This window comes from Micromonospora sp. NPDC023956 (assembly GCF_040639195.1).
Classification (GTDB): Bacteria; Actinomycetota; Actinomycetes; order Mycobacteriales; family Micromonosporaceae; genus Micromonospora.
This window is the reverse complement of record NZ_JBEZZN010000011.1, coordinates 113,933-227,432: the sequence shown is the minus strand read 5'-3', so window position 1 is coordinate 227,432 and position 113,500 is coordinate 113,933. Positions and strand designations below refer to the sequence as shown.

Annotated in this window: 106 protein-coding genes, 2 pseudogenes and 1 riboswitch (2 of these 109 cut by a window edge); of the genes and pseudogenes, 38 read left to right on the top strand and 70 right to left on the bottom strand. The window is 73.5% G+C overall.

Annotated elements, in window-relative coordinates; genetic code table 11:
* Together lnt and AB0F58_RS21875 are read right to left on the bottom strand one after the other, a co-directional pair.
* Nucleotides 1-97, bottom strand: partial view of an apolipoprotein N-acyltransferase gene (gene lnt, locus AB0F58_RS21880; protein WP_357145769.1) — the 5' portion only. The gene continues 1,496 nt to the left of window position 1, outside the view; the window shows 97 of its 1,593 coding nt (coding positions 1-97); the start codon lies at nt 95-97; its stop codon lies off the left edge, out of view.
* A gap of 48 nt (nt 98-145) precedes the next feature.
* A complete protein-coding gene (locus AB0F58_RS21875) occupies nt 146-1,723 on the bottom strand; it encodes a bifunctional NAD(P)/FAD-dependent oxidoreductase/class I SAM-dependent methyltransferase (RefSeq protein ID WP_357145765.1) in 1,578 nt (525 codons plus the stop codon).
* Nucleotides 1,724-1,798: 75 nt separating this feature from the next.
* On the opposite strand from AB0F58_RS21875, the gene AB0F58_RS21870 reads away from it, so the two are divergent.
* Nucleotides 1,799-2,386, top strand: coding sequence for an XRE family transcriptional regulator (locus AB0F58_RS21870; RefSeq protein ID WP_357145762.1), 588 nt, complete (start codon nt 1,799-1,801; stop codon nt 2,384-2,386).
* 419 nt (nt 2,387-2,805) lie between these two features.
* Here AB0F58_RS21870 and AB0F58_RS21865 read toward each other — a convergent pair whose 3' ends face one another.
* Genes AB0F58_RS21865 through AB0F58_RS21840 form a run of 6 tightly spaced genes read right to left on the bottom strand, consistent with a single transcriptional unit; the run spans nt 2,806 to nt 9,490 of the window.
* A complete protein-coding gene (locus AB0F58_RS21865) occupies nt 2,806-4,164 on the bottom strand; it encodes a glutamate mutase L (protein WP_357145759.1) in 1,359 nt (452 codons plus the stop codon).
* Nucleotides 4,161-4,550 (bottom strand): hotdog domain-containing protein, encoded by a 390-nt coding sequence (locus AB0F58_RS21860; RefSeq protein WP_357145756.1) that lies wholly within the window; start codon nt 4,548-4,550, stop codon nt 4,161-4,163. The genes AB0F58_RS21865 and AB0F58_RS21860 overlap by 4 nt, the downstream gene beginning before the upstream one ends.
* A complete protein-coding gene (locus AB0F58_RS21855) occupies nt 4,547-5,299 on the bottom strand; it encodes an OAM dimerization domain-containing protein (protein WP_357145752.1) in 753 nt (250 codons plus the stop codon). Before AB0F58_RS21855 ends, AB0F58_RS21860 begins: the two co-directional genes overlap by 4 nt.
* Nucleotides 5,296-6,855: a lysine 5,6-aminomutase subunit alpha gene (locus AB0F58_RS21850; RefSeq protein WP_357145748.1), complete on the bottom strand. Its 1,560-nt coding sequence runs from the start codon at nt 6,853-6,855 to the stop codon at nt 5,296-5,298. Before AB0F58_RS21850 ends, AB0F58_RS21855 begins: the two co-directional genes overlap by 4 nt.
* Nucleotides 6,852-8,423 (bottom strand): amidohydrolase, encoded by a 1,572-nt coding sequence (locus AB0F58_RS21845; protein ID WP_357145745.1) that lies wholly within the window; start codon nt 8,421-8,423, stop codon nt 6,852-6,854. The genes AB0F58_RS21850 and AB0F58_RS21845 overlap by 4 nt, the downstream gene beginning before the upstream one ends.
* 5 nt (nt 8,424-8,428) lie before the next feature.
* Nucleotides 8,429-9,490, bottom strand: a complete 1,062-nt coding sequence (locus AB0F58_RS21840; RefSeq protein WP_357145742.1) for a zinc-binding alcohol dehydrogenase — start codon at nt 9,488-9,490, stop codon at nt 8,429-8,431.
* Nucleotides 9,491-9,634: 144 nt separating this feature from the next.
* Between AB0F58_RS21840 and AB0F58_RS21835 the strand changes: the two genes are divergently transcribed.
* Nucleotides 9,635-11,038 carry a lysine 2,3-aminomutase gene (locus tag AB0F58_RS21835; RefSeq protein WP_357145739.1) on the top strand — a complete coding sequence of 468 codons (1,404 nt, stop codon included), beginning with the start codon at nt 9,635-9,637 and terminating at the stop codon, nt 11,036-11,038.
* A 73-nt stretch (nt 11,039-11,111) separates the two neighbouring features.
* Here AB0F58_RS21835 and AB0F58_RS21830 read toward each other — a convergent pair whose 3' ends face one another.
* Nucleotides 11,112-11,306: a CsbD family protein gene (locus tag AB0F58_RS21830; protein WP_357145736.1), complete on the bottom strand. Its 195-nt coding sequence runs from the start codon at nt 11,304-11,306 to the stop codon at nt 11,112-11,114.
* Between the two features lie 164 nt (nt 11,307-11,470).
* Between AB0F58_RS21830 and AB0F58_RS21825 the strand changes: the two genes are divergently transcribed.
* Nucleotides 11,471-12,037: a histidine phosphatase family protein gene (locus AB0F58_RS21825; protein WP_357145733.1), complete on the top strand. Its 567-nt coding sequence runs from the start codon at nt 11,471-11,473 to the stop codon at nt 12,035-12,037.
* Between the two features lie 24 nt (nt 12,038-12,061).
* Here the strand turns inward: AB0F58_RS21825 and AB0F58_RS21820 are convergent, their stop codons facing one another.
* From AB0F58_RS21820 to AB0F58_RS21795, 6 genes are all read right to left on the bottom strand, one after another.
* A complete protein-coding gene (locus AB0F58_RS21820; RefSeq protein WP_357145730.1) occupies nt 12,062-12,508 on the bottom strand; it encodes an Lrp/AsnC family transcriptional regulator in 447 nt (148 codons plus the stop codon).
* Nucleotides 12,509-12,609: 101 nt separating this feature from the next.
* Nucleotides 12,610-13,752 carry an acyl-CoA dehydrogenase family protein gene (locus AB0F58_RS21815; protein WP_357145727.1) on the bottom strand — a complete coding sequence of 381 codons (1,143 nt, stop codon included), beginning with the start codon at nt 13,750-13,752 and terminating at the stop codon, nt 12,610-12,612.
* Nucleotides 13,749-13,913: a hypothetical protein gene (locus tag AB0F58_RS21810; RefSeq protein WP_357145724.1), complete on the bottom strand. Its 165-nt coding sequence runs from the start codon at nt 13,911-13,913 to the stop codon at nt 13,749-13,751. The genes AB0F58_RS21815 and AB0F58_RS21810 overlap by 4 nt, the downstream gene beginning before the upstream one ends.
* Nucleotides 13,914-13,922: 9 nt before the next feature.
* Nucleotides 13,923-15,266: an MFS transporter gene (locus AB0F58_RS21805; protein ID WP_357145721.1), complete on the bottom strand. Its 1,344-nt coding sequence runs from the start codon at nt 15,264-15,266 to the stop codon at nt 13,923-13,925.
* Nucleotides 15,267-15,663: 397 nt separating this feature from the next.
* Nucleotides 15,664-17,430: an ABC transporter ATP-binding protein gene (locus tag AB0F58_RS21800; protein WP_357145718.1), complete on the bottom strand. Its 1,767-nt coding sequence runs from the start codon at nt 17,428-17,430 to the stop codon at nt 15,664-15,666.
* Nucleotides 17,427-19,121 carry an ABC transporter ATP-binding protein gene (locus tag AB0F58_RS21795; protein WP_357145716.1) on the bottom strand — a complete coding sequence of 565 codons (1,695 nt, stop codon included), beginning with the start codon at nt 19,119-19,121 and terminating at the stop codon, nt 17,427-17,429. The genes AB0F58_RS21800 and AB0F58_RS21795 overlap by 4 nt, the downstream gene beginning before the upstream one ends.
* Before the next feature lie 83 nt (nt 19,122-19,204).
* On the opposite strand from AB0F58_RS21795, the gene AB0F58_RS21790 reads away from it, so the two are divergent.
* Nucleotides 19,205-19,696 carry an ABC transporter permease gene (locus tag AB0F58_RS21790; protein WP_357145713.1) on the top strand — a complete coding sequence of 164 codons (492 nt, stop codon included), beginning with the start codon at nt 19,205-19,207 and terminating at the stop codon, nt 19,694-19,696.
* Nucleotides 19,697-20,178: 482 nt separating this feature from the next.
* Nucleotides 20,179-20,460 (top strand): hypothetical protein, encoded by a 282-nt coding sequence (locus AB0F58_RS21785; RefSeq protein WP_357145710.1) that lies wholly within the window; start codon nt 20,179-20,181, stop codon nt 20,458-20,460.
* Between the two features lie 436 nt (nt 20,461-20,896).
* On the opposite strand, the gene AB0F58_RS21780 is transcribed toward AB0F58_RS21785, so the two are convergent.
* Entirely contained in the window at nt 20,897-22,132 is a 1,236-nt protein-coding gene (locus AB0F58_RS21780) for a pectate lyase (protein WP_357145707.1), read from the bottom strand.
* A 321-nt stretch (nt 22,133-22,453) separates the two neighbouring features.
* Between AB0F58_RS21780 and AB0F58_RS21775 the strand changes: the two are divergent.
* Together AB0F58_RS21775 and AB0F58_RS21770 are read left to right on the top strand one after the other, a co-directional pair.
* Nucleotides 22,454-22,630: pseudogene (locus tag AB0F58_RS21775) on the top strand (deaminase); the annotation flags it as partial.
* Between the two features lie 272 nt (nt 22,631-22,902).
* Nucleotides 22,903-23,256: a nuclear transport factor 2 family protein gene (locus tag AB0F58_RS21770; protein WP_357145705.1), complete on the top strand. Its 354-nt coding sequence runs from the start codon at nt 22,903-22,905 to the stop codon at nt 23,254-23,256.
* 263 nt (nt 23,257-23,519) lie between these two features.
* Here the strand turns inward: AB0F58_RS21770 and AB0F58_RS21765 are convergent, their stop codons facing one another.
* On the bottom strand, nt 23,520-24,038 hold the full coding sequence (locus tag AB0F58_RS21765; protein ID WP_357145702.1) for a hypothetical protein: 519 nt from the start codon (nt 24,036-24,038) through the stop codon (nt 23,520-23,522).
* A 1,243-nt stretch (nt 24,039-25,281) separates the two neighbouring features.
* A complete protein-coding gene (locus tag AB0F58_RS21760) occupies nt 25,282-26,211 on the bottom strand; it encodes an NmrA family NAD(P)-binding protein (protein WP_357145699.1) in 930 nt (309 codons plus the stop codon).
* Nucleotides 26,212-26,308: 97 nt separating this feature from the next.
* Between AB0F58_RS21760 and AB0F58_RS21755 the strand changes: the two genes are divergently transcribed.
* Nucleotides 26,309-26,923 (top strand): TetR/AcrR family transcriptional regulator, encoded by a 615-nt coding sequence (locus AB0F58_RS21755; RefSeq protein ID WP_357145696.1) that lies wholly within the window; start codon nt 26,309-26,311, stop codon nt 26,921-26,923.
* Between the two features lie 251 nt (nt 26,924-27,174).
* On the opposite strand, the gene AB0F58_RS21750 is transcribed toward AB0F58_RS21755, so the two are convergent.
* A complete protein-coding gene (locus tag AB0F58_RS21750; RefSeq protein WP_357145693.1) occupies nt 27,175-28,374 on the bottom strand; it encodes an RtcB family protein in 1,200 nt (399 codons plus the stop codon).
* A gap of 351 nt (nt 28,375-28,725) precedes the next feature.
* Nucleotides 28,726-29,394, bottom strand: coding sequence for a peptidylprolyl isomerase (locus AB0F58_RS21745; protein WP_357145800.1), 669 nt, complete (start codon nt 29,392-29,394; stop codon nt 28,726-28,728).
* A gap of 292 nt (nt 29,395-29,686) precedes the next feature.
* Here AB0F58_RS21745 and AB0F58_RS21740 point away from each other — a divergent pair, with 292 nt between their 5' ends.
* On the top strand, nt 29,687-30,283 hold the full coding sequence (locus AB0F58_RS21740) for a peptide deformylase (RefSeq protein WP_357145690.1): 597 nt from the start codon (nt 29,687-29,689) through the stop codon (nt 30,281-30,283).
* Nucleotides 30,284-30,365: 82 nt separating this feature from the next.
* On the opposite strand, the gene AB0F58_RS21735 is transcribed toward AB0F58_RS21740, so the two are convergent.
* Nucleotides 30,366-31,007 (bottom strand): NAD(P)H-dependent oxidoreductase, encoded by a 642-nt coding sequence (locus AB0F58_RS21735; protein WP_357145687.1) that lies wholly within the window; start codon nt 31,005-31,007, stop codon nt 30,366-30,368.
* 85 nt (nt 31,008-31,092) lie between these two features.
* On the opposite strand from AB0F58_RS21735, the gene AB0F58_RS21730 reads away from it, so the two are divergent.
* Nucleotides 31,093-31,617 carry a MarR family transcriptional regulator gene (locus AB0F58_RS21730; RefSeq protein ID WP_357145684.1) on the top strand — a complete coding sequence of 175 codons (525 nt, stop codon included), beginning with the start codon at nt 31,093-31,095 and terminating at the stop codon, nt 31,615-31,617.
* Nucleotides 31,618-31,735: 118 nt separating this feature from the next.
* Here AB0F58_RS21730 and AB0F58_RS21725 read toward each other — a convergent pair whose 3' ends face one another.
* Nucleotides 31,736-32,479 (bottom strand): MerR family transcriptional regulator, encoded by a 744-nt coding sequence (locus AB0F58_RS21725; protein ID WP_357145682.1) that lies wholly within the window; start codon nt 32,477-32,479, stop codon nt 31,736-31,738.
* Nucleotides 32,480-32,647: 168 nt separating this feature from the next.
* Here AB0F58_RS21725 and AB0F58_RS21720 point away from each other — a divergent pair, with 168 nt between their 5' ends.
* A complete protein-coding gene (locus tag AB0F58_RS21720) occupies nt 32,648-34,918 on the top strand; it encodes an excinuclease ABC subunit UvrA (protein ID WP_357145679.1) in 2,271 nt (756 codons plus the stop codon).
* 67 nt (nt 34,919-34,985) lie between these two features.
* Here AB0F58_RS21720 and AB0F58_RS21715 read toward each other — a convergent pair whose 3' ends face one another.
* The 3 genes from AB0F58_RS21715 to AB0F58_RS21705 all read right to left on the bottom strand — a co-directional run bounded on the left by AB0F58_RS21715 (nt 34,986) and on the right by AB0F58_RS21705 (nt 38,791).
* A complete protein-coding gene (locus tag AB0F58_RS21715) occupies nt 34,986-35,678 on the bottom strand; it encodes a hypothetical protein (protein ID WP_357145676.1) in 693 nt (230 codons plus the stop codon).
* Nucleotides 35,679-35,690: 12 nt separating this feature from the next.
* The gene (locus AB0F58_RS21710) at nt 35,691-37,400 is read right to left on the bottom strand and encodes a DUF4012 domain-containing protein (protein WP_357145673.1); all 1,710 of its coding nucleotides are present in this window, start codon (nt 37,398-37,400) and stop codon (nt 35,691-35,693) included.
* A gap of 182 nt (nt 37,401-37,582) precedes the next feature.
* Nucleotides 37,583-38,791, bottom strand: a complete 1,209-nt coding sequence (locus tag AB0F58_RS21705) for a glycosyltransferase family 4 protein (RefSeq protein WP_357145671.1) — start codon at nt 38,789-38,791, stop codon at nt 37,583-37,585.
* A gap of 144 nt (nt 38,792-38,935) precedes the next feature.
* Between AB0F58_RS21705 and AB0F58_RS21700 the strand changes: the two genes are divergently transcribed.
* Nucleotides 38,936-39,487 carry a low molecular weight phosphatase family protein gene (locus AB0F58_RS21700; RefSeq protein WP_357145668.1) on the top strand — a complete coding sequence of 184 codons (552 nt, stop codon included), beginning with the start codon at nt 38,936-38,938 and terminating at the stop codon, nt 39,485-39,487.
* Here AB0F58_RS21700 and AB0F58_RS21695 read toward each other — a convergent pair.
* Nucleotides 39,468-40,916: a polysaccharide biosynthesis tyrosine autokinase gene (locus AB0F58_RS21695; RefSeq protein ID WP_357145665.1), complete on the bottom strand. Its 1,449-nt coding sequence runs from the start codon at nt 40,914-40,916 to the stop codon at nt 39,468-39,470. The genes AB0F58_RS21700 and AB0F58_RS21695 overlap by 20 nt on opposite strands.
* A gap of 238 nt (nt 40,917-41,154) precedes the next feature.
* On the opposite strand from AB0F58_RS21695, the gene AB0F58_RS21690 reads away from it, so the two are divergent.
* Both AB0F58_RS21690 and nhaA read left to right on the top strand, forming a co-directional pair.
* Entirely contained in the window at nt 41,155-43,005 is a 1,851-nt protein-coding gene (locus AB0F58_RS21690; protein WP_357145662.1) for a polysaccharide biosynthesis protein, read from the top strand.
* Between the two features lie 146 nt (nt 43,006-43,151).
* On the top strand, nt 43,152-44,474 hold the full coding sequence (nhaA, locus tag AB0F58_RS21685) for a Na+/H+ antiporter NhaA (protein WP_357145659.1): 1,323 nt from the start codon (nt 43,152-43,154) through the stop codon (nt 44,472-44,474).
* A 105-nt stretch (nt 44,475-44,579) separates the two neighbouring features.
* On the opposite strand, the gene AB0F58_RS21680 is transcribed toward nhaA, so the two are convergent.
* From AB0F58_RS21680 to AB0F58_RS21670, 3 genes are all read right to left on the bottom strand, one after another.
* A complete protein-coding gene (locus AB0F58_RS21680; RefSeq protein ID WP_357145656.1) occupies nt 44,580-44,867 on the bottom strand; it encodes a hypothetical protein in 288 nt (95 codons plus the stop codon).
* Complete coding sequence (locus AB0F58_RS21675) at nt 44,864-45,229, bottom strand: DUF1622 domain-containing protein (protein ID WP_357145653.1); 366 nt, start codon at nt 45,227-45,229, stop codon at nt 44,864-44,866. The genes AB0F58_RS21680 and AB0F58_RS21675 overlap by 4 nt, the downstream gene beginning before the upstream one ends.
* A 108-nt stretch (nt 45,230-45,337) precedes the next feature.
* Nucleotides 45,338-46,129, bottom strand: coding sequence for a SigB/SigF/SigG family RNA polymerase sigma factor (locus tag AB0F58_RS21670; protein ID WP_357145650.1), 792 nt, complete (start codon nt 46,127-46,129; stop codon nt 45,338-45,340).
* 430 nt (nt 46,130-46,559) lie between these two features.
* On the opposite strand from AB0F58_RS21670, the gene AB0F58_RS21665 reads away from it, so the two are divergent.
* Both AB0F58_RS21665 and AB0F58_RS21660 read left to right on the top strand, forming a co-directional pair.
* A complete protein-coding gene (locus AB0F58_RS21665) occupies nt 46,560-46,979 on the top strand; it encodes a lipopolysaccharide assembly protein LapA domain-containing protein (RefSeq protein WP_357145648.1) in 420 nt (139 codons plus the stop codon).
* A gap of 3 nt (nt 46,980-46,982) precedes the next feature.
* Entirely contained in the window at nt 46,983-47,510 is a 528-nt protein-coding gene (locus AB0F58_RS21660) for a DUF5994 family protein (protein WP_357145645.1), read from the top strand.
* A 130-nt stretch (nt 47,511-47,640) separates the two neighbouring features.
* On the opposite strand, the gene AB0F58_RS21655 is transcribed toward AB0F58_RS21660, so the two are convergent.
* The 12 genes from AB0F58_RS21655 to AB0F58_RS21600 form a co-directional block, all read right to left on the bottom strand.
* Nucleotides 47,641-49,134, bottom strand: coding sequence for a glycoside hydrolase family 130 protein (locus tag AB0F58_RS21655; RefSeq protein WP_357145642.1), 1,494 nt, complete (start codon nt 49,132-49,134; stop codon nt 47,641-47,643).
* Entirely contained in the window at nt 49,131-50,186 is a 1,056-nt protein-coding gene (locus tag AB0F58_RS21650; RefSeq protein WP_357145798.1) for a glycosyltransferase, read from the bottom strand. The genes AB0F58_RS21655 and AB0F58_RS21650 overlap by 4 nt, the downstream gene beginning before the upstream one ends.
* 5 nt (nt 50,187-50,191) lie before the next feature.
* Entirely contained in the window at nt 50,192-51,316 is a 1,125-nt protein-coding gene (locus AB0F58_RS21645) for a glycosyltransferase (protein WP_357145639.1), read from the bottom strand.
* A gap of 173 nt (nt 51,317-51,489) precedes the next feature.
* Nucleotides 51,490-52,503 carry a glycosyltransferase family 4 protein gene (locus tag AB0F58_RS21640; protein WP_357145636.1) on the bottom strand — a complete coding sequence of 338 codons (1,014 nt, stop codon included), beginning with the start codon at nt 52,501-52,503 and terminating at the stop codon, nt 51,490-51,492.
* Nucleotides 52,500-52,673, bottom strand: coding sequence for a hypothetical protein (locus tag AB0F58_RS21635; protein ID WP_357145633.1), 174 nt, complete (start codon nt 52,671-52,673; stop codon nt 52,500-52,502). The genes AB0F58_RS21640 and AB0F58_RS21635 overlap by 4 nt, the downstream gene beginning before the upstream one ends.
* Nucleotides 52,674-53,120: 447 nt before the next feature.
* Nucleotides 53,121-53,708 (bottom strand): TMEM165/GDT1 family protein, encoded by a 588-nt coding sequence (locus AB0F58_RS21630; RefSeq protein ID WP_357145631.1) that lies wholly within the window; start codon nt 53,706-53,708, stop codon nt 53,121-53,123.
* Nucleotides 53,709-53,931: 223 nt separating this feature from the next.
* Nucleotides 53,932-54,897, bottom strand: coding sequence for an L-histidine N(alpha)-methyltransferase (gene egtD, locus AB0F58_RS21625; protein ID WP_357145628.1), 966 nt, complete (start codon nt 54,895-54,897; stop codon nt 53,932-53,934).
* A gap of 41 nt (nt 54,898-54,938) precedes the next feature.
* A complete protein-coding gene (gene egtC, locus AB0F58_RS21620; RefSeq protein ID WP_357145625.1) occupies nt 54,939-55,685 on the bottom strand; it encodes an ergothioneine biosynthesis protein EgtC in 747 nt (248 codons plus the stop codon).
* Between the two features lie 40 nt (nt 55,686-55,725).
* Nucleotides 55,726-57,048: an ergothioneine biosynthesis protein EgtB gene (gene egtB, locus AB0F58_RS21615; RefSeq protein WP_357145621.1), complete on the bottom strand. Its 1,323-nt coding sequence runs from the start codon at nt 57,046-57,048 to the stop codon at nt 55,726-55,728.
* A complete protein-coding gene (egtA, locus tag AB0F58_RS21610) occupies nt 57,045-58,283 on the bottom strand; it encodes an ergothioneine biosynthesis glutamate--cysteine ligase EgtA (protein ID WP_357145618.1) in 1,239 nt (412 codons plus the stop codon). Before egtA ends, egtB begins: the two co-directional genes overlap by 4 nt.
* Before the next feature lie 119 nt (nt 58,284-58,402).
* A complete protein-coding gene (locus tag AB0F58_RS21605) occupies nt 58,403-59,113 on the bottom strand; it encodes a hypothetical protein (protein ID WP_357145615.1) in 711 nt (236 codons plus the stop codon).
* Nucleotides 59,114-59,129: 16 nt separating this feature from the next.
* On the bottom strand, nt 59,130-59,750 hold the full coding sequence (locus AB0F58_RS21600) for an RNA polymerase sigma factor (RefSeq protein WP_357145612.1): 621 nt from the start codon (nt 59,748-59,750) through the stop codon (nt 59,130-59,132).
* A 533-nt stretch (nt 59,751-60,283) separates the two neighbouring features.
* Here AB0F58_RS21600 and AB0F58_RS21595 point away from each other — a divergent pair.
* Complete coding sequence (locus AB0F58_RS21595) at nt 60,284-61,657, top strand: protein kinase (RefSeq protein WP_357145609.1); 1,374 nt, start codon at nt 60,284-60,286, stop codon at nt 61,655-61,657.
* Between the two features lie 14 nt (nt 61,658-61,671).
* On the opposite strand, the gene AB0F58_RS21590 is transcribed toward AB0F58_RS21595, so the two are convergent.
* Nucleotides 61,672-62,370: a DUF305 domain-containing protein gene (locus tag AB0F58_RS21590; RefSeq protein ID WP_357145606.1), complete on the bottom strand. Its 699-nt coding sequence runs from the start codon at nt 62,368-62,370 to the stop codon at nt 61,672-61,674.
* A 126-nt stretch (nt 62,371-62,496) separates the two neighbouring features.
* On the opposite strand from AB0F58_RS21590, the gene AB0F58_RS21585 reads away from it, so the two are divergent.
* Nucleotides 62,497-63,951 (top strand): hypothetical protein, encoded by a 1,455-nt coding sequence (locus tag AB0F58_RS21585; RefSeq protein ID WP_357145604.1) that lies wholly within the window; start codon nt 62,497-62,499, stop codon nt 63,949-63,951.
* A gap of 63 nt (nt 63,952-64,014) precedes the next feature.
* Here AB0F58_RS21585 and AB0F58_RS21580 read toward each other — a convergent pair whose 3' ends face one another.
* The gene (locus AB0F58_RS21580) at nt 64,015-65,019 is read right to left on the bottom strand and encodes a linear amide C-N hydrolase (protein ID WP_357145602.1); all 1,005 of its coding nucleotides are present in this window, start codon (nt 65,017-65,019) and stop codon (nt 64,015-64,017) included.
* 110 nt (nt 65,020-65,129) lie between these two features.
* On the opposite strand from AB0F58_RS21580, the gene AB0F58_RS21575 reads away from it, so the two are divergent.
* On the top strand, nt 65,130-65,351 hold the full coding sequence (locus AB0F58_RS21575) for a DUF2188 domain-containing protein (RefSeq protein WP_357145795.1): 222 nt from the start codon (nt 65,130-65,132) through the stop codon (nt 65,349-65,351).
* A gap of 133 nt (nt 65,352-65,484) precedes the next feature.
* On the opposite strand, the gene AB0F58_RS21570 is transcribed toward AB0F58_RS21575, so the two are convergent.
* The gene (locus AB0F58_RS21570) at nt 65,485-67,086 is read right to left on the bottom strand and encodes an asparagine synthase-related protein (RefSeq protein WP_357145600.1); all 1,602 of its coding nucleotides are present in this window, start codon (nt 67,084-67,086) and stop codon (nt 65,485-65,487) included.
* 1 nt (nt 67,087) lies between these two features.
* Nucleotides 67,088-68,023, bottom strand: coding sequence for a DUF5715 family protein (locus AB0F58_RS21565; RefSeq protein WP_357145597.1), 936 nt, complete (start codon nt 68,021-68,023; stop codon nt 67,088-67,090).
* A 318-nt stretch (nt 68,024-68,341) separates the two neighbouring features.
* On the opposite strand from AB0F58_RS21565, the gene AB0F58_RS21560 reads away from it, so the two are divergent.
* A complete protein-coding gene (locus AB0F58_RS21560) occupies nt 68,342-70,573 on the top strand; it encodes a family 43 glycosylhydrolase (RefSeq protein WP_357145594.1) in 2,232 nt (743 codons plus the stop codon).
* A gap of 131 nt (nt 70,574-70,704) precedes the next feature.
* On the opposite strand, the gene AB0F58_RS21555 is transcribed toward AB0F58_RS21560, so the two are convergent.
* From AB0F58_RS21555 to AB0F58_RS21545, 3 genes are all read right to left on the bottom strand, one after another.
* Nucleotides 70,705-71,226, bottom strand: coding sequence for a 2'-5' RNA ligase family protein (locus AB0F58_RS21555; protein WP_357145591.1), 522 nt, complete (start codon nt 71,224-71,226; stop codon nt 70,705-70,707).
* Between the two features lie 121 nt (nt 71,227-71,347).
* On the bottom strand, nt 71,348-71,953 hold the full coding sequence (locus tag AB0F58_RS21550; protein ID WP_357145588.1) for a response regulator transcription factor: 606 nt from the start codon (nt 71,951-71,953) through the stop codon (nt 71,348-71,350).
* A complete protein-coding gene (locus tag AB0F58_RS21545) occupies nt 71,950-73,101 on the bottom strand; it encodes a histidine kinase (protein ID WP_357145584.1) in 1,152 nt (383 codons plus the stop codon). Before AB0F58_RS21545 ends, AB0F58_RS21550 begins: the two co-directional genes overlap by 4 nt.
* Before the next feature lie 131 nt (nt 73,102-73,232).
* Here AB0F58_RS21545 and AB0F58_RS21540 point away from each other — a divergent pair, with 131 nt between their 5' ends.
* Nucleotides 73,233-74,105, top strand: coding sequence for a hypothetical protein (locus AB0F58_RS21540; RefSeq protein WP_357145581.1), 873 nt, complete (start codon nt 73,233-73,235; stop codon nt 74,103-74,105).
* A gap of 217 nt (nt 74,106-74,322) precedes the next feature.
* A complete protein-coding gene (locus AB0F58_RS21535; RefSeq protein ID WP_357145578.1) occupies nt 74,323-76,041 on the top strand; it encodes a DEAD/DEAH box helicase in 1,719 nt (572 codons plus the stop codon).
* Between the two features lie 105 nt (nt 76,042-76,146).
* Here the strand turns inward: AB0F58_RS21535 and lon are convergent, their stop codons facing one another.
* From lon to AB0F58_RS21510, 5 genes are all read right to left on the bottom strand, one after another.
* Complete coding sequence (lon, locus tag AB0F58_RS21530) at nt 76,147-78,477, bottom strand: endopeptidase La (RefSeq protein WP_357145575.1); 2,331 nt, start codon at nt 78,475-78,477, stop codon at nt 76,147-76,149.
* A 38-nt stretch (nt 78,478-78,515) separates the two neighbouring features.
* The gene (locus tag AB0F58_RS21525) at nt 78,516-78,866 is read right to left on the bottom strand and encodes a hypothetical protein (RefSeq protein ID WP_357145572.1); all 351 of its coding nucleotides are present in this window, start codon (nt 78,864-78,866) and stop codon (nt 78,516-78,518) included.
* 32 nt (nt 78,867-78,898) lie between these two features.
* A complete protein-coding gene (locus AB0F58_RS21520) occupies nt 78,899-80,077 on the bottom strand; it encodes a putative manganese transporter (RefSeq protein WP_357145569.1) in 1,179 nt (392 codons plus the stop codon).
* Between the two features lie 69 nt (nt 80,078-80,146).
* Entirely contained in the window at nt 80,147-81,013 is an 867-nt protein-coding gene (locus AB0F58_RS21515; RefSeq protein WP_357145567.1) for a manganese catalase family protein, read from the bottom strand.
* A gap of 85 nt (nt 81,014-81,098) precedes the next feature.
* Nucleotides 81,099-81,824: a HAMP domain-containing sensor histidine kinase gene (locus AB0F58_RS21510; RefSeq protein WP_357145564.1), complete on the bottom strand. Its 726-nt coding sequence runs from the start codon at nt 81,822-81,824 to the stop codon at nt 81,099-81,101.
* 111 nt (nt 81,825-81,935) lie between these two features.
* Between AB0F58_RS21510 and AB0F58_RS21505 the strand changes: the two genes are divergently transcribed.
* Nucleotides 81,936-82,577, top strand: coding sequence for a response regulator transcription factor (locus AB0F58_RS21505; RefSeq protein WP_357145561.1), 642 nt, complete (start codon nt 81,936-81,938; stop codon nt 82,575-82,577).
* Between the two features lie 105 nt (nt 82,578-82,682).
* Here AB0F58_RS21505 and AB0F58_RS21500 read toward each other — a convergent pair whose 3' ends face one another.
* Nucleotides 82,683-82,790, bottom strand: a complete 108-nt coding sequence (locus tag AB0F58_RS21500) for a hypothetical protein (RefSeq protein ID WP_357145792.1) — start codon at nt 82,788-82,790, stop codon at nt 82,683-82,685.
* 5 nt (nt 82,791-82,795) lie between these two features.
* Between AB0F58_RS21500 and AB0F58_RS21495 the strand changes: the two genes are divergently transcribed.
* A complete protein-coding gene (locus AB0F58_RS21495) occupies nt 82,796-83,143 on the top strand; it encodes an Lsr2 family protein (protein ID WP_357145558.1) in 348 nt (115 codons plus the stop codon).
* Between the two features lie 501 nt (nt 83,144-83,644).
* Here AB0F58_RS21495 and AB0F58_RS21490 read toward each other — a convergent pair.
* Both AB0F58_RS21490 and AB0F58_RS21485 read right to left on the bottom strand, forming a co-directional pair.
* Nucleotides 83,645-84,520: a hypothetical protein gene (locus tag AB0F58_RS21490; RefSeq protein ID WP_357145555.1), complete on the bottom strand. Its 876-nt coding sequence runs from the start codon at nt 84,518-84,520 to the stop codon at nt 83,645-83,647.
* A 172-nt stretch (nt 84,521-84,692) separates the two neighbouring features.
* The gene (locus AB0F58_RS21485; protein ID WP_357145553.1) at nt 84,693-85,562 is read right to left on the bottom strand and encodes a phytanoyl-CoA dioxygenase family protein; all 870 of its coding nucleotides are present in this window, start codon (nt 85,560-85,562) and stop codon (nt 84,693-84,695) included.
* A 116-nt stretch (nt 85,563-85,678) separates the two neighbouring features.
* Between AB0F58_RS21485 and AB0F58_RS21480 the strand changes: the two genes are divergently transcribed.
* From AB0F58_RS21480 to AB0F58_RS21470, 3 genes are all read left to right on the top strand, one after another.
* A complete protein-coding gene (locus AB0F58_RS21480) occupies nt 85,679-86,407 on the top strand; it encodes a helical backbone metal receptor (RefSeq protein ID WP_357145550.1) in 729 nt (242 codons plus the stop codon).
* A 241-nt stretch (nt 86,408-86,648) separates the two neighbouring features.
* Nucleotides 86,649-87,242, top strand: coding sequence for a hypothetical protein (locus AB0F58_RS21475; protein ID WP_357145547.1), 594 nt, complete (start codon nt 86,649-86,651; stop codon nt 87,240-87,242).
* Between the two features lie 167 nt (nt 87,243-87,409).
* Nucleotides 87,410-87,778 (top strand): FKBP-type peptidyl-prolyl cis-trans isomerase, encoded by a 369-nt coding sequence (locus tag AB0F58_RS21470; protein WP_357145544.1) that lies wholly within the window; start codon nt 87,410-87,412, stop codon nt 87,776-87,778.
* Between the two features lie 298 nt (nt 87,779-88,076).
* Here AB0F58_RS21470 and AB0F58_RS21465 read toward each other — a convergent pair.
* The 6 genes and pseudogenes from AB0F58_RS21465 to pdhA form a co-directional block, all read right to left on the bottom strand.
* Nucleotides 88,077-88,391, bottom strand: a pseudogene (locus tag AB0F58_RS21465) (STAS domain-containing protein); the annotation flags it as partial.
* A gap of 140 nt (nt 88,392-88,531) precedes the next feature.
* A complete protein-coding gene (locus AB0F58_RS21460; RefSeq protein WP_357145542.1) occupies nt 88,532-88,930 on the bottom strand; it encodes a DUF3224 domain-containing protein in 399 nt (132 codons plus the stop codon).
* A 180-nt stretch (nt 88,931-89,110) separates the two neighbouring features.
* Nucleotides 89,111-90,376 (bottom strand): Ig-like domain-containing protein, encoded by a 1,266-nt coding sequence (locus AB0F58_RS21455; RefSeq protein WP_357145539.1) that lies wholly within the window; start codon nt 90,374-90,376, stop codon nt 89,111-89,113.
* A 308-nt stretch (nt 90,377-90,684) separates the two neighbouring features.
* Nucleotides 90,685-92,049 (bottom strand): dihydrolipoamide acetyltransferase family protein, encoded by a 1,365-nt coding sequence (locus AB0F58_RS21450; protein WP_357145536.1) that lies wholly within the window; start codon nt 92,047-92,049, stop codon nt 90,685-90,687.
* On the bottom strand, nt 92,046-93,062 hold the full coding sequence (locus AB0F58_RS21445) for an alpha-ketoacid dehydrogenase subunit beta (RefSeq protein WP_357145534.1): 1,017 nt from the start codon (nt 93,060-93,062) through the stop codon (nt 92,046-92,048). Before AB0F58_RS21445 ends, AB0F58_RS21450 begins: the two co-directional genes overlap by 4 nt.
* On the bottom strand, nt 93,062-94,222 hold the full coding sequence (gene pdhA, locus AB0F58_RS21440) for a pyruvate dehydrogenase (acetyl-transferring) E1 component subunit alpha (protein WP_357145531.1): 1,161 nt from the start codon (nt 94,220-94,222) through the stop codon (nt 93,062-93,064). The genes AB0F58_RS21445 and pdhA overlap by 1 nt, the downstream gene beginning before the upstream one ends.
* A 134-nt stretch (nt 94,223-94,356) precedes the next feature.
* Here pdhA and AB0F58_RS21435 point away from each other — a divergent pair, with 134 nt between their 5' ends.
* The 6 genes from AB0F58_RS21435 to AB0F58_RS21410 all read left to right on the top strand — a co-directional run bounded on the left by AB0F58_RS21435 (nt 94,357) and on the right by AB0F58_RS21410 (nt 99,100).
* Complete coding sequence (locus AB0F58_RS21435) at nt 94,357-94,833, top strand: Lrp/AsnC family transcriptional regulator (protein ID WP_357145790.1); 477 nt, start codon at nt 94,357-94,359, stop codon at nt 94,831-94,833.
* A gap of 32 nt (nt 94,834-94,865) precedes the next feature.
* Entirely contained in the window at nt 94,866-95,153 is a 288-nt protein-coding gene (locus AB0F58_RS21430; RefSeq protein WP_357145529.1) for a DUF1905 domain-containing protein, read from the top strand.
* Nucleotides 95,154-95,276: 123 nt separating this feature from the next.
* Entirely contained in the window at nt 95,277-96,008 is a 732-nt protein-coding gene (locus AB0F58_RS21425) for a histidine phosphatase family protein (protein ID WP_357145526.1), read from the top strand.
* On the top strand, nt 95,992-96,861 hold the full coding sequence (locus AB0F58_RS21420) for an NAD(P)H-hydrate dehydratase (protein ID WP_357145524.1): 870 nt from the start codon (nt 95,992-95,994) through the stop codon (nt 96,859-96,861). Before AB0F58_RS21425 ends, AB0F58_RS21420 begins: the two co-directional genes overlap by 17 nt.
* A 138-nt stretch (nt 96,862-96,999) precedes the next feature.
* Entirely contained in the window at nt 97,000-98,466 is a 1,467-nt protein-coding gene (locus AB0F58_RS21415; RefSeq protein WP_357145522.1) for a S8 family serine peptidase, read from the top strand.
* A gap of 133 nt (nt 98,467-98,599) precedes the next feature.
* Nucleotides 98,600-99,100: a hemerythrin domain-containing protein gene (locus AB0F58_RS21410; protein WP_357145519.1), complete on the top strand. Its 501-nt coding sequence runs from the start codon at nt 98,600-98,602 to the stop codon at nt 99,098-99,100.
* A gap of 35 nt (nt 99,101-99,135) precedes the next feature.
* On the opposite strand, the gene AB0F58_RS21405 is transcribed toward AB0F58_RS21410, so the two are convergent.
* Entirely contained in the window at nt 99,136-100,011 is an 876-nt protein-coding gene (locus AB0F58_RS21405; RefSeq protein WP_357145516.1) for a metallophosphoesterase, read from the bottom strand.
* Nucleotides 100,012-100,142: 131 nt separating this feature from the next.
* Nucleotides 100,143-100,232, top strand: a riboswitch (ZMP/ZTP riboswitch).
* Between the two features lie 17 nt (nt 100,233-100,249).
* Between AB0F58_RS21405 and AB0F58_RS21400 the strand changes: the two genes are divergently transcribed.
* Nucleotides 100,250-101,689 (top strand): glycine hydroxymethyltransferase, encoded by a 1,440-nt coding sequence (locus AB0F58_RS21400; protein WP_357145514.1) that lies wholly within the window; start codon nt 100,250-100,252, stop codon nt 101,687-101,689.
* Between the two features lie 49 nt (nt 101,690-101,738).
* Here AB0F58_RS21400 and AB0F58_RS21395 read toward each other — a convergent pair whose 3' ends face one another.
* From AB0F58_RS21395 to AB0F58_RS21370, 6 genes are all read right to left on the bottom strand, one after another.
* Nucleotides 101,739-101,993, bottom strand: a complete 255-nt coding sequence (locus tag AB0F58_RS21395; protein WP_357145511.1) for a hypothetical protein — start codon at nt 101,991-101,993, stop codon at nt 101,739-101,741.
* Nucleotides 101,994-102,059: 66 nt separating this feature from the next.
* On the bottom strand, nt 102,060-103,379 hold the full coding sequence (locus AB0F58_RS21390; RefSeq protein WP_357145509.1) for a PLP-dependent aminotransferase family protein: 1,320 nt from the start codon (nt 103,377-103,379) through the stop codon (nt 102,060-102,062).
* Nucleotides 103,376-104,515, bottom strand: coding sequence for an alpha-hydroxy acid oxidase (locus tag AB0F58_RS21385; protein WP_357145507.1), 1,140 nt, complete (start codon nt 104,513-104,515; stop codon nt 103,376-103,378). The genes AB0F58_RS21390 and AB0F58_RS21385 overlap by 4 nt, the downstream gene beginning before the upstream one ends.
* A complete protein-coding gene (locus AB0F58_RS21380) occupies nt 104,508-105,509 on the bottom strand; it encodes an alpha/beta hydrolase (RefSeq protein WP_357145504.1) in 1,002 nt (333 codons plus the stop codon). The genes AB0F58_RS21385 and AB0F58_RS21380 overlap by 8 nt, the downstream gene beginning before the upstream one ends.
* 9 nt (nt 105,510-105,518) lie before the next feature.
* A complete protein-coding gene (locus AB0F58_RS21375) occupies nt 105,519-106,736 on the bottom strand; it encodes a cytochrome P450 (RefSeq protein WP_357145500.1) in 1,218 nt (405 codons plus the stop codon).
* A 73-nt stretch (nt 106,737-106,809) separates the two neighbouring features.
* Complete coding sequence (locus tag AB0F58_RS21370; protein WP_357145497.1) at nt 106,810-108,090, bottom strand: SGNH/GDSL hydrolase family protein; 1,281 nt, start codon at nt 108,088-108,090, stop codon at nt 106,810-106,812.
* Between the two features lie 345 nt (nt 108,091-108,435).
* Here AB0F58_RS21370 and AB0F58_RS21365 point away from each other — a divergent pair, with 345 nt between their 5' ends.
* From AB0F58_RS21365 to AB0F58_RS21350, 4 genes are all read left to right on the top strand, one after another.
* Nucleotides 108,436-110,001, top strand: coding sequence for an AMP-binding protein (locus AB0F58_RS21365; RefSeq protein ID WP_357145494.1), 1,566 nt, complete (start codon nt 108,436-108,438; stop codon nt 109,999-110,001).
* Nucleotides 110,002-110,078: 77 nt separating this feature from the next.
* The gene (locus tag AB0F58_RS21360) at nt 110,079-110,852 is read left to right on the top strand and encodes a TIGR03089 family protein (protein WP_357145491.1); all 774 of its coding nucleotides are present in this window, start codon (nt 110,079-110,081) and stop codon (nt 110,850-110,852) included.
* A gap of 181 nt (nt 110,853-111,033) precedes the next feature.
* Entirely contained in the window at nt 111,034-111,729 is a 696-nt protein-coding gene (locus tag AB0F58_RS21355; protein ID WP_357145489.1) for an SGNH/GDSL hydrolase family protein, read from the top strand.
* Between the two features lie 193 nt (nt 111,730-111,922).
* On the top strand, nt 111,923-112,480 hold the full coding sequence (locus AB0F58_RS21350; protein WP_357145486.1) for a GNAT family protein: 558 nt from the start codon (nt 111,923-111,925) through the stop codon (nt 112,478-112,480).
* A gap of 212 nt (nt 112,481-112,692) precedes the next feature.
* Here AB0F58_RS21350 and AB0F58_RS21345 read toward each other — a convergent pair whose 3' ends face one another.
* Nucleotides 112,693-113,500 carry the 3' portion of a hypothetical protein gene (locus AB0F58_RS21345; protein ID WP_357145483.1) on the bottom strand. Its footprint extends 551 nt past the window's final position, so only the last 808 of its 1,359 coding nucleotides appear in the window; its start codon lies off the right edge, out of view — the gene reads right to left on this strand; the stop codon is at nt 112,693-112,695.

Here is a 113,500-nt window from a genome sequence, read left to right as displayed (position 1 = left end):
CCGCCAGCGGCACCGCCACCGGCAGGGGCAGCGGCCGCGGCGGCGACGGCGTGCCGGCGGCGGCGGGTCGTGCCTCGTCCAGCGTCGTCACCGGCACCTCACCTCGATCACACCGCCGAAGGCTACCCGCCCGCCCCGGCGTCGGTCAGGGCAGCCGGCCGGCGACCAGGACGGCGTCGTGGACGGTGACGTCCTGCCCGTCGGGGTCCACGGCGGCGCGCGGCCGGGCCTGCGCGACCCGCACCCGCCAGCGGGTCGGGTCGAGCTGGGCGGCGGCCTGCTCGGCGGTGAACATCAGGTCGGGAAAGTGCATCCGTCGGGCCGTGGTGCGCAGGTCGAGCGGATGGTGGCCGACGAGGAGCAGGGTGCCGCCGGGGGCCACCGCGTCGGCCAGCCGGGCGACCAGGTCCCGCCACTGCCCGGCGGGCAGGTGCATGAACTGCGCCGACACCAGGTCGTAGCCGCCCGCCTCGGGTGCCTCGACCCGCAGGTCCGCCTGGTCGACGGTGACCCGGTCGGCGACCCCGGCGTCGGCGGCGTGCCCGGCGGTGCGGGCCACGGCGGTGGGGGCGATGTCCACGGCGGTGACCCGCCAGCCCCGCCGGGCCAGCCACACCGTGTCGGCGCCCTCCCCGCAGCCGACGTCCAGGGCCCGCCCCGGCGGCAGGTCGGCGGCCTCGGCGACCAGCTGCGGATTCGGGTTGCCGCTCCACACCGCCGGCCGGGACCGGTAGCGGTCCTCCCAGGCGTCCTGCTCGAACATGGTCGCCAGGTCGTGCCGGTACGCCCCGACGGCGCGGGCGGTGTCCTCGGCGACCAGGTCGGCGTTGATCGCCGCGGCGGCGGTGACGCCCTGCGCGGCGGACACCACGACCGTCGCGGTGACGGCGGTCGCGTTCCCCGCCACCCACACCCCCGGCACGTCGGTGGCCCCGAACGCGTCGGCGGGAATCCGGGTGCCCATGAGCTGCCCCTCGTGGTCGACGTCGACCGGTCGCAGACCCAGCGGGGCGAGCAGGTCCGCGCGAGCGGCCAGCCGGGTCGCCACCACGAGCGCGTCGACCCGCACCGGACCCCCGTCGGCGACCCGCACCCCGGTGAGCCGGTCGTCCTCGACGACCAGGCCGGTGACCGGCCCGTCGACGACGGTGACCGCCCGCGCGGCCAGCTGCTCGGCCTGCACCGGGTCGGGCGCGTCGCCCCCGTGGCGCACCAGCAGCACCTGCGGGCTCCACTGCCGCCACAGCAGGGCCTGCCGCACCCCCGCCGGCCCGTCGGCGATCACCGCGATCCGCCGGTCACGGACCTCCCAGCCGTGGCAGTACGGGCAGTGCAGCACGTCACGTCCCCACCGCTGCGCCAGACCGGGCACGTCGGGCAGCGCGTCGACCCCGCCGGTGGCCACCAGCAGCCGCCGCGCCCACACCCCACGCCCGTCGGCGAGGTCCACCCGGAACCCGTCGTCGTCGCGGCCGACGCCGGTGGCCGTGGCGTCGACGAGGTGCCCGCCGTAGCCGGCGAGGTCGGCGCGGGCCGACGCGAGCAGCTCCGCCGGTGCGACGCCCTCCCGACCCAGGTGATTGTGCACCCCGGCGGCGGGGGCGTTACGGGGCCGGCCCGCGTCGATGACCAGCACCGACCGGCGGGAACGGGCCAGGGCCACCGCGCCGGCGAGACCCGCCGCGCCGCCCCCGATGACCACCACGTCGTACCTGTCGTCCATCGCACACCCCTGTTCGTCGTCGTCGCCCGCAACGGTGCGCCCACCCCGGCACAGGTGGCAACTATCCTTGCCGGTATGGCAAACGACGACGAGGCGACGGTACTGGCCGGGGTCGGCGCCCGGCTACGGGCCCTGCGCACCCGACGCGGCACCACCCTGACCCAACTGGCCCAGACCACCGGCATCTCCGTCAGCACCCTGTCCCGCCTGGAGTCCGGCCAGCGCCGCCCCACCCTGGAACTGCTGCTGCCGCTGGCCCGCGCCCACCAGGTGCCCCTCGACGACCTCGTCGGCGCCGCCCCCACCGCCGACCCGCGCGTACACCCCCGCCCCATCGTGCGCAACGGCATGACGTTCCTGCCGCTGACCCGCCGCCCCGGCGGCCTCCAGGCGTTCAAACAGATCATCCCGCCGCACACCCCCGCCGACCCGCAACCCAACACCCACGAGGGCTACGAGTGGCTGTACGTGCTCTCCGGCCGGATCCGGTTGCTCCTCGGCGACCACGACCTGATCCTCACCCCCGGGGAGGTCGCCGAGTTCGACACCCGACTGCCGCACGCCGTCGCCAACCCCGACCCGTACCCGGCGGAGATCCTCAACCTGTTCGGGCCGCAGGGCGAACGGCTGCACGTACGCGCCCGCCCCACCCCGCCGCACTGACCCCGGACACCAAAATCGGGGCGCGGCGGATGCCGCGCCCCGATGCTCCCAGGCCCTCCCCGGCCGGTGGGGCGAGGATCAGGCACGCCGACCTTCGGACCGACCGGACGGTGGACTGGCTGCCCCCGCCGGGCCGTTGTCTACTGGCCGTGCACCTCACCCTGCCCGTACACCGGTAACCGCGGCCGGTCCGCGCCGCCCCGCCGACCCCCGCCCGCTGGACCTGGCCGCCGCAACCCATCTGGTCACTCGGCCAGCGGACGAAGGGACGAAGCGAACAACAGCCGCTTCCCCGTAGTAGGACTCAAAGACGGTACGTGCCACCCCCCGGGCACTGTCAACCCACCCCGGCCAGTCGGCCGCCCACCACGGCGTGTCGCCCCCGGCGCGCCGCCGTACGCCGGACGTTCGCCCGACGTTCAGCCGCCACCGGCCGACCCGTCCACGACCAGATGCCGACGCAGTACCGCCCGCGCCGCCCGCGGCTGCTCACCGGCCAGCAACCCCGCCGCGGCCAGCACGTACGCGCCGTCCACCACCGCCCGCGCCGCCCGCGGCACCGCCCACCCGCCCGCGTGGTCGGCCAGCACCGCCGCCAACACCCCGGCCGCCTCCGCCGCCGGCGCATGCCGCACCACCCCACCCGAACCCACCAACAGCCGCACGTCCCGCAGATCCCGCCCCGACCGTTCCCCGGTCGCCGCGCCCCGCGCGTGCCGACGCACCGCCACCGTCGCGGCCAGGGCCGCGATCCGCCCCTCCACCGCCCGCTCCCCGGGCGTCGACGGCAGGAACCCCGGATCAGCCGCCCGGGCCGCCGCCACCGCCGCCAACTCCTGCGCACCGGCCGCGTCGAGCAACCGTTCCTCCACCGCCGCCCGCACCACCCCCGGGGCGCTCCACCGCATCCCCAGGTCCCCCTCCACGGTCCGCGCCCGCCACAGCGTCCCCGCCACCTCCCGACCCGGCCCGTCAGCCCGCTCGTCCGGCGTCAACACCGAGTACACGTCCGTGGTGGCCCCACCGACGTCCACCACCACCAGATCACCGCCGACCGTGTCGGCGAGCACCTCCACCCCCGTCAACACCGCGTCCGGCGTGGCCGCCCGCACCAGCCGCGCGAACCGCGACCCCCGCGACAGCCGCTTCCCGCCGATCACGTGCCGCAGGAACACCTCCCGGATCGCCGCCCGCGCCGACGACGGCGCCAACACCCCGATCCGCGGCAACACGTTCTCCGCCACCGTCACCGGCACCCCCGCCCCGGCCAGCAGCGCATGCAGCTCCTCGCGCACGTCGGCGTTGCCGGCCAACACCACCGGCACCCGCCACCGGGCCCGCGCCAGCCGCGCCGCGTTGTGCGTGAGGGTGTCCGCGTCCCCACCGTCGGTGCCCCCCACCAGCAGCACCACATCCGGGCGGGCCGCCCGCAACGCCGCCACGTCCGCCTTACCGAGCCGACCCGACGCCACGTGCACCACGTGCGCCCCCGCCGACAACCCCACCCGACGGCCCGCCTGCGCCGTGACGAGAGGCTCGTAGCCGACCACCGCCAACCGCAACCCACCACCGGCCGACGAACACACGTACCACGGCAGCTCCCCGTCGGCCCCGAGACCGGCGGTGGCCGCCGCCACCGCCGCGTCCAGGCCGTGCAACACGTCCGTACCCACCGTCGTCGGCGCCGCCGCCGACCCCACCAGCAACCCGCCGTCGAGGTCCACCACCGCGACCTTCGTCCACGTGGACCCGACGTCGGCACAGACCGCCAGACTCACGCCGCCGGCACGACCACCGTGCCCGTCGCCGTCACCGCCACCACCGGCTCCGCGAGAACCTCCGCCGCCGACTCACCCCGATCCGGCCGGCCCCGACACACCACCCGCGCCTCGAAGTCGATCGTCCGGCTGCGCGTCCCCACCCGGGTCACCGTCGCCGACACCTCCAGCACGTCCCCCGCCCGCATGGCGCTACGGAACTGCACATCCGAATACGAGGCGAACAACCCCTCGTCCCCATCGGTACGGATACACACCTCCGTGGCCACGTCCCCGAACAACCCCAACGCGTACGCCCCGTCCACCAGGTTCCCCGCGTAGTGCGCATGCGAGTACGGCACGTACCGGCGGTGCGTGACCGTCAACCCCACCCGCGAATCACTCATGCCCCCGCCCTCCTGTCCGTCACCAACGCGTGCACCAGAAAACTCGCCACCTCACCCGGCGTCGTGCCCCGCCCGAAGATCCGGTCCACGCCCAACTCGGCGGCCATCGACTCGTCGAACCGCGGCCCACCCACCACCAGCAGCGGACGCCGCCCCACCGGCATCGCCTCCCGGAACGCCGCCGACATCTCCCGCGTGTTGTGCAGATGCGCGTCCCGCTGCGTCACCACCTGCGACACCAGCACCGCGTCCGCCCGCTCCACCCGGGCCGCCTCCACCAACTCCGGCACACTCACCTGCGCACCCAGATTGGTGACCCGCAACTCCCGGTAGTACTCCAGACCCTTCTCCCCCGCGATGCCCTTCACGTTCAGGATCGCGTCGATGCCGACCGTGTGCGCGTCCGTACCGATACACGCCCCCACCACCGACAACTTCCGCCGCAAGCGCCGCTTCACCACCGCGTTGACCTCCCGCGCCGACAACAACGGGAAGTCCCGCTCCACCACCTGCACCGCCGAGACGTCCACCAGGTGGTTCACCCGCCCGTACACCACGAAGAAGGTGAACCCGTCACCCATCGGCTTCGCGTGCACCAGCATCGCCGGATCGATGCCCATCTTGTTCGCCAACTGGACCGCCGCACCCTCGGCCCGCTTGTCGTGCGGCACCGGCAACGTGAACGACACCTGCACCATCCCGTCACCGGTGGTGTCCCCGTACGGCCGCACGATCGTCGAGTCACTCATACCGGCTGCTCCAGGATGTCCGTCGCCGGGTTGTAGTAATCCGCCTCGTGCGCCGCCACCCCGTCCAGACCCTTACCCCGGTCCGCCGGACGCTTCATGATGCCGAACGTGCCCTCCGCGATCGCCGTCAACAACGACTGCTCACCGATACGCTCCAACAACCCCACCGCCTCGGCCAACACCCGGTGCGCCCGCTGCTGGATGAACCCACCCGACACCGGCACGAAATCCTCGTGCAGACCGCCCGCCGCACCCAACACGTACCGCACGTTCTGCAACGCGACGTCCCGGTCCGACAACCACGGCGTCACCACCGCCTCGGTCATCATCCCCACCAGCAGGATCCCCTGCCCCGTCAGCGCGCCCACCAGATTGAAGAACCCGTCCAACAGGTTCCCCCGGAACACGTCCCCGGTCATGTGCTTCGTCGGCGGCATCCACTTCAACGGCGCGTCCGGAAACAACTCCCGCGCCAACAACGCGTGCGCCAACTCCAACCGGAACGAATCCGGCAGATCCGGATTGATCTCGAACGCGTGCCCCAGCCCCAACTGCCAGTCCGCCAACCCCGCCTCGTGCGCGAAGAACTCGTTCAACAACTGCGACACCGTCACCGTGTGCGCCTCGTCCACCGCGTCCGCCGTGGTCAGGTAGTTGTCCTCACCGGTGTTGATGATGATCCCCGCCCGCGCGTGCACCTGCCGCGAGAACCGCTGGTCCACGAACGTCCGCACCGGATTGATGTCCCGGAACAGAATCCCGTACATCGAATCGTTGAGCATCATGTCCAGCCGCTCCAGACCGGCGAGCGTCGCCATCTCCGGCATGCACAGACCCGACGCGTAGTTCGTCAACCGGATGTACCGACCCAACTCCCGCGACGACTCGTCCAGCGCCGCCCGCATCAACCGGAAGTTCTCCTGCGTCGCATACGTCCCCGCGAAACCCTCCCGCGTCGCCCCCTCCGGCACGTAGTCCAACAACGACTGCCCCGTCGACCGGATCACCGCGATCACGTCCGCACCCGCCCGCGCCGCCGCCTGCGCCTGCGGAATGTCCTCGTAGATGTCCCCCGTCGCCACGATCAGATAGATCCACGGCCGCCGCACCGGATCCCCGAACCGCCCGACCAGCCGCTCCCGCTCCACCCGCCGCCGGTCGATCCGCCGCACCCCCGCCGCCACCGCCCGACGCGCCGCCCGACGCGCCGCCGTCGCCGCCTTCCCCGACGGCACCACGAACCGCACCGACCCCGCCGCCGCCTTCTGCGCCAGCAACGTCACATCCGCGATCTGCTCCCGCGCCAGGGCATCGAACACCGGCACCGCCACCCCGTGCCCCAACCCCACATCCGCCACCACCGCGTCCACCAGCCGGTTCACCCACGGGATCCCATCCGGATCCGCGCCCACCACCCCCGCCAGCCGCAACACCGCCCGCTCCACCGACACCGTCGTGTGGCTACGCGCCAACTCCACCACCGGCTGCCCGGCACACCGCGCCAACTCCCGCGCCCGCGCCACCAACCGTGGATCGAGATCAAGCTTGCCCGTCACGACGTTCCTTCCTCGAAAATCACCTCACCGCGCAACACCGTGCGCCGACACACCGGCAACGGCGTCGGATCCCCCGGCCCCCGCACCTCCGGATCGGCCGCCTGCACCACCGGCAACCCCCGGTCCACCCCCGCCGGCGTCGACCACACCGCGAACGTCGCCGGCGCACCCAACGCCAACACACCCTCGTTGTCCAGGTGCACCGCCCGCCACCCACCCCGCGTGTGCGCCGCGAACGCCGCCCGCACACTCATCCGCTGCGCCGGACTGTGATGCGCCGCCGCCGCCCGCACCGACCCCCACGGATCCAACGGCGTCACCGGCGAATCCGACCCGAACGCCAACGCCACCCCGACCGAGTGCATCGACCCCATCGGATTCGACGCCAACGACCGGTCCAACCCCAACCGCGACTCGTACATCCGCCCCGCGCCACCCCACAACCGGTCGAACGCCGGCTGCATCGACGCCACGATCCCGAACTCCACGAACCCGGCGATCAACCGCCGACTCATGATCTCCGCATGCTCCACCCGGTGCCGCGCCGCCCGCAACCGGTCCACACCCAACCGCTCCGCCGCGCCCGCGAACCCCGCCAACACCGTGCCGATCGCCGCGTCACCGATCGCGTGGAACCCACCCTGCATCCCGTGCGCCGCACAGTCCACCAGATGATCCCGCACCTGCTCCGCCGTCAGATACCCGTGCCCACACGACCCCGACGCCGAATCCCGGTACGGCTCCGACACGAACGCCGTCCGCGACCCCAACGCCCCGTCCGCGAACAGATCACCCCCGGCGCCCACCGCCCCCAACTCCCGGGCCCGCGCCGCACCACCCAACTCACCCCAGTACCCGTACACCTCCGGCACCCCGGCACCCGACAACGCCAACAGACCCGTGAAATCCTCCTCGTCGGAGATCTCCGGACCACCACACTCGTGCACCGCCGCGATCCCCAACGACGCCGCACGCGCCAACGCCACCCGCTGCGCCGCCACCCGCTGCGCCCGCGTCACCGACCCGAACGCCGCCGCCCGCACCACATGATGCGCGTCCCGACGCAGCCAACCCGACGCGTCGAACCCCGCCGCCGACACCACCTCCGGACACGCCGCCAGCATCGCCTGCGACACCAACGCCGAATGGATCGACGCCTGCGACAGATACACCCGCCGACCCCCGGCCGCCCGGTCCAGGGCCGCCGCGTCCGGCAACACCGCATCCGGCCAGGCCGACTCGTCCCAGCCGTGCCCCAACACCACCGCGTCACCCGGCAGACCCGCGGCGAACCCCGCCACCGCCGCCACCACCTCATCCGCCGACCGCGCCCCGGACAGATCCAACCCCGACAGCGCCAGACCCGTGTCCGTCGCGTGCACGTGCGCGTCCACGAACGCCGGCGTCACCAACGCCCCGTCCAGCTCCACCACCCGGTCCGCCGACGGCGCATCCGCCACCGACCCCAACCAGGCGATCCGACCGTCCCGCACCAGCAGCGCCGTCGCGCCAGGATCCGCCGGACAGTGCAACACACCACCGCGGTACAACGTCGAGGGGTTCGTCATGGGCCCTATCCTGCCGCCAGCCGCGCCGCGAACAGCCCCCGCACCCCCGGCTCCGACCGCACCAGATCCAACGCCAACTCCGCGTGACCCGGCACGTAACCGTTCCCCACCAGCATCGTCACGTCCGCGGCCAGACCCTCCGCCCCCAACGCCGCCGCCGCGAAACTCGTCGCCATCGAGAAGAACACCACCGTGCCGCCGTCCGCCGTCGCCAGGACCGCCCCGTGCTCACACCCCGGCACGTCCACGCAGACCACCGTCACGTCCGCCGGCACCCCCAACGCCGTGGTCACCGCCGACGACAACGCCACCGGATCCCGCGCGTCGGCCAACGCCACCTCCGTGGCCAGCCCCGACGCCACCAACGCGTCCCGCTCCGCCACCACCGGCACCACCCCGACCGTACGACCGGCGCCCGCCCGCCGCGCCGCCGCCAGCGACAACGAACCGCTCTTACCCGCACCCCCGACGACCGCCACCGACACCGGCCGCGGATCCCCGTCCCGCTCCCGCCGCGCCACCTGCTCGGCCACCACCCGCGCCGTCAACGCCGGCGCCCCGCACACGTCCAGCACCGCGAGGGACAACTCCGGATCAAGATCCGCCGGCAGTACCGCCGCGATCGACCGGGCGAACAGGATCGCCCACCCGTCACACGGCACCTGCTCACTGCGCCCGTCCCAGCGGGCCAGACCGTCGGTCACCACCAACGGCGTCAGCGTCAACGACACCAACGTCGCCACCCGGTCCCCCGACCGCAGCCCCAACGGCGACCGCCGCCCCGCCTCCTCGACCGTGCCGATCAACATCCCACCCGACCCGGTCACCGGATTCTGCATCTTCCCCCGCTGGGAAATGATCTCCAGCACCTCGGCGCGCACCTTCTCGCCGTCCCCACCGTGCTTCTCCGACAGCTGTCGGAAACTCGCCGCGTCCAGGTTCAGCCGCTCCACCCGGATCCGCACCTCGTTCGGCGCGATCTCCCGCGCGGCGTCCAACCGCCACGCCGCCTGCGGCAGCACCCCCGCCGGCTCCACGACGCGATGCAGACCAACCGGTGACGTCACGGCACCCCTCCCCCTGTCCAACCGCCCGAACCCCCGGCCAGGGGCTCGCGTCGCGGGAAAACTTACGGCAGACTAATTTCTCGACAGAAGATTTTCCAGTAGCCTTCGGGGTCGCAGGCAGCACGACCGCACCGAGGAGGGTTCGTGACACCGACACAACCGCTGGCGACGGCCACCCGTCCCACCCCGGTCGCGGTACCAACCGCCGGCCAGCCCTACGAATACCGCCGCACCCCACTCGTCGAGCCCGACTGGACCCGCTTCCCCGGCTGGCGCCACATCACCCGCGACCAGTGGGAATCCGCCCAGTGGCAACGCGTCAACTGCATCAAGAACATCAAGCAGCTCCGCACCGTCCTCGGCGACACCGTCGACGAGACCTTCTACGCCGACCTCACCGCCGACCAGAACGCCCTGGCCACCATGTCCATGCTGGTGCCGCCCCAGATGCTCAACACCATGGTCCCGTTCGCCCCGATGAGCACCGAGGCGTTCCTCGCCGACCCCATCCGGCGCTACATGATCCCCGTCGCCTCCGACCGACGCACCGACTGGCCGTCCCACCCCTACGCCAGCCGCGACTCCCTGCACGAACACGACATGTGGGTCGCCGAGGGACTCACCCACCGCTACCCCACCAAGGTCCTCGCCGAGCTGCTCTCCACCTGCCCGCAGTACTGCGGCCACTGCACCCGCATGGACCTCGTCGGCAACTCCACCCCCGCCGTCGACAAGCTCAAGCTCACCCTCAAGCCCGTCGACCGGTACGACGCCCACATCACCTACCTCAAGGCCCACCCCGGCGTCCGCGACGTGGTCGTCTCCGGCGGCGACGTGGCCAACGTCCCCTGGCGCAACCTCGAGTCCTACCTGATGCGCCTGCTGGAGATCGAGACCATCCGCGACATCCGGCTGGCCACCAAGGCCCTCATGGGCCTACCCCAGCACTGGCTCCAGCCCGACGTCGTCGAGGGCCTCGAACGGGTCGCCCGCACCGCCGCCCGACGGGGCGTCAACCTCGCCATCCACACCCACGTCAACCACGCCCAGTCGCTGACCCCGCTGGTCGCCAAGGCCACCCAGACCGCCCTCGACGTCGGCGTCCGCGACGTCCGCAACCAGGGCGTGCTCATGCGCGGCGTCAACGCCACCGCACCCGACCTACTCGACCTCTGCTTCGCCCTCCAGGGCGAAACCGGCATCCTGCCGTACTACTTCTACATGTGCGACATGATCCCCAACGCCGAGCACTGGCGGGTCCCGGTCTGGCACGCCCAGCAGCTCCAGCACGACATCATGGGCTACCTGCCCGGCTACGCCACCCCGCGGATCGTCTGCGACGTCCCCTTCGTCGGTAAGCGCTGGGTGCACATGCTCACCGAGTACGACCGCGAACGCGGCATCTCGTACTGGACGAAGAACTACCGCACCTCCATCGAGCAGGCCGACCTGGAGGCCCTGGACAAGCGGTACGCCTACTACGACCCGATCGACACCCTGCCCGGGTCCGGCCAGGACTGGTGGACCACCCACCGCGTCGACGACTGACCCCACCACCACACGCGAGGGGCCCCGGCAGACTGCCGGGGCCCCTCGCCGTTCGACACGTCGACCGTGTCGGTCACTTCGTGAATGTGTCCCGTACGTCCCGACCCGCGTCCTTGACGTGCTCGCCGGCCTGCCGGGCCCGCGCCTCGGTCTGCTGCGTGGTCCCCTCGGCACGTAGGCGCTCGTTGTTCGTGGCGTCGCCGATGCGTTCCTTCGCGGCACCGGTCAGCTCGTCGGCCTTGTTCTTTGCCTTGTCGGTGAAGCTCATGTCCACCACTCCCTCCGGCTGCTCCGGCCTCTCGTCGGGCCTGTTCGTTTACTTGCCCGGTGCCGGTGTCGGGAAACATCGCGGTGGGCGGTGCCACACCGCGTAAGGCATCCTAGGAAGATAGGTTGAGAGCGGGAGTCCGCCCGGGATGGTTGACTGGCCGGATGGGAGAGATTCTGCTGGTCCGGCACGGCGAGACCGCCTGGAGCGCCAGCCGCCGGCACACCTCGTCCACCGACCTGGAGTTGACGCCCGACGGCGAACGCCAGGCCGCCACCCTGCGGGACCGGCTCGCCGGACGCCGTTTCGGCACCGTACTGGCCAGCCCCCGTCGGCGGGCGCTCCGCACCGCCGAACTCGCCGGCCTCGCCGTCGACCACGTCGACGACGACCTGACCGAGTGGCACTACGGCGCCTACGAGGGCCGCACCACCGCCCAGATCCGCGCCGAACGCCCGGACTGGGTCATCTGGCAGGACGGCTGCCCCGACGGCGAGTCACCCGAACAGGTCGGGGCACGCCTCGACCGGGTACTCGCCCGGGTCACTCCCCTGCTCGACTCCGGCGACGTCGCCCTGGTCGGCCATGCCCACGCCCTGCGGGTGCTCGGCGCCCGGTGGATCGGGCTGCCCCCCGCCGGCGGCAGCCGACTGCGTCTCGACACCGCCAGCGTCAGCATCCTCGGCCACGAGCACGGGCGGCCGGTCATCCTGACCTGGAACGCACGCTGAGAACGACTGCTCCCCGCCCGGTGCCTACCGGCCGATCCGCGGCGACCGCTTCTCGTACGGGGTGGAGAGCACCACCGTCGTCCGGGTGGTGACGTTCGCCGCGGTGCGGATCTCCTGCAACAGGCGCTCCAGGTCGGCCGGACCGGCCACCCGCACCAGGAGCAGGTAGAAGTCCTCCCCCGCCACCGAGTAGCACGAGTCGATCTCCGGCAGGTGGGCCAGCCGTTCCGGGGCGTCGTCCGGCTGGGACGGGTCGAACGGGCGGATCGCCACGAACGCGGTCAACGGCAGGTCCAACGCCTCGAACGACACCTGCGCGGCGTACCCCTTGATCACACCGCGCTGCTCCAGCCGCCGCACCCGCTGGTGCACGGCGGACACCGACAACCCCACCCGTTCGGCCAGTTCGGTGTACGACAACCGACCGTCGACGGTCAGCGCGGCGACGATGGCCCGATCGGTCTCCTCCACGCTGGCAACCTACCGGGAAAACCCTCTCCCGGCGACGACGTCCCACCGGAGCGTCCCGCGCGTCACACCCGGCGCGCGGGACGCCACAGTGGACGGCCCGGTCAGCCCTTGGCCAGGGCGCGGGAGATCACCAGCCGCTGGATCTGGTTGGTGCCCTCCACGATCTGGAGCACCTTGGCCTCCCGCATGAACCGCTCCACCGGGTGGTCGGCGACGTACCCCGAACCACCGAGCACCTGGACCGCGTCGGTGGTCACCCGCATCGCCACGTCCGTGGCGAACAGCTTCGCCTTGGCCGCCTCGATCGAGTACGGCCGGCCGGCGTCGCGCAGCCGGGCCGCCGCCAGGGTCAGCGCCCGCGCCGCCGAGATCTGGGTGGCCAGGTCCGCCAGGAGGAAACCCAGCCCCTGGAAATCGACGATCGCCCGGCCGAACTGCTGACGCTCGCGGGCGTAGGCGACCGCGTAGTCCAGTGCCCCCTGGGCCAGCCCCACCGCGCAGGCCGCGATGCCCAGCCGGCCCGAATCCAGGGCGGACATCGCGATGGTGAACCCGCTGCCCTCCCCGCCGACCAGCCGGTCCGCCGGCACCCGGGCGTCGTCGAAGGCGATCTGCGCCACCGGCGAGGAGCGCAGCCCCATGGTCTTCTCGACGGCCTGCGGCGTGAGCCCCGGGGTGCCCGCGTCGGCCAGCACGCAGGAGATGCCCTTCGCGCCCGGCCCGCCGGTGCGGCAGAAGACGTTGTAGAAGTCGGCGCTGTGCGCGTGGGTGATCCACGCCTTGGTGCCGGAGAGGACGTAGTCGGCGCCGTCGCGGACCGCCCGGGTGGTCAGCGACGCCGCGTCCGACCCGCCCTGCGGCTCGGAGAGGCAGTACGCGCCGAGCAGCTCCCCGCCGAGCATGTCGGGCAGCCGCTTGCGCAGCTCGTCGCTGCCGTACTGGGCGACCGGGAAGCAGGCCAGGGTGTGCACGCTGACCGCCTCGGCCACCGCGAGCCAGCGGCTGGCCAGGATCTCCAGCACCTGGAGGTAGACCTCGTACGGCTGGGCGGCCCCGCCGTGCTCCTCGGGGTAGGGCAGCCCGAGCAGACCCGCTCGGCCGAGGGTGCGCAGCACCTCCCGGGGGAACTCGGCGCGCGCCTCGAAGTCGGCGGCCCGGGGCGCGAGTTCCCGGTCGGCGAGTTCGGTGGCGAGCGCCAGCAGGTCGTGGGCCTCGTCGCTGGGCAGGATCCGGTCGACAGTCATCGTGCGGTGCGCTCCGTGGGGGTGGTGGTGAGCGGGGACGCGCCACCCGGCGGGCGGGCGCGCGGGTCGCGGACCAGCGTGAGCAGGCCCGACCCGTGCGGAGCCGGGACGCGGCGCGCGGTGGACCGCCGGTTCGGCGGCTGTCCCTCGCGCGTGCCCACGCCGCCAGCTTAACGGTCGTTCGGGCCGCTCGGCTCGGTCGGTCGGTCGGCCGACCCCGGCACGGTGGCCGCCGGATCCGGCCCCTCCCCCGACCCGCCGGCCGCCGGCTCCCCGCCCGTCGGTGGCGGCTCGGCGTACGCGCGGGCGAGGGTGGCCCGGTCGAAGATCCGCCAGGTCGACGCGGTGACCAGCACCGCCACCACGAACCCGACCCAGTACGGCGCGGTCAGCCCGAACCGCGCGGCGAGCACCCCGCCGAGCAGCGCGCCGACACAGTTGCCCCCGGCCGCGACGAACAGGTTCGCGCTGCCCACCCGACCCAGCAGGTCCGGCGGGGTCAGCCGCTGGCGCAGCGAGTTGGCGACGATGTTCCACAGCGCGCCGTGCACCCCGAACACCGCGAACGCCGCACCGACGAGGTGCGCGTCGGAGGAGACGGCGAGCACCAGGTGTAGCGCCACCTCGGTGAGCAGGCCGATCCGGATGGTCCAGGTCGCGCCGACCGCCGCGATGAGCCGGTCGCCGACCAGCGCGCCGGCCAGGCTGCCCACGGCCATGCAGGTGAGCAGGACGCCGTAGCCGACCGAGCCGAGGCCGAGCCGGTCCCGTGCGACGAGGACCAGCAGCGCGAACGCGGCGGTGAGGGTGACGTTGAGCAGCCCGATCAGCACCGCCATGGTGCGCAGCAGCCGGTGCGCGGCCAGCCAGCGCAGCCCCTCGACCAGGTCGGCCCGGACCGACCGGGTGCCGACGCTGGCGGGCGTCGGGCGGAAGGTACCGGCGATCCCGGCCAGCAGCACCGCGCCCGCCGCGTACGTGGCCGCGTTGACCAGGAACGGCGCGCTCGCCGACAGCACGAACAGCAGCCCGCCGAGCGGACTGGCGATCATCCCCTGGGCCACCGTCGTACCACCGGAGAGCCAGCCGTTCGCCCGTTCGAGGCGGTCCCGGGGCACCACCGCCGGGACCATCGCCTGACTCGCCGAACGGACGACGATCTCGCCGGTGTTCAGCAGGAACAGCACGGTGTAGAGCAGGGTCACCGTCACCAGGCCGGCGACGACGCAGAGGCCGAGCAGCACCAGGGCGCCCACCCGCAGCCAGTCGACGACGATCATCAACCGCCGCCGGTCGACCCGGTCGACGAGGACCCCGCCCGGCAGCGCGAACAGCAGCCAGGGCAGCCACGCGACCGCGAACGCCCCGGACACCACCACCGGGTCGTCGGTGAGCGAGGCCACCAGCAGTGGAGCGGCGACCGTGCTCAGTCCACTGCCGAGCGCCGAAGTGGTCGCCGCCGCCCACAACCGGCCGAACCGTCCATCGAGTCGTTCCCCCACCCCGTACGTCACTGCGGGACGCTAGCAACGGGGACCGAGGGCCAGCCACAGCTTTTCCGGAGTCGCCACGGCGACGGCACGGAGGACGGTGCGGACCGCAGGTTGCCACCGGGCAACCTGCGGTCCGGCAGAGCGGACGCTGGAACCGGCCGCCTCGGCAAGCTCCTCCTGGGTCGGCTTCCGCTCCAGGCGGAGGGTCCTGAGCAGACCTCCGAAACTGGTCACGCTGCACCTGACTCGTGGGCATGCTCCCCCAACCACCCAGCGCGCCACCTACGTGACGCACGTCGATGCGCACACCTACGTGACAGGCAGCGGGCAGCTACACACAGACTGCGAGCATTGCCATGGGAGTCGTGACGCGTCATCGGAGTCCGGCACTCGGTGACGAGGAGCTTGTGGTGGCGTCTTACCTCCGCTGACCGGCTGGCTCCTTGTCGTCTGTGGCTCGGGTCGCCCATGCCGCCCACAGGCGGGCATAGCTCCCGCCCGCCTCGACCAGTTCGGCGTGCGGACCGCTCTCCACGATCTCGCCGTGTTCCATCACGATGATGTGGTCGGCGGGCACGGCCTGGGTGAGGCGGTGGGCGACGACCAGCGCAGTTCGTCCCTCCAGTGCCGCGGCAGCCGCCTGTTCGAGGTCGCGCGCGCCCGCGCTGCCGGCTTCGGCGGTCGCCTCGTCCAGCACCACGACCGCCGGGTCGAGCAGCACCACCCGGGCGAGCGCCAACTGCTGCGCCTGCGCCGGGGTCAGGGGGTGGCCGCCATCGCCGACCACGGTGTCCAGGCCGTCGGGGAGGTTGATCGCCCACTCCAGGGCGCCGACGCGGGCCAGGGCAGCGGTGAGGTCGTCCGGCGAGGCTTGTGGCCTGGCCATCCGCAGGTCCTCGCGGAGCGGACCGGCGAACACGTGGGTTTCCTGGCTGACCATGGCGATCGTGCGGGCGGGCAGCTCGGTGACGGGAACACCGCCGAGAGTGGCGTGGCCGTGTCCGGGCCGTAGGACGCCGGCGGCGAGCGATGCGACGGTGGTCTTCCCGGCGCCGGTGGAGCCGACCAGCGCGACATGGTGCCCCGGCTCGATTCGCAGGGAGACGTCACGCAGGACGGGTGTGACCCCGTCGTAGCTGAAGCTGACGCCGGTCAGGACGAGGTCGTGCGCTGACGCCGTGGTGACGCCTGCGCGGCGTTCGGTGTCCATGCGGAGGACACCGACGAGGCGGGCGAGGCTGGCTCCGGCGTCCTGGGCCTTGTCGAAGGTGACCATCAGCTGGAGGATCGGGCCGAACAGGCGGTGCAGCAGCAGCGCGGCTGCGGAGACCTCGCCGAGGGTGACAGCTTCCTGGCGTACGAGGAGGAATCCCACCGCCAGCACCGAGCCGAGCGCGGCCAGCTCTGCCCCGTTGATGCGTCCCACGAACCGGGTGTAGAGGGCGAACACGCTCATCGAGATGTCTCGGGCGCGTGCGGAGGCGCCGGCGATGCCGGCGAGGTGTCGATCCTCCAACCGGTAGGCGTGCACGGTGCGGATGCCCTGCACGCTCTCGACGAACTGCTGGGAGCGATGAGCGATGGCGACCCGTTCAGCCGCGTAGGCGGGAGCGGCCCGGGGGAGGTACCAGCGTGCTCCCAGCACGTAGAGCGGAACGGCGCCCGCGCCGGCCAGCCCGAGCCGCCAGTCGATGCCGAGGATCGCGGTGAGGCTGATCGCCGCCAGGAGCAGCGCGGAGATCATGGTGGGTAGTACGTCGGAGACGGCCCTGTCGATGGCGCTGATGTCCGCGCCGACCCGCGAGATCAGGTCGCCCCGGCCCGCCCGGTCGAGCACCGCCACGGGCAGGCGCAGCGCGGTGTCCACGGCGCGTTCGCGCAGGTTGGCGAGGATCCGTGCGCCCAGCCGGCGGACGAAGTGGGCACCGGCGCCGGTGGCCAGGCCGCCGACGACCGCGGCGATCACGATGGTCACGGCGATCGGCACGAGGGCTGTGGTGCCGCCGCCGGCCTGGATGCGGTCGACCAGCAGGCCGAGGGCGTAGGCGGGAACGATCGAGGTGCCGGCGGCGAGCAGTCCGACGAGCAGCGTGATGCCGGTGGCCCGTTTGCGGGCTCGCAGTTCGGCGCCGAGCCAGGCTCTGCTCTCGCGTGGGCTGGCCACGGGCAGGATCGGGTTGGTCATCGCAGCACCGCCCGGCGGTATCTGTCGTCGTGCGTGACGAGTTCGGCGTGTGAACCCTCGGCGGTGACACTGCCATCTCCGATGAACACGACCCGGTCGGCGGCGGCGAGCAACGCTGGGCTGCTGGTGATGATGACGGTGCCGTAGCACGCGTCCGGTCCGTGCCGCAGCGCGCGGATGCCGTCGGCCATGGCCTGCTCGGTGACCGCGTCGACGGCGGTGGTCGGATCGTGCAGGACCAGCAGCGGTGGTCTGGCGAGCAACGCGCGGGCGAGTGCGATGCGCTGGCGCTGGCCGCCGGACAGGTTCGCGCCGCGTTCGGTGACCGGCATGTGCAGACCGTCCGGGTGCAGGTGGGCCACCTCGTCGGCGGCAGCGGCGCGCAGGGCTTCGGCGAGTCGTCCGGTGTGGTCGTCGTGGATGGCGATGTTCGAGATGAGGGTGCCGGTGAACAGGTCGGTGCGGTGCGGTTCGGTGTGCAGCAGGCGGCGCGCCCGGCCACGGTCCACGGTGTCCAGCCGTCCTCCGCCGAGCAGGATGTCGCCCTCGTAGGAGTCGGGGACCGCCAGGACGCACGCCAGTGCTTCGGCGTCCGCCGGGCGGTCGGCCACGACGCCGACGAACTCACCGGGGCGGACGTGCAGGTCGAGGCCGGTCAGTGAACCGTAGGTGACGTCGGTCAGGCGTAGGTCGTGCTCGGTGCCGCCGGGTGTGGCGGTGGGCGGCGGCAGTGTCACCCCGGCCTGGGTGACGGCGGCCACCCGGTCGGCTGCGGCGCGCGCCGCGGCGGTCCAGCTGGGTACGACCGAGAGGACGCCGAACGGCTCGATCAGGAACTGTGCGGAGCCGATGACCGTGATGAACTGGCCGACAGTGATGCGGCCGGTCAGCGCGAACCAGCCCGCCGTGATCGCGATGCCGCCGGTGAGCAGGGCGCTGAGGGTGGTGGCCGCGCTCAGGTAGCCGTTCTGGGTTCGGGAGGCGCGCAGTGTGGCCGTCAGGGAGTGGCGGCTCACCTGGCGGTAGCGTTCGGCGCCGGTGTCCTGGGCGCCGATGCCGCGCAGGGGGCGCAGGCCGGTCACCAGGTCCGTGGCGAGGGCGGTGGCCCTGCCGGCCTGGTCCTGCTGTTCCTTGACGCGCCTGGCGATGAGCGGTGCGGTGAGGTTGAGGACTGTCAGCACGATCGGGATGGCGACCAGCACGGTCAGTCCGAGCGGTGCCGAGATCAGCAGCAGTGTGACCGCGCTGACCGTGACCGCCACCAGCGCACTGGTGATCCGGGGGATGTGGTCGAGCAGGTAGGAGGTGTAGTCGGCGTCCGTGGTCGAGATGGCGAGCAGGTCGCCGGTGGGTCGGTCGGTCCGGAGCACGCGTGGGTCCAGGACCTTCGCCGCCACCTCCACCCGCAGCTGGTGGCCTTCCTCGGCGATGGCCCGTTGCAGGTGTCGAGCGCCGTAACGGTACGTGACGATCAGGACGAGGTAGACCAGCGCCAGGACCGTGATCCAGATGAGTAGCGCGCTCGGTTCGCCGGTGGCGACGGCCCGGTCCACGACGAGCCCGATGAGGACCGGCACCAGGGCTGCGCAGAGCTGGTAGACGCTGGCCAATGCCGTTCCGGTCCAGAGGCGTCGCCCGTTGCGGGCGACCGCCCGGCGGAGGAGAGCGGTTCCGGGACTGGACTTGCTCACTTCCTCGTACCCCCTTGTGACCTGCACCGGAACGTGAAGCACCTTACGGGCCCGGTTAGGAAAGGCTTACCTTACGACGCGAGTTGGAGTACTTCACCATGCGCCTCTCCCGGACCACCCCGGTCTCGCCGGCGGCGTTGCTCGTCGCGCAGGTGGCCGTGAACGTCGGCGCGTTGCTGCTCGCCTGCGGCCTGGCCTGGCTCGTGGCGGCGACCGTGTTCGACGTCCCGCCGCCCGGTAACGCGGTCGGCTTGGTGCTGGCGTTCACGCTCGGGGCGGGCGCGATGTGCGCCGTCGCGCTGCTCGTGGCGGCGGTCACGCCGAGCGCCCGGGCCTCGTCAGGGGTCGGCCAGCTGATCTACTTTCCGATGTTCTTCGCCGGGGTGTGGACGCCCGGACCGCAGATGCCGGACATGGTGAGGAAGATCGCCGACTTCACGCCGTGGGGGGCCGCGTCCCTGGCCGTGCAGGACGCCTGGGCGGGCTCGTGGCCCACGCTGCTGCACCTGGCCGTGATGGTGGCGTTCACCGTGGTGCTGGGTGGGTTCGCGGCCCGTCACTTCCGCTGGGAGTGATCCGCCGTCGGAGGTCAGGCGGGCGCAGCGACGTCCCCGACCCCACCGATGGTCGGGGAAGGCGGGTCGAGCACCACCGCGGCGGGAACTCACGGCCTCCAGTGGGAGGAGACATGGCCGCCAGCAGGGACGTCTACGTTTCCGATGCCTGGTCTCGCCTGTTGCCTGCCGGAACGGCACCGCGGGATGTTCGGTGCCGGACGTGATCGACCAGGTCTGGTACTCGGGGTCGTTGGTAGGGGTGTCAGGCTTCTGAGTCGTCGTGGTTCTGTCAGCCGTCGCACCCGTTGGATCCGCTGATGATCGAACCGCCGCTGGTCACTCGCTCGTCGTCACGGTCCGGCTTCCCGGCACGACACCGTAAGACCATCGCAGAACGGGCCACCGAGCGGGTCCGCGAGCCGGCCAGCACGGCGCGATCAACGAATTCTGGGTACGGGTACGGATGGCAGACCCGGCCGCCCACCACCAGACTGTTGGTCATGCGTGTGCGGATGACGATCGTCCTCGCCGTGGTCGGGCTGAGCGGGCTGCTGACCACTGGCTGCTCCTACCGGGAGAACATCTGCGGTGATGGTGAGTACCCGGTGATCGCGGTCGGCGGCCAGGGCGGCAGCGCCTGCATCCCGGACGACGAGGAGCCGACCGCCCCGTACACCCGCTATCCGGCGGGCAAGGTCCCGAAGCACGTCGACGACGAGTGGGACGTCTACTGGCGCACCCACGGCATCGACGCGAACGGCGCCATCGTCGAAACCTCGTAGCCGGTCAGGACGCGGGCGGCATCCCCCTCGCCGCGACCCTGACCTCAGGTAACCGCCACACAGATCTACGCCGACCGGGGCTACGACTACGACTGCTACCGCCGCGAGCCACGGGCATCACCCCGTCATCGTCCGTCGCGGCGTCGGACACGGCTCCGGCCTCGGCACCCGACGGTGGGTCGTCGAGCAGACCATCACCCTGCTGCCCTGGTTCCGCCGCCTACGCATCCGCTGGGAGAGCCGCGACGACATCCACGAAGCCTTCCTCGCCCTCGCCATCATCTGCTGGCGCCGACTCCAACGCTCACAGGGTCAGGAGTTGTCAGCACTCCAGCCGAGACAGTTCCCGCAGCGGCTTGGGTGGGGGCGAGGCGTACACGGAAGGGGCACCCGCCCGCCAGGCAGGTGCCCCGTCGCGAACATCCGGGTCCAGTGACTACCGGAAGGTGACGTCACTTCTGTTGACCTTGCAGTTGGCGTCGTTCCAGCCCTCACCGAGGTAGCTGGGTTCGCTGCCCTTGGGCACACCCTTGTACTTGCCGCAGATGGTGGCTGAGCCGATGACGACCACGCGAGTGATCGTCGCGGTGTCGTTCCAGTTGCTGTTGATGCCGGCGAGCATGTCGATGTCGTCGACGAGGACGTTGTCGATGCGCACGTGGCGGGTGTGCGAGGTGGTGCAGTTGCCGCAGCCGCGGTACAGCTTGCCGGAGCCCTTGAGGTAGAAGCCGGAGATGCTGAGCGTGCCGTTGCCGTTGTGCTGGAAGGTCTTGTCGCTGCCGTTGCGCGCGCCGCCACCGATGACGTAGGAGGTACCGCCGTTGGTCTGCTTGAAGGTGGCGGCGTCCTCGCCGATGTCGTTCCACCACACGTTGCGCAGCGTGCAGGTGCCCTCGCAGTGCACGCCGTCACCGGCGGGTGAACCGAGGATGACGTTCTGCAGCGTGCCACCGTTGGCGATCTTGAACATCGGGTCCTGCGACTCGCCCTGCCCACCGTCACCGATGCAGCAGTAGGTCTTCATCCCGCCGTCGAAGGTGCCGGTGACGCTGACCGTGCCCGAGATGCTCACCGAGCCGGCCGACGACGGCCACGCGCCAGTCGGCGTGCCTGGATTGCCGGTCGGGCTGGGCGTCGGACTGCTGGTGGGGCTAGAGGTCGGACTGCTGGTGGGGCTACCGGTCGGGCCGGGGGTCGGGGTCGACCCGCCGCTGGAGTACGTCTCGAACTCGGCGATCCGCGGGGTGCCGGACCCGCTGGTGATGACGAAGGAGATCTTCTTCAGCGACGTCGAGGAGAAGTTGATGGTGCTCGGGGCGCTGCTGCCGCTGGCCAGGACGGAGCCCGTGTCGTGGTTCTTGAGCTGCCAGCCGCTGATCGCGCCGCCGCCCGAGGCCTGCACGATGACGGCCGAGGACACCGTCGTGGCGCTGCCCCACTTGACCGAGACCGTGCCGGTCGAGCCGCTCGGCGACCAGTAGGTGCTGGCGTTGCCGTCTATGACGTTGCCGAAGCTGGTACCACTGGCCTTGCTGGAGCCGTCGGCACCGGCGCCGAGGCTCAGGTTCGTGGCGGCCGAGGCGTTGGGAACCTGCAGCGCCAGCGCGGCGACGGCACCTGCGACCACAGTGGCACCGCCGGCCAGCCACCGCGTGGCGACTTTGCGTCTCATCCGATTTCACCTTTCGAGTATGAGCATCTTGCACGGGAAAGCGCTTTCCGGCAACCATAGAGACTGGCCGATGATGAGGCAAGGGTCACAGACGATCTATCCGTTTTATCCAATACAGCCCGGTGGCCTCCGGGAGTCACCGCTTTGTGAAGTAGGAACCTGTCAAGCGCCCGCCGAGCCGACCTGCGGGCCTCGGCGAGATGATCTGAAGCAGCCAGGAGTCCGGCGAGCCCACCGGCATGTACGCGCTCGTGCTGCTGACCGGCGGTATCGGCATCGCGCTCGACACGGCGGCCCGCCTGGCCGAACGGCGGCTGCTGCACTGGCATCCGGCTGGACCTGATCGACGAGTACAGGATGCTCGTCCATCCCAGGATCGCCGGCCACGGCCCGACGCTGCACCAGGGCGGTCTGCCCGGCACCCGCCACCTCGAGCTGCTTCCGGCGGAGCCGCTCCGCAACGGCGCGGTGGCCATGCACTACCGCCGCGCGCGCTGAATCACGGGAGCCCATCGCCGCCAGCTCACCGGCAGCGCGCCGTCCTCCTTGCGCTCGCCCGCCGACGCCCCCAGGACGGGACCCGAACCCCGGACATCGATCGTGGCCCGATGATTCCGCGCCGCGGAGTGAGGCAGAAGACCCTCACCGTGGGCCGACCAGGGACATGCCGAGGTGCGGTTGCGCCGTGAACGCCCTACCGGGCTGACGTCGCCGTTCTGCCGCGAGCGAACCCGCTTGTCGTGTCGCGACGCGCTGCGGAGGATCGGTGGATGGATCTCCTCACCGCGGAACGGCAACTCCAAGCCGCCCAGCGCGCCGCCGACGTCGACTCTCTCGACGCGCTACTGCACCCGCAGGTCGTGGGTGCCGGAGCGGACGGCACGGTCTTCACGAAGGAAGACGACCTGGCGAGCTACCGCTCCGGTGCACTGCGCATCACCAGCCTGGTGGAGGAGTCGCTCGACGTTCAGGAAGACGGTCAGACCGGGATGACTCGCATGGTCGCTGCGGTGGATGCCGTTCAGGGCGGTGCCGCTATGTCCGCGCGGCTGCGCTACACCCGACTCTGGGTGCGTGAGGACGGCAACTGGCGGGTGCTGGCCGCCACCTTCGTCCCGGTCTAGTCAGCCTCTTCAACTGCCCGGTACCGGGCGCTCGAGGAGATGGAGGACGAGGACGGAGTGGTCACGGTGGCCACGGATGAGGCCCGCGAGGTGGTTCAGGCCGCGGGTGGCCAACAGAATCGCGACCCCGGGTCCCACCTGGCCGTGACCTGCACCGTCACGATGAAGATGGTTCATGGAGAGACACTCCGCCCTGGGCCCCAGAGAGACGCCCGTCTGAGCCCCGTTTCCATGACCGACAACATTCGATCATGAAACACGCCTTATGGTCGCCGCTCCACGTCGATGTGCGTCGAGACCTGGCTCTGGTGAGCCCACGGCGTGCGGTATCTCCAGAACGACACCACGAGAATCAGGCTCAGCACCGCCGCGCCGCCATCTGTCATCCAGGTGGGCAGAAGGCCGACCACGCCGAAGCGATCTCGTGTCACCTCGAACACCTCCGGCGGGATGACGACCACGCCGGCCGCCTGCGTCACGTTGACCAGTAGTGCCAGCCAGAAAACCCATGCGCGTCCGCTCGGGGCCAGCACCCCGAGAGCGTTACCGACCATGTAGGCGCAGCCCACGAGGCGGAAGCCGAGAAGGAAGGCAGGCGCGTCAGTGGATGCTTGCGGGCTGGGAACACCCGCGCTGCGCATCATGTCGATGATGGCCTGCTCGTCGATGATGACGAAGTTCTGGATGGCGGTGCCGATGGCGAAGACGACCGAGCAGGCAAGGACGAATGTCTGCAGTGGCGACGTCCACCGAGTCGGAACTCGGCGTGCTACTTCGGGCATGGGGGTGACCCTAGGACTGCTCGCCGAATGGGACATCCGTGAAGGACCGGATGCCTCCCGTAGGGGTCCGCGCGGAGGCAGCGCGCTCTCATGCGGACAGTTCCCGCGAGTCAGGTGGCAACCCCGCCGGATGGGGACGGTTCACCTGTCTGTGGTTGAGCGGGTATGAGGTCGGCGGCGGTGATCGCGTGGTCGCCGGCTCGGATCGTGGCGTGGTGGCGGTTGACGGTCTTCCGGTTCCTCGCACGGTTCGTGCAGGTCGGAGATGCTGACGCACACTCTCTAGAGCGTCCTAGGACGTCGACCTGACTGCTGTCAGGGAAGCTGTTCCTTGTCTGTACGGCCCCACGCTCTTCTGGCACCCGAGCCACCGGTTGAGCTCTTCAAGCGCGCCCACCAGCACCTGAGTACCAGCCGCCACCAGGTGCTCGGCGACGGCGACCGGAGGGTGGCGGACCCAACCCTGCCCGGTGCGCGGCATGACGCATCCACGTCCGCCACCGAGGCCCCTACCCTGCCGGCACCACCAACCGCACCTTGCCCACCGGCCCACCCGCCAGGCGGGTCGCCTCATCAGCCACCCGACGCAGCACCGCGGCCATCACGTCGACCGACTCCACCTGAGAATCGCCGACCGGCACCTGCTCGCCGCGACGTCGGTGCCGGTGCGAAGCGATCCGGGTGTGTCGACGCGGCCCGCCACGCCGCTTGCCCCGTCCGGAAGGACCCGGCCTCGGCCACCCATACCGCGCTCGACAACACCGGCCCACCATCAAGTGTCAGTAGCGTCCACCCGCCGTCCGGGCCAGCGACGACCGCCACCCCACCAGCCTGACCGACGTCGATCGTCAGAAAGTTCCCGCAGGTCGCATGCGAGGTAGTCAAACATGGATGTCTCACTCATGTCACTCCACTTCGACTCCGATGACGGCGTCCCCATGGGCACCTGGCAACGCGATCAGCACGGGCCTGCCTCCCGGTGAACCACGCTGTCGTCGACCGGCTGGCACTCCGGATCGCCCGCCTGCAGCGGAGGCCGCCGCGACCGAAGCGACCACCGAGTACGGCACCCCGACGATTCCCCGCGAGCGTACGCAGCGAAGAACGTCGCCCTGTTCTCGCTGTCCACCCGAGGAGACGGTGGAGTCGGCTCACCGGCAGCTCGCCGTAGGCGTGCAGACGCGCGCGGGCGTACGCGACCTGGAAGGTTTCCTCGACATTTCTGTCTGACCGGCTCGGGCGATCAGCTCTGACGGAGAGGACGCAGGTGGCGGTCGGCCCACTCGGCGAACGGGGTCAGGGGAATGTCGAGGGTGCGCGCGAACTCCGGCCGGGCCGGCTGCCCGGCGACGTTCAGGAACTCGTGGGAGGTGGTGGCCCACGGCGGCATGCCGGCGGCGAGCGCCTCCGCCTCGGTCATGTCGGGAGCGGCGCCGTCGATGCCGAGCGAGTCACCGATGATCTTCGCGATCTCGGTCATCGGCAGGTGGTCGCCGGCCAGTTCGAGTTCGACGCGGTGGAAGCGGTCGGGGTCGGCGATGGCCGCCGCGGCCGCTCGGCCGATGTCGTCGACGGCGATCAGCGACAGGTGGGTCTGCGGCCGGAGGACCGTCGCGAGCCCGCCCGCGATGCCCCGCGGTAGCAGGTAGGCCAGGTCGGGCAGGAAGTTCTCCATGAAGAAGCCCGGCTTGATCAGCGTCCACCGGTCGAAGCCGGCGGCCCGGACGCGGTCCTGCATCCCGGCCTTGGGCATGTAGACGCGCTCCATCGCGGCCCAGCGCCCGTCGGCCCAGCCGGGGGCGTGCTCGTGCTGCCCGGCGCCGGAGACCGACGTGTGCACGAACTGCGGGACCTCCGCGGCCAGCGCAGCCTCGATCAGGTTGACGCCCTGGGCGAGTTCGCTCTCGAAGTCCCAGGTGTCGCCGCGCAGCTCCGGCATCTGCACGGAGAAGACGGCGCGGGCGCCCTGGGCCGCCGGGACCAGCGATGCGGGGTCGCGGAGGTCGCCGGTGACCAGCTCGGCGCCGAGGGCGGCGACCGCGGCGGCCCTGGCGGTAGCAGGGTCACGGACCAGGGCACGCACCGGGACGCCGGCGGCGATCAGGGCGCGCGTGGTTGCTCCGCCCTGCCGGCCGGTAGCGCCGGTGACCAGGACTGGTGCTTGATCTGACATGCATACGCTCCTCGACACAAGAATCGGCGGGGGCCGCCGTTTATGCTTGCTGCTAAGATACGGCGGACCCCGCCGCTTAGCAACGCCGAGGTGAGACATGCGAGCGGACGCCCGCCGAAACTACGAACTACTGCTCGCGGTGGCAGCGGAGGCAGTGGCCGTGCACGGAGCCGACGCCTCCCTGGAACAGATCGCCCGGACCGCCGGGGTGGGCTCCGGCACGGTCCGCCGCCACTTCCCGACCCGGCACGCCCTGCTCGAAGCCGTCTTCCGGGAGCGCATCGACGCCCTCTGCGCCCACGCCGGCGAACTGGCGGGCAACCCGGATCCCCAGGCCGCGCTCGTCGATTTCCTGACCGCGATCACGCGGGCCGCCGCGACGATCCGGGGCTTGGCCGAGGCGCTGAACCGCGGCCGGACCGAAGGCGTCTACTGCGCGTCCGACCAACTCTCCGAGGCGGGCGAGCCGCTGGTTCGCAGGGCCGCCGAGGCCGGAATGCTGGCACCCGACGTCACCTTCACCGACCTGTCGACGCTGGCCACCGGAATTGCCCTGGCCACGGAGAACGACCGCGACCCCGGGGCCACGGCGACCCGTCTGCTCTCGCTGGCGATGACGGGGTTCACGGTGACCCCACAGAAACCCACCCAGCACAGCCCACTCGCGGGACCAAGGCCTGACCACGCCCTCGGGGCCGGGGCCTGGTCGTAAGCCGCAGTTCAGGGAGGCCCGATCCACCTCTACCGCTGTCCTGACTGCGCCCCGCGATCGTTCGGAGTATTCGATTTCCTGGTCGAATTGCTCGTCCTGCGGGAGGTTCCGAGGGGGCGTTGCCGAACTCAGCCGACCGCCTCACCGCTTCCTGCACCCGGCCGCGCCGCGCCCGAGGTACCCCGCTGGCAATCTTGGACAGTTACCGCCCGCACGTGACGGTAACTGTCCAAGATTGACGCGGGACGGTGTCAGCCCTTGACGCAGACCACCTGCTTGAGGTGGGCGACCACGTCGACCAAGTCCTCCTGCTGCGCCATCACCTCGACGATGTCCTTGTACGCGCCGGGGATCTCGTCGACCACCCCCGGGTCCTTGCGGCACTCCACGCCGGCGGTCTGGGCGGCCAGGTCCTCGGTGGTGAAGGTCCGCTTCGCCTGGCCCCGGGACATCCGCCGGCCCGCCCCGTGCGAGGCGGAGCAGTACGCGTCGGGGTTTCCCCGACCGCGCACAATGTACGAGCCGGTGCCCATCGAGCCGGGGATGATGCCCAGGTCACCGGCGCCCGCCCGGATCGCGCCCTTCCGGGTCACCAGCACCTCCACCCCGTCGTAGGTCTCCTCGGACACGTAGTTGTGGTGGCAGGAGATCGGCTCGTCGTAGCGGACCTGCGGCAGCTGCGCCCGGAGCACGTCGCAGAGCAGCGCGAGCATGACGGCCCGGTTACGCCGGGCGTACTCCTGGGCCCACCACAGGTCCCGACGGTAGGCGTCCATCTCCGGGGTGCCGGCGAGGAAGACCGCCAGGTCGCGGTCCGGCAGGTCGGCGTTGTGCGGCAGGCCCCGGGCCACCGCCATGTGCCGCTCGGCGAGTTCCTTGCCGATGTTGCGGGAGCCGGAGTGCAGCATCAGCCAGACCCGGCCCTCGTCGTCGCCGCCCTGCTCCAGGCAGACCTCGATGAAGTGATTGCCGCCGCCGAGGGTGCCCATCTGGTGCTGGGCCCGGTCCTTGAGCTGCCGGACCCGCCGGTCGAGGTCGTCGAAGCGGCCCCAGAAGTCGTCCCAGCCGCGCTGCTCCAGGCCGCGTACCCGGCGCGGGTCGACCATCCGGTCGCGCTTGGCGAAGCCGACCGGGATGGTCGCCTCGATCGCGCTGCGCAGCGGGGCGAGGTCGTCCGGCAGGTCGGACGCGGTCAGCGAGGTGCGGACCGCCGACATGCCGCAGCCGATGTCCACGCCGACGGCCGCCGGGGAGACCGCCTGCCGCATCGCGATCACCGAACCGACCGTCGCGCCCTTGCCGAAGTGCACGTCGGGCATCACCGCGACGCCCTCGACCCAGGGCAGCGCGCCGATGTTGCGCAGCTGCCGCAGGGCCTGCTCCTCGATGGCGTACGGGTCGGTCCAGACCCGGACCGGGGCCCGGGTGCCGGCCAGCGGGGTGAAACTCATGGTCGTCTCCTGTGGGTCGACTGGCGGGGGAAGAGTCGCCGGCCGGGCACGAAAAAGCCGCCCTACCCGGCGGGGGTGGGCGGCGCAGGTGCCGTCACACGGGCGCTGTCACGCGCCGCCACCCCGGGAACGTTGCGGATACCACGCGACGCGGGCACGACGCGCCCGCGCGGGCACCACGACCGGTCCACGCCGGCAGGGGCGTGGTGTGCCGGTACGGGGCAGGCGGGTCACGGTGACTCCCGGGGATCGTCGGTGGACTGTCGTCCACGGTAGGGGCGGGTCGGATGGCCCGCAACAGATATCGCCGGGGGCGGGGATCCGATGGTCCCCGTCCCCGGCGGGGAGACGTCAGCGGCCGCGTTTCGCCCGGTCGATGTCGACCGGCACGGCGGGCGCGCCGTCGACCGGGGCGGGGTCCTCCACGGTCGGCGCGATCCCGGCGGCGGCGATCCGGTCCAGCGTGGCCAGTCCGGCCGGCTCGATCGTGCCGAAGACGGTGTAGTTCGGCCGCAGCGCCGAGTCGGACTGGACCAGAAAGAACTGGCTGCCGTTGGTGTCCGGGCCGGCGTTGGCCATGGCCAGGGTGCCCCGGGCGTAGAGCCGGCGCACGCCGGTCGGATCGGTCGGGGACGGCGGCAGGTCGGTGGGGAGTTCGTCGGCGTACCGGTAGCCCGGTCCGCCCGAGCCGGTGCCGGACGGGTCGCCGCACTGCAACACCTTCAGCGTCGGGTAGGCGGTGAGCCGGTGGCAGGTGGTGTCGTCGTAGAAGCGGTGCCGGACCAGGTGCAGGAAGCTCTGCACGGTGCAGGGCGCCTGCTCGCGGTCGAGCACCAGGGGAATCGGCCCCTGGTTGGTGCGCAGCGTGACCCGGACCGTCCCGCGCTCCGGCGTGCGGCGCGGGTCCGGGGGCAGGGGCACCGGCCGGGCGGCCGGGTCGTCCGGGGTGGCGGTGTACCCGCACGGGCCGGGCGTGGTCCGGGCGGGCTCGGCTGCGGCGGCCGGCACGGCGACGCCCACGGTGCCGAGCAGCGCCCCGGCGACCAGGACGCCGCCGAGCAACCGGGCCCGGACGGGGGCGGCGGATGGTGGTCGGGGGGTGCGCGACACGGGTCCTCCTGCACGACGACGGGCGGAAAGATCGCAGTCTATGGAGTTGGCCCGGGCTTGTCGATGCGACCGGGGCCGGGCGGGGTGCCGACACCGACCCGTCCGGTGACGGATACCCGACACCCGGTGGGCGTGGTGGCCGGTGCGCCCGGCGACGCAGAATCAGCCCGCCGGACCGGGAACGGACGGGAGCGAGCAGCGGATGCCGACACCGAGCCAGAACATGATCGAGCTGGGTATCGCCCAGGAGGGCGCGGCGGTCCTGGCCCGCCCGGCGGTGCCCTTCACGCTTCCCGCCGAGGCGCCGGACGCGCACCGGGTGGTCACCCGCCTGCGCGCCACGATGTCCCGGGTCGCCGCGGTGCACCCGTTCGCCAAGGGGATGGGGCTGGCCGCGCCGCAGCTCGGCGTCGGGCGCGCGGTCGCGGTCGTCCGGGCCCCCGACGGCAGGGAACTGGTCCTGCTCAATCCCCGGGTGGTCGACGAGTCCCCGGAGACCGACGAGCAGTTCGAGGGCTGCCTGAGTTTCTTCGACGTCCGGGGCCTGGTCCGGCGGCCGAGCCGGATCGAGGTGGCCCACCAGGACGTCGACGGGCACCTCACGGTCACCGGCTTCCGCGACGGGCTGGCCCGGCTGGTGGCGCACGAGATCGACCACCTGGAGGGGCGCCTGTACCGGGAGCGGATGCCGCCTGGGGCCGAGGTGGTCCCGGTGTCCCGGTACCGGGGCACCGGGACCGGCTGGTCGTACGGCGCGGCCGGACGAACCGTCGACCAGCGGGCCGCCGAGGGCCGGTGATCGCCGGGCCGGCCGGCAGTGCGCCCGGCGCGGCTCCGGCACCCCGGTGACGTCCGTGGCGGGAGCCGCGCCGGGCGACAGCTCAGGCGGCGTGCCGGTTCGCGAGCGCCCCGCCGGCCTCGACCGCGGCCTCCTCGGCGGTCTTGCGCATCACCGCGGCCATCTCGGAGAACTCGTCGAGGGCCGGGTTCACGCCCACCAGGGTGAACTCGCGCTCGACGACCGTGAGGTCGGCGCCCCAGACGTCGACGAGGATCCGCCGGAGGTAGTCGGTGTTGTGGTCCCAGCCCGCACGCGGGGTGCCCGGCCCGTAGGCGCCACCGCGGGTGGTGACCAGGACGGTCGGCGTCCCGTCCAGCAGACGGGTGCCCTGGGGTGCGCCGGCGAGGGCGAGGTCGAGCCAGGTCTTCGCGTGCTGGGAGATGCCGAAGTTGTAGAGCGGCAGGGCGAACACGGCGCTCGCGGCCTGCCGCAGCTCGGTGGCGAGCCGCTCGGCGGTGGCCAGCCCCTCGCGCTGGGCGGGGCTGCGGTCCCCTTCCGGCGTGAAGCCGCCGGAGATGGCGGCGGCCCAGGCGTCCGCCGGCAGGGGGTCCTGACCGAGGTGACGCCGGACCACCGGAACCTCGGGCCGGGCGGCGGTGAACGTGTCGACGACGAGGTCGGCGAGGGCGCCGCTGGCGGACCGGTCGCCCTGGATGCTGGCGTCGACGCGGAGCAGGGACATACGGATCTCCCGGGGGATGCGCTTGAATGTTCAAGTAAAGGCTACCACCGACTTGAACATTCAAGTCAACGGTAGGATTCCTCCGGTGAGCACCGACCGCACCCACGAGACCACGCCCCCGGCCGACGTGCCGTGGCTGTCGCCTGACCAGCAGCGTGACTGGCGGGCCCTGGTGGACCTGCTGGCGGTCCTGCCGTCGGCGCTCGACGCGCAACTCAAGCGGGACGCGGGCGTGAATGCCTACGAGTACCAGGTGCTCGCCGCGCTCTCCGAAGCGGCCGACCGCACGCTGGGGCTCACCGAGCTGGCCAGCTCGGCCCAGGGGTCACTCTCCCGGCTCTCGCACGCGATCACCCGGCTCGAACGGTCGGGCTGGGTGGAACGGCGCCACCTCGCCGACGGCTGCCGGCGGGCGAAGGCCGTGCTCACCGACACCGGTCTGGCGAAGCTCCAGGAGATCGCCCCGGGTCACGTCCGGGAGGCGCGTCGCCTCGTCGTCGACGTGCTCACCCCCGCGCAACTCTCCGCGCTCGGCGACGCCGCGCGGGCCATTACTGCCGCCGCAGCGGCCGACGCGCCGCGGACCTCCGGGGAGATCGGCGACTGCTGACCCGCACGCATGGCGCGCGACGCCGGACGCGGCAGCGGTGCGATGCCGTGCAGGTGACGGCGGGTGTCGTCAGGGGCGGTTCGTGGAGTGCGGTACGGCGTCGACGACTCCGCGCCCGTCACGGCGACCCCGGGGTGGTCGCCCCGGCCAGTCCCCGGGACCGCAGGTAGTCGTACAGGGCCGCCGAGGCAGCCAGTCGGGCCAGGCTGCGCCGGTGCAGCTCCTGCTCCCGGCGGGCCAGCTCGGCCCGGACCCGCTGCGGGCTGCCGGTGGTGCGCAGTTCGCCGAGCACCGACGCGACGATGTCGAACGGGTAGCCGCCCCGGCGCAGCAGCGCCACGACCTGAGCCGCGCGCAGCTCGGCCTCGTCGTAGAGCCGGTAGGTCGTCCCCCGTTCCCGGACCGGCCGGAGCAGGCCGCGCCGCTCCCAGAGCCGCAGCAGGGACGTCCGGACCCCGACCAGGTCGGCGACCTCGCCGATCCGCACCCCCCGACGACGGGCCGGCACGGTCACCACCGGGCCGGCCACCACGGTGTCGAACGCGCCGAGCACCCGCCGGATCTCGGCGCGCTCCCGGTCCAGTTCGGCGTGCCCCCGGTCGAGCGCCGCCAGTGCCGCACCCTGGTCACCGGCGTGCACCGCGGCCATCACCTCCCGGGTCCGGGCCCACCCGTGCCCCTCGGCCATCCGCCGGACGACCAGCAACGCCTCGGCGTGCGCGGTGGTGAAGACCCGGTATCCGGCGGGGGTACGCGCCACCGGCGGGAGCACCCCGAGGTCGACGTAGTTGCGGACCTGCTGCACCGAGACTCCGACACTCGCCGCGAGGTCCACGGCGCGCAGCCGCGAGGGTTCCACCACCGGCCCACCCTAGCGTCTCCCCCTCGGTTGAGACTTTTCCCTACTTTTTGTCGGCGAACACCGGGGCTGCATCGCGAAAGTCTCAACGTGCCTGTCAATGGGAGAATGTAATCCCGCCAGCTCATCGCGTAGCTCGGGCGGGACGCACCCTGCCCGGAAAGGGTGACCATGCAGCAGTCCACTCGCGCCGCCGACAGCCACGACATGATCGAGGTACGCGGCGCCCGGGAGAACAATCTCGCCGGGGTCTCGGTCGACATCCCCAAACGCCGACTCACCGTCTTCACCGGGGTCTCCGGATCCGGCAAGAGCTCCCTGGTCTTCGGGACCATCGCCGCCGAGTCGCAGCGGCTGATCAACGAGACGTACACCGCCTTCCTCCAGTCCTTCATGCCGAGCATCGGCCGGCCCGACGTGGACGCGTTGCGCAACCTCAGCGCGGCGATCGTCATCGACCAGGAGCGGATGGGCGCCAACTCCCGCTCCACGGTGGGCACCGCCACCGACGCGTACGCGATGCTGCGGATCCTGTTCAGCCGGCTCGGCACCCCGTACGTCGGCACGTCGAGCGCGTTCAGCTTCAACACCCCGGACGGGATGTGCCCGGCCTGCGAGGGGCTGGGCCGGGTCTCCGACGTGGACGTGCACCAGCTCGTCGACGTGGAGCGTTCGCTGAACGACGGGGCGATCACCGTGCCGAACTTCGGCGTCGACTCGTGGTACTGGCGGGTCTTCGCGCAGTCCGGACTCGTCGACCCGGACCTGAAGGTGCAGGACTTCCCGCCGCAGATGTGGCACGACTTCCTCCACCGGGAACCCACCAAGATCAAGGTCGGTGGCAGCACGCTGAGCTACGAGGGGCTCGTGGTCAAGGTGCGCCGGCTCTACCTGACCAAGGACCGGGAGTCGATGCAGCCGCACATCCGGGCGTTCGTGGACCGGGCGGTCGCCTTCGCCACCTGCCCGGACTGCGGGGGCAGCCGGCTGAACGCCGCCGCCCGCTCCGCGCGGGTCGCCGGGCGCACCATCGCGGAGTGCTCGTCGATGCAGATCAGCGACCTGGCGGCGTTCGTGCGAGGGCTGACCGAACCGTCCGTGGCGCCGCTGGTCGCCACCCTCCGGGAAACCCTCGACTCGCTGGTGGAGATCGGGCTGGGCTACCTCAGCCTCGACCGGGAGTCGGCCACCCTCTCCGGCGGCGAGGCGCAGCGGGTCAAGATGGTCCGCCACCTCGGCTCCAGCCTCAGCGACGTCACGTACGTCTTCGACGAGCCGACCGTCGGGCTGCACCCGCACGACATCGACCGGATGAACGACCTGCTGCTGCGGCTGCGGGACAAGGGCAACACCGTACTGGTGGTGGAGCACAAGCCGGAGACCATCGCCATCGCCGACCACGTGGTCGACCTCGGCCCCGGCGCGGGACCGGCCGGTGGACGGATCTGCTACGCCGGCGACGTCGCCGGACTGCGCCGCTCCGACGCGCTCACCGGGCGCCACCTCGACCACCGGGTCACCCTGCGCCCGCAGGTCCGCCCGCACCGGGGCCGACTGGAGATCCGTGGCGCGGACCTGCACAACCTGCGCGACGTCGACGTCGACATCCCGCTCGGCGTGCTGACCGTGGTCACCGGGGTCGCCGGCTCGGGCAAGAGTTCCCTGATCCACGGCTCGCTGGCCGGCCGGGACGGCGTGGTGGTCGTCGACCAGTCCCCGATCCGGGGGTCCCGGCGCAGCAACCCGGCCACGTACACCGGGCTGCTCGATCCGATCCGGGCCGCGTTCGCCCGGGCGAACGGGGTACGCGCCGCGTTGTTCAGCGCCAACTCCGAGGGCGCCTGCCCGGCCTGCAAGGGCATCGGCCTGATCTGGACGGACCTGGCGATGATGGCCGGGGTGGCGTCGGTCTGCGAGCAGTGCGAGGGCCGACGGTTCACCCGGGAGGTGCTGGCCTACCGGTTGCGCGGCAAGAACATCAGCGAGGTGCTCGGGATGTCGGTCAGCGAGGCCCGGGACTTCTTCCCCGCCGGGCCCGCCCGGGTCATCCTCGACCGGCTCGCCGACGTCGGCCTCGGCTACCTCGGCCTCGGCCAGCCGCTCACCACCCTCTCCGGCGGCGAACGGCAGCGACTCAAGCTCGCCATCCAGATGGCCCAGCGGTCCAGCGTCTACGTGCTCGACGAGCCCACCACCGGCCTGCACCTCGCCGACGTCGACCAGTTGCTGGCGCTGCTGGACCGGCTGGTCGACGGCGGCGACACGGTGGTCGTCATCGAGCACCACCAGGCGGTGATGGCGCACGCCGACTGGCTGGTCGACGTCGGGCCGGGAGCCGGGCACGACGGAGGGCGGGTGGTGTTCACCGGTACCCCCGCCGACCTGGTGACGCGGGGCGAGACGGTGACCGCCCGACACCTGCGCCGGTACCTCGCCCGCTGACCGGGCCACCGGACGCACGTCGCCCCGCCGGACCGTCCGGTCCGGCGGGGCGAGGTGTGCGGACGCCTCAGCTCGCGGCGCCCGTACCGACGCGGTTGCGCCGCCGCAGCGCGAACGTCGTCAGCAGCAGTGCCGCGCCGACACCGACCAGACCTCCGCCGACCTTGAGCGGGGTCTCCAGGCTGCTGCCGGTCACCGGCAGCGGGTCCTTGCCGCCGTGGTGCGGCTTCAACACGGTCAGGACCGCGCTGGCGGTACGACCGGAGGTCAGACCCCGTGCCGTGATGGTGATCTTCCCCGGGTGGCGCGGACGGAAGGCGAACTCGAAGAAGCCGTCCACGTCGGCGCGGATCCAGAACACCTGCCGCGCCCCGTGGTGCGAACCGTCCCACGGGCCCTTGCCCGGCACGTGCTCGGGCGGGTTCTCCCCGCCGGGCTGCGGCTGCTCCTCGCGGTGGAACGCCACCGGAGCCAGCGCCACGGTGCTGCCGTCGCTGCGCCGGGCGTCCTGTCCGGGCACCCCGGCGGCCAGCGGACCGGTGGTGATGGTGATCTCCACGAGTTCGCGGGAGCCGAAGCCCCGGCCGGTCACCGTGGCGATCTCGCCGACGTCCACGGTGCTCGGCGAGACGGTCAGGGTCGGTGCCGGCGGCTGGTAGGGCGGCGGCTGCGGCTGGGACAGTGCCGCCCCCGCGGCGGTCGGGGTGGCCGCCACGGCCAGACCGACCGCGATGGTCGTGATGATGCGGGATAGCCGCATGATGGGTCCTTCCTACTGGTCACAGGGTGACGCGGTTTGGATGTGGGTGTTCCAGGGAGTGGCGGTGGGGGTGAGCCGCAACGCGGCCCCACCGGTTCCGCTCCGGTCGGTCAGCAGCACGACCTCGAGGTCCCGGGTCTCCCCGGGTCCGATGTCGACGGTGGCGACGGAGACCTGACGGCGGCGCTCGGTCCCGCTGCCGAGCGACGTCTCGACGCCGTCCAGCCGGGCCCGCACCACCGATCCGCCCGCCGGGCTGAACACGTAGACCAGGGTCCGGACGACGTACGGGTCGCCCGGCCGGTTGACGCCCAGCACCGACGGCGTGAGCCCGGACCTCGGCGCGGTGGAGCGCAGCGACATCCTCAACCGGAGTTCGCGCCGACCGTCGGGCCGGCACGTGCCGACCGTCAACTCCGCGCTCGGTCTCAGGTAGTAGCCGAGCTTCGTGCCGCTGCCGTCGTTGAGGAAGACGCCGACCGTCGACTCGGGCTCACGGTCCGGAAGCACCCCGGTCAGCCGGCTGTCGCCGAGTGACCGCTGTTCCTCCGGGTGCGCACTCCAGAACAATATCCGGCTTTCCGTAATAGACCGGTTGAATGCCGACAAAACCGCCTTCGGGGCGACGGGCCTGCTGAGGAGGGTCTCGAACACGGCTGCCGCCGAGCTGGCGAAGAACTCGTCCTGGCGACGCAGGTCGAGCGTGAGATAGCTCTCCGACAGCAGGGACCGGACCACGTTGTCCCGGGTCAGCCGGCCGAAGTTGGGCACCTCGACCGGGCCGGTGGCGGCCAGCAGGTAGGACAGCGCGACCGGATCGGTGGCCAGGACGCCGTCGACGGCATCGCCGCTACGACGGCGGTACATCTCGTGGTAGAGCGCGGCGGCGGTCGGGAAGTGCGGGGTCAGGTTCACGTCCGCCGGCCAGATGCCCGGCAGCTCGGTGTAGAGGCCCCGCATCTCCGGGCTGACCCCCGGCAGCGGCGGCAGGAAGTGGCCGAGCTGGCCCGCCGTGCCCTGCCGGACGAGTCGGACCCGTCCCCGCTCGGCCCGGACGACCGCGTAGGCGCCGAACATGCCACCGGTCGCGCGCAGCTCGGCGAGGTTCTGGGAGACCAGCAGGTAGTCCCGCCCCTCGGTGACGCCGAGCAGCGGGGGTAGCAGCGTGGCCCCCCGGCTGACCGCGTCGGTGACGCCGGCCAGGCGGTCGACCTCGCCGCGCAGGTCGGCCACGGCCGCACCGACCGGCCCGGCCAGGCCGCCGGCGGGCACCCGGGCCAGCCGGGTTCGGGCCTGCCGGACGACGCCGGCGGCAGCGGTCAGCTCCCGCTCCGCCGCGCGCAGACCGGCCAGGTCGAGCCGGCCCTGCCGGGGCAGGAGGAGGTCCAGGTCGACACCGAGCAGCCGGGGGAACGCCTGCCGGGCCAACTCGTCCACGGTGACCGCCACCTGGCGGACCGCCGTGAGGTCGTCGCCCGCGAGGGGCGCCCGCCGGCCCAACGCCCAGCCGGGATCGTCGGTCGCCCGCCGGGCGGCGGCGGCCCGCTCCTGGAGTGCCGCGAGGGTGTCCCGGCCGCCGTCGACGTCCCCGCCGACCACCTGCGCGCTCAGCTCACGCGCCAGATCGGCCGCCGCGAGCAGGTGGTTCCGGGCCTGCCAGGCCCGGAATCCGACCCAACCGCCGGCGACCAGGACCAGCGAGACGACCAACGCTCCGGCCACCGCCGCTCGGCGTAGTCGCCGACGCGCACGACCACGGCGCCACCACGGCGCTCCGCGAGTGGTCATCCGACCTCCAGGCAGGGGAGATGAAAAGCGCTTTCCCATCACTTCTTACCTGGTTTGGCGGGTTGGCGTCGCATTTCGTGCAATATTGGGGAAGATAGGCGGTTCGTGAATCGGCTTCAGCGCCGCGTGCGCCGGGCGGCGACGTCGTAGAGCATCCGTTCGATCCGGTCCACGCCCGCCCGCAGCGACATGTCCCGCTGGTACGCCTCCCGGCCCCGCTGGCCCATCCCGGTGCGCGCCTCGGCCCCGATGGCGGCGGCCAGCCAGAACCGGTCGGCCAGCGCCGCCCAGTCCTCCGGGGGACAGGACAGCCCCGCCCGAGCCCGCTCCACCATCGTCGCGGGATCACCGGCGGCGGCGGCGATGACCGGTGCGGCGCAGGAGAAGGCCGTGGGAAGCTCCACGGGCACCACCCCGCGCAGCTCGGGCAGGTCCCGCAGCGCCACCAGCTGGTAGTCGGCGGCCGCGTGCAGGTCGGCCAGCTGCGCGGGCGAGCGCGGTTCGACGAAGCGGACGTTGCGCACCCCCCAGTCGGCCACCAGCCCCCGCAGGCGTGGCTCGTCCACGCCGGAGCCGACGAGGAGCAGGTCCGTACGGTCCGGCACCGCGGCGGCCGCCCGGACGGCGGTCTCCAGCCGTTGCCGATCGCCGATCGGGCCCGTGTGCATCACCACGCAGCGCCCGGCACCGCCGACCAGACGGCGGGCGGCAGCGCTCGGCCGGACCGGCCGGAAGATCCGTTCGTCGGTCCAGGGCAGCACCAGCCGCACCCGGGACGGATCGGCACCGGCGGCGGTCACCAGCTCCCGCATGGACGGGGCGCTCACCGCGACCAGGTCGGCCTCCCGCAGGAGCCGGCGCAGGACCGTGGCGGTCCCCTCGCCGCCGGGTTCCCCGGCCAGTTCGGCACGCGGCGTGAGGTCCTGCACGTGCAGCAGGGCCGGCACCCCGGGCAGCGCCCGCCGCAGCGCCGCGGCGGCGAGGGTGACCGCCGGCGACTGGCACACGTGCAACGCGTCGATCCCGGCCAGGAACCGGCGTCCGGCCAGCGCGGCGGCGGCGGCGAAGGTGAGCTGACCGGCCAGCCGCGCCCGGGGGGAGACGTCGGCGGCGTAGCGCGGCACCCGCCGCACGGTCAGTCGTTCGCTGCGGGTCTCGTACCACCAGCGCTGCCGCCACCCCGGGTGGATCCGGCCGCCCGGGTGGTGCGGGAACCCGGTCAGCACCCGCACCTCGTGACCCCGGGCGGCCAACTCCTCGGCCAGGCTGCCGGGCAGGAACGCCGGTTCGGGCGGGAAGTGGTATGTCAGGACGCCGATCCGCACCGGGACACCTCCGTCCCGCCCGTCGGCGCGGCACCCGGGCGCACCGGGTGGCCCACCGCATACGATGCCGTCACCCCCTCACCCGATCGCCGGCCGCCACCCGACACCGCCGGCGCCAGGACGTGCCGTGAACGAGGGGCCACGATGACCGAGCAGGTGCTGTTCGTCTGCCACGCCAACCTGTGCCGGTCGCCGATGGCCGAGCACCTCGCCCGGCGGACGCTGGAGCGGTGGCCGGTGGCGGTGGCGAGCGCCGGTACCGAGGCCGTCACGGGGCGGCCGATCCATCCGTACGCGGCGGTCGTCACCGCCGCCCGGGGCGTGGACACCAGCGGATTCCGTAGCCGACGGTTGTCGGCCGACCACCTCACCGAGGCCACCCTGGTACTGACCGCCACGCGGCGGCAGCGCTCGTTCTGCGTCGGACTGGCCCCGGCGACGGTGCACCGGACGTTCACGCTGCGCCAGTTCGCCCGGCTCGCCGCGGCGGCCGACCCGCCGCCGAGGGCGACGGGTCGGCCGGTGCGGGCGGCGGTGGAGGCCGCCGCCCGGGCGAGGAGTCGACTGCAACCACTGCCGGACGCGGACGACCTGGTGGACCCGATCGGCGGAACCGCGGCCGACTTCCAGCGGTGCGCGGAGGAGATCGAGCGGTCGATGACGCCGATCGGGGTGCTCATCGCGGCAGCCGGGTGAGTTCCTGTGCGCCCTGACCGGCACCGGAACGCTTGCTCGCGCCGTGCCGGGAGCTGGCCCGGTCGGCCGGCACGTTCCGGCGGTCCGCAGCCAGCCGGTACGCCTCGTACTGGTACGCGTCGACCTTCGCCACCCGGGCCATGTTCAGCACGCAGCCGAGGGTGCGCACCGACACCGAGTGCAGCGCCTTCGCCGCCCGCGCGACCTGGTTGCGGGACGTACGGCCCTGCTGGCTGATCATCAGCGCGCCGTCGGCCTGCACGGCGACGACCACCCCGTCGGTGACCGCCAGGATCGGCGCGGTGTCGATGATGACGATGTCCGCCGACTCGCGCAGCGCCAGCAGCAGGTCCGCCATCGCCTTGGAGCCGAGCAGCTCGCTGGGGTTGGGCGGGTTCGAGCCGCTGGGGAGCACCAGCATCGACCGGTCCCCCCAGGGCTGCACCACGTCGCCGACCTCGACGTCACCGAGCAGCACGTCGGTGAGGCCGACGCCGCATTCCAGACCGAGGTAGTCGGCCACCCGGGGGCGACGCAGGTCCGCGTCGACCAGCAGGACCCGCCATCCCGCCTCGGCCAGGGTGATGGCCAGGTTGCAGGAGAGCGTGGTCTTCCCCTCCCCCTGGAGCGCGCTGGTGACGGCGATGATCCTGGCCGGCTCGTGCACGTCGACGAAGCGCAGGTTGGTCCGGAGTTTGCGGACCGCCTCGGCGCGGGCCGAGGTCGCCGCCTCGCCGACGATCAGGGGCTCGTTCCGGGCGACCGGGTCGAAGGGGATCTCGCCGAGCAGCGGGCTGCCGGAGGCACGCTGGAGGGTGTCGCCGTCGCGCAGCCTCGTGTCGATCAGGCCCCGCAGCACGGCCAGCCCGATGCCGGCGAGCAGCCCGAGCAGTCCGCCGAGCATCAGGTTGCGGTCCATGCGCGGAGAAACCGGATCGGTGCCGACCCGGGGACCGCTGACCACCTCCATCTTGATGGAGGAGTGCCCCTCCGGCGGGGTCTCGACCATCTTCACCAGTTCGGCGAACTTGACCGACACCGCCTCGGCGACCCGCAACGCCCGGACCCGGTCGGTGTCGGTGACGGTCGCCTCGATCAGCACCGTGCCGTTCTGGAGCTTGGCGTCCAGCCGGTCCTGCACCCACTCGGGGGCCAGGCGCAGCGCGGGGTCGGCGGCGACGGTGCGCGCGAGCCGCTCGCTGCGCAGCAGGTCGGCGTAGGACTTCACCCGCTGCTGGAGCCAGAGGTTGCCCTGGTAGGCGTCGGTGACGCCCTGGCTCGGCGTGGTGACGAAGAAGGTCACCGACGCGACGTATCGCGGCTCGGTTCGAACGGTGAACCAGCCGGCCAACCCGAGCGCGACCAGGACCGTGACCAGCAGGATCCACCACTGGCGACGGACGAGCTGGAGGTAGGTACGGAGATCCATCAGGAGCGCCCTCGCACCCCGACCAGAACATGGATGAGCTGCACGAAAATCCCCCAAACAGAATATAAGCCGTGACAGGATGAAGACCGCTCACCGGCCGCAGGAACCATCTCGCCGAATGTAGTCGATGAATCCCCGCAATCGGTCCCATTCCCCTCAATGGGCCACCGACCACTACTAACCGATCTTTGAGGCCATAAAGATGGACCACGCTTCTCCCCCTGAGCCGGAACGTCGGGTGCCGCACCGGGACTGGGTGACCCGGCGCACCGCGACCCTCTCCCTGATCACGTTCGATGTCCTGGCCTGGGTCGCCGGCTTCATGGCCGCCGCCTGGACCCGGTTCGAGTTCGACCTCACCACCCGGTACGCGGTGCTGGTGCTGGTCAGCGCACTGGTCTGCGCCTTGGTGCACACCGGGATCAGCCAGCTCTGGCTCACCGTCGGCGGGCGGCACCCGGTGGGCAGCGCCGACGAGGCGCGCTGCCTGGCGGCGACCGTCACGCTGGCCACCGCAGCGGTCCTGGCAGCCCTGCTGCCGATGGCCGTGCGCCCCGTGCCGGCGACCACCCCGCTGCTCGGGGGCGCCGTCGCCCTGCTGCTCATGGTCGCGGCGCGGGCCGGCTACCGGCATTACCGCGACCGCCGGGACCGGCCCGTCCGGTCGGCCAGCCGGACCCTCGTCTACGGTGTCGACGCGGCGAGCGAGCGGCTGGTCCGCGCCCTGCTCGGCGACCCGCGCAGCCGTTACCTGCCGGTCGGGCTGCTCGACGACGACCCCGACCGCCGGCCGCTGCGCCTGCACGGTCTGCGGGTGCTCGGCGGCCGGGCCGACATCCAACAGGTCGTCCGCCGTACCCGCGCCACCACCGTGATCTTCTCGATGGCCGGCACCGACGCCGACCTGCTGCGCGACGTACGCAGCCGGACGCTGGAGACCGGGGCCGCGTTCAAGGTGCTGCCGCCGGTGCGGGAGCTGCTGGAACGGCCGGTCGCGGTGACCGACGTACGGGATCTGCAACTCACCGACCTGCTCGGCCGGGCGCACCGGGCCGCCGAGCTGACCGTCGAGGGCAGTGGCCTGGCCGGGCGACGGGTGCTGGTCACCGGCGCCGGCGGGTCCATCGGCTCCGAACTCTGCCGGCAGATCGCCCGGTACGGGCCGGAAGAGCTGATGATGCTCGACCGTGACGAGTCCGCGCTGCACGCGCTCCAGCTGTCCCTGTACGGGCGGGCCCTGCTCGACGGGCCGGAGCTGATCCTGGCCGACATCCGCGACGCCGAGGGCATCGCCCGGATCGTGGCCGACCGCCGGCCGGACGTGGTGTTCCACGCCGCCGCCCTGAAGCACCTGACCCTGCTGCAACGGCACCCCGGCGAGGCGGTCAAGACCAACGTCATCGGCACCCTCAACGTGCTGGAGGCGTGCCGGGACGTGGCGCGGTTCGTCAACATCTCCACCGACAAGGCGGCCCGCCCGACGAGCGTGCTCGGCTACTCCAAGCGGGTGACGGAACGGCTCACCGCGCACCACGCCCGGCACCTGGGGACGGCGTTCCTGAGCGTCCGGTTCGGCAACGTGCTCAGCAGCCGGGGTTCCGTGCTCAACGCGTTCCGCGCCCAGATCGAAGCCGGTCAGCCGATCACGGTGACCCACCCGGACGTGACCCGGTACTTCATGACCGTGCAGGAGGCGGTGCACCTGGTCCTGCAGGCCGCGAGGATCGGTCGGGGCGGCGAGGCGCTCGTGCTGGACATGGGGGAACCGGTCCGGATCGCCGACGTGGCACGCCGGCTCGCCGCGGAGGCCCCGCACCCGACCGAGATCGTCTTCACCGGGTTGCGGCCCGGCGAGAAGTTGCACGAGGACCTCTTCGGCCCCGACGAGGCCGACACCCGTCCGCTGCACCCGCTCGTGTCGCACGTGCCGGTGCCGGCGCTCGCGCCGGAGGAGTTGCACACCCTGGACCCGTATGCGGACCCGGAGGAACTGGTGAAGCGGCTCGGCGCGCTCTGCGCACCGGACCCGGTCGGACGGGAGCCTTCCGCCGCGCGGGTGGGTCCGCGTCCCCGCGCCCTGCCCGGGTGAGCCGCCCGCCGACGCCCACGGTGAGCAGCGTCCCAGTGTCTCCGGTCGCCGGTTCCGGCCCCGATCGGTAAGGTCGGAGCCGGTGTGCCGGGAAGTCTGGTCGGCGATGGCCCTGCCGACCCCGGACCCCGAGACGAGTCACGCCGATGAGCCACCGCGTCCCCCCGCACCCGGACGACGAACGCCGCCTCTTCACCCGTAGTTCCTCCTGGCCGGAAGCCCGTTTCCTCGGCAACGTCCTGCGCACCGAGACGGTGGGCGGCGGCCTGCTGCTGTTCGGTGCGGTCCTCGCCCTGATCTGGGCGAACTCCCCCTGGTCGGACTCCTACGCCGCGCTCGGCACGTGGGTGCCCTGGTCCGGCGGGAAGGCCCTGCACCTCGACCTGAGCCTGGCCACCTGGGCGGCCGACGGCCTGCTCGCCGTCTTCTTCTTCGTGGTCGGTCTGGAACTCAAACGGGAGTTCGTCGCCGGTGAGCTGCGCGACCCCCGGCGGGCCGCGCTGCCGGTGGTGGCCGCCGTGGGCGGCATGCTGGTGCCGGCCCTGTGCTACGTCGGGGTCATACTGGTCACCGGCACCGACGGGCTCCGTGGCTGGGCCATCCCGGTGGCCACCGACATCGCGTTCGCCCTGGCCGTCCTGGCGGTCATCGGCTCCCACCTGCCCCAGGGGCTACGGGCGTTCCTGCTCACCCTGGCGGTGGTCGACGACCTCCTCGCGATCGTCGTCATCGCGATCTTCTACACCTCCGGCTTCAGCCCGCTGCCGCTGCTCGCGGCGCTGCTGCCGATCGGCGCGTTCGCCCTGCTGGTCCAGCGGCGCAGGACCTGGTGGTGGGCGCTCGTCCCGCTCGCGGTGGCCGCCTGGGCGCTGGTGCACGCCTCCGGGGTACACGCCACCATCGCCGGGGTGCTGCTCGGCTTCACCGTCCCGGTGCTCGGCGGGGGCACCGGCCCCGGCCTGGCCGAACACCTGGAGCACCGCTGGCGGCCGGTCTCGGCGGGCTTCGCGGTGCCGGTGTTCGCGTTCTTCGCCGCCGGCGTCTCGCTGCGCGGTACCGACCTGGGCGGCCTGCTCACCGATCCGATCGTGATCGGCATCGCGGCCGGGCTCGTGTTCGGCAAGACGATCGGGGTGTTCGGTTCGACCTGGCTGATGGCCCGGTTCACCCGCGCCGAACTCGACAGCGAGTTGAGCTGGTCCGACCTGCTCGGCGTCGCGTGCCTGGCCGGCATCGGCTTCACCGTGTCGCTGCTCATCGGCGAGCTGGCGTTCGGCGCGGGCACCGCCGCCGAGGACAAGGTCAAGACCGGCGTGCTGGCCGGCTCCCTGATCGCGGCCGTGATGGCCTCGGTGCTGCTGGTCCGGCGCAACTCGGTCTACCGGCGCATCGACGAACGGGACCGGCGGGACGACGACCGCGACGGCGTCCCGGACGTCTACCAGCAACGACCGGCCTCCTCGAACTGACCGGACGCCGCTCGTCCCGCCCGACCGGTGCCGGCACCGCTCGCGGGCCGCGACCGGCTTCCCGGGGCCGTACGGCCGTGCCCGACACCGGGACGCACGGCCCCGTCAGCGCCGGCCGGCCCGGATCGGGGCGTGCCGCTCGTCCGGTGCCCGGTCGGCGGTCGTCGCGGAGGCGACCAGAGCCACCCAGAGCAGGCGGCGCAACGCCACGACCGCCGCCGCGCCGGCGAGGGCGCCCCAGCCGGGCGCCCCGCTGAGACGCAGCAGCCCGGCGGCGGTCAGCAGGTCGAGCAGGACCCGCAGGGCGGTACGCCACGAGCCGGAGGTCAGCAGCACCGTCACGGCGCAGACCGACGCTGCCGCGCCGAGCGCGGTGACCGCGAGGCGGATCACCGTGCGGTCCGGCCGGCGGGACCGACCTGCTGCTGCTCCTGGTCGATCTCCCGGCGCAGGAAGTAGTTCAACGCGGTCCGGATGGCGGCGATCGCCGCGAGCTGCCCGATCTGGGGGAACGTCGGGGAGACCGCCGTGCGCAGGATGTCGGCCGCGAGCTGGAACTCCAGCCCCAGGGTGAGGAACCGCCCCAGGGAGAGGCGGATCGGGGTGAACACGGCGGCGCTGCGGTGCCGCACTCCCTCGACCACGAACCGCACCGCCGCCCAACCCGCGCCGACGAAGATGACCACCGCCCCGGCGACCTCCACCAGGGCGACCAGCACCTGGTCGCCCACGCGCAGGATCTCTTCCGGGCTCACCGGCCACCGTTACCCGCCGTCGGGCCCGGTAGTCGCCGCCGGCCCTGACCCGACCGGCGGCCCGCCCGACCTCCGGCACCGGGGCGACACCGTCCGGAGGGCCGACGGTCAGCTGGGCATTCTCGCCCGGAGCCGAGCCAGGGACCGGGTCAGCAGCCGCGAGACGTGCATCTGCGACAACCCGACCTCGTCGGCGATGCGTTCCTGGGTCATGTGGCCGTGGAACCGCATGGCGAGGATCCGACGTTCGCGCTGCGGCAGGGCAGCGACGAGCAGGGACAGCGCGAGACGGTCGTCGACCCTGGCGAACCCGGGGTCGACCGTCCCGATGCGGTCCAGTTCCCGGAGGTCGTCGGCACCGTCGCGCGGCGCGTCCAGGGACACCAGACGGTAGGCCTGCGCGGCGGTGACGGCGGTCAGGATGTCGTCGATGCCCACCTCCAGGTGGTCGGCGAGTTCCCCGGCGCTCGGGTGGTGGCCGTACCGCTGGGTCAGCTCGCCCGTCGCGGCGCGAACGCTGCTGTTCAACTCCTGGATCCGGCGGGGTGCCCGGATCGCCCAGGTGGCATCGCGGAAGTGTCTGCGGAGGGCGCCGAGGATGGTCGGGACCGCGTAGCTGGAGAACGGTGACCCTCGACCCGCGTCGAACCCGTCGACGGCTCTGACCAGGGCGAGAGCCGCGACCTGCGCCAGGTCGTCGTAGGGCTCGCCGCGGCCGGTGTACCGGCGGGCGAGTCGGTTGGCCAGCGGCAGACGGTCTTCGATGATCCGGGCTCGCAGTTCCGCGCGGCGGGGGTCGTCGCTGTTCAGCGCGGCAAGCTGGTGCAGCAACTGTTCACGGGGACCCGATACGTCCGGCAGCAGCGCAAGACGGGGAGGGGTCGGGAGGGGGATGGTCATCGTTGGTCGCCCCTTTACGGGCTGGCGGCGGCGGGACTGACAGCCACCGGGGGCCCGGGCGACAGGATCACCGTACGCCCTGCGGCGGGACAATGCGTTCCGCGAACGGCGAACGTGCCGGCGGCACCGCCCTGAGTCGGCGGTCAGCCGACTGCCCTGGCGCCCGGCCGGCAGCCGGGGGCGTACGATGGGGGTAGTCGCTCGGGACCCCGGTGGCCGACAGTCCGCCGACGGCGGGCGCGCCCCACCAATCGAGGTCCCCCTTCCGGCCCAGCCCACGCAGCACGCCAACCGGTCACGGCACCGGTTGCTCGTCGCAGCACCTCCGGAGCACGACGCCACGTCAACCGCCCGTCAGCGGCTCATGCCTGCGCTGGCTTCCCCCGGCAAGCAGGCATGTCAACCGCACTGTGGAAGGTGGCGGTTCGTGATGACCGCTTCACAGGACCATCGTCGCCCGGCCCCCCTGGTCAACGGCCACCGCGGCCCCGAGACGGTTTCCCGGCACCTGTCCGGTCGACCAGAGGCGAAGCGTTCCCGCCTGGGCGGCCTCTGGGTCGCCGCCGTGCTGTTCGCGTTCGTGTTGCTGCTGCTCCTGATCTTCGTGCTGCAGAACGGGCAACGCGCCAGCGTGTCGTTCCTGGGCGCGCACGGTCACCTGCCGCTCGGCGTCGCCCTGCTGCTGGCCGCGGTCTTCGGCATCCTGCTCGTCGCCCTTCCCGGCACCGCTCGCATCGTCCAACTCCGGATGCTGAACCGCCGTCCCGCCGCCCGGTCCGGTCCGGACCCCGTCGCCCCCACTGCGGACGCCGCCCACGTCACCCCGCACACCCGACGCCAGGAGAGGTGAGCCATGCCCGGCACCGCGCTCGCTCCGTCATCGCTTTCGCAGACCCGACTGGTCCTCGCTCCCACCAGGGACCGCTCGGTCCTCGACGGCGGGTGGTGGCCGCGTTCCTGGGAGCCGGCCGTCGAACTCCCCGGCCTCGTCCGCGCCCTGTCCGAACAGTACGGCCGCATCCGGCACCTCATGCTGAACATCCACACCTGGGACAGCCGGATCCATCGGTTGACCGTCGGCGCGGACACCGTCCGGATCGGCTGGTTCGACTCCCTGGACCCCGCGCTGCTGGTGGCCACCACCGCCAGCGACGGCCAGGTCGACCTGCTCGTCGTACCGCCCGCCACGGCACCTGCGACAGCCGAGCGGGCCCTGGCCGCCGCCGCCGACCCGGCCGACCTCCGGCACGCACCGGACCTCCTCGCCGCCAGACCGCCCCGGCCGGAGGGCGCACCGGCGACCGGCTCCCCGGCGTACGCGGTGTGGGACAACGAGGGCGGCCGTGCCCCTGGTCGGAATCGCGGTAGGACCGACCGTTGATCCCGTGCCGCCGTGCCGCGGCCCGACGAGCCGGCGCACCGGTTACCTGTGGGGCGGCGCGGCGATCGCGGTCACCCCGTGCCCTGCCGCCGAGCCGCCGGGGACGGGGGCACGGTGGTGCACCCGACGGCTACGCCCGCCCTTCGCCTCCCGGTGCTGCGGGCTCGACCATCGCCGAGAGGAGCGCGGCCACCGGCACGGTGGCGAATCCGACCCGGGTGTCGCCGGCCCCGTACGGCAGCCACAGCTCACCGGCGTGGACGAGGCCACCGCAGGAGTAGACGACGTTCGGCACGTACCCGTCGCGCTCGGCCGGGTCGGGTGCCAGGAGCACGCCGGGGAGTTCCGCGAGGACCTTCTCCGGGTGGTGCAGGTCGAGCAGGATGGCGCCGATGGCGTAACGGCGCATCGGACCGACGCCGTGGGTGAGCACGAGCCACCCGGCGTCGGTTTCGACGGGTGAGCCGCAGTTGCCGACCTGGATCAGTTCCCAACCACGGTGGGGGGCGTGCAGGGGGACCGGTGTCTGCCACCGGTTGCCCTCGTCCCGACAGGTCAGACCGATGGTCTCACCGTCGGCGCGGCACAGGGCGAGGTGGCGGCCGTCGACGGTGCGCGGGAACAGCGCGACGCCCTTGTTGCGGACGCCCGGACCGCGCATCGGGGTGATCTCGAAGCGACGCAGGTCCCGGCTGGCCAACGCGCGGGTGGCCACGAACCGACCGTCGTAGGCGGTGTAGGTGGCCCGGTACACCGGCCCGGAGTCGTCGACGAACCTGACGAACCGGGCGTCCTCCATACCGTTGCTCTCCGCCGGGTTGACCGGCCACAGGACCCGTTCGTGCAGCCGGCTGCCGGCGGGAAACGCCACGGCGTAGCTGGCGGCGTTGGTACGGCGCAGGTGTTCGACGGTGCCGGAGGCGGTGCTGCGGGAGAGCAGGTCGGGCGGCAGGCCGGCGATGATCCGTTCGAAGGTGGCCTCGTCGTACCGTTGAGGCAGGGCGTCCAGCACGGTGGCGGAGACCTCGTTGTCGCAGTCGTCCTCGGTCAGTCCGGCGGCGAGCAGGTCCCGGCGGTACCGTACGGCGGTCCGCTGCCCGACGACCAGCGGGCCGGACCGACCGGTGACGGCGAGGCGGCGGCCCGGTCCGAGCACGGCGCTGGCGAACCCGATCGACGACAGGTGGCCCTCGCCGATCTGACGCAGACTGATCGCGACCCGCAGTTGGCCCGGTTCCAGATCGGCCTGGTCGGGGTGGACCACCATCGACGGGTTGCACAGCGCGGCGGCCTCGACGGCGTACTCGTGACTGAAATAGGCACCGACCAGCAGACGGGTGGTGGGGGCATGGTCGCCCGGCCGGGCGGCCCGGTGCCGGACCAGGTCGTAGTGGTGGTGGAAGGTCTCGGCGAGATCCCGGTGCCGGTCGCCGAAGCGGCGGAAGGTGTCCCGCAGCAACCGGCCGGTCTCCTCCTCGTCGAGACGGGCGACGCGGTCGACGAGCGCCTGGGCGCGGGTGCGGGCCACGGCGGCGTCCTCGCCGGGTACGAAGAGCTTGACGACGACCCGTCGTGGGTCCGGGCTGAGCGTGAGGTCGTGCCGGACGGCCAGGTTCCCGGTCACGACCACCGCCGGGCGTGTTGCAGGGTGGAGATCAGCGCGAGGGTCGACTCGGCGCCCTGGTTGAGGTTGGGCCCGTGCGGGGTCAGACCGTCGTAGCCGCCGCCGGTGGCCGGATCCCACATCGGCATGCCGACGTCGTTGTCGCCGAGGAACCAGCCGACGGCCTGCCGCACCCCGGCGTTCCAGGCGGGGTCACCGGTGACGGTGGCCGCCGTGGCACAGGCGTCGGCGAAGGCGGCGACCTCGATCGGTTGCTGGTCGTGGCGCAGCCGCACCGCACCACGTTCCCACCCGCCGGCCGGGACGACCGACAGCCGCCCGTCGTGCAGTTGGACGTCCCGCAGCCAGGCCAGCATCCGCAGGCCGCCGTCGAGCAGCGGACCGTCGTGGCGCAGTTGGCTGGCGGCGATGACCACCTCGGCGAGGGCCGCGCTGGCGTAGGTCAGGCGCGGCGTCGGCCAGGGCCAGCGCGGGTCCGCCGACGGAGCGCCGATGGTGGCGGCCGCGTCGGCCAGCAGCGCGGCGGCGGCGGCATGGGTGGGGTGGCGGCGCAACACCTCGCGGGCACCGAGCCCGGCGAAGGCCATGGCGTGCGGGTACGGGCTGCGCCGCGCGGCACCCGCGCTGAAGGCGACCAGCGCCTCCTCCCGGATCCAGGCGGCGGGGCTCCGGGCGACGGCGGTGCCCAGGCCCCACAGCGCCCGCCCCCACCAGTCGCCGAGGCCGGCCTCGTCGGCCCAGCGCCGGTCGTAACCGAGCCGGTTGTGGAAGGCGCCCCGGGCATCCTGGGCGTGGGTCAGGAAGGCGAGATAGCACTCGGCGAGCCGGAGCAGCGCGTCGCTCGGCTCCGGTTCCCGGGTCGTGACCACCAGAGCGCGCGCGACGTCGTCGGTGCAGTAGCCGTGTTCCCGCCGGACGATGGCGCGCCGGGCGTGTTCGAACAGACCCGTGTCGTCGCTCAACCGGGCCAGGTGGGCGAAGCTCGGCGCGGGCACGACCGGGCGGCGGCCGGAGACCGGGCCACCTGTCGTCGTGGCGGGACGACCGACGATCGCGGTCACGCCGACGCCGCGCTGACCGCGAGCCCACGGGCGGCGGTGAGCCGTTCCGCGAGGGCGCCGTACCGGGCGGCCACCGCCGGCCACCGCAGCTCCCCGGCCACCGCTCGGACCCGGCCGACCGGACCGGGCTCGGCCAGGATCCGCCGGATCGCCGTGGCCAGCGCCGCCGGGTCGTGATGGGGTACGACCGATCCGAGCCCGCCGGTGAGCAGCTCGACGGCGTGCGGGAAGGGCGTGGCCACGACGGGGATCCCGGCGGCCACCGCCTCGACGAGAACGCCGGAGGTGACCTGCTCACGGGAGTCGTAGGGCAGCAGGACCACGTCGGCGGAGCGGATCAGCGCGCCGAGCGTGGCCGGGTCCTGGTAGACCGGCTGGTAGTCCACGGCACCTGCCACGCCCAACCGCGCACCGAGCCGGTGCAGGCCCTCCCGGTACGTCTCCCCCTGGTGCGCGATCACCTTCGGGTGGGTCCGACCCGCGACGGTGAAGGTGGGTGCCGGATCGAGGTCCTGCAACCGCGCGAGGGCCCGTAACGACCACTCGATGCCCTTGCCGGGGCCGAGCAGCCCCCAGGTGAGCAGGTGCGGACGGGTACGACGCGGGGCGGGCACGCCGACCTGCTCGGCGACGCCGTGCGGGATGACCGACACCTTCTCCGGTGCTGCGCGGTAACCGGCCAGCAGCCGGTCCCGCGCCGTGTCGGTCATCGTGACGACCGCCCCGGCCACGGCGACGACCTGCTCCAGCAGGGACTTCTGCCGGGGGCTGGGATTGCTCAGCACGGTGTGCAGGACCACGATGCTCGGCACGGTGAGCCGGCGCAGCAGCGGCAGGACGTCCTGGCCGTCGGGGCCGGGGTAGATGCCGTACTCGTGCTGCACGACCACCACGTCGAAGGCGTTCAGGGCTGCGGCGGCCCCCCGCCAGCCCGCCGGGGTGTCCGTCGCCCAGGTGTGCACGACTCCGGACGGGACGGACTGTTCCTCGCCGCTGTCGGCGACCCGGACGACGCCGCCGCGCGTACCGCCGCCGATCAGGTGGGTGGCCAGCGCGGCGTTGAAGGTGGCCAGTCCGCACCGGGTCGGCGGGTGGGTGCTGAGGAAACCGTAGCTGAGCATGTATGGGACCTTCCGGTTGTCGGCCGCCGCCCCGGGAACAGGGCGCGCCTCACGCGGGTGTCGGCGCACGTCGGCCAGCGTGTGTGGCCCACGGCGCGGGAGTTCGTGGCGGGCCGCCCCCGGGGCGGGGCGGCGACGGACGGACATCGGGCGGAGTCGGTGCCGCCGGTGGGTCAGCGCCGTGGGCCGTCGACGAGGTCGTCGTAGACGGCGAGGTAGTCGGTGACCATCCGGTCCGCGCCGAAGCGCCGACGGGCCCGGTCCCGGCAGCCGGCCCGGTCGATCTCCCCGATCCCGGCGACGGCGTCGACGGCCTGCTCGACGGTGTGCACCAGCGACCCGGTCACCCCCTCGTCGACGACCTCCGGCATGGATCCGCGCGCGTACGCCACCACCGGCGTGCCGCACGCCATCGACTCCACCACCGACAGGCCGAACGGCTCGTCGAAGGTGATCGGATGCAGCAGGGCCGCGCTGGCCCCCAGGATCTCCGCGCGTCGTCGAGGGCCCACCGACCCGAGGAAGAGGACCCGTTCGCCGTCGATGTGCGGCGCCACCAGTTCCCGGAAGTACCGTTCGTCCTGCACGATGCCGCAGATGGTCAGCGGGCGGCCGGCGAGCCGGGCGATCTCGATGGCGGTGTGGATGCCCTTGTCCGGGTGTATCCGGCCGAAGGCGACCAGCCCGGGGCCGGCCTCCGGGGTGAACGGCAGCCCGGTGACGTCCACCCCGTGATGCACGGTGGCGACGTAGTCGAGCCCGACGATCCGGTCGGCGTCCGAGATCGAGACGTAGGACGAACGGGCCTTCGCGTACGCGGGCAGGATGCCGGTGCCGGAGAAGCCGTGGATTGTGGTGAGCAACGGAGCACGGCAGTGTTCGGCGAAGGCGAGCGGCAGCCAGTCGAGATGGTTGTGCACCAGGTCGAACTCGGCCGAGCGGGCGAACGCGTGCGAGACGTGCATCGCCTCCCACACCCGCCCGTCCATCGACGGATCGTCGGCGTATCCCTGCGGGCAGACGCCGTCGAGGGTGGCGGAGGTGACCGAGTCCAACGTCGCGAAGAGGGTCACGTCCACGCCGCGCGTGGTCAGTCCCTCGGCGAGCAGGCCCGTCACCTGTTCCCAGGGGCCGTAGTGGTGCGGAGGGGTCCGCCAGGCGACCGGCCCGAGCAGGGCCACCCTCACGGAGACGATGTCTCGGCGAGGTCGGCGGGATCGAGATGCAGCGTCTTGAGCAGCCCGGTGTGCTTGTCGGACTCCACCCAGTCCGGGAGTTCGAACTCGACCCAGTCGGCTCTGATGTGCTGGCCGCGCTCGCGTAGCGCCTCGGTGATCCGGTGCTTGGCGATCCTCATCGTCTGTCTCCTCGTGAAGCCGTGGGTGCGACGTTTCCGGTGACCTGCGAACACCCGCCGGCCAGCGGGGCGACGCGGAAGCACCTGGAACTCCGTGGGCGACAGGCCGGCACGACGGTGGTCCGTCGATGCGAACAGCGGTGCGGCGGTCGCCGGCGAACATCGGAATCGCAGGAGCGGAGGCTGGCGTCGTGCCGTGGGCGGGGCCGAACGCCCGTCAGGCGCCGAGGGCGACGGAACTGGCGGGGCCACCGGGGACCCGGGCGACATGGCAACCGTACGCCTGATCCGGCGGAAGGGCACTTCGTCTTCCGCCCGCCGATGCGCCGTGGTCACGTGCCGGGGCGCCGACCGGCAGCGGGAAGGCCACCTCCCGCTGCCGGGAGGTGGCCTTCGTACCGGGTGGAGCGAGCCGGCAGACCCGCCGGTGGGAGGGCGAGCGGACGGTCAGGTGAGCTGGCCCACCGCGTCGAGGATCAGCCAGAGACCGCAGATCGCGAAGAGGATCGCGGCGCCGTACTTGATGGTCTTCTCCGGGAGCCTGCGGCCGAGCATCCGGCCCACCACGATGGCGAGCGCGTCGGCGGCCACCATGCCGACGGTCGAGCCGACCCAGGTGCCGAACCAGCCGTACTGGGTGGCCAGGGTGATGGTGGCGAGCATGGTCTTGTCGCCCAGCTCGGCGAGGAAGAACGCCACGCCCACGGCGAGCACCGCCGACTTGGTGCTCCGCTCGGCCTTGCGCTTCTCCTCCTCGGTGAGGGTGTCCCCGCGCAACGTCCAGGCACCGAACCCGAGGAAGGCCAGACCGGCGACGAGCGAGATCCACCCGGTCGGCAGGGTCGCGCCGAGGCCGTAGCCGATGGCGACCGAGACGAGATGGACCACGGCGGTGGCGATGGTGATCCCGATCAGCACCGGGACCGTCCTGAACCGCGTGGCGAAAGTCAGCGCCATGAGCTGGGACTTGTCCCCCAGCTCGGCAACGAAGATCACGCCGAAGCTGACCGCCAGCGCGACGAGAAAGCCCTCCATGGGCGTCCTTCCGGATCAGGCCGGGAGGAGGAACGGGGCGCCCTCGACCCGGCTGTCTACAGCCTGGGTCGAAGGTCTCGCCCGCCCCGGTATGGGGCCGCGTGGCCGGATGCGGAACGCACCAGTGTGTCGACCACGACATTGGGGGCTACTCCCCTTCGCGGTGCCCAGCGTACCCGATCCCGGGCCGCCCCCAGCGGCGGGGCCGCCCGGGATCGGCGGGTCAGATCGCGCGGGCGAGGGTCAGCCCGAACAAGCCGTCCGGGTCGGTCCACAGCTCCTCGGCGGTGAAGCCGGCGGCGGCCAGCTCGGTGGCGACCCCCTCCGGCCGGAACTTCGCCGACACCTCGGTCCGGAGCTCCTCCCCCTCGGCGAAGTCGACGGTGAGGTCGAGCACCCGGACCCGCATCGCGCGCCGCGCCCGCAGGCGCATCTCGATCCACTCCTGTTCGGCGTCCCAGACGGCCACGTGCCGGAAGTCGTCGGGGACGAAGTCGGCGCCCAGCTCGCGGTTGATCACCCGGAGCACGTTGCGGTTGAACTCGGCGGTCACCCCGGCGGCGTCGTCGTAGGCGGGCACGATGAGCCCCGGGTCCTTGACCAGGTCGGTGCCGAGCAGCAGCCAGTCGCTGTTCTCCAGGGCCGCCCGCATCGCGGCCAGGAAGGTGGCCCGCTCGGCCGGCAGCAGGTTGCCGATGGTGCCGCCGAGGAAGGCCACCAGTCGTCGCCCACCGGTCGGCAGCCGGTCCAGATGGCGGGTGAAGTCCCCGACGATGCCCCGCACCCGCAGGTGGGGATAGTCGGCGGCGACGGCGGCGGTGGACTGGCGCAGCGCGCTCACCGACACGTCCAGCGGGACGAAGGTGCCCAGGCTGCCCCGGCCGCTCAGCGCGTCCAGCAGCAGCCGGGTCTTCTCCGACGAGCCGGAGCCCAGCTCGATCAGGGTCTTCGCCCCGGTCACCTCGGCGATCCGGGACGCGTGCCGCCGGAGCGCGGCCCGTTCCGCCCGGGTCGGGTAGTACTCCGGGAGCCGGGTGATCTCCTCGAACAGTTCGCTGCCCCGGGCGTCGTAGAACCACTTCGGCGGCAGCCACCTCGGATCGGCGGTCAGCCCGGCCCGGACGTCCTCCCGCAAACTCCGGTCGAGGTCACGCTCCTCCAGATGGATCTCCAGCGGTTCGGCGCTCATGGACTTCCCTTTCGTTCGCTGAACGTCGCGTTCGGCCGGCGCTACCCGCTGACGAGCGGGATGGTGCGCAGCCCGGCCGGGGTGGCCACCATCAGGTAGCCGTCGGGAACCGGCCGCCAGGCCGGGTGGTCGTCGTGGGGTTCGGAGGCGAGCAGCACCGCGTCGCCGTCCGCGCGGACCGACAGGGCGTGTCCGGCGGCGGTCGCCACGGCGGTACGGCCGTCGGTGAGCAGCAGGTTCAGCCGGGACCCGGGGGCGGCCACGGCGACCGCCCGGACGGTGTCGGCGACGGCGTCGGCCGGGTCCGCGCCGGCCCGCAGGCGGTGGCGGACCAGCGCCCAGACCAGCGCCGAGTCGGTCGGCGCGTCCAGGGTGAGCAGGTCACGCACCGGGAGGGCGGCGGCGAGCCCGGCCACCGAGTCGGGCCAGCCGCGCACCACGCCGTTGTGGCTGAACAGCCAGGTTCCCTCGGCGAACGGGGCGCAGGCCCCGCCGTGCACCGGCATGCCGACCGTCGCGGAGCGGACCGCGGCCAGCGCCGCCCCGGTGACCGTGGCGGCGGCCAGGCCGGGCAGCGCCGGGTCGCTCCAGATCGGTTGCGCGCTGCGGTAGCGGACGGGCTCGGCGCCGTGCGGGTACCAGCCGACGCCGAAGCCGTCGGCGTTGACCGTGCCGCCGCCGCGCATGTCCAGCGGTGCCCAGGACTGCCGGACCAGCGAGTGCGGCGGATCGAACAGCAGCGCTCGCAGCGACACCGGCGGTCCCAGGTACGCCAGGTGCCGGCACATCAGGCACCGCCGGACCGGTTCGGGCCGGCGGCGCGTCGGGTCACCGCTCCTCCGGCCGGGCGTCCCGGGCGCACCGGAAGCCGCTGAAGATCTGCCGGCGGACCGGGTAGTCCCAGTTACGGAAGGTGCCCCGGCAGGCCGCCCGGTCGGTGCCGAACGAGCCGCCGCGCAGCACCCGGTGGTCGTCGCCGAAGAAGACCTCGGAGTACTCCCGGTAGGGGAAGGCGGTGAAGCCCGGGTGGCCCCGGAAGGTGCTCGACGTCCACTCCCACACGTCCCCGATCAGCTGGTGCACCCCGAGCGGGGACGCCCCGGCCGGGTACGCGCCGACCGGCGCCGGCCACAGGTGCCGCTGGTCCAGGTTGGCGTGCGCGGCGGTGGGCTCGTCGTCGCCCCACGGGTAGCGGCGGGACCGGCCGGTCGCCGGATCCCAGCGGGCGGCCTTCTCCCACTCCGCCTCGGTGGGCAGCCGTCGGCCGGCCCAGGCGGCGAACGCCTCCGCCTCGTGGAAGCAGACGTGCACCACCGGCTCGTCGTCGCGGATCGCGGCCCACCGGCCGAACCGGCGGTACGCCCAGCCGGCACCGTCCCGCCGCCAGTGCATCGGGGCGGTGATCCCCTCGGCCTGCCGGTGCGCCCAGCCGGCCGGGCTCCACCAGCGGGGGTCGTCGTAGCCGCCGTCGGCGACGAACTCCCGGTACCGCCCGTTGGTCACCGGTGCGGCGTCGATGACGTACGCCGGCAGGTCGACGGTGTGGGCCGGACGTTCGTTGTCCAGCGCCCACAGGTCGGTGGAGGTGCCCATGGTGAAGGGGCCCGCCGGCACCAGCACCTCCCCGGTGACCCGGACGGCCGGCTCGGGCGGCGGGGGCGCGGCCAGCACCGGCGGGCCGTCGCGCAACTGGTGGGTGGCGAGCATCGTCTCGTCGTGCTGCTGCTCGTGCTGGACGATCATGCCGAAGGCGAAACCGTCGGCGACCAGCGGCCGGTCGGTGAAGGACACCCGCTCCAGCAGGTCGTGCACCTTGTCCCGGACGGTCGCCGCGTAGGCGCGGGCCTCCCGGGGCGGCAGCAGCGGCAGGGACGGCCGGTCCCGGCGGGGCTGCTTGAACGCGTCGTAGAGGTCGTCGATGTCCCGCCGGACCGGTTCCCGACCGCCCACGTCGCGGACCAACCAGAGCTCCTCCTGGTTGCCGACGTGCGCCAGGTCCCACACCAGCGGGGACATCAACGGGGAGTGCTGACGGGTCAGGTCGTCGTCGTCGACCGCGTCGGTCAGTCCGGCGGTGCGGGTCCGGGCGCGGGCCAGCTCGGCCGCGATTCGGTCGCGGAGGGTTTCCGCGTTCGACTGGGGTGATGTCACCGTGCGCTCCTCTCCGCGACGGCCCGGCGCCGCCGTACACCTCGGACGATCTCCTCGTACGTGCCCGCCGGCAGGTCGAAGCCGGGCAGGGCCGCCAGTGCCAGGTCGAACAGCTCGACCGCGGCGCGGGCGACCGGTGGATCGGCGAGTCCGTACCGGGCGGCCTGGTACCAGCGGCCGGCCGCCGCCGCGCCGCACGCCGCCGCCGCGGCGGCGGTGGTCGCCGGATCGCCGAACAGGGCCGCCAGCACCGCCACCGGAACCGCCCACTCCCGGCCGGGCTGGGAGTCCAGGTAGCGGAGCTCCAGGTACCCCCGGGGACGCACCGGTGGGAAGAGGGTGCTCAGGTGGTAGTCGAGGTCGTCGGTCGTGGGAGGCCGGGGCAGCGCCCCGTCGATCCAGTCGGCGAACGTGACGCCCGGTGGGACGGTCCAGTCCGGCCCGTCGGAGCGGACGCAGAGCAGCGGCGCGGCGAGCGCGTACCCGGTCCAGGCCGTCACCGGGTCGTGCTGCCCCTCGCCGGGCTGCCAGACCGGCCGGGTGCGGGTCGGGTCGATGGCGAGCCAGGCCGCCATCCGGGCCGACGCCCAACCGGTGAGCCGGCCGGCATGCCGGTCGGCGGTGGCGAAGGCGGCCAGCAGCGGCGGGCCGACGGCGTGCGCCGCCGTCCACCGGGTGACCAGGTCGCTCTCCTCCCCCGCGTCCAGGCAGACCTGGACACCGGCGGTGCTGAACATCATCGTCTGCCCGGCCGGGCCGCGCCGGTCGAAGGCACGGCGCATGGCGCGGTACCGGGGGGTGTCCACGACGGGGCGGGGTGCCCGGTGGGGATCGATGCCGCTGCGGCCCATGACCAGGCCGGCGGTGGCCAGCAGCCGGGCCAGCTCACCGACGTCCGCGTCGGTGTCGGCGAGCAGGGCCGCGAGCGAGGAGCCGGGTGCGGTGGAGAGTTCCACCTGCCCGCCGGGCTCCACGGTGACCGTACCGCCGTGGTGGAGCCGTTCGGCCGGGCTCTCGCTGGCCAGAGTGGTGGGGCTGTGCGGCCCCAGTGCCGCGCGCAGCCGGTCCCGGTCGACGGGACGGGCCGGGTCCGCGGCGTCGTGCACGGTCCATTCCAGCTCGACACCGGTGAGGCGCGGGGGGCCGGTCTTGAAGCAGATCCGGGCGATGTGACCGGCGGCAGCACCGGCCTCCCGCAGGATCGCCGAGCGGTCCAACTCCGGCGACGTCACCATGCGTGGTCCCTTCCCGAACCGGTCGTCGGCACCGGGACCACCGTCGCGAACCGGCGCGGCGGCGGTCCTTCCGGGACATGTCTAGCAGACGAACGACGGGTGTCGCTCGCCGTACGAGGTCAGCGGGGTGTCGACGGCCGGGTCACCGGCGGTCCGGTCGGCTTGTCGGGTTTCGGGCGGTGCGTGTGGGAGGGCGGACGGCCCGGCGAGTCGCCCACCAGGTCCCGGCAGTACCCCTCGACCCGGCCGGGACCGCCGGCCGCCTCGACCAGGGTGCGGAAGGCCGGTGTCTTCAGTGCCGCGCCACGGTGGCCGGCCGGTTTGGCCAGGTAGGCGGTGCACAGGCCGTGCTGGGCGGCCGGGCCGGGGCCACGGGAGTCGGTGGACCGACGCGGTCCCGGCCCCGGTGGGGTGGCCGGGCCGGGCGCACCGGTGGTGGTGGACGGAGCCGGGGAGGTGGACGTCGGCGCGCTCTCCGCCGGCGCCGGGGCGGTGGTCGGCGCGGGTGGGGTCGGCGGCGGGTCGGACCGGTGCAGGTCGGCGGTGGCCACCGCCACTCCGGCGGTCGCGACGACCGCCAGCCCGGCCAGCCAGGCCACGACCGGGGCGGTACGGCGGGGGCGGGGCGGGTCCGGCACGGGCACCGGGCGTTGCGCCCGGACGGCCCCGAACGCGGCCAGCGCCGCGTCCTCCCCGGCCAGCTCGTCGGGGCGGGCCGGCGCGGCGGCGGCGGCCAGCAGCCGGGCCACGGGCTGATCGGACGGGGCGGCGGTGTCGAGCAGCCGCTCGGCCGTCTGCTCGTCCGGCCGGCGGGATCGACGGAAACGCATCCAGACTTCCCTCACGTCAACCGTCCGCCGGTTCGGCGTGGGGCGGCGCCGGTAGCTGCCGGCCCCGCCCGGGACGTGGGCGGGGCGGGGTGGCCGGGGCGGACGCGTCGTCGCCGAGGAGCGCGGCGAGTCGGCGCAGGCCCCGGTGCGCGGCGGTACGGACCGCGCCCGGTCGTTTGCCCAGTACCCGGGCGGCGGACTCGGCGTCCAGCCCGACCACCGCCCGGAGCAGGACCGCTTCCGCCTCGCGGGGCGGGAGCGTGGCGATCAGCGCGATCGCCGACTCGGTGCCGATGGCCTCCCCGGCGTGTTCGGCGGTGTCGCTGTCGCCGGGCAGTTCGGTGAGGGACTGCACGGGCACCGGTACGGACGGCCGGCGGCGCTGCCGACGCAGGTGGTCCATGGCCCGGTTCCGGGCGATGGTGACCGCCCAGGCCCGGAACTCACCGCCGGTGAAGGTGGCGAGGTCCCGGGCGACCTGGAGCCACGTCTCCGAGGCGACGTCCTCGGCGTCCGCGCCGACCAGGGCGGTGAGGTAGCGCAACAGGCCCGGTTGCAGCGTGCGGTAGAGGAGGCGGAACGCCTCCTCGTCGCCGTTCTGCGCGGCGGTCACGGCCGCGTTCAGGTCACCGGTCATCGGGGCGATGATCCTGCCACGTGCCCGTCCGGGGCCGACCGTTCGGGGTCGGTGCCGTCGACGCCCGACCGGGCCTCCACCCGCACCATCCGCCCCCCGCTGGCCTCGAATCACACCCGCAGCCGTGGCCGGGACGGCACGGCGTACACCGGGGCGGAACCGCCCGTTCCGGCGGTCCCGCGCCCCGGTGGGGGCTGACCCGAGTCGGTAACGGTAGGGGGCACGTCACGCAGCGACAAGGCAGCGCCAGCCGACGAACAAGTGACATAAATCAACGAGCTGTCACGGCGTGTCGCCGTAACGGCCGACGGTACCGGGGCGCTCCTGCCGGCCGGAGCGCCCCGGTCCGGCGTTCGCGCAGCTCCTGGGCGCCTGTGGAGGCCCGCCACCGGATCGTCCGCCGGATCACCGGGAGCCGGAACCTCGGCCCGGACCGGCAGTCGTCACGGAGGGTGTCGGGACCACTTCGACCCGCTCACCCGGCCCGGGATCGCGCCCGGATAGCCCCACACGGCAGTGGGTACGGTATTGCCGTGTTGTCTTCGGGAGTCGTGCTCAGCGGTCGGTACCGCCTGGACGAACGTGTCGCCACCGGCGGCATGGGCGATGTCTGGCGCGCGTCCGACGTGGTGCTGGGCCGTCAGGTGGCGGTCAAGGTGCTGCTGCCCGCGCTGGTCTCCGACCCCGACTTCATCGCCCGGTTCCGGGCCGAGGCCCGGATGATGGCGGCGCTGCGACACCCGGGGATCGTGCAGGTCTACGACTGCGGCCAGGACGAGTTGCCCGAGGGCGGCACCGCCGACTACCTGGTGATGGAGTTCGTCCAGGGCCGGCCGCTCTCCCGGCGGATCGAGGCCGACGGCACGCTCGGCGTCGCCGAGACCATGTCGGTGGTGGCGCAGGCCGCCGAGGCGCTGCACGCGGCGCACACCGGCGGCATCGTGCACCGGGACGTCAAACCGAGCAACCTGATGGTGCAGGAGAGCGGGGCGGTCGTCCTCGTCGACTTCGGCGTGGCCCGGTCGACGAACGTCACCAGCATCACCAGCACCAACGCCGTACCGGGCACCGCCCTCTACATGGCCCCGGAACAGGCCGCCGGCCGGCCGGTCTCGGCCGCCACCGACATCTACGCCCTCGGCGCGGTCGCCTACTGCTGCCTCACCGGCGGCCCGCCGTTCACCGGAGACAACCCGCTCCAGGTGGCCGTACGCCACCTGGACGACGAACCACCACCGCTGCCGACCGAGATCCCGGCACCGGTGCGGGACCTCGTCTTCCGGGCGCTGGCGAAGGACCCGGCCGAGCGGTACGCCTCGGGTGCGGAGATGGCGGCGGCCGCCCGGGCGGCGGCAGGCGGGACGATGGCCACCACGGCCGGCGGCACGCCCACCGTGCCGGTCGCCGGTCCGCTGCGTCTCTCCGGCCCGGACACCCGCGCCGACATGCCCGCCGTGTCGTCCGCCGGCCCGGCCGGGGCGCTCCGGCGGCGACGCGGTCCCCTGGTCGGCGCGGTCGCGGCGGTGCTGGTCGCCATCACCGGTCTGGTCACGGCGATGAGCCTGACCAACGACGGCTCGGCACCGGCCACCAACCTGAGGACGACCCCGTCGGCGACGGTTCCGAGCGACCCCGGCAGTCCGGGCTCGGTCGAGGCGACGACGCCGGGGCCGAGCCGCTCGAACCGCCCCGGCGGGTCCACCGGCCGCCCGTCGGCCGACCCGACGGTGACCCCGAGCCCGGGGGTCAGCGGCTCGGCCGATCCGGTCCCGTCGACCGAGCCGACCGGCGCGCCGACCACCACGCCGCCGGTGGCGCCCACCACGACCGCACCGGCCGAGCCGACCGACCCGGCGCCCACGGTCGGTCAGACCACGACCGCCCCGCCCGCGGAGGGCACCGGCTGACCGGTGCCCGGGGGTCAGCGGTCGAGCAGCGTACGCATCCGGTCGATCTCCACGTTCTGCTCGACCGCGACCGCGGTGGCGAACTCCGACAGGGTCAGGTCCGCGCCGACCCGGATCAGGTCGGTGGCCATCGCGACGGCGCCCCGGTGGTGGTCGGTCATCATGCTGACGAAGAGGCGGTCGAAGTCCGCGCCCCGGGCGGCGGCGAGGCGCCGGACCGCCTCCGGGGACTGCATTCCCCGCATGGTGCCGTCACCGTGGCCGTGGCCGGTCTCCTCGGCCGGCAGTCCCCGGGTGGCGAGCCAGCCCCGCAGCATCCCGACCTCCGGTCCCTGGCTGGCCCTGATCCGTTCGGCGAGGGCCCGCACCGCCGGGTCGCCGGCCCGCTGCCCGGCGAGCGCGGCCATCTCCAGGGCCTGGGTGTGGTGCGGGATCATCGCCCGGACGAACCGGACGTCCGCGTCGTTGTGACCGGGTGAGACGTCGCGGCGCACCTCGCTGCCCGCACGGGTCACCGCGGGCTCCCCGGGCCGCCCCGGAACGACCACCGGTGGACCGTCCGGCGCGGGCTGCCCGGTGGGCCGGGCGACCGGTGCCGCGGCAGGCGCGGGCGGGTCGGGGGGATCGGCGGTGAACCGCAGCAGCAGCACGGCCGCCCCCACCACCAGCAGCACCAGGGCGACGGCCAGCAGCCGTCCATGTCGGACCGTCATCGGCACCCCTTCCCGGCGTACGGCACGCGATCGCGACGGCACCTTCGCGACCCGGATCGCATCGACTGTTATCGTCATGCTGCAAGGCGCCCTCGTACCATAGCCTTCCGTCGAAGGATGCCGCCGATGAGCAGATCCCTCCCACCCCCACGTCTCCTCCGGCCCCTGGGCCTGGCCGCCACCGGACTCCTCCTGCTCGGTCTCGCCCCCGCCGCGCCCGGCGTCGCGAAGACCGCCTCCGTCGCGGCTCCCGCACCGGTGGCCGCGGAGAGCCCGGCGACCGGCGTGCCGGGGGTCGACGAGATCGCCAGCAGCCCCAACATGCGGCTGGTGGCGAACACGCCGATCGGCGAGCCGTTGAACGCCAGCGTCAACAGCGACCTGGCCTTCCAGGGCAGGTACGTCTTCGTCGGCAACTACAACGGCTTCCAGATCCACGACATCGCCCGGCCGGAGCGGCCGAAGCTGGTCTCCCAGGTGCTCTGCCCGGGGTCGCAGCACGACGTCTCGGTCCACGGTGACCTGCTCTTCCTGTCGACCGACTCCCCCCGCAGCGACGACTCCTGCGCCAGCACCCGGGTCCCCCCGGAGGCGACCGCGTGGGAGGGCATCAAGATCTTCGACATCAGCGACAAGGCGGCTCCGCGCTACGTCAAGTCCGTCCGGACCGCCTGCGGGTCGCACACGCACACCCTGGTGCCGTCGGGCACCCGTGGCACCGTCTACCTCTACGTCTCCTCGTACGGCCCGTCGGACACCTACCTCGGCTGCCCCCGGCCGCACGACTCCATCTCGATCGTCCGGGTGCCGGTGCGGAACCCGACGGCGTCGAGCGTCGTCGCCGTGCCCAACCTCTTCCCGGACGGCGGGTACGAGGGGCGTCCGGGCGGCTCCGCCACCAGCGGCTGTCACGACATCACCGTCTACCCGGACCGGGACCTCGCCGCCGGGGCGTGCATGGGCGACGGCATCCTGCTGGACATCGCCGACCGGGAGGCGCCCCGGGTGATCAACCGGGTACGGGACACGGAGAACTTCTCGTTCTGGCACTCGGCCACGTTCAACAACGCCGGCACCAAGGTGGTCTTCGTCGACGAGTTGGGGGGCGGCGGCGCGGCGACCTGCAACGCGACCGTGGGACCGAACCGGGGCGCGAACGCCGTCTACGACATCTCCGGGCGCGGGGACGCCCGGACGATGACCTTCCGCAGCTACTTCAAGATCCCCCGGACCAACACCGACACCGAGAACTGCGTGGCGCACAACGGCGGGCTGCTCCCGGTCAGGGGACGGGACATCATGGTCCAGTCCTGGTACCAGGGCGGGATCTCGGTCTGGGACTTCACCGACTCGGCGACGCCGAAGGAGATCGGCTACTGGGAGCGGGGGCCCCTGTCGGACACCCAGCTCATCTTCGGTGGCAGTTGGTCGGCGTACTACTACAACGGGTACATCTACTCCAGCGACACGGTCAAGGGCCTGGACGTCCTGGAGATCAACGACCCGCGGACCGCGTCGGCGAAGCTGACCCGGTTCCGGGAACTCAACCCGCAGACCCAGCCCGACTACCGCGGCCGGTAGTCGACCGAACGCGTCTCGGCCCGGTCTGCCGTACGGCAGACCGGGCCGAGACGTGCTGCCAGGTCAGGACATCGGCAGCCGGTACCCGTGCCGGCCCCCGGCGGCGGTGACCACCCGTACCTCGCCGCCGCGCAGCCCGTACGTCACCGACCAGCGGGTGTGCCCCTGCCGGACGTCGTCGAGCAACTCCAGCGCCCCCGGGGCGTCCAGTCTGCCGCCGACGGCGGTCAGCGCCTCGGCGAGCACCCGGTAGCGGTGGTCGGCCCGTCGCCGCGGCTCCGGCACGTCGATCACCGGCACGTTGGTCAGCGCCTGCCAGGTCCCGCCACCCGGTTGCACGCGCATCCGGCCGTCCACGAACTCCACCACCGCCGACGCTCCGGTGGCGTCGGCGAGCAGGTAGTGCAGCGGCGGGCCGCCCTCGAAGTCGAGGTTGTACCGCTGGAACACCCGCACCGCCTCGGCGACCGTGGCCGCCTCGTCGAGCACCAGCCGCAGGATCCGGACGCTGCCCACCCGGGGCAGTCCGGGCACCGGTTCGGCGCGGGCGTCGTCGTCGGCGGCCAACCCCACCGCCAGACCCCGTTCGTTCATCCCGTCGAAGGGCAGCAACGGGGCGTCGAGCAGTCGGGGATCGCCGGTCGGGTCGTCCCCCACCCCCAGGTAGGAGACGTCCACCAGGGAGATCGAGGCGTACCCGTCGGGCGGGTCGGTGCGCAGCACCATCGCCGGGTTGCGGTCCCAGTCGAAGTTGCGGGCGAACAGCGGCCGGTCCCGGTCACCGAGCGCGGCGAACAGCGAGCAACCCACCGGGCTGGGCGTGGGCCGGTCCAGACCGGCGTGCGCGTCGTAGTCGCCGACGTAGGTCATCTCGTACAGCGGCAGGTCGTCGACGCGGCGCAGGCTGGCCAGCGTCCGTTCGGCCTCGGCCGGGGTCTGCCGGGAGGCGACCGGGGTCGGGGGGCCGGCGGTCGGCCCGGCCGGCGCCCCGGTGACCGGTTCCGACCCTGAGCAGCCGGTCAGGGTCAGCAGCACCGCCAGGCCGAGCACGAGCGCATGTCTCCGCATACCTGGAAGACGCTAGGACAGCGGCGGCGGGTTGTCCACGGTGGTGCGTGACCCGGTTTCCGGTGGCGGGGGGTGGGTACCACGAAGGCCGAAAGGACGGTGAGGTGACGATGAAGCGCAACGAGTACCACGTGGTGCCGGACGGTCAGGGATGGAAGGTCGAACAGGGCGACAACCAGGTCGGCCGGTACGACACCAAGCAGGTCGCGGTCGAGGCGGGCCGGAAGGTCGCGCACGCCAACGAGCCCAGCCAGCTCGTCGTCCACACCGCCGACGGGCGGATCGAGACCGAGTACACCTACCGGGACGACCCCTACCCGCCGGCAGGCTGACCCCCGCCCCCACCACTGACGGCCCGCCGGCCACCCGCAGCGCTGGAGCCGGCGGGCCGCCGTCGTGCCGTCCGGTAGGGACGCGGGTCCGTCGCCGGTGGACCCGTCCGGGCGGGGAGAGGTGGCGGCGGCGTCAGGTGACGGGGGTGCGACGGAGCCGGCTGGCGCCGGTCCAGCGGCGGAGCAGCGGTGCGGCGTTCCAGCGGGCCGCGCCGACCAGGTCCCGGGCGTGCTCGAGGACGGTGTGGTCGGGCCGGGCCAACCCGTCGGCGATGGCGCGGTCCAGGTCGTTGCCGCACCCGGCCAGCACCCGGTCGAAGTCCCGGCGGACCGGTTCGAGCAGGTGGTAACCGAAGCTGCGGTGCAGCCGGGCGAAGAACGGCTTGTACAGCCGGGTCCGCTCGTGCAGGCCCGACGAGTACGACATCGGGTGCTTCGGTCGGTTCCGCACGTACGCCGGCAGCAGATCGGCGAACGCCTCCCGCAGGATCCACTTCTCCCGGCCGTCGCGCAGTTTCAGGTGCAGCGGCAGCCGCATCGCCAACTCCACCACGGCCAGGTCGAGGAAGGGCACCCGCGCCTCCACCCGGTGCCCCGTGCTGGCCCGGTCCAGCCGCTGCAACTCGGTCCGGCAGAGGTTGCGGATCCGGTGCAGGAAGAGCTGCCGGGACAGCTCCGGTGGCACCCGGTGGTACATCGGACAGCCGCCGAACAGCTCGTCGGAGCCGTCCCCGGTGAGCACCACCCGTACGCCCCGTTCCCGCAGCCGCCGGAAGATCGGCACGGACACCACCGCGTTGATGATGTCGCCGTACTCGGTCAGTTCGGAGATCCGGATCGCCTCGCGCACGTCGGCCAGGCGGATGTCGCGGGGCCGTAGCTCGACGACCTCGTGCGGCACGCCCAGGTCGGCGGTGAGCCGGCGGGCGTACGCCACGTCGGGGCTGTCGGGCACGCCGACGGTGATCGCGACGCAGTCGGCGCCCAGATCGCGCAGCTGGGCGAGCACCAGCGAGCTGTCCAGCCCACCGGAGAGCACCACCCCCACGGTGAGGTCGGTGTCCGCCCGCAGCCGGATGCTCTCCCGCAGGGTGACCCGGACGAGCAGGGCGGCCTCGTCCGGGTCGTCCACCGCCGGCAGCCGTTCGCCGAGGGACGTGAGATCCAGGTACGGCCGGACGGTGACCCGCCCGTCGACGTCCGCCCAGCCGTGGTGGGCCGGAGGCACCTCCCGGATCCGCGCGCCGACCGGCACCAGGGCCTTGACCTCGGAGGCGAGGTGCACGCACCCGGCCGTCCGGGACCAGTACAGCGGCTTCACCCCGAGCGGGTCCCGGGCCAGGTAGACCCGTCCGGTGGCCCGGTCGGCGACGGCGAACGCCCACTCGCCGCGCAGCCGGCTGACCGCGTCCTCGCCCCAGGTCAGGAAGGCGGCCAGCACCACCTCGGTGGCACTCTCGCCACGGAACCGGTGACCGAGCCGGCCCAGCTCGCGGCGCAGGTCGTGGTGGTTGACGACCTCGCCGTCGTGGCAGAGCACCCAGCGTCGGTCCGCCGAGACCCACGGTTGCTCCGCCCGGTCCCGGTCGACCACCCGTAGCCGGCGGGTGCCGGCCAGCAGGCCCGTCTCCAGCCGCGTCTCGGTGACCTCGCCGCGCGGTGCGAGGCGGTCGAGCATCCGGCGGAAGGTGACCGGGTCGGCCTCCGCGCCGACGCTGAGCACGATCCCGCACATCTCAGCACTCCCCCAGGTCGGCCCGGTACGCCCGGCGCAGCCGGGACACGGCGTCGGGGGCGACGCAGAGGTGCCACGCCTGTCCCTCGTCGACGACGTTGATCTCGCCGGCGTCCTGGCGGCCGAGCAGCACGTTGGCCAGTGCCTCCGCGGCACCGAACCGGCGGAACCAGTGCATCTCCACGTCGGCGGCCCAGCCGAGGCAGTGCGAACTGGGCACCATCGCCGCGTAGCCGAGTCGGCGCAGCCGATGCTGGTGTTCCAGGCTGCGGGTCAGGCTGGTGACCCAGAGCGGGGGCGTGCCGGCCGGCGCGGCGAGGGCGAACTCGGCGGCGATCTGGTTGAGCAGCGCCACCGGCTCGGGGCGGACGTGGCGGAGCCGCAGTCCGGCGGTTCCCGGTGCCCGGTGCGGGGTGATCCGCCGCTGCGCGGCGCGGACGGCCCTGCCGAGGAGCGTGCCCGGCTGCCGGCGGTAGTGGAACCGCAGCAGCCCCCGGCGGCGCAGCCGGTCCAGGTCGACCAGGTCGGCGTCCCGCTGGACCTGGTCGTCGGTGCGGTAGGCGGGCGTCGCGGCCCACCACATCACGTCGATCCGGGAGAGCAGGTAGATCCGGACCAGGGCGGTCAGGTCGGCGGCGGAACTGCGGGCGTTCGGCCGGTAGCGGGCCATCTCCAGCAGCAGGGTCTCCCGCGCCCCGATCAACCCCTGGGGGGTGGCGTCGAGGACGTCGGCCAGCACCGGCTCGCCGAGCCGGTCGGTGAGCAGGGCCAGCCGGGCGGCGGCGGAGTTCCCGTCGGTGAACGCCCCGACCTCCACCAGCAGGTCGGTGACGGCCGCGCGGTAGGCGTCCAGGTCGGGCCCGGTGGTGGTGCGGACCGGTCCGTCGGCCGCCACGGACGAGCCGGGTCGCCCCGGACCTCGGCTGGGCACTCGCATGGGACGGTCCTCTCTCCCGGTACACGGCAGGTGAGCCTGAACGCCACGGTACCGGTCGACACACCCCCAAGTACGAGCATTGCTCTCATCATGGACCAAATCCCCCTCAACGGGCCAAGGGTATGTTCCGGCCGCGCCGCAGGCCCCCGCGCCACGGGGCCGGCCTGCGGCGACCGAGCGCCCCCGGCGCCGCCGGGGGGCGAGGACCGACGGGGACATGCCGCGACGAGATCTTTACATCGTTGTATCCAACGTTGTAGAAAGGCACCACACCGCAGCGACGACGGTCGACACCACCGACGACCCAAGGCAGGTCTGATGGGACACCTCCGCCGCGGCGGCGCGTGCAGCGCCGTACTCGGTCTCGTTCTCGCCGCCACCGCGTCCGCGCCGGCACTCGCCGGCCCGGACGACCACCCGGCCCGCTACGCCAACCCGATCTCCACCTCCTTCGCCGACACCTTCGCCGACCCCGTGATCGTGCGGGGACACGACGGGCTCTGGTACGCCTACGGCACCACCGATCCCCTCCGGGAGGGCGAGAAGCAGTTCCACGGCGTGCCGATGGCGCGCTCCTCCGACCTGGTCCGGTGGACCTACGTCGGGGACGCGTTCACCGCCGGCCAGCGCCCTGCGTACGCCGCGCCCGGGGCCGGCTTCTGGGCTCCCGACGTGCGCTGGGTCGACGGCCGGTGGGTGATGTACGTGACCGTCACCGACACCACCGTCTCCCCCGACGGGAGCGACTTCGCCGTCGGCGCGGCGACCGCCCCCACGCCCACCGGACCGTGGACCTTCGCCGAGGAACCGGTCGTCGCCCCCCGCCCCGGCGGTGGCGGCGGCTGGCTCTGGACCATCGACCCGAGCCAGTTCACCGACGCCGACGGCACCCCCTACCTCTACTACGGCAGCTACTACGGCGGGATCTCGGTCACCGAACTCTCCCCCGACGGGCTGCGCGCGGTCGGTGAGCCGACCCCGGTGGCGATCGACAACAAGTTCGAGGGCAGCCACGTGGTGCGCCACGACGGTTGGTACTACCTCTTCGCCTCCGCCGCCAACTGCTGCGCCGGGCCGGCCACCGGCTACTCCGTGCACGTCGGCCGGTCGAGGAGTCCTCGGGGGCCGTTCGTCGACCGCGAGGGGCTGGCGCTGACCGCCTCCCGGGCCGGCGGCACGCCCGTGCTGACCCAGAACGGCAACCGCTGGATCGGGGTCGGGCACAACGGATTCCTCACCGACCTCTCCGGTCAGGACTGGATGGTCTACCACGGCATCGACCGGGCCGACCCGTACCTGGACGAACCGTTCGGCATCAACGAGCGACCGATGCTGATCGACCGGCTCGACTGGGTCGACGGCTGGCCGACGGTCAACGCGGGCGCCGGGCCCTCCGACGGTGACCGACCCGCCCCGGTCACCACCGGACGCGTCGACGAACGCTTCCACCACGCCGCCCTCGCCGGCTGGCGCCGCGACGGCGACTGGCGGGTCACCGACGGCCGGTTGCGCGGCAGCGGCACGCTGACCAGCCGCACGACCGTCGGCGGGGACGTCCGCGCCGAGGTGGACCTGCGTCCGGCCGACGCCCGGACCGTCGGTGTCACCCTGGGCGGCCGGGTCGACGTCCGGGTCGACGTGGCCGCCGGTCACCTGGTCGCCCGCGACGGCCGCCGGACGGCGACCGCGCCGCTGCCGGCCGGCTTCCGCCCCGACCACCGGCACCACCTGGCCGTCGAGGTGCGGGGGGACCGGCTGGTCGCCGAGCTGAGCCCGGCCCGCCTGGGCGACCAGCTCGCGGTGGTGAGCCTGCGCCTGGACCGCCGCCCGCCGGCCGGCCGGCTCGGACTGGTCGCCGAGGGCGGGGTGGCCGAGTTCGACAACGCGAGCGTGGCCCGCCTGCACCGGCCGGTGCGGCGGACCGTGCCCGCACCCCGCGCCGGCACGCCGCTGCCCCGCTTCTCGGACGAGTTCGACGGCGGCCTCGGCGCGTCCTGGCAGTGGGTCCGGCCGGACCCGGCGGTCACCGTCGCCGACGGGGCGCTGCGCTGGCCGGTACGGTCGACGGACCTGACCGGCACCGGCAACACCGCCGGCGTACTGCTGCGCGACGCGCCGACCGGTGACTACGTCGTCGAGACGAAGGTGACCCTCGACCTGGGCGAGGAGACGGTCCGCAACTACCAGCAGGCCGGCCTGGTGGCGTACGTCGACGACGACCGGTTCGCCCGGCTGAGTCAGGTGGCGATCTGGAACACCCGGCAGGTCGAGTACGGCTACGAGCTGCCCTTCGCCGGCCAGCCGGTGTACGGCGGGAACATCGTCGGTACCCCGGCCAGCACCACGTGGCTGCGGCTCGCGCACCGGGTCGACCCGGCCACCGGCGAACACGAGTTCCGGGCCGGCTCCAGCCGTGACGGCCGTACCTGGACCTGGGGTGGGGTCTGGACCTTCCCCGCCGGCACCACTCCCCGGATCGGCCTGGTCGCGCACGGCGGGGCCGAGCCGGCGGTCACCGCGGAGTTCGACTACCTGCGCTTCTACCGGTAGTCACCCAGGACGGACGGTCCACGGGGTGCGGCGTCGGACCGCCCACCCGGGCCCCCTGCCCCGGCCGGGCGGGGGGCCCGGTCCCGTACCGGGAACGGTGGCCCCGTCGCCCGGCCGGTCCGCTCCGCTCGTCACCGACCGGTGTCCCCCAGCGGGGTCACCGTCCGGTCGGTGCCGTCGTAGCTGCGGGCGGCGACGAACGCGCCGGTGGGCCGGTCGACCGCGGCGACCGCACGGGCCCGCCGACGATCCGCGTCCCGGAAGCGCAGCGCCAGGCTCAGGTGCGGAATCCACCGGCCCGGCTCGTGCCAGGGCAACCGCCCCTCGGCACCGGCGAGGACGTCCCAGACGGCGGCGTGCAGCGCGGTGAGCGCGGGGGACGGCCGGACCAGCCAGACGAGCGGGGTGCTGCCGTCCAGCACGGTGATCCGGTCCAGTCGCACCGGCAGGGGCAGCGCGGCGTCGACCAGGTCGGCCAGGCGGGCCTGCGCACCGGGCGGGAACTCCTCGACCGAGGCCAGGGTCAGGTGGGGGCGGTTGGTCGGGTGCGTGTTGCGGGCCAGGCTGGGCAGGCCGGCCTCGGCGAGCCGGTGCCACGCGCCCCGGACCGTCTCCTCCAACGGCGGGGAACAGATCAGCTCGACGGTCCGCACGCCGCTCAGGCTAGTCCTCTCCGGTTCGCCGGAGGTGGCGCGGGCGATCCCCTGTCGTCGTCCTCGCCCCTGCGGCCACGCCCACGACCACCGCCGCGAGGCGGTGCGGGGGTGCGGCGGGTCAGAGCCAGCCGTTGTCGCGGGCGGCCCGGACCGCCTCGGCGCGACTGGTCGCCCCGAGCTTCTGGACCGCCGAGGCGAGGTAGTTGCGGACCGTGCCGCTGGACAGGTGCGCGCGCCGGGCGATCACCGCGACCGGTGCGCCGTACTCGGCCAGCCGCAGCGTCTCGAGTTCCCGGGGGGTCAGCGGGCAGGGCGGGATGCTCAACGCGTCGGCGGCCAGCGCCGGGTCGACGTACCGGCCGCCGCCGTGCACCCGCCGGATCACGTCGGCCAGCGCGCCGGCCGGTGCGCCCTTGGGCAGGAAACCACGCGCCCCGGTGGTGAGCGCCCGGGGCAGGTGCGCGGGCCGGCCGCGGCCGGTGAGGATCACCACCGCGCACTCCGGCAGCACCCGGGCCAGTTCGGCGGTGACCCCGAAGCCGTCCAGGCCGGGCATCTCCAGGTCGACCACGGCCACGTCGGGGCGGTGGGCCAGGGCGGCGGTCACCGCGGCCGGGCCGTCGGCGGCCTGCGCCACCACCGTCAGGTCCGACTCCAGGTCCAGCAGGGCCCCGAGGGCCGCCCGGATCAGTTCCTCGTCGTCGGCGAGCAGCACCCGGATCATGCGGCGGCCGGCACGGTCGCGTCGAGGGTGAAGACGTCGCCGTCCCGCCGGACGGCGAGCGCGCCACCGACAGCGGCCAGCCGTTCGGTCAGGCCGGCGAGGCCATGACTGCGACCGTCCGGACCGGGCGTCGAGGCCCCGTCGTTGGCGACCGTCATCCGCGCCATCTCGTCCTCCACACTGATCTCGATCCGGCACCAGCCCGCCCGACTGTGCCGCAGCACGTTGGTGCTCGCCTCCCGCAGCACCGCCGCGAACTGGGCGGCCGTCCCCGCCGGAAGGTCGACGTCGGGAAGCCGCACGGTGGCCCGTACGCCACAGGACCGGAGCACCTGCCCGACCGCGGCGACCTGGTCGGCGAGGTCGACCCGCCGGTACCCGTGCACGGCGTCGCGGACCTCGTCCAGGGCGGTCGCGGCCAGCCGGCGCACCTCGTCGGCCTCCCGACCGGCGCGCTCGGCGTCCACCGGAGCGAGCCGGGCGGCCAGCTCGGCCTTGAGGGCGATGACGGTCAACGCGTGCCCGAGCACGTCGTGCACCTCCCGCGCGAAGCGCAGGCGCTCCTCGGTGGCAGCCAGCCGGGCCCGCGCCTCCTGCCCCTGCCGGGCCTGTAGCAGCAGATCCCAGAACCAGAGCTGGAGGCCGTTGACGGCGGCGATCCCCAGGCCGACGCCGCCGGTGACGACCAGGTACCGGACGACGGAACCACCGGTCAGCCCGGCCACCGTCGCGGCGACCAGCAGCGCGCCGGCCGTGACGGGCAGCAGGGCCCGCACCGGACCCAGCAGCGGGGCGGTGCCGACCACCGAGGCGCCCAACCATGCCCAGCTCGGCCAGGAGCCGGCGGCCAACGGCGCGACCAGCGGCACACTGAGCACCGTCGCGCCGACGAAGGCGAGGCGGCGACGGCGGCGCGTCCGGTCGTCCAGCCAGGGTGTGACGGCGGCGTGCACCGCCGCGCCCTGCGTGGCGGCGAAGAGGACGATGCCGACCGCTCCCCCGACCGCCGGCCAGGAGCCGCCGGTCGCACGGAACAGCCCGACCGCCGGCAGGAGCAGACTGGACCACAGCCCGCCGGCCAACGACAGCAGGGTGACCGTCCGGGCCCGACGCAGCCAGCGGTCCGGATCGGCGGGAGTGGTCGGCACGGCCCCGATGCTAGGAGAGCGACGGTCCGGCCGTCAGGCCCGGGACGCCCGGATCGGCCGGGCGTTTCGCACGGCCGACCGGTGACACCGCGCGGATGGTTCCGGGGCCGGGTACGCCGCAGGCTCGACGGATGACCGAAACGACGACGGAGGCGGCCCCGGCGGCCCGGACGACGACCGGAGCGCCCCTGGTGGCCGAGCCGGTGGCGGGACGACGCCGGCTGTTCCGACCTGTGCTGGAGATGCTCGCCGCCATGGTGGCGGGGATGCTGCTCCTCGATCCGGTGTGGGCGGTGGCCGCCGACCGGCTCGGCCGGGCCGACCTGCTCACCCGGCCGGAGGTGGGCGCGCTCGTGATGGTCCTCGACATGGCGATCGGGATGACCGTGTGGATGCGGCACCGGGGGCACCCGTGGTCCGGGGTGGGCGAGATGGTCGCCGCGATGCTGCTGCCGCTGCCGCTGCTCGTCGTACCGTGGTGGGTCGGAATGCTCGACGCGGACGCCCTCGTTCTCGGCGCACACCTGGTGATGGTGCCGGCGACGGTCGCGGCGGTGTGGCGTCGCCGGGACGACCACGTCCCCGCGGGCGGCACGATCCGGACGACGGGTCCGCTGGGCGGGCTGCTGCGGCGCCGCTGGCCGACCCTGCTGGCCCTGCTGATGACGGTCGACCTGTGGTTCGCGCCGGTCGTGCCCGACCCGTGGTTGCTACTGCTGCTGCCGGCGGGCTACCTGGTGATCGGCGCCTACCGCCGGCAGCTGGGCGACCGCCGGGTACTCGCCGTGCAGGTGGCCGGGGCGGTCGGCTGGGTCGGCCTGGCGGTGGTCGCGGCGGCCGCCGCCGAACCGCTCGCCACCTGGCTGGTGGCGGCCGGCTGGCTGGCCCACGCGGCGTGGGACGTCGTGTACCACCGGCTGAACCGGGTGGTGCCCCGCGGGTACACCGAGTGGTGCGCCGTCCTCGACGCCGCCGTGGGGGTCACGGTCCTGCTGACCCTCTGAGCCGGCCGTCCCGACTGCCGATCGGGGGTGTCCGGACCCACCCGGTGGTCCGGATGGCAGCGGGACGGCCGTGGGCCCCACCGACGGGGCCCGGCGGTGCGGACGACGCCCGGTCGGGCGTCGTCCGCACCGGTGTACCGGGATCGACGGCGCACGGCGCCGTCGATGTGGCCCGGTCGCCGCAACGTGACCTCAGGGGTAATGGAAGGCTTGGCACATGAGTTCCGCATCTGTACCGCCCGAACCAGCGTCCGCTTCCACCGGTCCGGGCGACCTTGATCCGGCGAGCCCCTTCTCCGACCTGGGGCTGCGGCCCGAGTTGCTGGGCGCGTTGGCATCCCTCGGCTACGAGGAGCCCACCCCGATCCAGCGGGAGGCGATCCCTCCCCTGCTGACCGGTCGTGACCTGCTGGGTCAGGCGGCGACCGGCACCGGCAAGACCGCCGCCTTCGCGCTGCCCCTGCTGCACCGGCTGCCCGCCGACCGGACGTCGGGCGACCCGGTGGCCCTGGTGCTGACCCCGACCCGGGAACTGGCCGTGCAGGTCTCCGAGGCGCTGCACCGCTACGGTCGGGAGTTGGGGGTCCGGGTGCTGCCGATCTACGGCGGGCAGCCGATCGGACGGCAGTTGCGGGCGCTGGACACCGGGGTGGACGTGGTGGTCGCCACGCCCGGTCGGGCGCTGGACCACATCGCCCGGGGCACGCTGCGCCTGGGCGGTCTGGCCACGGTGGTGCTCGACGAGGCCGACGAGATGCTCGACATGGGGTTCGCCGAGGACATCGAGGCGATCCTGGAGCACGCGCCCGCGCAGCGGCAGACGGTGCTCTTCTCGGCCACCATGCCGGCCCGCATCGACGGGATGGCCCGCCAGCACCTCACCGACCCGGTGCGCATCCTCATCGCCCGGGAGCCGGCGGTGGCCGGGGAGACGCCCCGGGTGCGGCAGCACGCGTACATCGTGGCGCGGGCGCACAAGCCGGCCGCGCTGGGTCGGGTCCTGGACGTGGAGTCCCCCACCGCGGCGATCGTCTTCTGCCGCAGCCGGGAGGAGGTCGACCGGCTCACCGAGACGATGAACGGTCGGGGCTACCGGGCCGAGGCACTGCACGGCGGGATGAGCCAGGAGCAGCGGGACCGGGTGATGGGACGGCTGCGGGCCGGCACCGCCGACCTGCTGGTGGCCACCGACGTCGCCGCCCGGGGGCTGGACGTGGAACAGCTCACCCACGTGGTCAACTACGACGTCCCGTCGGCGCCCGAGTCGTACGTGCACCGGATCGGCCGGGTCGGCCGGGCGGGACGGGAGGGCGTGGCGATCACCCTCGCCGAGCCGCGCGAGCACCGGATGCTCAAGACCATCGAACGGGTCACCGGCCAGCGGATCATCATCGACAAGATTCCCACGGTGGCCGACCTGCGGACCCGGCGGTTGGCGCTGACCCAGGCGGCGCTGCGGGAGAGCCTGCTGGAGGACGACCTCGAGCCGTTCCGGGTGATCGTGGAGTCGCTCAGCGACGAGTTCGACCTGATGGAGGTCGCCCTCGCGGCGGTGAAGCTCGCGCACGAGGCGGCCGGACCGGGCGCCGACGACGAGGAGGAGATCCCGCAGGTTCCGGTCCGCGCTCCCCGCGAGACCCGGCCGGGGTTCGAGAACCGTGGCGAGCGCCGTCCGACCCGGTCCCGTGCGGGCGGGACGACCCAGGTCTTCGTCGGGCTGGGCCGGCGGGCCGGGGTCCGCCCTCAGGACCTGGTGGGGGCGATCACCGGGGAGACCCGGCTCAGCGGCCGGGACATCGGCTCGATCGAGATCGCCGACCGGTTCTCCCTGGTGGAGGTGCCCCAGGCGGTCGCCGACGAGGTGATCGCCGGGCTGCGCGAAAGCACCATCAAGGGCCGCAAGGCGACCGTACGCCGGGACCGCGACCAGAACTGACCCCACCGGGCTGGCGTGCTGGCCAGGGCGCCCTGACACCGCCCCCTGGCGGGGTCCCCGCAGTGTTCTGGGCACTGCGGGGACCCCGCCACCACCAGCCCGGTGTCAGGCGGCGGCGAGCGCGGGACCGGGGCGGGAGTCGGCGTCGGCGGGACGCAGCGCCACGGCGAGCACCTCCGCCACGTCGGCCAGGGTGTGCACGGTCAGCGCCTCGCGGACCTCGGTGGGCAGGTCGTCGAGGTCCGGCGCGTTGCGGGCCGGGACGACCACCTCGGTCAGGCCGGCCCGGTGCGCGGCGAGCAGTTTCTGCTTCACCCCGCCGATGGGCAGCACCCGGCCGGAGAGCGTCACCTCCCCGGTCATCCCGACCTCGGGGCGGACGGGCCGGCCGCTGACCAGCGAGGCGAGCGCGGTGACCATGGTGACACCCGCGCTCGGGCCGTCCTTGGGCACCGCGCCGGCCGGTACGTGCAGGTGGATCCGCCGCCCGGCGAGGGTGTTCGGGTCCAGACCGAGCTGACGACCGTGCGACCGCAGGTACGACAGCGCGATGTGGGCGGACTCCTTCATCACGTCGCCGAGCTGCCCGGTGAGGGTCAGCCCCGGTTCGCCCTCCATGCTGGTCGCCTCGACGAAGAGGACGTCACCGCCGGCGCCGGTGACCGCCAGGCCGGTGGCCACACCCGGCACGGCGGTCCGTTCCGCCGTCTCCGGGGTGAACCTCGGGCGGCCCAGGTAGCGGGTCAGGTCGTCGACGTCGACGTGGAGCGGCCCCGCCTCGGTCGCCAGCGTCACGGCGACCTTCCGCAGGATCCTCGCCAGGGCCCGGTCGAGCTGCCGGACGCCGGCCTCGCGGGTGTGCTCGGCGGCGATCCGGGCCAGCGCGGTGTCGGTGACCGTGACCTCCCCGGTGGTCAGCCCGGCCCGCTCCCGCTGCCGGGGCAGCAGGTGGTCCCGGGCGATGGCGACCTTCTCCTCCTCGGTGTAGCCGTCCAGGGTGACCAGTTCCATCCGGTCCAGCAACGGGCCGGGGATGCTCTCCACGACGTTCGCGGTGGCCAGGAAGAGCACGTCGGAGAGGTCGAGGTCGACCTCGAGGTAGTGGTCGCGGAAGGTGTGGTTCTGCGCCGGGTCGAGCACCTCCAGCAGGGCGGCGGCCGGGTCACCGGCGTACCCGGCGGCGAGTTTGTCCACCTCGTCGAGGAGCACGACCGGGTTCATCGAGCCGGCTTCCCGCAGGGCCCGGACGATCCGGCCGGGCAGCGCGCCGACGTAGGTGCGCCGGTGGCCACGGATCTCCGCCTCGTCGCGCACGCCGCCGAGGGAGACCCGGACGAACCGACGGCCGAGGGCGCGGGCCACCGACTCGCCGAGGCTGGTCTTGCCGACGCCGGGCGGGCCGGTGAGGGCGAGCACCGCGCCGGAGCCGCGTCCGCCGACCACGCCGAGGTTGCGCTCGGCCCGCCGGTTGCGCACCGCCAGGTACTCCAGGATGCGGTCCTTGACGTCGGTCAGGCCGGTGTGGTCGGCGTCGAGCACGGCGCGCGCCGCGGCCAGGTCGGTGTTGTCCTGGGTACGCGTGCTCCACGGCATCTCCAGCACGGTGTCCAGCCAGGTACGGATCCAGCCGGCCTCCGGGGAGGCGTCGCTGGCCCGCTCCAGCCGGCCGACCTCGCGCAGGGCCGCCTCGCGGACCTTCTCCGGCAGGTCGGCGGCCTCGGTCCGGGCCCGGTAGTCGGCGGAGCCCTCGGGCTCGTCCTCGCCGAGTTCCCGGCGGATCGCGGTGAGCTGCTGACGGAGCAGGAACTCCCGCTGGGACTTCTCCAGCCCCTCCCGGACGTCGTTGTTGATCCGCTCGCTGACCTCCTGCTCGGCCAGGTGGTCCCGGACCCAGTTGACGAGGAGTTCGAGCCGGGCGGTGACGTCGGGGGCAGCGAGCAGCTGGGTCTTCTGGCCGAGGGTGAGCCAGGAGACGTAGCCGGCGGAGTCGGCGAGTTCCGACAGGTCGGTCATCCGCTCGATCGCGTCGACGACCTGCCAGGCGCCGCGTTGCTGGAGCACCGAGGTCATCAGCGCCCGGTACTCGCGGGCCAGTTCCCGGGCCCGTCCGGCCGGCGCGGGTTCGGGCAGTTCGGTCGCCTCGACCCAGAGGGCGGCACCGGGTCCGGGCACGCCGGAACCGATCCGGGCCCGGGACAGGCCACGGACGACGGCGGCCGGTTCGCCGCTGGGCAGCCGGCCGACCTTCTCGATGGTGGCGACCGCGCCGACCGGGCCGTACTCGCCGTCGATGCGGGGTACGGCGAGCAGCTTCTGGTCACCGGTGGCGCGGGCCGCGTCGACCGCGGCCTGGGTGGTCGGGTCGAGGGTCACCGGGATGACCATGCCGGGCAGCAGGACGGTGTCGGTGAGGGGCAGTACCGGAAGAGTTGCCATCGAACACCTGCCATCGTGTTGACTTGAGCGTGCCTGACTCAAGTCGACCGGCGGTCGCCGTGTTCCGCCGTGTGACCCACGCCATGTCCGGCGGGCGGGACGAGCGGTTCTCCGGCGGGCGGGACGAGGGCTCCGTCGGCGGGCGGGACGGACCCGCGAGGGGGTGCCGACGGCGCACCCGTCGACGGTCCCGGCCCTGGACCGCCGGCCAGCGCGACGGCGAGCGGGATGGCCGCCGTGGTGGCCGCCAGGGCCAGGATCGTCCAGCCCGGCGCGTCGACGAGCGCGGCGACGGCGGTGAGTACGCCGAAGGCCGCCAGCTTGGCCCGGACCGGGGCCGCCGGCCCGACCGGGGCGCCACGGCCGGTGCCGAGTGCGGGGTGGGACATGGATCTCTCCTTCGTCGTCGGGGACGCCCGCGTCACCCGGTCAGGACGAGCAGCACGGCCCCGACGAGCAGGGCCGGAACCGTGGTGATCACCGTGGCGAGCAGGGCGGAGCGGCGGCGCAGGGCGGCAAGCGGGATCAGGGCGTCGCCGTCCTGGCTGACCGCGTTGGCGACCAGGGTGGGCAGGGGCAGCGCGCCCCCCACGTACAGGCCGGTGAAGACGATCTGGACGGCGCAGCCCGGGATCAGGCCGACCAGCGCGCCGACGAGCACCCCGGCCAGCCCGGCGAGGGCGAGTTGGGAGCCGTCGAAGCCGGTACCGGTGCTGACCACCTGCCAACCGAGGTACGCCACGGCCACCCAGACGGTGACGAAGGAGGCCTCGTGCGCGCTGTGCCGCAGGGTCTGCCCGAACGAGCGGGGGTGGGCGGTCTCGAGGGTGTCGTCGACCAGCCGGCCCCGCCCCAGGGCGAAGATCACCACGGCGGTGAGGGTGCCGAGCAGCCCGAGGGCCAGGTACGGGTCGACGCCGCCGAGCGCCCGGGTCAGCGCGGCCGGGTCGACCACCTGGAAGACCACCGGGACGGACACCAGGAAGGCCGGCATGGTGAGGCCCCAGAAGGCGGTGGCCGGGTCGGGGCGGCGGAGCAGCCCGGTACCCGTACCGGCGGCACCGGCGACGGTGACCGTCGAGGGACCGGGGGCCGGCGCCGCGACGGCGGGGCCGGGCGAACCGGTCGGGACGCTCGACGGCGCGGCGGGCCGGGCGGGTGGCCGCCGGGACACCGTGGCGCGGCCACGCGGCAGGACAGCGGCGCGGGCGGGGTCGATGCCGAAACCGTCCACCACCTGACCGGTGAGCAGGCCGACCGCGAAGAGCAGCAGGTGCAGCCGCAGCGCGAACCACGGGTCGGCGGCGATCACCACCCAGGAGGAGTCGCCCATGGTGGCGGCCAACGCGGCGACCACGGTGCCGAAGGAGACCTTCCCCCGGGCGTACAGCGGCATCAGGATGATCGCCCCGCCGCAGCCGGGGCTGACCCCCAGCAACGCGCCGACCAGGGGCCCCAGGCGGGGCCGGTTGGTCAGTCCGTCGGTCACCCGGTCGCCGTAGCGCCACCGCAGCCACCCGAAGAACGCGACCAGGACCGCGACGTAGACACCGACCTGCATGAAGGCGTCCGCGAGCGGACGCAGCACGAGTTCGGGCACCACACACCTCCCTCCGGTACCCCGGTCCGCCGGGTCGCCCCGTCGCGCGGGCGACCCGGCGAGGTGAACTCAGGTGACGGCGTTACGGACCTTGTTGACCAGGCCACCGGCGGCGGAGGGATTGGTGCCGTACAGCCGCGGGTCACCCGGGGGCAGCACCGGTTCGGGTGCGTGCGCCCGGGGGCTGTGGTCGTACCGGAACTCGCCTTTGCCGTCCGGGGTGGGGCCGCTGGCCCAGCGTCCCTGCTCGGCGTCGTTGCCCGGGGAGAAGTCCAGGTAGGTGTAGCTGAACCTCTCGAACTCCCCGCTGTCCGGGAAGGCGTCCGGCACCGGCATCTCCTCCAGGCCGTCCTCCTTGAGCTGCTCGATCGCGGCGAGCCACATGTTCTGGTGCATGGTGTCCCGGGCGAGCAGGAAACGCAGCATCTGCTTGACCCCGGGGTCGTCGGTCATGTTGAACAGCCGGGCCACCTGGAGGCGGCCCTGCGCCTCGGCGGTCGCGTTGAGGTGGAAGTCGGCCAGCAGGTTGCCGCTGGCGGTGACGAACGCCCCGCTCCACGGCACGCCGTTGCTGTCGGCGGGCAGCGCACCGCCACCGCCGTGGATGAAGTGCGCCGGGTTGGCACCGCCGTAGATCGCCCCGACCATCGGGTTGTCCTCCGCCGCCTCCTGGAGGGAGAGGGGGGCGTTCTCCAGCAGTCGGGTGATCATCGTGCAGATCATCTCGACGTGCCCCATCTCCTCGGTGCCCACGTCGAGCAGCAGATCCTTGTACTTGCCGGGCAGCCGGCAGTTCCAGCCCTGGAAGAGGTACTGGTTGGCCACGGTCATCTCGCCCCACTTGCCGCCCAGCACCTCCTGGAGCCGGCGGGCGAACGCGGCGTCCGGACCGTCCGGCTTGGCCTCGAACTGCAGATCCTTGATGTGGCTGAACACGCTGTCCTCCTCGGTGGGCGTCACGCTGGCGCCGAGGGGGTTCCCGCCGTGGTGACCCCCAGGGGCCAGCGACGGCCCCGGTGGGTCATCCCCCCACCGGACCACCGGCGGGGGGCGGTCCCGCCGGCCGGGTGACGGGAAGCACCACCTCGACCCCGACTCCCCTGGGGCGCAGGCCGCGGGCGGTGACCCGACCGCCGTCGACGGCGAGCAACCGGCGCACGATCCAGAGACCGAGACCGGAGAGGCCGGCACCCGGTGCGGGCCGGCGCAACGCCTCCACCACCGGTTCCGGGTCAGCACCCTCGTCGGTGACCAGAATGGTGAGGCCGGGGCCGCGCAGTGCGGCGAAGACCCCCACCACGCCGTCCGGCGGTCCGTGCCGCAGCGCGTTCTGCACCAGGTTGAGCAGGACCTGCCGGGTACGACGGGCCGGCACCGGACAGGCGCCGGCCCGTCGGGTCGTCCCGGCCCGCAGCCGTTCGGCCGGCACCAACGCGGCGACCTGCGGCAGGATCCGCCCGAGGGGCACCGTCGGCTCCGGCGCGGCGGCCGGGTCGAGCGCACCGGTGCTCGCGGCTACCACCTGGCGCAGCACCTGCTGCAGGTGGTCGGCCTGGTCGCGGGCGAGCGCGGCCAGTTCCCGCCGGTCGTCGGGGGTCAGCGGGCCGCGCTCGTCGGCGAGCGCCCGGGTCAGTGCGGCGAGCGCGACGACCGGGGTGCGGAACTCGTGACAGAGCATCCGCAGCAGCAGTTCCGGATCGTGGTCGCCCGATTCGCAGGACGGCGGGGCGGCCGTCCACCCCGCCACTGCCCGCGCTCGTCGCCCCCTGCCGAACCCGGGTCCGGTGCGCATCCGACCGCCTCCCCTCGTCGACCGGGCCGTCGGCATGATCGGTACCCGCTCGGGAAGGCGGCAGGCATGTCCGATTCCCCCGCCCTCCGACTCGCCGTCGTCGACGACCATCCGCTCTTCGTGCGGGGGTTGGAGCTGCTGTTGCCGTCGGCCACCGGTGGCCGGGCCACCGTGGTGGGGTCGACCGGGGACGCCTCGGCCGCCGCGTCGCTGGTACAGCGCTGCCTGCCGGACCTGGTCCTGGTCGACCTGCACATGCCGCCCCCGGGCGGGATCCGGGCGGTGGCGGCGATCCGGCGGACCGTTCCCCGGGTGCGGCTGGTCGCGATGTCCGGCTCGGACGACACCGCCCCGGCGCTGGAGGCGCTGCGTGCCGGCGCCGAGGGGTTCCTGCCCAAGAGCAGCGAGCCCGAGGAGCTGCTGCCGCCGCTGCTGGCCGTCCTCGACGGCTGGGCGGTGCTGCCCGGCACCCTGCTGCGCGAGCTGCTGCACGTCCCCCGGCCCGTGCCCGCCGGTCTGGACGCCGAGGAACGCCGACTGCTCCAGCTCATCGCCGCCGGGCGCAGCACCGTGGAGATCGCCGAGGAGCTGCACGTCTCGGAACGGACGGTGAAGCGGATGACCGCTTCGCTGTTGCGTAAACTCCGGGTGACAAACCGGACGGAGGCCGCCGCGCTCGCCGGCCATGCGGGGCTGCTCGGCACCTGAACCGTATTCGCCACCGCGCCCCGGGTTTCCCGGCGCGTCGTCCGGGCTCCGGCGACTGCCGGCGGCCCGACCTACCACTGGCAATTTCCATGCCGGGACGGGTTTTCACCCGCCTGGTGCGCACCATGGAATGCCGAAGGCCGTGCATTGTTGCGGATTTGCGGTGGGATACGTCAAACTCTTAGCCACACCCCGCCACGCGCAAGGAGTAATGGACGATGGCCAGGAAAGTAATCACAGTTCTCACGGACGACCTCGACGGCGGAAAGGCCGACCGGACGGTCGAGTTCGGGCTCGACGGCGTCTTGTACACCATCGATGTGTCGGACGAAAACGCGGGGGTCCTGCGGAAGGCCCTGGACCCATACATCACCGCTGGCCGCCGTATCGGTCGTGGTGTCGTGGAGCCCAGCCGCGGAGCCCGCCGTCCCGGGCGTCCGGCGACCTCCGGAATGGATCGTGAGCAGAACCGGGCGATCCGCGAATGGGCCACGAAGAACGGGTACGAGATTTCCGAGCGCGGCCGCATCCCGGTGTCGGTCGTCGAGGCGTACAAGAACCGCTGACCCACCGGCCGGCATTACCTTCCGGAGCCCGGACGTCACGCTGGGGAATCACCAGCGCCGGCCGGGCCACCCATTACCCGTCCCACCCGGGCCCCGTCGCCACCTGCGCCCCGCGCGAAAAGCCCTGGCCAGGACCGGCGCGCGGCGGGCGCCGCCCCGCGCCGAGGCGGACCGATCCGGCCCCGGACGGCCGATCTCCGGGCAACATCGGCTGGCCAGCGCGGGAACCGGCCGCGACGGGGCCGGTGGCCGACCGCCGGACCCGGGCCGTCAGCACCGCGCCGCACCACCGACCGGGCGTGACCTGCGGAGCCCGCAGGTTCTTCCTTTCCGTCCCGCCCGCTCCTGAGCGGTATTCGCGGTTCCGGTAACGTGTCGATTACCGACGATGTCCTTTTGCGTCTCCCGCCCCGGCCCACCGGGTCCACCGGTCCATTCCCGCACCGGGGCGCGACGTCCGTCCGGGGGTGCGCCCCGGACCGGCCGGGGTGGGAGGGGGTGTCAGTCGAAGGTGAGATGGTCGAAGTCGAACCCGTTCGCCAGCTCGTCACGACGGGACCGCAGCCGGTCGACGTCCCGTCCCAGGTCGCTGCGGAGCACCAGGTCCGGCTCGCCGGCGTCGTCCTGACGCAGACGCGCACCGATCGCGGCGACCGCGAGGTCACCGGCCAGCCGGGCGGCGTCCACCCCGCAGGAGAAGCGGTGCTCCCAGAGCAGGACCCGCTCGACCAGGCACCGGCCGGGACGCGCCTCGACCCACGCCCAGCCCTCGGCGGGACCGTCCTTCCAGCACACGTGCAGGCCCCGCACGATGGGGTCGACGAGCTGCCGGGCGACGTACGCCTCGACGGCGGCGGCACGGGCGATCGCGCCCAGGTCGTTGACGTGACCGCTGCGCCCGTCGGGCAGGCGGCCGACGATGTCCCGGAATCCCACGGGCCGCTCGGCCTCCGGGTCGCCCGGTTCCGGTGTGCCGGCGGTGTAGTCGCGGGCGTCTATCAGGTACTCCGCCACCCGCCGCGCGTGCGGACCGGGCCGCAGGGTGGCGGACTCGATCCGGAGCACCTCGAGGCCGACCGCGGCGGTGACCGCGTCGCGCATCCGGATCTCGCGCCGCGCCGCCGGGGTGCCGACCGGAGCGGTGAACTCCACCGCGAACTCCGGCCGTCCGGTGGCGCCGTGGCAGACGACGACGTCGAGGACGGCCCGGCCGGCCGTGCTCCACTGGTGACCGGTGATGCCCGGCGGCCGGCCCGACACCAGCTCACCCAGGCGGCGGGCGGTGTGCACGACGCGGCCACCCCGTTCCAGGAGCGGACCGCGCCCGGCGGCGAGCGGACGCAGCCGGGAGCCGTCGTCGGGTCCGGTGCTCGTCATCTGTCCCACGTTCCATCCCTCGGTGCCGGGCCCGAGTCTAGGACGGGATCCGGGACCGCCCGCCGGGTGGCCCACCGGAGATGGGCCGCACCGGCCGGGTCGGTGGACGCGTCGTGGACCTGGCGTCGTCCGGCGCCGTGGGCGGGCCGGACGGGTCACGCCCGGCCCCGGCTCAGACGCCCATCACCAGTCCCTCGATCGTGTGTTTCTGCCGGATCGGGGTGAGGGTCTCCACCACCGGGCAGGGCAGGTGCTCGCGGACCAGCGGCGGCAGACGCTCCCAGTAGCCACGGGTGACGGCCATGTCGTGCCGGGCGGCGTTGCCGGCGCCCGGCGCGTCGACGCCGAGCACCAGCACCGGGCGCGCGACGGTGGAGACGTTCGGGGTGCCACGGTGGATGGTCAGCGCCGACCGGGCCGAGATGTCGCCACGCTTCGGGTACGTGCGCACCGCGCGTCGCTCGTAGCGGGGATGGCGCTCCCGGGGCGGGAACATGCCGTGGTCGAAGTCGGGGTGGTCGTCCCACTGGGTGCCGGGGGCGATCTCGAACGGGCCCATCTCCTCCTCCGTGTCGACGGTGGTGAGGTTGAGGGCGAGCGAGGTGAGCCGCCGTTGCTGCCGGGTCTGCTCGGGCATCGGGAAGTCCCGGTGCCAGGGCTGGTGGACGGCGCCGGGGAACGGCGTGTCGAAGCCCAGCTCGACGATCTCGTAACGCGGCCCGAGCACCGCCCGGCAGACCGCCACCACCCAGGGGTGGGTGACCAGGTCGACGAAGCCGCGCAGCTGCTCGGGATGGATCTCCACGTACCAGCGCTGCGGGCCACGGCCGACGGCGCCGTCCGGACGGGACCGGGCCTCGGCGAAGGCGACCTCGACGTCCTCGCGGACCCGGTCGACCCACTCGACGGGGAACGCGCCCCGGCAGGCGGTGATCCCGTCGCGGTAGAGGTCGCCGAGGGCCGCGGTCGGCGTCTCGTCGTTCTCCCCCGGAGCCGGGGCCGGGGTCGGGGCCGGGGGCGTGGTGCCGTCGTGGTGTCGCATACCGCCTCCTCGGGTGGACACCGGCAGTATTACAACGTTGTAGAAGCCGCGCAACGGGGCACCGCCGGATCGGGCATCATCGACGTCGACAGGTCGGTCGGACCGGGAGGTGTGACGTGCGGGTGGTGTCCCTGGTGCCATCGCTCACCGAGGCGGTGGCGGTCACCCTGCCCGGGGTCCTGGTCGGCGCGACCGACTGGTGCACCCACCCCGCCGGCCTGCCGGTCACCCGGGTCGGCGGCAGCAAGTACCCCGACCTCGACCGGGTCCTCGCGCTCCGTCCGGACGTCGTGCTGCTCAACGAGGAGGAGAACCGTCGGGAGGACGCCGACGCCCTCGCCGCCGCCGGTGTACCGGTACACGTCACCTATCCGAGGACGGTGCCGCAGGCCCTCACCGAACTGGGCGAGCTGCTCACCGCCCTCGGGGCGTCCGGCGAACCGGAGTGGCTGGCCGCCGCCCGTCGTGCCTGGACGGCGCCACCCACGCCGGCCGGGATCCTCCGCGCGGTCGTGCCGGTCTGGCGCCGACCGTGGGTGCTGCTCGGCGGCGACACCTTCGCCGGGGACGTGCTGCACCGGCTCGGCGTACGCAACCTCTACGCCGGGCACCCGGAACGCTACCCCCGGCCCGGTCCGGACGAGCTGAGCGACCGGCGGCCGGACCTGGTGGTGCTGCCGGACGAGCCGTACCGGTTCACCGCCGAGGACGGCCCGGACGCCTTTCCCGGCGTACCCTGCGCACTCCTCTCCGGCCGGCACCTGACCTGGTACGGGCCCTCGCTGGCCGAGGCACCCGGGGTGCTCGCGGCGCAGCTCGGCCGACGGCTGACCCACCCGGGTTGAGCAACCCGGGTCACGCCACCGGGGCGATCCCCGGGCCCGTCGTCCGGGCACCCGGACGTCACGGCCGCCACCGGCGGGCCGGCCAGACGGGTGGGCACCGGGGCCTCCGGCCCGCGAGGGGCCCTCGGGAAGGGGCCGAAGGTCCCGCCGGACGCGGGACCGGACGGCCCTGCTCCCGGCGGCCCCACCGGGATGGAATGGAACCGCCACCGGGAAGCGGTGCGAGGCACGAGGGAAGGACGTGGACACCATGGCTGCCACGATCGAGCGAAGCACCGCCCGTACCACCACTGCGGGGGCACCGACCGGAACCCCCCGTAACGGCACCCCCGCGGCGGGGACCGCCCGGAACCGGGCCGCCCGGTACGTCTTCGCCGGCATCCGGATCGCGCTGGGGTGGACCTTCCTCTGGGCCTTCCTGGACAAGACCTTCGGCCTCGGCCGCGCCACCGAGGCGACGAACGCCTGGCTCAACGGGGGCAGCCCGACCAGGGGCTTCCTGGCCTTCGGCGCCGAGGGGCCGTTCCAGGGCCTCTACCGGGACATCGCCGGTGCGGTCTGGGCCGACTGGCTGTTCATGGCGGGCCTGCTCGGCATCGGCCTGGCCCTGCTGCTCGGTGTCGGGATGCGGATCGCGGCGGTCGCCGGCGGCCTGCTCTACGTGCTGATGTGGGCGGCCGTCCTGCCGCCCGAGAACAACCCCTTCATGGACGAACACCTGATCAACGCGGCCCTGCTCGCCGGTCTCGCGCTGATCGCCGCCGGTGACACCCTCGGCCTCGGCCGGGCCTGGGCGAACCTCCCCGTCGTCCAGCGGTTCCCCTGGCTGCGCTGACCGGGTACCGGCACCACGGCGGACGTCACCACCCGGTGACGTCCGCCGCGTCGGGTCCGCGCCGGTGGCCACCCGGCCCCGGCCGTCACCCGTCCTGCCGGACATCGGCGACCGACGATCCGGCAGGATCGACCGGAACAGTGATCCCGCAAGGCAGGAGAGCCAGGATGAACAAGCCCGAGGTGGGCCCGATCGAGGGCGCCCCGCCCGCCGATCTCGTCGTCGAGGACATCACGGTCGGCGAGGGCCCCGAGGCGGAGCGGGGACAGCTGGTCACCGTGCACTACGTCGGAGTGGCGCGCTCCACCGGACGCGAGTTCGACGCGTCCTGGAACCGGGGCGAGACCTTCCAGTTCGGGCTCGGCGCCGGCCAGGTCATCGCCGGTTGGGACCAGGGCGTGGTGGGGATGCGGGTCGGCGGCCGGCGCCGGCTCACCATCCCGCCGCACCTGGGCTACGGCAACCGGGGCGCCGGTGGCGTCATCAAGCCGGGCGAGACGCTGGTCTTCGTGGTCGACCTGCTCGACGTCCGCTGAGCGGAGCGGGCGGGGCCGTCGGTCCCGCCCGCTCCGGCAGGTCGGGACGGGCCGACGGTCAGACCACCGCGAGGGGCCGGTACGGCTGGGTCGGATACGTCCGCCCCACCGCCGCCGGTCGCCGGTCGACCGGCAGCCGGCTGCGGGACACGTCGGTGACCGTCCACGACCGCCGCGCCGCACCGGTGCCCAGGGGCACCGTGTCGGCCGGCGGGGTCGGCGCCGGCGCGTCGGCGTGCTGCTCCTGCCGGGCCGCCGGAGCCCGGCCGGCCGGCAGCGTGAGCCGTGGGTTGCCCTCCACCACGGAAATGACCCGGTGCAGGCCGGTGCCGTGCAGCACCCGCAGGATCATCGGGTGCGGGTCGACCAGGACGAGTTCCCCGCCCCGGCCCCGGACGCCCAGGTGGGCGGCGACCAGGGTACGGATCGCGGCGGCCGAGAAGACCGGCACGGCGGAGAGGTCGAGCCGCAGCAGGGGCCGGAACGGCTGGGCCCAGAGCACCGACCGGAACTGGGCCACCGTGGCGATGTCTATCTCGCCCGCCACCCGCACGTCGACCACCCGGTCACCAATGCCGACCTCGACCTCGAGCCGGTCGCTGCGCTGCCTCATGACCCCGAATCTATGCCGTCGGACCGACACTTTCCTCCTGCCACGGACCGATCCCCGGGTACGCCCCGGGTCGGGTCCGGGAAAACCCCTCACCCTCCCGGAGGAGGAGGGCCGGTCGGCGGCGCGGACCCGCCGCGACCTCAGCTTTCGACGGTGTAGTCGAAGGTGAAGCCATGCTCACCGTCCACCAGCAGGATCTCCATGGTGCCGGTCAGCCCGGTCAGCTCACCGGTGCCGGTGTCCGGGACCACGCGGATGGTCAGCGAGCCCGCGCCCCGGTCCATCACCCCGCAGTGCTGGAGGACGAAGCTGCCCGGCCGACCGTGCAGCGTGCCCACCACCCGTTCGAGACCGACGTAGCCGCCCGAGCCCGGTCGGGCCGACTCGGCCTTGAGCAGGTGGGCGACGCTGGAGGCCTGGAGGTCCCCCTGGAACTCCTTGGTCACCACGACCCGGGCCAGTCGGCCGCCCACCCGGTCGTCGTACGGCGGGTGCTCGTCCCAGGTCAGATCGACGGCGCCGACGGCACGGACACGCATGACTGGCTCCCCCCGGGTGTCACCCGATGAGATCATCATGCCGCACCGGGGGCGTCGCCGCAGGTCTGCCACCCGCTCCGAGCTGCGGCGACGCGCCCGACCGGCGCCGGTCGGCAGTGCGCGGGCCCGCTGACGGAGCCTCCGGCACCGGCCGCGCTCCCCGGTGGCGGACCGGGTGGGTCAGCCGCCGCTTCCGGTGGAGGCGGGTCCGGGCGTCGCGCCGGCGGCCGGCGCCGCCGGGCTGGCGGTGGGCGTGGGCCGCAGGTTCCCCGGCACCGGTAGGGCGCTGCCCCGGACGAACTCCTCCCAGCTGACGTTCCAGGCGGTCCAGCCGTTGCCCGGCTGCAAGGGCACCTCGGTGCCCTTCACCGTGATCAGGTCGCCGACCTGGGTGACGCCCATCAACCAGTCGGCGGCACTGGCGGAGACGTTGGCACAGCCGTGCGAGACGTTGGTGTTGCCCTGGTCCCCCTCCGACCACGGGGCGGCGTGGATGAACTCACCGCCCCAGGTGTAGCGCTGGGCGTCGTCCACGTCGACCACGTAACCGCCGTCCGGCTCGCCCCGGGTGTCGAAGGTGGTCCGCTCGTGCTTCTCCATGATCACCATGCGACCGCTGGAACTGGGCGTGCTCGGCTTGCCGAGGCTCACCGGGATCCGGCGCAGGAGCCGGCCGTCCTGGAACACCGCCATCTGCTTGGTGGCATTGTCGATCTCCAGCGCCACCTGGCGGCCGATCTGGGAGGTGGCCCGCCGGTCGGCGTCCCCGACCCCGTCCCGACCGATCGGCAGGCCCGCCAGGGCGGAGCGGACACTGACGCTGGTGCCGGGACGCCAGAAGTCCGGTGCCCGGTAGTAGACCTGGCTGCCGTCGTCCAGCCACGACCAGGCCCCCGGCTGGGGCGGGTCGGTGGTGACGAACAAACGGCGCTGAACCTCGTCCCTGGCCGCCTTCGGAATCGGCGGGTCGAATGCCACGGTTACCGGCATCGCGGTTCCGTACGTCCGGTTGCCGGCGAAGTAGAGCGTGCTGGTAATTGTCGGCGCGTTCGATTTCGCGGCAGTGGTGAAGGTCGTGGTGCGACTGGCGGTCTCGCCCGTGTCACTGCTCGCGGTCACCACGGCGGTGTACGTCCGGCGGTGCGCCAGGGGCTGCGCCGGCACCCAGGCCGTTCCGTCCTCGCGGGGCTCGGCGCGGACCTGCGCCCCCTTGTCGTCCCGGATCAGGACGTCCTTCACCCTGCCACCGCGGACCGCCACGCCGACCTCCGCGCTGATCGGCACGTCCCGGGTCCGGTCGGCGGGTGTCACCGTGAGGTCCAACGGCACCCGGGCCGCCGCCTCCCGCCTTTTCTCCGGAGCCCGGTCCGTCGTGCACCCGCCGAGTACCAGCGCGGTCGCGGTCATGGTCACCGCGGACAGCCTGATCCGCCGCCTCCACTCCATGATGCTCCCCCCGTCACCGTTTCCCTCCGGCACATTGTCACCACCGCAGGTCACCGGCCGGCGCAATTTCGGCAGAATCGTCCCGCGCCATTGCCGATCGTCATTGGCACTGATGCGACCGAATGTGCGGAACGGCCCGGTCGGTCCGGCGAGAGCCCGGTCGGCGGTGGTGTCCCGTCCCTGCCCCGGCGGTCGTCGGCGGGTGGTTCGGGCGGGCCGCACCGCGTCGACCGACCCGGGGCGAACGGGCGCGGGGACGAACCGGGCCCGGCCGGCCGGACGAGGTGCCGGGCCGACCGGGCGGACGGTCAGAGGTTGGCGATCAGCAGGGCGGGCCGTTCGACGCAGTCGGCGACGTGCCGCAGGAAGCCGCCGGCCACGCCCCCGTCGCAGACCCGGTGGTCGAAGGTCAGACTGAGCTGGGTGACCTTGCGGACCGCGAGCTGCCCGTCGACCACCCAGGGCTTGTCCACGATCCGGCCGATGCCGAGCAGCGCCGCCTCCGGGTGGTTGATGATCGGGGTGGAGCCGTCGACACCGAACACCCCGTAGTTGTTCAGCGTGAAGGTGCCGCCGGTGAGCCGGGCCGGCGGAAGGGTACCGGCGCGGGCCGCCGCGGTGGTCTCGGTCAGCGCGGCGGCGAGTTCGACGGTGGTGAGCCGCTGGGCGTCCCGCAGCACCGGGACGAGCAACCCCCGGTCGGTCTGCGCGGCGATCCCCAGATGCACGCCGGCCGACTGGACGATCCGCTGCGCCTCGCCGTCGACCCGGGCGTTGAGCTGCGGGAAGCGACGCAGCCCCGACAGGCAGATCCGGGCCATCAGGGCGAGGACGCTGACCGGCCGGTCCGGGCTCGCGGCGTTGATCGCCGCCCGGGTCTCCAGCAGGCCGGTGGCGTCCACGTCGACCCAGATGGTGACCTCGGGGATCTCCCGCCGGCTGCGGGAGAGCTTGTCGGCGATCACCTTGCGGACCCCGGTCAGCGGGATGACCAGGTCCTCCGCGCCGGTGGCGGAACCCGGAGCCGGGTCGGGCACGGCGGCCACGGGGTCCGGCGCGACGGCCGGCGCGGCGAGCGCGGCCTCCACGTCGGCCCGACGGACCACTCCCCCGGGGCCGGTGCCGCGCAGGGTGGTCGGGTCGATGCCGTGCTCCCGGGCCAGTCGCCGGACGATCGGCGAGATGACCAACGACCGGGCGGGCGTGGCGTCGCCCCGGCCGGCGGCACCGGCACCGTCGGTGACCGGCACGGTGGGGGCCGGGCGGGTGGGCGACGGATCCGGGGCCACCGTCAGCCGCGGGCGGCGACGCCGCCGTCCCGGGCCGAGCCCGGTGCCGTACCCGATCAGCACGTTGCCCGAACCGGCGCGTTCCTCCTCCCGGTAGGTCGCGTGCCCGACCGGCTCGGTCGGGGCGGCGTCCAACGGCGCCACGGTGACCAGCGGTTGACCGACCGGGCGGGCCTCCCCCGCCGCGCCGTGCAGGGCCACCACCCGACCGGCGTACGGACAGGGCACGTCCACGACCGCCTTGGCGGTCTCCACCTCGACCACGATCTGGTCCACGGTCACCTCGTCACCGACGGCGACCCGCCACTGCACGATCTCCGCCTCGGTGAGCCCCTCCCCCAGGTCGGGCAGGAGGAACACCCGGGCGCCGTCCACGGTGGTCATGCCGCCCTGCCTTCCGGCAGCCACCGGGTGTCCGGCTGGTCGTCCCACTGCAAGCGGGCGACGGTGTCGAGGATCCGGTCCACCGACGGCAGGTGGGTGTGCTCCAGCATCGGCGCCGGATAGGGGATGTCGAGGCCGGCGACCCGCAGCACCGGCGCGTGCAGGGCGTGGAAGCAGCGCTCCTGCACCCGGGCGGCGATCTCCGCGCCGACCCCGGCGAAGCCCTGCGCCTCCTGGACCACCACACACCGACCGGTGCGGCGCACCGAGGCGGTGATCGTCTCGTCGTCGAACGGGACGATGCTGCGGCAGTCGACCACCTCGAGGTCCCAGCCCTCCTCGCGGGCGGCCTCGGCGGCCTCCAGGGCGACCGGCACCGCCGGACCGTACGCGACCAGGGTGGCGTCGCGGCCCGGCCGGCGGACCACGGCCTGGCCGATCGGCGGGGCGGTCGCCGGCAGCGCCGCCTCGGCGCTGGAGAAGTAGAGCTTCTTCGGTTCCATGAAGACCACCGGGTCGGGGTCGTCGATCGCCGCGCGCAACAGCGCGTACGCGTCGTCCACGGTGGCCGGGGTGACCACCTTCAGCCCGGGGGTGTGCGCGTAGTACGCCTCGCTGGAGTCGCAGTGGTGTTCCACCCCGCCGATGCCGCCCGCGTACGGCACCCGGATGACCATGGGCACGGTCAGCGCGCCCCGGGTCCGGTTGCGGATCTTCGCCACGTGCGAGGCGATCTGCTCGAACGCCGGATACGCGAACGCGTCGAACTGCATCTCCACCACCGGCCGCAGCCCGGACATGGCCAGGCCGACCGCGAAGCCGACGATGCCGGCCTCGGCCAGCGGGGTGTCGAAGCAGCGCTTGTCGCCGAACCGGGCCAGCAGCCCGTCGGTGATCCGGAAGACCCCACCGAGCTGGCCGACGTCCTCGCCGAAGACGAGCACCCGGTCGTCGGCGGCCATCGCGTCGGCGAGCGCGGCGTTGAGCGCCTTCGCCATCGTGGTGGTGGCCATCAGCCCTCCCCCTCCCGGTCGGCGTCGGCGGCCAGCTCGGCCCGGACCTGCTCGCGCTGCTCCCGCAACTGGGGCGTGGGCTCGGCGTAGACGTGGTCGAAGAGGCTGAGCGGGTCGACGGCCGGCTTGTCGTGCATGCGCGTGCGCAGGTCGGCGGCGTACGCCTCGGCCTCGGCGGCGACCGTGGCGACCACCTCGTCGTCGAGCACCCCCCGGGCGCGCAGGTACGTCTCCAGGCGCGCGATCGGGTCCCGGTCACGCCACACCTCGACCTCGGCGCCGTCCCGGTAGCGGGTGGCGTCGTCGGCGTTGGTGTGCGCCTCCATCCGGTAGGTGTGCGCCTCGACGAGGTAGGGGCCTTTCCCGGCGCGGGCGTGCGCGACCGCGCGGGTCAGCACGGCGAGCACGGCGACCGGGTCGTTCCCGTCGACCTGCTCGGCGGGGACGCCGTACCCGACGCCCTTGTAGGCCAGCGACGGCGCGGCGGTCTGCCGGGAGAGCGGGACGCTGATCGCGTACTTGTTGTTCTGGACGAAGAAGACCACCGGGGCCTTGAAGACGGCGGCGAAGTTGACCCCCTCGTGGAAGTCGCCCTCGCTGGTCGCCCCGTCGCCGATGAAGGCCAGCGCGACGGTGTCCCGCCCCTGGTACGCCTCACCGTAGGCGAGTCCGGCGGCGTGCACGCACTGGGTGGCCAGCGGGGTGCACTGCGGCGCGGTGTGCCGGGCGGCCGGGTCGTACCCGCAGTGCCAGTCGCCGCGCAGCAGGGTGAGCACCTCGACCGGGTCGATGTCCCGGGAGACCAGCGCCATCGACTCCCGGTAGGTCGGGAAGACCCAGTCGGTGCCCCGTAGGGCGAGCACCGCGCCGACCTGGCACGCCTCCTGTCCCCGGGAGGAGGGGTAGACGGCCAGCTTGCCCTGCTTGGTCAGGGCGGTGGACTGGGCGTCGAACCGGCGGCCGACGACCATGCGCCGGTACATCTCGCGCAGCTGGTCGAGGCCGGGCTCGGCGAGGGTGGTGGGCAGCGGCGTGCCGCTCGGGTCGAGCATGCGGACCGGCTCCGCGCTGGGCAGCAGGTCGCGCGCCGGGTCGGGCGGGGTGGCCGCGCGACGCGAGGGCGACGGTGCCCGGCGGACCGACCGAGATGTGGTCGTCACGGCGGAACCTCCTGGACGTGTGGTGGCCTTATGCTCGACCGTGCGGATGGTTGACTCAAGATCCACGAAAAAGCCGGGACATCTGGCCGTCAGGAGGCCGCACCGTGAGCCAGGATGACCGACCGGACGCCGAGCTGCCCGCCGGAGCGGGACGAACGGCCCGTCCGCTCGACGAGGTCGACCGGCAGATCGTCGCTGAGCTGGTCCGCGACGGCCGGATGTCGATCCGGACGCTCGCCGAGCGGGTGCACGTGTCGCGGACCAACGCCTACGCCCGGGTCGAGCGGTTGCTGCGGGACGGGGTGGTCACCGGGTTCGCCGCCCAGGTCGCCCCGGAGCAGGCCGGACTGGGCACCTCGGCGTACGTGGCGTTGACGATCGAGCAGAACACCTGGCGGGAGGTGTCGGCACAGCTGGCCCGGGTGCGCTACATCGCGCACGCGGCACTGCTCGGCGGCGACCACGACGTGCTGGCCCTGGTCCGCGCGCCGGACAACGCGGCCCTGCGGGACGTGGTGCTGGGCCAGGTGCAGGGCATCCCCGGGGTGCTCTCCACCCGGACCTGGCTGGTCTTCGAGGAGTTCGACGGTACCCACAGCCCGTGGGCCTGAGGGGTGTCGGACCCGGTCCCTATCCTGGCCGGATGGAGTTGGAGTTCAGCGGCGAGGTGCGGTTCTGGAGAGGCCCGGCGCCCTACCACTTCGTCCCGGTGCCGGCGGAGCAGAGCGCCGCACTGAAGGCCGCCTCGGCGGCGGTGACCTACGGCTGGGGAATGGTCCCGGTGGCCGCGCGGGTCGGCGCGACCCGGTGGACGACCTCGCTGTTCCCGAAGGACGGCGGGTACCTCGTGCCGCTGCGCGACGCGGTGCGCCGCGCGGAGGGGATCGCGCCCGGCGAGGTGGTCACCGTGCACCTGACCGTCGGCGGCTGACCCGGCGCACCGGACGGCGTGGACCGGGATGGCCCGTCCCGCGCCACCCGCCGCACCTGCCGGCCGACGAGGGGCCCGCCCGGCACCGGTTACCGGAGCGGGTCGCCGGGTACGGATGCGCGCATGGCGGAACTGGACCGGTTGTGGATCATCAGGCACGGGGAGAGCACGGGGAACGTCGCGGCGGCCCGGGCCGAGGCGTCCGGGGCCGACCTGGTCGACGTCGCCGAACGGGACGCGGACGTACCCCTGTCGCCCACCGGGCGGGAGCAGGCCGAGGCCACCGGGCGGTGGCTGGCCGCCCTGCCCGACGACGAGCGCCCCGACGTCGTGGTGGTCTCGCCGTACCGGCGGGCGGCGCAGACCGCCGAGCTGGCCCTGGCCGGGCTCGACCTGACCGTCCACCGGGACGAGCGGCTGCGCGACCGGGAACTGGGCGTACTCGACCTGCTCACCTCGCACGGGGTGGCCAGCCGGTTCCCCGACGAGGCGGAGCGCCGGACCCGGCTGGGCAAGTTCTACTACCGCCCGCCCGGCGGCGAGTCCTGGGCCGACGTGGCGCTGCGGCTGCGCTCCCTCCTCGGCGACCTGCGGCGCGACCACGCCGACCGGCGGGTGGCCCTCTTCGGCCACGAGGCGCTGGTGTTCCTGCTCCGGTACCTGCTGGAGCCGATCTCCGAACCCGAGCTGGTCGAGCTGACCCGGCGACACCGGCTGGGCAACTGCGCGGTCACCGGCTGGCGGCGCGGCCCGGACGGAAGACTCGACCTCACCGTCTTCAACGACGTCACGCACCTGCGGGAGCAGGGCGCCGAACCGACCAGGGAGGAGGGCGTCGATGCCGACCCGGTCTGAGCCGAAGGTGATCACGCCGGCGTTGCTGCGGAACTGGGCCCTGCCCGTGCCGACCGGCGGCAAGGAGAACCGGGGCACCGTCCTGGTGGTCGGTGGGTCCCGGGTGACCCCCGGGGCGGTGCTGCTGGCCGGGGTGGCGGCGCTGCGGGCCGGAGCCGGCGTGCTGCAACTGGCCGCCGCCGAGTCGACCGCCGCGGCGCTGAGCATCCAGGTGCCGGAGGCCCTGGTGGTGGGGCTCCCGGAGGCCCGCGACGGTGCGGTCGCCGGCGGCCGCGCGCACCAGTTGGACGAGCTGGTCGCCGAGGCCGACGTGGTCGCCGTCGGCCCCGGGCTGCACGACATCGACGAGACCCGGGCGGTGCTGCACCGGGTGCTGTCCGCCGCAGGATCCCGGACCGCCCTGGTGTTCGACGCGTACGCCCTGGGGGCGCTCAGCCACGAACCGGAACTGCTCACCGCGGCGGACCGGACCGCGGTGCTCACCCCGAACCTCACCGAGGCCCGGCACCTGCTCGGCCGCGACCTCGGCGACGACCTCGACGCCGAGGCCGCGGAACTGGCCGGACGCTACCGCGCGGTGGTGTCGCTGTACGGGCACATCGCCAGCCCGGACGGCCGGCGGTGGCGGGAGGAGAGCGGGGACGCCGGTCTGGGCACCTCCGGCAGCGGGGACGTCCGGGCGGGCCTGCTGGCCGGACTGCTGTCCCGGGGCGCCGGCCCGGAGCAGGCCGCCTGCTGGGCGGCGTACGCGCACGCGGTCAGCGGACAGCGGTTGATTCCCCGGTACGGCCGGATCGGCTTCCTGGCCCGCGAACTGCTCGGCGAGATCCCCCAGGTGCTGGCAGGCGTCTGACGGGTCCGCGTCCGACCAGGGTGTAACGCCACATCCGCTCCCTGCGCTGCTCCACCGAGGGCGGGCACCCCGCCCGCCCCCGCCGGACGCGGCCCCGTGCGGAGCGCGACCGGCGGGAACAGCCCCCTGGGAGTGTGTGTGAAGTTCATCCGTCGCAAGACCCTTGCCACGGCCTCGACCGTGGCCCTCGGTGTCGGCCTCGCCGTCACCGGTGGGCTGGCTCCGGCGTCCGCGGCCGGTCCCGAGACGACGTTCCTGGTGCTCGCACCGCAGGGCGCGTCGACGGACCGGGCGGTGGCCCGCGCGAAGGCCGCGCAGGGCACCGTGGTGGCCGCATACCACCAGATCGGCGTGCTGGTGGTCCGCTCGACCAACCCCGACTTCACCCGGCAGGTCGCCGGTGCCGGGGTCGATTCGGTCGCCTCCACCGCCGGCCTGGGCACCGCGTTGGACGAGGGCGAGACGGTGGAGCTGACCGGCCCCGCCCCGTCCGGTGCGGACCCGACCGGCGAGCCGCTCTTCGGCCAGCAGTGGGACATGCCGATGATCAACGTGCCGCAGGCCCACGCGGTCACCACCGGCAGCCCGGACGTCGTGGTCGGGGTGCTCGACAGCGGCATCTCCAGCAGCCACCCGGACCTGGCCGGCCAGATCGCCCGGGAGAAGAGCGCGAGCTGCGTCGGTGGCGTCCCGGACACCACCGAGGCGGCCTGGAACCCGACCACCTCCGACCACGGCACCCACGTGGCCGGGACCATCGCCGCCGCCGTCAACGGCGTGGGCGTCACCGGTGTCGCCCCGGGTGTCAAGGTGGCGGCCGTCAAGGTCGTCAACGACGACGGGTACATCTTCCCCGAGGCGGCCGTCTGCGGCTTCCTCTGGGCCGCCGAGCACGGCATGCAGCTGACCAACAACAGCTACTACATCGACCCGTGGCAGCTCAACTGCCGCAACGACGCCCGGCAGCGGCCGGTGTGGCAGGCCGTGCAGCGGGCCATCCGGTACTCGCAGGGCAGGGGCGTGCTGCACGTGGCGTCCGCCGGCAACTCCAACTACGACCTGGCCCACAAGGTCGTCGACACGGGCAGCCCGAACAACGGCACGCCCGAGGTACGCGAGCTCACCAACGCCTGCCTCGTCCTGCCGGCCGAGGCACCGGGCGTGGTGACCGTCTCGGCGGTCGGCCCGACCGGGGCGAAGAGCTACTACTCCTCGTACGGGCAGGGCGTGGTCGACGTGACCGCGCCCGGTGGCGACACCCGGTTCCGCACCGAGGGCGCCCGCTCCACCAGCACCGACGGCATCCTGTCCACCACGTTCAACGTGGTGACCCGGACCAACGGCTGGGGTTACAAGCAGGGCACCTCGATGTCGGGCCCGCACGCGACCGGCGTGGCCGCCCTGGCCGCCTCGGCGCACCCGGGGACGAACCCGGGCCAGCTGGCGGCGTTCCTGGAGCGCACCGCCGACCCGGTGCCCTGCCCGGCCGGGGTGTACAACCCCGTGCCGTTGCTGGGCAGCAGCTACGACGCCACCTGCTCCGGCGGGGCGCGTAACGGCTTCTACGGCGCGGGCATGGTCGACGCCCACGAGGCCGTCCGGTAACGACCGGGCGGGCGGCACGGCGGGGGCCCGGCGCGGTGACGCGCCGGGCCCTCACCCGTCCGGGTGAGGTCTGTTTTGCCCGGCCGGGCCGGGGGTAGCAGGGCGGTCACCAGTCCACTCGAGGAGGTCAACGGTGTCCACCGACGCGATCGTGCTGCTCAAAGAGGACCACAAGGAGATGCGCCGGCTGTTCCGGGAGTTCCAGGACGCGCAGGAGGGGCCGCCGAAGCGACGGCAGGAGCTGGTGAACCGGATCCTGGAGGCGCTGACCGTGCACACCTACCTCGAGAACGAGGTGATGTACCCGGAGGTCCGCCGGCTCCTGCCCGACCTGGAGGACGACATCCTCGAGTCGTACGAGGAGCACCACGTCGCCGACGTCCTCTGCGCCGAACTGGCCACCATGGACGCCGGGGACGAGCGCTTCGTCGCCAAGACCACCGTGCTGATCGAGAACGTGACGCACCACGTCGAGGAGGAGGAGCAGGAGTGGTTCCCCAAGGTGCGCGAGGCGCTCGGCCGCAAGCAGTTGCAGGAGATCGGTGAACGGATGCTGGCGCTGCGCCCGGACGCGCCGCGGAGCCCGTCCGAGCCGAAGGCGCTGAAGAAGGCCCTCGACGCGATGACCGCCTGAGCCCGGCCAGCGGGCCCGTGGTCGCCCCGACCCGACTACCGGAGTGGCTGGCTCGCCGGCCACTCCGGTAGGTCACCGGTCGGGGCGGGGAGGATCCGCCGCAGCCGAGGGGGGTTCAGGCGGGGCTTCCACTCGCGCGGGTAGCCGACGGAGACCTCCTCGAACCGCACCCCGTCGTACACGGTGGTGCGCGGGATGTGCAGGTGGCCGTAGACGACCACGGCGGCCCGGTAACGCAGGTGCCAGTCGGCCGTGGCGGTCGTGCCGCACCACTGGGCGAAGATCGGGAACCGCAGGATCCGGGTCGGCTCCCGTACCAGGGGGTAGTGGTTGACCAGCACGGTCGGCAGCTCGTCGAGCGCGTCGAGGCGGGCCCGGGTCTGCGTCAACCGGGCGGCGCACCACTCCTGCCGGCTCGGGTACGGGTCGGGGTGGAGCAGGTACTCGTCGGTGCAGACGATGCCGGTGCGGTGCGCCTCGGCCAGCGCCGCCTCCCGGTCCATCCCGTCGGGGAGGAAGGTGTAGTCGTAGCCGAGGAAGAGCGGCACGATCCGGACCGGCCCGTCGGGGCCGTGCCAGATCTCGTACGGGTCCTCCGGGGTGACCACGTCGAGCCGCCGGCACAGGTCGACGACGTGCCGGTACCGCTCCTCGCCCCGCAGCGTCACCGGATCGGTGGCCGGGGTCCAGAGCTCGTGGTTGCCGGGCACCCAGATCACCTTCGCGAACCGCTCGCGCAGCTGACCGAGCGTCCGTTCGATGTGCGACACCGTCTCGCCGACGTCGCCGGCGACGAGGAGCCAGTCCTCCGGCGACTCCGGGCGCAGCTCGTCGACGACCCGGCGGTTGTCCGCGTATCCGACGTGCAGATCACTGATCGCGACCAGGCTGCCGCCGCCCTCCCCCACCATGACCACGATCTTACGGACACCTCTGCCGGCCAGCGGCCCCGCGCACGCGTCCCGGCGGCGGCGCGCTCGCGCCGCGCTCCAGCCTCGGCGGAGGCAGGACGGGGACCGCCCGGCGCGACCCGGTAGGATCGCCGGTGGGCCGTGACTGGCGCGTGGGGATGGAGCACCATCGGGAAGCGGCCCCGTCATGAGGACGCACGCCGAGCGCCTGGGCCTTCCGCACCGTACTGGAGGTCGCATGCCGTCGTCGAACGCCGAGTCCACCGCTTTCCGCAGCGCCCTCGAGGTGATCCGGGCCGTCGAGCCCCGGGTGGCCGACGCGATCGGCGCCGAGCTGGCCGACCAGCGGGAGTCGCTGAAGCTGATCGCCAGTGAGAACTACGCCTCCCCGGCCACCCTGCTGGCGATGGGCAACTGGTTCAGCGACAAGTACGCCGAGGGCACCGTGGGCCGGCGGTTCTACGCCGGCTGCCAGAACGTCGACACCGTCGAGGCGCTCGCCGCCGAGCACGCCCGGGAGCTGTTCGGGGCGGCGCACGCGTACGTGCAGCCGCACTCGGGCATCGACGCCAACCTGGTCGCCTTCTGGGCGGTGCTGGCCGACCGGGTCGAGGCCCCGGCCCTGAAGAAGGCACAGGCCCGGCACGTCAACGACCTCACCGAGGCCGACTGGTTCACGCTCCGCCGCGAGCTGGGCGACCAGCGGATGCTCGGCATGTCGCTGGACGCCGGCGGGCACCTCACCCACGGGTTCCGGCCGAACATCTCCGGCAAGATGTTCGACCAGCGCAGCTACGGCACCGACCCGGCCACCGGCCTGGTCGACTACGACAAGGTCGCCGAGGCGGCCCGGGAGTTCCGGCCGCTGATCCTGGTCGGCGGTTACTCCGCGTACCCCCGGAAGGTCAACTTCCGGATCCTGCGGGAGATCGCCGACGAGGTGGGCGCCACCTTCATGGTGGACATGGCGCACTTCGCCGGGCTGGTCGCCGGCAAGGTCTTCACCGGCGACTTCGACCCGGTGCCGCACGCGCACATCGTCACCACCACCACGCACAAGTCGCTGCGCGGCCCACGCGGCGGCATGGTGCTCTGCGGCCCGGAGCTGGCCGAGCAGGTGGACCGGGGCTGCCCGATGGTGCTCGGCGGCCCGCTGCCGCACGTGATGGCCGCCAAGGCGGTCGCCCTGGCCGAGGCCCGCCGCCCGGACTTCGCCGACTACGCGCAGCGCATCGTCGCCAACTCGCAGGCCCTCGCCGAGGGGCTGCTGCGGCGCGGGGCCACCCTGGTCACCGGGGGCACCGACAACCACCTGGTGCTCATCGACGTGACCGGCTATGGGCTGACCGGCCGGCAGGCCGAGCAGGCCCTGCTGGACTCCGGCATCGTGACCAACCGTAACGCCGTCCCGCAGGACCCGAACGGGGCCTGGTACACCTCCGGCATCCGGATCGGCACCCCGGCGCTGACCACCCGGGGCCTCGGCACCGACCAGATGGACGAGACCGCCGAGCTGATCCACACCGTGCTCAGCCAGACCCGGCCGGGGGCGAACGCCGACGGCACCGGGTCGAAGGCGAAGTACATCCTCGACCCGACGGTTTCCGAACGGATCGCCAAGCAGGCCAGCGACCTGGTCGCCGGTTACCCGCTCTACCCCACCGTCGACCTGGGCTGACGACCCGGCCGTCGGGGTGGCGCCGGGCGCGGCGCCACCCCGGCGGGGGTCAGATCGTCACCGGCCGTTTGAGGTGGTAACGGTGCACTTCGGTGCTGCCCTGCACGTTGTTGACGTCCTCGGCCGCGGAGACCAGCTCCCACCCCTCCCGGCCCACCCGGTTCAGGTGGGCGATGGCGGTGTCGCCGTACGGGGTGACGTCCCGGCGTGAGCCGTCCGGGCCGTACCAGGTGAACGTGACCTCGAAACTGCGCCCCTGCCCTTGGTAGCGGCGGACCAGTAGTGCGTACTCCCAGGCGACCATGGTTCCATTATCGCCGTCCACAGCGGAGCGTGTGGTGGCGAGGCGGAGCGTGTCGTGCCGGACACCTCAGGTGACCGCCGGGCCGCGCCGGTGGATCTCGTCGGTGACCAGCGCGGCCAGCCGGTCCAACCCCAGGTCGATCTGCTCGCGGGTGACCGCGCTGATCGACAGCCGCAGCGCGTCGACCGGCGCGGTGTCGTCGTAGAAGTGCGCCATCGGCGTCCAGAGCACGCCGTACTCCTGGGCCGACCGGGCCAGCAGCGCGTCGTCGACCGGGAACGGCACGGTCAGCACCGCGAAGAAGCCGCCGGCCGGGACGTTCCACCGCACCGGCGACGGTGGCGGGAACCGCCGGGCCAGGCCGGCGACGAGGTGCCGCAGGTTGCCGGCGTAGACCGCGCGTTCCCGCTCGTTGGCCCGGAGCAGGCTGCACCCGTGCGCCAGCAGCCGGCCGCCGACCACCGCCTGGGCGATCGGGGAGGTGTTCACGGTGACCATGCTCTTGATCTTGGCGAGCTGGTCGGCGAGCAACCCGACGGTCCCGTCCGCGCCCCGGACCCGCTGGTCGGCCAGGACGTAGCCGACCCGGGCGCCGGGCAGCACGGTCTTGGCGAACGAGCCCAGGTAGACCACCCGGCCCCGCTCGTCGAGCGCCTTCAGGGTGGGCAGCCGGGCCGTGCCGTCGGCCGGGAACAGGCCGTACGGGTTGTCCTCGATCAGCAGCAGGTCCTCCGCCTCCGCCAGGTCGAGCAGCCGGCGGCGGTCGGCGAGGCTGATGCTCACCCCGGACGGGTTGGCAAAGTCCGGCATCACGTAGCAGGCCCGGGGCCGCTCCCCGGCGGCGCGGGCCCGGTCCAGGCGGGCCCGCAGGTCGACCAGGTCGACCCCGTCCGGCCCGCCCCGGACCGGCCGGACCGGGAAGTCCAGCAGCCGGGCCGCCCCGGTGAGGCCGACGTAGGTGGGCGCGACCGCGAGCAGGACGTCCCGGGGATCGGCGCGCAGGGCCCGCAGCACCAGGAACATCGCCTCCTGGCAGCCGACGGTCACCACGACCGCCTCCGGGTCGACGGTGACGCCCTCGTCCACCGCCAGGTTGCGGGCGATCAGCTCGTGCAGGATGCCCTTGGTGCGGCCGTACTGGAACAGGGTGCGCCGGACGCCCGCCTCGTCGTGGCCGACCTCGTCGGTCAGGTACCGGCGGAACCGCTCCAGGTAGCGGGGCAGCGCGGCGACGTCGAAGAACTCCTCGTACGGCCGCCCGGCGGCGAGGCTGATCGCGTCCGGGTACCGCTGGGCCACCTCGTTGAGGAAGTTCATCGAGGTCAGCGCGGGATCGTCGACCGCCGGGTGCAGTGCGGCGACGTCGATCTCCACCGGCGTGCTCACCGCTCTCCCCCGGTCAGCGCGCGCAGCTCGCGGGCCTCGGCCGGGTCCGCGCAACCGGCCAGGGCCAGCGCGTCGCGCAGCTCCTCGGCCAGCATCGACAGGGCGCGCTCCGCGCCGGAACGCCCGTCGACGGCCAGTGCCCAGAGCATCGGCCGGCCGACCAGCACGCCGCTCGCGCCGAGCGCCAGGGCGCGCAGCACGTCGGTGCCGCCTCGTACCCCGCTGTCCAGCAGCACCTCGGCGCGGCCGTCGAGCGCCGCGAGTACCTCGGGCAGCATGGTGACGGCGGCCGGCGCGCCGTCGAGCTGCCGGCCACCGTGGTTGGAGACCACCACCGCGTCCGCGCCGACGGAGCTGGCGAGGACGGCGTCACGGGGGTCGAGGACGCCCTTGACCAGCAGCGGCAACCGGGTCTCCGACCGAAGCCACTCCAGGTCCGTCCAGGTCAGGGCGGGGGCGAACACCGCACCGGTGTGCGCCGCCACCGCCGACACGCCGGGGGCGCCCTGGTGGGCGAGGTCGTGGCGACCGCCGGGCAGGTTCGCGGCGGTCACCTCGGCGGGCAGGCGGAACGCGTTGCGCAGGTCGCGCAGGCGGCGGCCGAGCACCGGCACGTCCACCGTCACCATCAGCGCCGAGCAGCCCGCCTCCTCGGCCCGGGCCAGCAGGTCGACGACCAGGCCCCGGTCCCGCAGCCAGTACAGCTGGAACCAGACGTCCGCGCCGGTCGCGGCGACCTCCTCGATCGGACAGCTGCCCAGGGTGCTGGCCACGTAGGGCACGCCGGCCACCCGGGCCGCCGTGGCCAGGGCCAGCTCACCGTCGGGGTGCACCAGCTTCTGGTACGCCATCGGCGCCACCGCCACCGGCAGCGCGGCCGGCCGACCGGCGAGCACGGTGTCCAGCCGTGGGGCACCCGACCCGCGCAGCACCCGGGGCAGCACCGCGACCCGGTCCAGGGCCGCGCGGTTGGCGGCGAGGGTGGTCTCCGCGCCGCTGCCGCCGGAGACGAAGTCCCACACGTCGGCGGGCAGGACGGCGCGGGCGGCTGCGGCGAAGTCGGCCAGGCAGACCGGCTGGTCGTCGGGACGCCCGGCGGTGGCCCTGGGCTCGGCCGGCGGGACGCGCTCAGTCATCGGCCCGCCTCGCGCCCACCGGCCGGCGGTCCGGGCCGACGGCCTCCGGCCCGGCGGCCGGGGCGAGCAGGCGTGCCCGCAGCCAGCCGGCCGCCCGGTCGAGGGCGTGCCGGCCCCCGTCGAGGACACCGGACATGGCGAAGAACCCGTGGATCATGCCGGCGTAGCGGGCCAGTTCGGTCGGCACGCCGGCCTCGCGGAGGCGTTCGGCGTACCGCTCCCCCTCGTCGCGCAGCGGGTCGTACTCGGCCGTGATCACCAGCGCGGGGGGCAGCCCGCCGAGGTCCTCGGCGAGCAGGGGCGAGGCGAGCGGGTTCCGCCCGTCCGCCGGGTCGGCCAGGTAGTGCCCCCAGTACCAGTCGACCGAGGTCCGGTTGAACAGGTACGGGTCCTCGGACTCGCGCATCGACTCGGTTTCGCCCCGGTGCAGGGTGTTCGGGTAGACCAGGAGCTGCCCGGCGAGGGTCGGCGCGCCGTCACGGCGGGCGAGCAGGGTCACCGCGGCGGCGAGGTTCCCACCGGCGCTGTCCCCGCCGACGGCCAGCCGGGCCGGGTCGACGCCCAGCTCGTCGGCGTGCGCGGCGATCCAGGTGGTGGCGGCGTGGCAGTCCAGCACCGCCGCCGGGAACCGGTTCTCCGGGGCGAGCCGGTAGCCGACGGTGATCACCTGGCAGGGCACCGCGTTGGCCAGCCGCCGACAGATGCCGTCGGCGGTGTCGATGCTGCCGAGGGTCCAGCCGCCGCCGAAGAAGTAGACCAGGGTGGGCAGCGCCCCGTCACCGGCCGGACGGTAGATCCGGATCGGCAGGTCCCCGTCCGGGCCGGGAACGGTCCGGTCGCGTACCTCGTGCACCGGCTCGGCGTCGCCGCCGCCGGCCCGGATCGCGGCCAGGTCGGCGGCGCGGGCCTCGGCGAGGGTCTGGGTGTAGAGCTGGGCCGTACCGGCCGCCGCCCGGCGGGCGCGGTACGCCAGGACCTGTGGGTCCAGTGGCATGGGGGTCTCCTAACCGCCGGTGGTGACGAGCAGCGTGTCGATACCGCGCAGGAAGAGGCTGCCGCTGTAGGTCGGCTGCGCGGTGACGGCCAGCCGGGGGAAGCGGGCGAGCAGCCGGGGCAGCGCGAGCCGTCCCTCCAGCCGGGAGACGGCGGCGCCCAGACAGAAGTGCAGGCCGAGGCCGAAGGCGAGCGACGCCGGCCCGGACCGGCGCGGGTCGAAGCGGTCCGGTTCGGGGAAACGCCTCGGGTCGCGGTTCGCCCCGGCGATCAGCAGCAGGACGTTCTCGTCCCGGGCCACCGGGACGCCGTCCAGTTCGAGGTCGCGGGGCGCGGCGCGGGCCAGGAAGTGCACCGGGTTCTGCATCCGCAGGATCTCGTCGACGCACCCGGCGGCGAGGGCGTCGTCACCGGGCAGCGCGGCGACCGTGTCGGGATGCTCCAGCAGGATCGGCAGCCCGTTGCTCAACATGTAGACCGTGGTGACGAAGCTGGCGTTGAAGAGCACGATCAGGTTGCTGATCAGCTCGTCCTCGGTCAGCCCGACGTCGCCGGCGTCGACCGCCTCGACCAGGCCGCTGATCAGGTCCTCGGCCGGGGTGGCGCGGCGGAGCGCGAGCAGACCGCGGTAGAACTCGCGCAGTTCGGCGGCGGCGGTGTTCGCGGCGGCCAGCCGCTCCGGGGTCTTGCCGGCCACGTCGAGGAACGCGTCGATCGACTCCACCCGCTCCCGGTACCAGGCCAGCTCCTGCTCCGGGATGCCGATGAACTCCGCCATCACCAGGGCCGGCACCGGGTGGGCGAAGTCGGCGACGAAGTCGACCTCGGCGCCGCCCGCGCCGTTCTCGGCCATCCGGTCCAGCAGCGTGTCGACGACCCGTACCACCACCGGTTCCAGCGCGCCGAGGCGACGCGGGGTGAACGTCTTCGCGAAGACCTGCCGCATCCGGGTGTGGTCCGGCGGGTTGACGAACATCATCGAGGTCTGGAGGGTACGCAGCACCTCGTGGTCCCGCCAGGTCGGTGGCGGCTGCTTGGAGAACTCCGGGTCGCGCAGCACCCCGGCGACGGCGTCGTAGCCGACCGCGACGGCGGTGACCGAGCGGTGCTCGCCCCGGTCCGGTACGGCGGCCACCGGCCCCAACCGGTGCAGGGCGGCGTAGTACGGGTACGGGTCCTGCCGGCCCTGTTCGCTGTAGAGGCCGGTCAGGATCTTGTGGACGTCCACGTGCGGTGCTTCCTCCCCAGGAATGACGGCAGGAAGCGGCGGGGGATCACCCCGCCGCTTCCGACGTGCTGTGTTACAGGTCGAGCAGCCGCAGGTTGACCGCGTCGGCCATCGCCTTGTTGCCCAGGTCGTTCGGGTGGATGTGGTCCCCCGAGTCGTACGCGGGCAGCAACCGGCTCGGCTGCGCCGGGTCGCGGAGCACCCGGTCGAAGTCGAGCACCCCGTCGAACTCGGTGCTGCCGCGCAGGTACGCGTTGACCGCCTGCCGGGTCGCCTCCTTCTCCGCCGTCCAGACCCCCTCGGCGCCGTGTCCCTGGTACGGGGTGAGCGTCGCGACCAGGCTGGTCAGCCCGCGCTGCCGCACCTGCTGGTTGATCTGCCGCAGGCTGGCGATGATGCTCTCGGCGGAGTCGCCGGACATCCAGATGTCGTTGATGCCCAGGTGGGTGACGACGGTCCGCACACCGGTCTGGGCGAAGACGTCCTCGTTGAGTCGGGCCACCGCGTTCGGGCCCAGCTCGTAGTAACCGGGGAAGCCGCCCGCACCCGGCTCGGTGCCCTCGTGGTTGAGCCGGTTGCCGGCGAGGCTGGCGTTGAGCACGCCCGGCGTACGCACCTCGGAGCGGGTGTCGATCAGACGGTCGGCGAGGTAGTCCGGCCAGCGCTTGTTGGCGTTGACCGTGCTGGCGTTGCCGTCGCCGATCGAGTCGCCGAGCACCACCACCGCACCCGGGCTCTTGCGCCGCTCGACGTCCACCCCGGAGAGGAAGAACCAGCAGCAGTCCGGGCGGATGGTGAAGCCCGCCCCACCGGCCGCGCCGGTCAGGTCGGTGGCCCCGATGTACGTGGTCTGCCGCGACTGGCCGTGGAAGGTGACCGGGCCGGTCGAGGTCGGGAAGTGCAGGGTCACCACCAGGTCCTGCTGCTCGCCGACGCGCAGGTTGATCGGGTCGCTGAGCAGTTCACCGCCGCGGTTCATGGTCGCGGTGGCCGAGCCGCCGAAGGTCAGCTCGCGCAGGGTGGTGGTGTCGATGTCGGACAGGTCCGCCGGGGTGCTGGTGTTCGGCTTGGCGACGGTGGCCCGGCCGAGCGTGACGGCCTGCTCGCCGAAGATGTTGCTGAGCCGGATACGTACCCGGTCACCACCGACGGTGGTGTGCACGACCATCCGGACGCTCTGGTTGTTCAGCCCGTTGTTGGTCAGCCCGACCGAGTTGCCCCGGGTGACCGCGGCGGCCCAGGTGCCCGCCCACACGTCGCGCGACCGGTCGTTGCGGTTGGCGTCGGCCGACGGGCCGGCACTGGCCACGACGGCGGGCGTGGCCGTGACCAGCAACGCCGCGGCGGTAGCCACGACGTGCCATCTTTTCGGGGTCGACATTGAACCTCCATTATCGGCAGCCCGGGGCCGTCCGCTGGTCGGCGGCACCCGGACGATGGTCCAGAAACCTAACGGCGCTGCTGACAGGGGTCAATCAACCGGACCGGCATGATCAACTACTGCCCGGACGGTGCCCTCCGACGATCGGCTCTGGTCGGCACCGTGACCGTCCACCTAGGCTCGACGAGCGGTGGTGCGAGGCGGTCGGCGGTGCTCGCCGGGGCCGCGCCACCGGCCGAAACCCCTCCCGGACGCGCCTGCCCCGGATCCCCGTGGACCGCCGTCCGGTGATCACCTGCCTACGATGGGAGCTGCCGCATGGCCGACGGAGCCACGCACCGGGCGAGCTACGTATCCGACGCCCTGGCCCTCTTCGCCGAGTTCGGCGACCGGGAGGCACTGGTCGCCGACGGACGGCGGCTCTCCTACCGGGACGTCGCCGACGCGGTCCGCTCCCTCGCGGGCAACCTGCACCGGCACGGGGTGCGACCGGGGGCGGCCGTGCTGGTGATGGCCGGCAACGTGCTCGAGGCCCCCCTGCTCCAGCTCGCGCTGCACCTGCTCGGCTGCCGGTCGATGTGGATCGCGCCGGTCACCTCCCGCCGCGAGGTCGAGGAGTTCGCCCGGCGGTCCCGACCGGACGTCTTCGTCCACGACGCCCGCGACGGCGCAGCCGCCTCGGCGGTCGCCGCCGCCCTGCCCGGCGTGCCGGTGCTCTGCCTGGGTGCCGGGGACGGACCGGACCTGACCGCGCCCGCCGATCCGGCCGACGTCGCCGCGCTGCCGGTGTCGGTACCGGAGCCGGAGTCGTTCCTCCAGACCAGCGGCAGCACCGGTGCGCCGAAGCTTGTGCACCACCGGGAGAGCTTCTACCGCCAGGTCCTCGCCATCGCCGAGGCGATCCGGGGCAGCGGCGCGCCGCTGCTGCGACACCTGTCGCACTCCCCCATGTGGATCGCCAGCGGCCAGGTCACCACGCTGGTCAACCTCTTCACCGGTGGGGTGCTCTTCCCCGCCCAGGGGTGGGACCCGGCCCGCTTCGTCGCCACCGTGCAGGCCGAACGGATCAACTCGACCTTCCTCACCCCACCGATGCTCTACGAGGTGCTCGACCACCCGGCGTCGCAGGGCGCGGACTTCTCCGCCATGTTCATGTTCAACGTGGGCGGCGGTCCGGCCGCGCCCGCGCGGCTGCGCCAGGCCATCGCCCGGTTCGGCCCGGTGATGCGCATCGTGTACGGGCTCAGCGAGGCCGTGATCATCACGGCGCTGCCGCAGGTGACCGAGGACCCGGCGCACCCGGAGCGGCTGCGCTCCTGCGGCCGGCCGTACGGCGACGTGTCCGTGGAGATCCGCGACGCCGACGGCCGGGTGCTCCCGCCCGGCGTCGACGGCGAGGTGTGGGTCCGCACCCGGCTCAGCTTCGTCGGGTACTTCGGCCAGCCGGAGCTGACCGCCGACACGCTGGTCGACGGCTGGGTCCGCACCCGGGACGTCGGGCACCTGGACGCCGACGGCTACCTCTACCTCGTCGACCGGCTGGCCGACCGGATCCTCACCCAACGGCGGAGCTGGCCGATCTACAGCCGTCCCGTCGAGGACGTGCTCGCCGGGCACCCGCAGGTCGCCGCGGCGGCGGTGGTCGGGGTGCCGGCCGACGACGGCGCCGAGGCGCCCTACGCGTACGTGGTGCCGACGCCGGGTGCGACCGTGACCGGGGCGGACCTGGTCGACCTGGTCAGCCGGGAACTCAGTGACCTGTGGGCGCCGCAGGGGGTGGAGTTCCTCGACCGGCTGCCGGTGAACCGGTCCAACAAGGTCGACAAGCGCGCCCTGCGCGACCGGTACGCCGCCGGGCAGCGGGCGGTCGACCCACGCCGGTGACCCCCGGGCCCGGCCTCCGCCCCCACGTGGTGCGGCGGCGACTAGGGTGGTGGTCCGCGCCGTTTCCTGGAGGCCCGATGACCATCCCCACCGCCGTCGACGTACCCGACCTGCTGACCGCCGGGTCGGTCGCCGGGGCGGACCGGCCGCTGCTCACGTACTACGACGACGTCACCGGTGAACGGACGTCGCTGACCGCGGTGGAGCTGGGCGGCTGGGCCGCCCGCACGGCGGGGCTGCTGCGGGACGGGTGCGGGTTGGCCGCCGGGAGCCGGGCCGCCGTCCTGCTCCCGCCGCACTGGCAGACCGCCGCCGTCCTGCTGGGCGCGTGGGCGGCGGGGGTGGCCGTGTCGTACCGGGGCTGGGCCACCGCCGGGTTGTCGAACGCCGGACCGGGCGCGGACGAGCCGCTGGACGTCAGTTTCGTGGCCCGGCACCGGGTCGACTCCTGGCTGGACGACCCGCCCGAGGCCACCCATCGCTTCGTCCTCGACCTCGGGCCCGCCGGAGCGCCACCGGCGGAGCCGCCCGTCGGGTACCGCGACTTCCTGACCGAGGTACGCCGGTACCCGGACAGCCTCCCGCCGTACGCGGCGGTCCGCCGGTCGGACCCGGCCAGCGTCGACGGCACCAGCTACCGGCAGTGGGGGGACCTGGCACTGGCCATCGCCGAGTGGAGCGACCTGCGGCGTGGCGACCGGGTCCTGGTCGACGCGGCCGAGCACGACGAGCCGGTGAAGTGGCTGCTGGCCCCGCTCGCGGCCGGCGCGTCGGTGGTGGTCTGCGCCAACCTCGACCGCGACCGGCTCGACGACCGCGTCGCCGCCGAGCAGATCACCCGCGTGCTCTGACCGGACCCGGGTCGCCCGGCTCGTCGCGGCGGTGGGCGATCCCCGCCCCGGCCGACGGGGCCTCCGGGACCGGCGTCGACGGTGGGTCGGCGGGGCCGAGGGTGGAGCGGCGCCGACGGCGGACCGGGATCGGCCGTCCGGACGCTGGTCGGCGCGGCCACCGTCCACTACGGTCCCGGGCATGCCGTCGACGCTGACCGAGTCCACCGACCCCTACTGTCTCCGGGACGGGGAGAGCGCCGCCCTGCTCGCCGGGCACCCGTGGCGACGGTTCGTGGTGCTCGGCGACAGCGTGGCGGAGGGCCTCTGCGAGCCGGTGGCCGGGTACAGCACCCTCCAGTGGGCCGACCGGATCGCCGCCGAGCTGCGCGCGGTCCGTCCCGAGTTGGCGTACCTCAACCTCGGCCGGCGCGGGCTGCGGGCGCACGAGGTGCGGGCCGAGCAGGCGGGTCCGGCGGTGGCCTTCCGGCCGGACCTGGCGCTGGTGGTCTGCGGCGGCAACGACGCGTTCCGTCCGGCGTACGACGCGGAGGCGGTCGATGCCGAGCTGACCGCCCTGGTCACCACGTTGCAGGTGGCCGGGGCGGACGTCGTCACGGTCGGCATGTTCGACGTGTCGAACAGTCCGGCCGTGCCGGAGAAGGTCCGTCCCGGGCTGGGCGAGCGGATGCGCCGCCTCTCGGCGCACACCGCCCGGCTCGCCGAACGGCTGGGCACCCTGCACGTCTCCCTGACCGACCACCCGCTCACCGCCGACCCGTCGATCTACAGCAGCGACGGGCGGCACGGCAGTGCGCGCAGCGACGCGATCGCCACCGCCGAGACCGTCCGGCGGCTCGGGGCCATGCTGCGGGACCGACCGCCGACGCGCCCCTGATCGCCGGCACGGACGCCCGGACCTGAGCGGCCTGCCGCCGATCCGGGCGGTACGCGGGCGCTCAGCGGCCGGTGGGCGAACCTCCGAGCGACCCGGCGGAGAACTCTGGAGGGTCAGGCCGTCCGGGCAGGTGCCGGGCTGGGGCAGCGGCGGCGGGAACCACCGGGGGCGGCCGGTGGCGTAGCGTGGTCCGGTGCCGTTGACCCACCCTGCTGTTGATCTTACTGACGGGGCTGTTCGTCTCCGCCGGTGGCGGGAAGACGATCTGGACTGTGTTCGGGCCGCGGCCCAGGATCCGCGGATTGTCGAGGCCACGACGGTCCCGGAGGTGTTCTCGGTCGACGCAGGACGGGCGTTCGTCCACCGGCAGTGGAGTCGGGCGAGCAACGGTGAGGGTGTCTCGCTCGTGATCGCCGATGCGGTAGCCGGTTCGGCGCTCGGTGCGGTGGTGCTCATGCTGCGGCCCCAGCCGGGTGTGGCGGGGATCGGTTACTGGGTCGTCCCGTCGGCGCGGGGGCGAGGGACCGCCACCCGTGCGGTGATGCTGGTGTCCTCGTGGGCACTGGACGTCGCGGGCATCGAGCGGGTGGAGGCGTGGGTGGAGCCGGACAACGAGGCGTCCCGGCGGGTTCTCACCGCGGCCGCCTTCGCACAGGAGGGCGTGCTGCGCCGCTTCCTCTCCTTTCCCGGCCGTCGCGCTGACGCGGTCGTCTTCTCCAGGATCCGGGACACTCGTCGCCGAGACGCATGAACGGTGGGCCCGGACCGCTTCTCGGGCGACGTCGGGCGACGTCACGGCAGCGGCGATCGTGACCACCCGTGCCGGGCGGTGGGCGTCGACGAGGCAGGGGTCCCGCAGGAGCGTGGACCGTTCTCGCCGCCACGCGACCGCTGCCGCGGCGTGCCACCGAGCGGAGGCGTGCCGTCGGCGGTGCCCCGTCGACGGCACGATCGGCCCCGGCCTCAGTCGACGAGCAGGATGCCGGAGAGCAGGACGCCCCGGGAGAGGTTGAGCACCCCCTCGCAGCCCGGGAAGCCGGACCGGACACAGGCGTTGGCCGGTTCCCGCCCGAACAGGTACGGCGCGATGCTGTACGGCACCTCCTCGGTGACCGTCTCCCCCGTCTCGATCTGCACGAAGTCCATCGGGACCACGTCGGCGTGGGCGTACTCCTGGAGGATGTGGCCGCCCCGCTCGACGCCCCGGCGCAGTGCCGCGCGCCAGGTGTCCGGGTCGCACTCCCGGCCGATGACGACGTCCACGCCGGCCGACCCGTCGGCGGGCTTGGCGACCAGGTCGTGCTGGCCGGCCACGGCCGCGTCGTACCGGTCGGCGGTGAGCAGCTCGGTGCGGGGCAGGTGCCGGCGGACGATCGCCTGGTCGTCCGGGGCCAGGCCGGCCAGGTCGGACCAGAGCCAGGCGAGCAGCTGCTTGTTCCCGAGCAGCCAGGCCGCGCCGGAGGTGAAGGCCGGCAGCCGTCCGGAGAGCACGGCGGTCTCCAACGCGTCCAGGCCGGGACCACGGGTGACCCGGTTGAGCACGAAGAGCCGGAAGACCCCGTCGACCGGCTGCCCGGCGACCAGCGGCGTACCGTCCTCGGCGAGACTGACCGAGGTGACCGCCTCGATCGGCATCACCAGGCCGAACCGGGCGGCCCGCTCGGTGACCGGGGCGAGCACCCGGCGCATCAGGTCCGGGTCGTCCAGACCGGGATAGTCGGCCTCGAAGTCGAGCAGCAGCGGCACCACCGCCCCCTCGGGCACGCCGAGG

Bases quoted from the DNA above. Each gene is read 5' to 3' on its own strand.
- AB0F58_RS21875 (WP_357145765.1), bottom strand. From the start codon at position 1,723: ATGGACGACAGGTACGACGTGGTGGTCATCGGGGGCGGCGCGGCGGGT.
- AB0F58_RS21870 (WP_357145762.1), top strand. From the start codon at position 1,799: ATGGCAAACGACGACGAGGCGACGGTACTGGCCGGGGTCGGCGCCCGG.
- AB0F58_RS21860 (WP_357145756.1), bottom strand. From the start codon at position 4,550: ATGAGTGATTCGCGGGTGGGGTTGACGGTCACGCACCGCCGGTACGTG.
- AB0F58_RS21855 (WP_357145752.1), bottom strand. From the start codon at position 5,299: ATGAGTGACTCGACGATCGTGCGGCCGTACGGGGACACCACCGGTGAC.
- AB0F58_RS21845 (WP_357145745.1), bottom strand. From the start codon at position 8,423: ATGACGAACCCCTCGACGTTGTACCGCGGTGGTGTGTTGCACTGTCCG.
- AB0F58_RS21830 (WP_357145736.1), bottom strand. From the start codon at position 11,306: ATGAGCTTCACCGACAAGGCAAAGAACAAGGCCGACGAGCTGACCGGT.
- AB0F58_RS21825 (WP_357145733.1), top strand. From the start codon at position 11,471: ATGGGAGAGATTCTGCTGGTCCGGCACGGCGAGACCGCCTGGAGCGCC.
- AB0F58_RS21815 (WP_357145727.1), bottom strand. From the start codon at position 13,752: ATGACTGTCGACCGGATCCTGCCCAGCGACGAGGCCCACGACCTGCTG.
- AB0F58_RS21800 (WP_357145718.1), bottom strand. From the start codon at position 17,430: ATGACCAACCCGATCCTGCCCGTGGCCAGCCCACGCGAGAGCAGAGCC.
- AB0F58_RS21785 (WP_357145710.1), top strand. From the start codon at position 20,179: ATGCGTGTGCGGATGACGATCGTCCTCGCCGTGGTCGGGCTGAGCGGG.
- AB0F58_RS21780 (WP_357145707.1), bottom strand. From the start codon at position 22,132: ATGAGACGCAAAGTCGCCACGCGGTGGCTGGCCGGCGGTGCCACTGTG.
- AB0F58_RS21770 (WP_357145705.1), top strand. From the start codon at position 22,903: ATGGATCTCCTCACCGCGGAACGGCAACTCCAAGCCGCCCAGCGCGCC.
- AB0F58_RS21765 (WP_357145702.1), bottom strand. From the start codon at position 24,038: ATGCCCGAAGTAGCACGCCGAGTTCCGACTCGGTGGACGTCGCCACTG.
- AB0F58_RS21760 (WP_357145699.1), bottom strand. From the start codon at position 26,211: ATGTCAGATCAAGCACCAGTCCTGGTCACCGGCGCTACCGGCCGGCAG.
- AB0F58_RS21755 (WP_357145696.1), top strand. From the start codon at position 26,309: ATGCGAGCGGACGCCCGCCGAAACTACGAACTACTGCTCGCGGTGGCA.
- AB0F58_RS21750 (WP_357145693.1), bottom strand. From the start codon at position 28,374: ATGAGTTTCACCCCGCTGGCCGGCACCCGGGCCCCGGTCCGGGTCTGG.
- AB0F58_RS21740 (WP_357145690.1), top strand. From the start codon at position 29,687: ATGCCGACACCGAGCCAGAACATGATCGAGCTGGGTATCGCCCAGGAG.
- AB0F58_RS21735 (WP_357145687.1), bottom strand. From the start codon at position 31,007: ATGTCCCTGCTCCGCGTCGACGCCAGCATCCAGGGCGACCGGTCCGCC.
- AB0F58_RS21720 (WP_357145679.1), top strand. From the start codon at position 32,648: ATGCAGCAGTCCACTCGCGCCGCCGACAGCCACGACATGATCGAGGTA.
- AB0F58_RS21715 (WP_357145676.1), bottom strand. From the start codon at position 35,678: ATGCGGCTATCCCGCATCATCACGACCATCGCGGTCGGTCTGGCCGTG.
- AB0F58_RS21700 (WP_357145668.1), top strand. From the start codon at position 38,936: ATGACCGAGCAGGTGCTGTTCGTCTGCCACGCCAACCTGTGCCGGTCG.
- AB0F58_RS21695 (WP_357145665.1), bottom strand. From the start codon at position 40,916: ATGGATCTCCGTACCTACCTCCAGCTCGTCCGTCGCCAGTGGTGGATC.
- nhaA (WP_357145659.1), top strand. From the start codon at position 43,152: ATGAGCCACCGCGTCCCCCCGCACCCGGACGACGAACGCCGCCTCTTC.
- AB0F58_RS21670 (WP_357145650.1), bottom strand. From the start codon at position 46,129: ATGACCATCCCCCTCCCGACCCCTCCCCGTCTTGCGCTGCTGCCGGAC.
- AB0F58_RS21665 (WP_357145648.1), top strand. From the start codon at position 46,560: ATGACCGCTTCACAGGACCATCGTCGCCCGGCCCCCCTGGTCAACGGC.
- AB0F58_RS21660 (WP_357145645.1), top strand. From the start codon at position 46,983: ATGCCCGGCACCGCGCTCGCTCCGTCATCGCTTTCGCAGACCCGACTG.
- AB0F58_RS21645 (WP_357145639.1), bottom strand. From the start codon at position 51,316: ATGCTCAGCTACGGTTTCCTCAGCACCCACCCGCCGACCCGGTGCGGA.
- AB0F58_RS21635 (WP_357145633.1), bottom strand. From the start codon at position 52,673: ATGAGGATCGCCAAGCACCGGATCACCGAGGCGCTACGCGAGCGCGGC.
- AB0F58_RS21630 (WP_357145631.1), bottom strand. From the start codon at position 53,708: ATGGAGGGCTTTCTCGTCGCGCTGGCGGTCAGCTTCGGCGTGATCTTC.
- egtD (WP_357145628.1), bottom strand. From the start codon at position 54,897: ATGAGCGCCGAACCGCTGGAGATCCATCTGGAGGAGCGTGACCTCGAC.
- egtC (WP_357145625.1), bottom strand. From the start codon at position 55,685: ATGTGCCGGCACCTGGCGTACCTGGGACCGCCGGTGTCGCTGCGAGCG.
- egtA (WP_357145618.1), bottom strand. From the start codon at position 58,283: ATGGTGACGTCGCCGGAGTTGGACCGCTCGGCGATCCTGCGGGAGGCC.
- AB0F58_RS21605 (WP_357145615.1), bottom strand. From the start codon at position 59,113: ATGCGTTTCCGTCGATCCCGCCGGCCGGACGAGCAGACGGCCGAGCGG.
- AB0F58_RS21600 (WP_357145612.1), bottom strand. From the start codon at position 59,750: ATGACCGGTGACCTGAACGCGGCCGTGACCGCCGCGCAGAACGGCGAC.
- AB0F58_RS21590 (WP_357145606.1), bottom strand. From the start codon at position 62,370: ATGACGGTCCGACATGGACGGCTGCTGGCCGTCGCCCTGGTGCTGCTG.
- AB0F58_RS21585 (WP_357145604.1), top strand. From the start codon at position 62,497: ATGAGCAGATCCCTCCCACCCCCACGTCTCCTCCGGCCCCTGGGCCTG.
- AB0F58_RS21580 (WP_357145602.1), bottom strand. From the start codon at position 65,019: ATGCGGAGACATGCGCTCGTGCTCGGCCTGGCGGTGCTGCTGACCCTG.
- AB0F58_RS21575 (WP_357145795.1), top strand. From the start codon at position 65,130: ATGAAGCGCAACGAGTACCACGTGGTGCCGGACGGTCAGGGATGGAAG.
- AB0F58_RS21570 (WP_357145600.1), bottom strand. From the start codon at position 67,086: ATGTGCGGGATCGTGCTCAGCGTCGGCGCGGAGGCCGACCCGGTCACC.
- AB0F58_RS21565 (WP_357145597.1), bottom strand. From the start codon at position 68,023: ATGCGAGTGCCCAGCCGAGGTCCGGGGCGACCCGGCTCGTCCGTGGCG.
- AB0F58_RS21560 (WP_357145594.1), top strand. From the start codon at position 68,342: ATGGGACACCTCCGCCGCGGCGGCGCGTGCAGCGCCGTACTCGGTCTC.
- AB0F58_RS21550 (WP_357145588.1), bottom strand. From the start codon at position 71,953: ATGATCCGGGTGCTGCTCGCCGACGACGAGGAACTGATCCGGGCGGCC.
- AB0F58_RS21540 (WP_357145581.1), top strand. From the start codon at position 73,233: ATGACCGAAACGACGACGGAGGCGGCCCCGGCGGCCCGGACGACGACC.
- AB0F58_RS21535 (WP_357145578.1), top strand. From the start codon at position 74,323: ATGAGTTCCGCATCTGTACCGCCCGAACCAGCGTCCGCTTCCACCGGT.
- lon (WP_357145575.1), bottom strand. From the start codon at position 78,477: ATGGCAACTCTTCCGGTACTGCCCCTCACCGACACCGTCCTGCTGCCC.
- AB0F58_RS21525 (WP_357145572.1), bottom strand. From the start codon at position 78,866: ATGTCCCACCCCGCACTCGGCACCGGCCGTGGCGCCCCGGTCGGGCCG.
- AB0F58_RS21505 (WP_357145561.1), top strand. From the start codon at position 81,936: ATGTCCGATTCCCCCGCCCTCCGACTCGCCGTCGTCGACGACCATCCG.
- AB0F58_RS21495 (WP_357145558.1), top strand. From the start codon at position 82,796: ATGGCCAGGAAAGTAATCACAGTTCTCACGGACGACCTCGACGGCGGA.
- AB0F58_RS21490 (WP_357145555.1), bottom strand. From the start codon at position 84,520: ATGACGAGCACCGGACCCGACGACGGCTCCCGGCTGCGTCCGCTCGCC.
- AB0F58_RS21485 (WP_357145553.1), bottom strand. From the start codon at position 85,562: ATGCGACACCACGACGGCACCACGCCCCCGGCCCCGACCCCGGCCCCG.
- AB0F58_RS21470 (WP_357145544.1), top strand. From the start codon at position 87,410: ATGAACAAGCCCGAGGTGGGCCCGATCGAGGGCGCCCCGCCCGCCGAT.
- AB0F58_RS21460 (WP_357145542.1), bottom strand. From the start codon at position 88,930: ATGCGTGTCCGTGCCGTCGGCGCCGTCGATCTGACCTGGGACGAGCAC.
- AB0F58_RS21455 (WP_357145539.1), bottom strand. From the start codon at position 90,376: ATGGAGTGGAGGCGGCGGATCAGGCTGTCCGCGGTGACCATGACCGCG.
- AB0F58_RS21450 (WP_357145536.1), bottom strand. From the start codon at position 92,049: ATGACCACCGTGGACGGCGCCCGGGTGTTCCTCCTGCCCGACCTGGGG.
- AB0F58_RS21445 (WP_357145534.1), bottom strand. From the start codon at position 93,062: ATGGCCACCACCACGATGGCGAAGGCGCTCAACGCCGCGCTCGCCGAC.
- AB0F58_RS21430 (WP_357145529.1), top strand. From the start codon at position 94,866: ATGGAGTTGGAGTTCAGCGGCGAGGTGCGGTTCTGGAGAGGCCCGGCG.
- AB0F58_RS21425 (WP_357145526.1), top strand. From the start codon at position 95,277: ATGGCGGAACTGGACCGGTTGTGGATCATCAGGCACGGGGAGAGCACG.
- AB0F58_RS21420 (WP_357145524.1), top strand. From the start codon at position 95,992: ATGCCGACCCGGTCTGAGCCGAAGGTGATCACGCCGGCGTTGCTGCGG.
- AB0F58_RS21405 (WP_357145516.1), bottom strand. From the start codon at position 100,011: ATGGTGGGGGAGGGCGGCGGCAGCCTGGTCGCGATCAGTGATCTGCAC.
- AB0F58_RS21400 (WP_357145514.1), top strand. From the start codon at position 100,250: ATGCCGTCGTCGAACGCCGAGTCCACCGCTTTCCGCAGCGCCCTCGAG.
- AB0F58_RS21395 (WP_357145511.1), bottom strand. From the start codon at position 101,993: ATGGTCGCCTGGGAGTACGCACTACTGGTCCGCCGCTACCAAGGGCAG.
- AB0F58_RS21385 (WP_357145507.1), bottom strand. From the start codon at position 104,515: ATGACTGAGCGCGTCCCGCCGGCCGAGCCCAGGGCCACCGCCGGGCGT.
- AB0F58_RS21380 (WP_357145504.1), bottom strand. From the start codon at position 105,509: ATGCCACTGGACCCACAGGTCCTGGCGTACCGCGCCCGCCGGGCGGCG.
- AB0F58_RS21365 (WP_357145494.1), top strand. From the start codon at position 108,436: ATGGCCGACGGAGCCACGCACCGGGCGAGCTACGTATCCGACGCCCTG.
- AB0F58_RS21360 (WP_357145491.1), top strand. From the start codon at position 110,079: ATGACCATCCCCACCGCCGTCGACGTACCCGACCTGCTGACCGCCGGG.
- AB0F58_RS21355 (WP_357145489.1), top strand. From the start codon at position 111,034: ATGCCGTCGACGCTGACCGAGTCCACCGACCCCTACTGTCTCCGGGAC.